Here is a 115,343-nt window from a genome sequence, read left to right on the forward strand (position 1 = left end):
CCCGGACACCCGGACACCCGGACACCCGGACACCAGAACACCTGGGCACCTGGACACCAGGGAGGAGCGTGATGAAGCGGGAGCCCCACCAGCCGACGGGACCGTCCGGCGACTCCGCACCGGAGATCGCAGCGGCGCGCCTGCGCCTGCTCGCCGAGGCGAGCCGCGCGCTGGCCTCGGGCCTGGACGCGGAGGAGTCGCTGCGCAGGCTGGCCCGGCTGGTCGTACCGCACCTGGCCGACGCCTGCGCCGTCGACGTGGTCGAAGGTGATGGAGTGCGCCGCCTCACGGTCACCGACCGGGACCCCGAGCGGGCGATGCGCGTGGTGCCCGGAGGGTTCCTGCCGGGGCCGGACGACTCGGCCGCCGCCCTGGCCAAGGTGTTGCGCGGGGCCGGACCCGTGGTGGTCACCGACTTCGGCGCGCCCGATCCGGACGACTCCTTCCTGGCCGCCCAGTGGGGTCTGTACCGCACGCTCGGCGCCGAGACCGCGCTGATCGTGCCCATGCGGGTACGACGGCAGGCACTGGGTGCGCTCACCTTCCTCCGCCGTGCCCCGGCCGCCCCCTTCGACGAGCAGGAGCGGGCCCTCGCCGCCGACCTGGGACATCGTGCGGGTCTCGCGCTGGACAACGCACGGCTGTACGCGCTGCAGCAGTACACCGCCGAGCAGCTTCAGCTCTCCCTGCTGCCGGACCTGACCGGCCTGGCCCACCTCGACCTCGCCGCCCGCTATGTGGCCGCCCGCGAGCGGGCCGAGGTGGGCGGCGACTGGTACGACGCCTTCCCGCTCCCCGACGGCTCGGCGATCCTCGCCATCGGGGACGTGGTCGGCCACGACCTGGCGGCCGCCGTCCGCATGGGACAACTGCGCAACATGCTGCGCGCGCTCGCCTACGACAGCGGTGACGACCCGGCCGGAATCATGAGCCGCCTGGACGCGGTGATGCTGGGCCTGACCAGCATCGAGCTGGTCACAGCGGTCATCGCCCGCATCGAGACGCCCGCGGAGGGAGCGTGGCGGCTGCACTGGACCAACGCCGGTCACCTCCCGCCCCTGCTCGCCCAGCCGGGCGGCCACACCCTCCTGCTGGAGGAGGGCCACGCCCCCATCCTGGGGGTCGACCCCGCGCTCCCGCGGACGACCGCGACCATCGCCCTGCCCCACGGCGCCACCCTGCTCCTCTACACCGACGGCCTCATCGAGCGCCCCGGTGAGGACATCGGCCGTGGCCTGACACGGCTGCGCCAGCACGCGGCCACGCTCGCCCGTGAACCGCTGGACGTCTTCCGCGATGAACTGCTCACCCGGCTGAGCGACGACCAGCACGACGACATCGCCGTCCTGGCCCTGCGCGCCCCCTGAACCGGCGGCAGCCCAGGCGATCAGGGCCCGGTGCGCCACCGCTCCCGGCCACCGCCGCTGGCGTTCCCTCGACGCCCGCCCGGCGCGGGTGCGCCAACGCCCCGCTAACGCCTGACCGGTCGGGGCCGTGGGCGGTGGCGCACCCGGCTGGAGCGCAGATGCGTGGCCATCGCCTCGGCCGCCTTCTCCGGGTTGCGCTGTACGAGGGCGTCCAGGATGTGCTCATGTTCGGCCACGGTGGCATCGACGGATCCGGGCGCGCTGTTCAGCCGCAGCATGTGCAGATGGGCGTGGAGGCGGTTCACCGCCTCGGCGAGCAGGGGCCGCCCGGTGGCCTGGGCCAGCACATCGTGGAACTCCTGGTCGAGCGCGGCGAATCGGCGATAGTCCGCGTACTTCTCGCCCAGGTCGGGCTGGCGGCTCATCTCCTCGACGACGGACCGCAGCTGACGCAGTTCGTCGTCGCCCGCGTTCTCCGCGGCCAGTGAGGCGGCCCGGGGCTCGAGCAGCAGCCGCATTTCGAACAGGTCGAGCAGGGCGTCGGGGTCGAGCAGATTGGTGGCGCGGTAGCCGGCGTTGGGCCGCTTGACCACGAGCCGTTCGGACTCGAGCCGGGCCAGCGCCTCGCGCACCGGGGTCGCCGACACATCGAGCTGACGGGCCAGCCCCTCGATGCTCACGCGGGCGCCAGGTGCGATCTCATGGTCCATGATCATCGCCTTGACGCTCTCGTATGCGCGATCGGTCAGCGCATCCTGCCGAGTCCCATCAGTCATGGCGTAAATCATAGAGAATCCCTGCTCATACGGGGTCCGCACACCGTTCTTCGGCCGACCGCGCAGTGGCTCTTGCCACACTCGTTTTCCTATAGCATTCTGTCGGCCAACTCCATTTCCTATAGGAAAGCGAGGTGGGGGGATGCTGGGCACCCCGGGGCGCGACCCCGTCGCCGTGGTCGGCCCGGGAGCCGTCGGCCTCGCGTTCGCGGCCCGGCTGGCCGGGCAGGGGCACCCGGTGACGCTGTGCGGACGGTCCGGCACGGCGCCGGTGTCCACGGTGACGTCGAGCGACGGGCACGGGACCCGGACCGTCGAGGTGGCGTGGCGCGGCGAACCGGCCCGCGCCCACCCCTTCCGCTGGGTGGTGGTGGCGACCAAGCTGCACCAGGGGGACGCGGCACGCGCCTGGCTCGAGCGGCTGGCCGACGGCGACACCCTGGTCGTCGTCGCGCAGAACGGCATCGGGCACCGGGAGCTGGTGGCGCCCCACGCCACCCACCGCCACGTGGTGCCGACCCTGGTCCACTTCAACGCCGAACGGCACGGCAGGGACCGGGTGGAGATCCGGCAGGACGGTCCGGGCCTGGTCATCGGCGATGACGCGGCGGGGCGCCGCGCCCGCCCACTGCTCGAGCGGACCGGGCTCGGTGTGCACACCGTCGCCGACTTCACCACCGCGGCCTGGCGCAAGCTCATGGTCAACGCCGTAGCCAACCCCCTCACGGCGCTCACCTGCCGCCGCGTCGAGGTCTTCGGTGACCCGTCCGTTCGCGATCTGGCGGCCACGATGCTCGCCGAAGTGGCGGCGGTGGGCCGGGCCGAGGGCGCCCGGCTGCCGCCCGAGGCCGTCGACGACGTCCTCGCGTGGCTCGACGCCCGCCCGGCCGGGGCCGGTTCGTCCATGCTCGCCGACCGCCTTGCCGGACGCCGCCTGGAGTACGACGGGCTGCTCGGGGCCGTCGTCCGCGGGGCCCGCGGCCACGCGCTCGCCGCACCGGTGTGTACGGCGGTGCTGGCGCTCATCGCCGCCCTCGACGCCCGGCCCGTCGCCTGAGCCACCGCACGCCGCCCCATCCCGCGACAGGAGGACGACGATGTCCACCCTCACCACGGCGAAGCCCACCCACACCGCCGCCGCGCACCGCCGCAGGGTCCTGCTGGCCTCCCTCGTCGGCTCCGCCCTCGAGTGGTACGACTTCTACCTCTACGGCACGGCCGCGGCCCTCGTCTTCAACAAGGTCATCTTCCCGTCGTTCGACCCCACGGCCTCCCTGCTCGCCTCCTTCGGCACCCTCGCCATCGGCTACTTCGTCCGGCCGCTCGGCGGTGTCCTCTTCGGCCGCCTCGGCGACCTGTTCGGCCGCAAACGCGTCCTGGTCATCACCCTGTTGGTGATGGGCGCCTCCACCGTCGGCATGGCACTCGTCCCGACGTACGGACAAGTGGGCGTCCTCGCCCCCGTACTGCTGGTCGTCCTGCGCGCCGTCCAGGGGCTCGGGGCCGGAGCCGAATACGGCGGGGCGGCCATCCTGGCGGCCGAGTTCTCCCAGCCGCGACGGCGCGGACTGTTCGGCGCGGCACCCAGCGTCGGTGTCTACATCGGCATCCTCCTCGCCTCCGGCGCCTTCGCGCTGGTGACCCAGCTGCCGGAAGACCAGTTCCTGGCCTGGGGCTGGCGCGTCCCGTTCGCGGCCAGCGTGCTGGTCATCGCCGTGGCCCTGGTCATCCGCCTGCGGCTGGCCGAGAGCCCGGCGTTCGAGGCCGCCCAGGAACGCTCGAAGACCGCCGAGATCTCCCCCGTGCGCGAGGTCGTGCGCACCGAATGGAAGGCCGGTCTGGTCGTCTTCGGCCTGCAGACCGCGCAGAACGTCGTCGCCTACCTGAATCTGACGTTCCTGGCCGCCTACCTCACCGACACCCTGGAACTCTCCAGCTCGACGGGGCCGGTCGCGGTCACCGTCGGCACCGCCGTGACGGCCGTCGCCCTGCCGCTGTTCGCTCATCTCACCGACCGCGTCGGCCGCAAGCCGGTGGCCCTGGCCGGCATCGTCTTCTCCGCGGCCTTCGTCTTCCCCTACTTCTGGGTCATCGACCACGCCCACACCCCGCTCACCGTCACCCTGGCCGTCGCGGTGAGCATGGGCATCGGCGTGGGCTGCATGTTCGCCCCGCAAGCCGCCTACTACAGCGAGCTGTTCACCGCACGGTCCCGCTTCACCGGACTCGCCCTGTACCGGGAGGCCGCGGGCGCCGTCACCGGCGGACTGACCCCGCTCATCGCCGTCGCCCTCGTCGCCGCGACGGAAGGCCGCTCCTGGGGCGTCGCGCTGTTCGTCATCGCCTCCTGCGCCATCGGCGGCCTCGCGGTGGGCCTCGGCCCCGAGACCCGGGGCCGCGACCTCGCCGCCACGAGCGTCGACACCCTCCGGGACTCGACCGGAACCTACCGCTGACCCCCTGCCGCCGTCTTCGGGCCGCACCCGGCGAGGAGGACGTGGTCGGGCGCCCCGGCCGGTGGGGCCCCGCCGCTCAGGAGGGCCACCACGGCGGTCGGCGGAAGGTCGCCTCCGCGTACGGGGCGGGGTGCACGATCCGTTGCCGGTTGTCCTGCACCTGGAAGACCAGATGGGCCATGGCGATCGACGGGTCGGGGGTGCCGAGCGGATAGGACAGCGCGGACTGGCCGGCCTGGCCGAAGCTGTAGGCGCCGTTCACACCGCGGTGCACGCCCTCGCGCAGCGCCTCCCCGGCCGAGGCGAAGTCGCGCGGTGTGCCTGCGGCGGCCCAGGCGCGGGCGAGCAGCCGGATCCGGTCATAGGCGATGCCCGCGTGGGAGCGGCCGGGGCTGACCGCCCAGGCGCTGCGGTAGCGCTCGATGAAGCGGCGGGCGACCTGGTCGGAGTACGTACCCGTGGTGGTCGCCCAGAGCAGCCCCTCGGCCCCGGGCCCCATCTCGACCCGGAACCGCGGGATGGAGGGTGCGTAGAGGGCGTAGAGGACGGTGGGGGAGGGGTCGGCGAGGAACGCCCGGAGGAACGGGATCGTCTCGGCCACGAAGTAGCTGCCGATCATGACGGCGGCCGGGGCCAGCGAGGCGATCCGGCGGCCCTGCCCGGCCCAGGCCTCCTGGCCGTCGACGTCATCGGCCACGTAGTCAAGGTGCCAGCCGTGCCGCTCCGCGAGCTCGGCGGCGGCGGCGATGCCGAGGTCGCCGAGCTTCCACCGGCCGCGCACGATGGCCAGCGAACGGGATCTGGCCGGTATCCGCCCGCTGTCCCGCAGGGCGGTCAGGGCGTGCACGAAGCCGGGGCCGTAGTGGGTGTCGCTGGGACACATCTGGAAGACGTTGCCGTAGCGCGCCGGGTTGTCCTCGACCAGCCGCACCATCGAGTCCAGGGTCGCCGCGTGGAGGTACGGCGCGCCGTGGTCGGCGGCGATCTCGTGCGCCACCTCCTGGTCGCCCAGGTAGCCGGAGACCATGGCGTCGACGTCCTGGCTCACCAGCTCGCGGAAGGCGGCGGCGACGGAATCGGCGTCCTTGATGTCGAGGTCGACGTTGACCAGCCCGACCGGCCGCCCGCCGATGCCGCCGCTCTGGTTGATCTCGTCGATGGCGAGCTGGCTGGCGCGGAGCATCTCCTTGCCGTCCTCGGCGATCTCCCCCGTGACCGGGAACGCCGACCCGACCAGGATGGGACGGTGCACGGACCGCCGGTTGCTGCGTGGCGCCGGGGGGTGCGCGGCACGGGACGGCAGCGGGTGGCCGGGGTGCTCCGCCTCCGCTTCCGGCGGACCGGGCTCGCTGACCATCCCGATGAGCAGTCGCTCGAAGCCCCGGGCCCCGCCCGGGACGGGGAGCACCAGCAGGCTCTCCTCAAGGGCGAGCGAGGCCGCGCCGGCCCGGGACCGCACGCCGAGCTTGGTGAGGATCCGCTCGACGTGGGTGCTCACCGTGCGGGGGCTGGTCCACAGGCGGGTGGCCATCTCGGCGTTGCTGAGGCCGCCGACGAGGAGGGTGATCACATCGAGTTCGCGCGGGGTGAGGCCGTACGGGACCGGCGGGTCGACGATCCAGGACAGCGACGTACGGGCGGTGTGCCCGGTGCTGCGCACCGTGGCGAAGACCGGCCGGCCGTCGTCGTCGCGCCAGAAGAAGGACAGCTCCACCGGACCGGCGATCCGTCCCGCCCGGCGGGCGATCTCCGCGAGACCGGCGAAGCGGTCGGCGGGCAGGGGGCCGCGCCCGCCACGGCCCCCGTACGGCTCGCCGTCGGGTTCGAGTACGGTCTCGTGGATGTAGGCGGGGTGTGACGAAGCGTCCGCTGCGCAGCACACGGGAACTCCTTCGCAGGAAGTCCTTGCGGCCCGAGGGAGCCCGGGGGCGGCCCGAGGGAGCCCGGGGAAGCAGGGTAGCCCTCCTCGTCGGGCCGGTGGCCTGCCGAAACCCAATCTTCACCGGGGTGTGACGCATGATGTCAGGCCCGCCGGTGGCGCGACCAGGCGTCGAAGGCCACGGCGATCAGGACGATCGTGCCCTTGGCGATCAGCTGCCAGTTCTGCGACAGGTTGAGGCTGTAGAAGAGGTTGGTCAGGGTGGCGAAGATCAGCAGGCCCACCGCAGAGCGCCAGATGGCGCCCTCGCCGCCCCGCAGCGAGGTGCCCCCCACGATGACGATGGCGATCGCGTCCAGGGCGAGGTTGGCGCCCACGTCGGCTTGTCCGACGCCGAGCCGGGAGGCGTCGATGCTGCCGGCGAGCGCGGCGAGCAGTCCGGTCATCACGTAGACGCTCGCGGTCAGCCTCGCCACCCGCAGCCCGGAGAGCCAGCCGGCCTCGGAGTTGCCGCCGACGGCGTAGACGTTGCGGCCGTAGCGGGTCATCGCGAGCAGCACCGCACCGGCGGAGAAGGTGACCAGGAGGATCAGGATGGGGGTGGGTATCCCGGCGAGACTGGACCGGGCGAGGATCTTGAAGTGGGGGTCGGAGACGATGAAGGGTGCCGAGTCGGAGTAGAGCAGGGCGATCCCGGAGATGACGGAGGCGCTGCCCAGGGTCGCCACGAACGGGTTGATGCGCAGCCTGGCCACCAGCAGCCCGTTGACGATGCCGCAGGCCGCGCCCGCGCCCAGCGCCGCCAGCACGCCCAGGCTCGGCGAGCCGGTGGACAGCGTGACCCCGGCCGAGACGGTCGCGCTGAGGGCGTAGGTCGCCCCGACGGACAGGTCGAAGCCGCCGGAGATGATGACGAAGGTCATGCCGAGGGCCACGATGCCCACCGCGGTGTTCTGCAGCAGCAGATCGCGCAGGTTGTCCGGGGACAGGAAGCCCGGGTGGAGCGCCGTCGCGAGGACGATCAGCGCGATGAGCACGCCGATCATCGCGAACCTCGACACCAGGTGGCGGTGGCCGCTCCGTTCCGGGGCCGCGGGGGCGGCGGGGTCGAAGGACGGGGCGAGGTCAGCGGGCTGGTTCATTGCGCGCTCCTGAGGTGAAGCCGTGACGCACGACGGTGTCGACGTCGAATTCGGGATCGTCGGACGGGATCTCGCGGACCACCCGGCCATGGGCGAAGACCAGGAGCCGGTTCGCGATCGCCAGGACCTCCTCCAGCTCGGAGGAGGTCACGATGACCGCGGCGCCCTCGGCGGCGAGGCGCACCAGCGAGGCGAGCACCTCCGCCTTGGCGCCGATGTCGATGCCGCGGGTCGGCTCGTCGATGAGGAAGACGTCGGGCCGGTGCCCGGCCCACTTGGCGAGCAGCACCTTCTGCTGGTTGCCGCCGGACAGCTGGCGTACGGGGGCGCCGAGCCTGGCGGCGTCGAACGCGAAGAACGCGCCGGTGGTGGCGGCCTCGGCCCGCTCCGCCCGCCGGTCGAGCAGCGGCGACCTGCTCCGCCTGCGGCCCAGCCAGTGGTTGCCCGCGCCGTCCATGCCCGGCACCAGCGCCTGCTTGCGGGACTCCGGCACCATCACGATGCCCGCGTCGACGGCCGCCCGGATGGTGCGGGGCCAGCGGTGGGGCCGCCCGTGCAGCCGCAGCTTCCCCGTGGCGGCCGGTTCCGCTCCGGCCAGCGAGCGCAGGAACGTGGTCCGGCCCGATCCGACGAGACCCCACAGCCCGACGATCTCACCCGCGCGCACCGTGACCGAGATGTCCTCGAGGACGCCCGGCAGCGCGACGTCCCGGGCGGCGAGCACTTCGTCGCCCGGGGAGTGGGTGCCGCGTTCCGCGAGCTTGCCCACGGTGCGCCCGACCATGTGCTCGATGAGGGCGGGGCGGGTCCACTCGGCGCGCGGGGCGCTGCGCACCACGTGTCCGTCGCGCAGCACGGTGATGCTGTCGCTGAGGTCGAGCACCTCGTCGAGGTTGTGGCTGACGAACACGATCGTGGTGCCGCGTGCGGTGAGCGTGCGCAGCACCCGGTACAGCGTCTCGCGCTCGTGCTCCGCCAGCGCGGCGGTGGGTTCGTCCAGGACGAGGATCCGGGCGTCGCTGTGCACGCCGCGCATGATTTCGAGCATCTGCTGCTGGGAGACCGACAGCGCCCGTGCGGGCGTGCCGGGCGGGATGTGGACGTCGAGGTCGGCCGACAGCTCGTGGTAGCGGGCCCGCATGGCGCGCCGGTCCAGCAGCCCGCGCCGGGTGCTGACCTGCCCGAGGAAGACGTTGGCCTCGGCGGACAGCGCGGGCACCATCATCAGCTCCTGGTAGATGGCGACCAGACCGTGCGCCCGGCTCTCCCGCGGGCTGCCGCCGTGCAGCCGGTGCCCGAACACCTCCACCGTGCCGCCGTCCGCGGCGAGCCGTCCGCTGAGCAGGCCGAGCAGGGTCGACTTGCCGGCGCCGTTCTCGCCGACGAGTGCGTGCACCTCGCCGGTGCGGACCTGGAGGTCCGCACCGTGCACCGCCACCGCGCCGCTGAAGACCTTGCGGGCGGCGCGGGCGACGATCGCGCGTTCGGACGTGGGGGTCGACGTGGGGTTCATGGCCGCCTCCGTGCGGTGTCGTGGTGGGCGGGTCAGTACTGGGCGGTGAACTCGCCGACGTTGTTCTTGGTGGCGAACGGAGTGCCGGGCAGGGCGCCGGACTTGGTGAGGTCGATGAAGGGCGGCACCCGCTTGCCCTTGACGTAGTCGGCGACGGCCTCGATGGCCCTGCGGGTCTCCAGCCGCGGCAGCATCATCACGCTGCCGGTCAGCGAGCCGTCGGCGACCTGTTTGAGCGCCCACCTGTCGCCGCCGAAGTCGAAGACCTGCACGTCCTTGCCGTCGGCGGCGGCCACCACGCCCCGGGTCATACCGGAGAAGTTGGACATGATGACGTCCAGGTCGGGGTGGGCGTGCAGAATCGTCTGGGCGGCGTCGAAGGCCTTCGGGGTGCTGTAGTCGGTGGTCTGCTTGCTGACCACCCGGTATCCCTCGGACGGCTTGAACGCCTTGGCGGCGCTGAAGAACGACAGGGTGTTGGCGTTGAGGTCGGGACCCGAGATCAGAGCGATCTTGGCACCGTGCGGATGGGCGCGCTTCACGCTGCGCACCCATGACCGGTAGACGTCGAGGGTCTGGCCGCCGACATAGGTGAGGGTGCCGGGCTGGTGCGTCTGGTCCCCCAGCTTCGTCGCCCGGCCGCAGATGGGCAGGTTGAACACGGAGACCAGGACCTTCTTCTCCGGCGCCTGCTGGGTGAGCAGGTCGCAGACCAGATTGCCGTCGTTCGGCTCGACGACGAACGCGTTGTACTTGCCGCTCGTCAGTGCCTGCTGCATCTGGTTGTACTGGGTCTGCGCGTCGAACTTGCCGTCGAAGACGTCGAGGTCCGCGCCCAGCTTCCCGCCGACCTTCTTCGCCTCGTCGATCGACGCCTGGAGGTAGGAGTTGCTGGTGCCGGCCGAGAAGTACGCGATCTTCAGGTCGGCCGGGTCGTGCACCGGCGCCTCGATGACCTCGGCCCGGCCGCTGCCCTCGGACTCGATACCGGTGGAGCAGCTGCTCAGGGCCGGACAGATGACGAGCGCCAGGGCGGCGACCGCGGTGAGTCCACGCGTTGTCATGGGCTCAGTCCTCGGTCCAGGTGTCGTAGATCTCGCTCAGCGAGGCGAACCAGACGCCGTCGTGCCCGGCCATGTGGTCGAGCAGCCGCTCCATGCCGAGGATGTGGTGGGCGCGGCCGATGGTCTGCGGGTGCACGGTGATCGCGAGGACCGGGTTGGTCTCGTGGGCGTAGGCGTAGTCGAAGTGGTCCCGGAAGCGCTGGAACATGACCTCGCTCGACCCCAGGCCCTGGTTGACCCCGGGGATGTACTCACCGACCGGGAAGTCGTCCAGGTACCACGAGACGGGGAACTCCAGGATCGGGCTCGGCGCGCCGAGCACCGAGCCCTCCTCCCAGCGGACCTCGACGGGGCGCGGGTGGTACGGCTGGAAGTCGCGCCCCATCAGCGAGGAGTCCCATGCGAAGCCGGTCTTCTCCAGCAGTTCGAGGGTGTGCTCGGTGAAGTCCCAGGCCGGGGACCGGTAGCCGCGGGGCCGGGCGCCCACGTGCTTGAGGTGGCCCTGGACGGTCTTCTCCATCAGCCGGATCTCGGTGTCCCGCTCCAGCGTGGGCACCGACTCGTGGAAACAGCCGTGCGCGGCGATCTCCTGGCCCGCGTCGACGATGCTGCGGAACGCCGCGGGGAAGGTCTCCATGGAGTGCACCGGGGTGCACCAGGTGCCCTGCACGCCGTACCGCTCGAAGAGCCGCAGCAGCCGGGGCACGCCGACCTCGGCGCCGAACTCGCCGCGCGAGAGATAGCTGGGGCTGGTCTTGCCGAAGGTGCCCATCCACACGGAGTGGGCGTCGAAGTCGGCGCCGATGTTGACGGCGATCTTCTTGCCTGGTGGCAGGTTCAGGGGCATGGCGCGGTTCCTTTCCGGTCGGGGTGGGGGCGGCGGGGCGGTGCTAGAGGGCCGCGTGGGCGTACTTGGCGTAGAGCGCCGCGCGCCGCCCGCGGTCCCGGTGGGTGGGGGCGGCACCGGTGGCCCGGTTCGCGTGCAGCAGGTCCAGGTCGAGCCGGTGGGTGATCACGTCCTGCTCGTTGGTGCGGGCCTCGGCCAGCACACCGTCAGCGGGGAAGGCCTGGTCGCAGGGGCCGAGCACCGAAGCGCGGCCGAAGCCGGGGGCCAGCGGGCCGGTCAGGTGGGAGATGGTCGGACAGTGCACCACGTACACCTGGTTCTCGATGGCCCGGGCCGCGGCGCAGTGCCGCACCCGGTAGAACCCGGCCTCCGTGTACGTGTAGGACGGCGTCAGCAGGACCTCGGCGCCGAGCCCGGTGAGGGCGGTGGTGACCTCGGGTATCTCGGCCTCGTAGCAGATCGCGATGCCAACGGTGACGCCGTCGATGTCGTGCACCGTCAGCTCGTCGCCCTCCACCGTGCCCCACTCGGCCTCGGCGGGGAAGATGTGGGTCTTGGAGTGGGTGTGCAGTTCGCCGCCGGGCCCGAAGAGATGGGCGACGTTCTCGTGGCCGCGTGCGGTGGCGGTCAGATGGCTGCCCGCGAGGATCCACTGACCGCGCGCGGCGGCCTCGGCGGCGAAGAGCTCGGTGTACCGGTCGGTGTGCTCGGCGATCCGGGTGAGCCGCGCGGCGTCGTGTGACCGCCAGTCGGGGTCGATGGTGAACAGGGCCTCGGTGAACAGCTCGGGCAGTACGACGAGCCGGGCTCCGGCGGCCCGGTCCAGCAGGTCACGGACCTGGGCGGCGAAGTCGTCGAAGGAGCCGACGGGGCGCATCTCGAACTGCGCGGCGGCAACGGACAGCGTGCGGGGCATGTCTCCTCCTGCTGGACGGGTCACTGGACGGGTCACTGGACGGGTCACTGGACGGGTCACTGGGGGTCCGTGGGCGGGGCCTGCTGGGCGGGTCACCGGGCGAGCAGGCCGCCGTCGATGACCAGCTCACTACCGGTCACATAGCGGGACTCGTCGGCGGCCAGATAGACGCAGCCCCAGGCGATATCGCGCGGCTGCGCGCCGTATCCGAGCGGCGTCAGCGCGACGACCTCGGCGTTCTTCTCCGCGGGCTGGCGGTCGGTGAGCGGTGTGCTGACCCACCCGGGGATCACGGTGTTCACGCGCACCCCGGAGCGGGCGTAGCTGACGGCGGCGTTGCGGGTCAGCCCGCGGACGGCGCCCTTGGCGGCCTGGTAGGCGGCCACGCCCTCGGAGCCCACCACGCCCCAGGCCGAGGAGAGGTTGATGATCGAGCCGGAGCGCTGGGCGAGCATGGGACGCAGCGCGGCCCGCATGCCGAGGAACACCCCGGTCTGGTCGACCCCGAGGACGCGCTCCCAGTCCTCGGCGGTGACCTCGGCGATCCCCGCGTAGTCGATGACTCCGGCGTTGTTGACCAGGATGTCGAGCCGGCCGTGGTCGGCCAGCACCTCGTCGATCAGGCGGTCCCAGGCGTCCTCGTCGGTGACGTCGAGCCTGGCGTGGGCCGTTCCCGGCGGGGCCGGGTCGGGTTCGACCAGGTCGGCCACGACGACGGTGGCGCCCTGCTCGGCGAACAGGTCGGCGGTCGCCCGGCCGATGCCCATGGCGCCGCCGGTGACGACGGCGACCTTGCCGGTGAGACGGTCCATTCGCACTTCTCCTTGTCTCGGTGGTGGGCGGCGGCCCGGCGGTCAGCGGGCCAGGTAGCCGCCGTCGACCGGGAGGTCGACACCGGTGACGAAGCGGGCCCGGTCGGACACCAGGAAGCAGACGGCGTCCGCGATGTCGGTGGGCTCTCCACCGGTTCCCATCGGGGTGGCGTCGAGGAAGGCGGCGTTGAGCTCGTCCGTCTGACCGACGGTCAGCGGGGTGCGGATCCAGCCGGGCAGCACGGCGTTGGCGCGGATGCCCTCCCGGGCGTAGGAGACCGCGGCGTTCTTCGTCATCGTGAGCACGGCGTGCTTGGAGGCGTGGTACGCCGCGACTCCGGCGACCGACGCCGCACCGCAGATCGAGGCGATGTTGACGATCGCCCCGGAGCGCTGCGGCCGCATCAGCCGCAGTGCCTGCCGCATGCCGAGCAGCACCCCGGTCTGGTTGACGCCGACGATGCGGTGCCATTCCTTCAATGAGAGTTCGTGGAGGTGGTCATAGCCGGAGACTCCGGCGTTGTTGACGAGGATGTCGAGGCGGCCGTGCTCGGCCTCGATCTCGTCGACGACCGCGGTCCACTGCGCGGCGTCGGTGACGTCGTGGGACCGGGTGCGGATGTGATCGCCCAGGTCCGACTGGTCGCGTACGTCGGTCGCCGTCACCGCGGCGCCCGCGTCCGCCAGCGCGGTCGCCACCGCGTGGCCGATGCCCTGGGCGGCCCCGGTGACCAGCGCCACCCGCCCGGTGAGATCGTCCATCGAGAGTCGGCTCCTTCGTGTCCGCCGTGGCCGGTTGTCCACCGGTTCCGCAGGACGGTAGGAGCGCCGCCGGGGGGACGCGTCGGTCGATCTACGTATCTGTGGCGCGGGCGCATTCTGTGCCGCGGGCGCGGCACCGCCCGGTTCGGATCAGGACGTGGCGGGCCGGGTGCGCAGTCCGTCGAGGATGAGGTCCAGGATGCGGGCGGCGCGGGCCTCGCCGCCCTCGCCGGGCGGGATCCGCCACAGGACGCTGAGCTGGAGGAGCACATCCTGCGGGTCGGTGTCCGGCTTGAGGTCGCCGGAGGCGGCCCCGGCGTCGAGCAGGACGGCGATGGCCTCGAGGAAGGGCTCGTAGTTCTTGTCGTCGAGGCCTCCGTTGGTCGCCGCGTGAATGACCTCGGAGACGCCGTACTTGAGTTTTCCGTACCGGGCGACTTCCTCGAACCAGCGGCGCAGGGCATCGAGCGGAGGCCGTTCGGCCGCGAGGGTGTGGGCGAGGTCGATGACCTTCTGGATCTCGTGGTGGTAGAGCTCCACGATCAGTGCCTCGCGGGTGGGGAAGTGTCGGTACAGCGTCCCCACACCGACTCCGGCCTGTTTGGCGATGGCCGTCATGGAGGCGCCCGAGGAGGTGGCGAAGGCCTTGCCCGCGACGGCGAGGATACGGGCCCGGTTGGTCAGCGCGTCGGTGCGGGTGGCGCGGGCGGGAGGTGGGGTCATGGCTGGTCCGATCGGTCCGGTTGCAAAGCGGAAGGGCTTCCGTTACGTTCGGAACGCAATGCGGAAGGGCTTCCGCTTAATCTTCGCACACCCGTGGAGGACAGCCATGCCGGAAACGGTTCTGGTCACCGGAGGCAGCGGCTATGTCGCCGGCTGGTGCGTCGTCGAACTGCTGCGGCGCGGCTACCGCGTGCGGACGACCGTGCGCGGCCACGGCAAGGAGCGGGCGGTGGGCGAAGCCGTCGCCACCCAGGTGGACGCGGCGGACGCGGCGGCCGAGCGGCTGGAGTTCGCGATCGCCGACCTCACGGCGGACAGGGGCTGGGACGCCGCGGTCGAGGGCGTCGACCACGTCCTGCACATCGCTTCTCCCCTGGGCAATGCCGTCAGCGACGACTCGGCGGCCATGATCGCCCCCGCCCGTGACGGCACCCTGCGGGTGCTGCGCGCCGCGACCGCGGCCGGGGTGCGGCGCGTGGTGATGACCTCCGCGGCGAATACCGCCAGCCCCTCCTCCTACGCCGAGGAGGGCGTCACCGACGAGACCCTGTGGACCGACCCCGAGGATCCGGCACTGATCCCCTACCGCCGCTCCAAGACGCTCGCTGAACGCGCCGCCTGGGACTTCATGGCCACCTACGACGGCCCCACCCAGCTCACCACGGTCCTTCCCGGCGCCGTCTTCGGGCCGATCCTGGCCACCAGCACCATCGGCTCGGTCGGCATCGTCCAGCGGATGCTCTCCGGCGCCCTGCGGGGCGTGCCGCGCATCGGCCTGGAGATCGTTGACGTCCGCGACCTCGCCGACATCCACATCCGTGCCATGACCTCACCCCAGGCGGCGGGCGAACGCTTCCTCGCCACCGGCGAGTTCACCTGGATGCTGGACATGGCCCACGCTCTGCGGGAGGGGCTGGGCGAACAGGGCCGCCAGGTCTCCACCCGCCGGATCCCCGACGTCGCCGTACGCCTCGCGGCCCGCTTCCGCGACCCGTCGCTGCGGGAGATCACCCCGGCCCTGGGGCGCCGCAACCGCCACAGCACCGCCAAGGCGCACCGCGTCCTCGGGTGGCGGCCCCGCCCGGCCCGCGAGACCGTCATCGACTGCGGCCGCAGCCTGCTGGCCCACGGCGCCGTGTAACCCGGACCTCGCCGACCGAGCGCGCTGCCGCATATGCGAGGCATAAATGCGCTATGGCCTCGCGCTAGCCAGGAGATCGGTCCTTGTAGACGGCATATGCGTTTGTGTGGAACGTCGGTTCGGGTACGGTCTTAGCGGCTGCCGCGCGTGGACGTGAGGAGGCGTACCGAGTGAGCCCTGTTCCCACCGCGGACGTGCTGATCGTGGAACACGTGCCGCAGGAAGGCCCGTACGCCGTGGGTGGGGCGCTGGCGGCGGCCGGGCTGCCGGTCCGGGCCTGCCGGACCTGGGCGGGGGACCCGGTGCCCGACGCGCTGGGCGGCGCCGCGGCGCTGGTGGTGATGGGTGGACCCGCGGCGGCGTACGAGGACTTCCCCGGCCGTGCGGCGGAGCTGGCGCTGCTGCGGACGGCGCTGGAGGCCGAGGTTCCGGTGCTCGGAATCTGTCTCGGTGCCCAGCTCCTCGCGGAGGCGGCCGGTGGCCGGGCCCTCCCGGGGCCGGCGCCGCAGATCGGCTGGGGTGAGGTGCGCACCGCACCGGCCGCGCACACCGATCCGCTGTTCGCCGACGCCCCGGAACGGCTGCCGGTCCTGCACTGGCACGGCGACACCATGGAGCTCCCCGCCGGGGCGACGCCGCTGGCCTCCTGTGACCGCTACCCGGTTCAGGCGTTCCGGATCGGCGGCTCGGCATGGGGCCTGCAGTTCCATCTGGAGGTCGACAAGGCGGCCGTGGACGCCTTCGCCGCGGCCTTCCCCGATGAAGCGGCCACCGCACCGGACCTCATCGCCTCCACCCCCGGCCACCTGGCTGACCTCGCGCCGCACCGCGATGCCGTGTTCGCCCGCTTCGCCGCACTCGTGGCGGTCCGCGCCGCGCGGAGCGCGACCCGGAGCTTCTTCACGCCGATGGCGGCGGTGTGGGAAGAGCGCTTCGCCGCCGACACCCCGAGGTACGCGGCGGCGGTCGCCCGCATGGGCCTGCGGCCCGGCCAGCGGGCCCTGGACGTGGGCTGCGGCAGCGGGCGCGCGCTGCCCGCGCTGCGCGCGGAGGTCGGCGACGAGGGCGTGGTCACCGGTGTGGAACTCACTCCGGCGATGCTCACCGCCACCGCCGCCGTGGAGGGCCGCGCGGGCCTCGCCCGGCTGCTCATGGCCGACGCCTGCCAACTGCCCTTCGCGACCGGGGCGTTGGACGGCGTCTTCAGCGCGGGCCTGATCAATCATGTGCCCGACCCCGCCGCCGCGCTCTGCGAGTGGGCCAGGGTGACGTCCCCGGGTGGCGTGCTGTTGCTCTTCCACCCCTCCGGCCGCGCCGAGCGGGCCGCCCGCCACGGCCGTCCGCTCGACCCGGACGACCCACTGGCCGAGGAGAACCTGCGGCCCGCGCTGCACACCGCCGGATGGACGCTGGACCGCTACGAGGACGCCACGCGCCACTTCCTGGCGCGTGCGGTCCGCATCCGCTGATACGGGGATCCCGGGAGTGTCTGAAGGTGTCTACCAACGCGCGGACGCGCCGTACGGACGCGGTGCGGAACCGGACCCGCATCGTGGAGGCCGCCCGCGTGGCCCTCGCCGAGTCCCGTCACGTCCGCCTCAACGAGATCGCCAAGCGCGCCGGTGTGGGGCAGGGGACGCTCTACCGGAACTTCCCCAACCGCGAAGCGCTCCTCGCCGAGGTCCACCGGCGCGACGTCGAAGAGCTCGTGACCGCCGCCCCCGCCCTGCTGGCGGAGCACGAACCCGTCGAAGCCCTGCGCCACTGGCTGGCCCGATTGATCGACTACGCCGGGATCAAGCGCGGCGTTCTGGCGGCGCTCGAGCCGGTGGCGTGGCAGGACCTCGTCGCCGACAGCCGGAACCCCGTCGAAGGCGCCCTCACCCATCTGCTGAACGCCGGGAAGGCGGCCGGTTCGCTCCGCGCCGATGTGGACGCCCACGGGGTCCTGCTGCTCATCGGCTACCTCGGACGGCTGGACCGGGATGAGTGGGAGTCAGCGGCACGGCCCCTGATGAACGTCATCCTCGACGGCCTCCGCCGACAGGACAGTTCCGTCGGCTCCCTGGTCCGGCGGGCGGATCCGGAGATCCAGAACGACGACGGCCCGGCCGGTTCGTTCTTCGAGGATGACGGCGTCGTCCCCTGGTGACCCCGGCCCGGCCCGCGCCCATGATCCCGGCCCGCCCGGACCACCCCGGCCGGGTGGCGCCCGGGGTGGTCCGGGCGGACGGATAGCCTGGGTCCGTCAGTGAAGATCGTAGAAGGGCGGAGCACATGGCGGACATCGTGGAGACGGCGGCGCGGAAGGTCTTCGATCGCTATGACCTCGACGGGGACGGCCTGGTCACCGCGGAAGAATACCGGAGGGTCGTGGCGGAGCTGGAGGGCTCGGAGATCACCCTGGAGCAGGCCCAGGAGCTCATCGACTCGCTCGACACCAACGGCGATCGCCGGATGTCCTTCGAGGAGTTCTGGGCGGCCATGAACGCCTGACACCGTGGGGTTCTTCGGCACATGAACGTACGGCGGGCAGTGCGGCCCTGAAGGTGGCGGACGGTGAAACGGGCCCTCAGGCGATCGGTTTGCGCGGGCCGGGGGGCTGGAGCGGCTGGCCCGATTCCAGGAGATCCAGTGCCCGTAGCGCGAGTGAGAGCCCCCCGCGCACCTCGGGGTCGTCCACTGACCTGCCGAGCAGGTTGTTCAGCCGCTCGATGCGGTAGTAGAGGGTGCGGCGCTGGATGAACAGGGCTTCCGCCGCGCGTGACTTGTTGCCGTCCGCGGCAAGATATGCGCGCAGGGTCGGCAGCAGGGGATTGGACTCGGTCGCATCGTGGTGCAGGAGCGGGCCGAGCTCATCGTCGATGTACCGCCGCAGCTCCAGCCCGTCGGCGAGCGAGACCAGCAGCCGCAGGACGCCGAGCCGGTCGAAGTGCAGCGTGGTGGGCTGGTCGCGAGTGGCGGCGACGGAAGCCGCCGTACGCGCCTGCCGTGCCGCGTCCACGAGCTGGGCGGCCGGGACACCGCGACTGACGCCGGCGCGGACTCCGTCCCGGTCGAGCCGGTCGGTGAGCTGCTGCGCGGACAGCGGATTGGTCAGCCCGGCGACGGCCAGGACGTGCTCCCCGATGTCCGCCACGACGGCCGGGACCTTCAGTGAGGTGAGGAGGGATTCCAGCACGGCCTCCGCCGCCCCGTCCGAGTCGGGGTCCTTGCACAGCACGACGGCGGCGAGGGGCCGGTCGCGCAGGTCGCGGCCTATCCTCAGGGCCCGGTCGACGAACTGCTCGCCGGTGATGTCGCCCAGCAGCAGCCGGTTGATGAGTGAGCTCTGCCGGTGCGAGGCCCGTACGCCGCTCTCCCGGTCGCCGAGCAGCGCGATGGCGATCGTGTCGGCCGCGCGGTCGAGGGCGTAGGCATCGACACCGGTCAGCTCGCCCTCGCCGTGGAAGACGTGGATCCAGCCCCATGCCTCGCCGCGGAGCACGATCATGCGCCGCGTACAGCCCGGTTCGTCGTGGGACCGGACCACGGAGGACTTGTTGTGCTGGCCCCCGGGGACGCCCGCCTGGTGGGCCATCCTGGCGTGCAGGCCCCAGTTCCTCATCAGGAGATCGGTTTCGGCCGTGCCCCCGGCGTACGCCACGACCTGGTGATCGATGTCTTCGAGCACGACCGGTGAGCCGATGTGATGGGCCAGCGCCTCGGCGAAGGAGACATGGCTTCGGCTGGCCAGCAGGAGATGGATGAAGTCCGCGTTGAGGCGCTCGAACGCGACGAGATCGGAATTCCTCTCATCCGCGATCAGCTCGTGCACCTGGGCGGACACCTCCACGAAGGGCAGTTCGTCCGCCAGCCCGACGAGCGGGAAACCGAGCCGCCTGGCCTCGTCGACCAGCGCCGGGGGCATGACGGTGAAGGCCCGGCCGCTGAGCTCGATGACCAGGGCGGAAGCCCCGGCGGCGCTCACCTCCCGGATGTAGCGCCGCTGCTCACCCGCGGTCCGGCCGACGCCCAGACCGGCGGTCAGGAGCAGTTCGCCGCCGGTCAGGAACTGGGCGATATCAGGGATCTCCACCGGGTGGACCCAGCGGATCGTATGGTCGAGGTTTTCCTCGCCCGCGTACACGCGGGCGCTGGTGCGGCCGAATACTTCGAGCTGCAGGGCGGCTGCCACTGACAGAGCCATACTGACCCCTTCGGAGCCAAGGGGGAGGGGCGCCCGCGAGGAGGCGGACCCGTGGGACGGGTCCGGGACGGCGGGCCTTCCGGGTCGCTTCGGGTTGCTTCAGTCGTTGCACGAATTATGCATACCGTCGGCGCGGTCTTGCACGTGCTGTGTCTGACCCACGGGCTGGCGCCCCACCATGCTGGTGATTCGCCACGGCCCCGTCTTTGGAGAGGACGCACGATGAGAGCCGCTGTTGTCCGGGCCACGTCCGGATCCTTCGAGATCGTGGATCTCCGTGACCCGCGACCGGGCCCGGGGGAGATCCTCGTACGCATCGCCGCCTGCGGTGTCTGCCACACCGACCTCCATGTCCGGGACGGCTCGGTGACCTTTCCCTTTCCCGCCGTGCTCGGGCATGAGGTCTCCGGCGCTGTCGAGGCGGTCGGCGCCGGTGTTGAGCACATCAGCGCAGGTCAGAGTGTTGTGGGCGCCTTCATCATGCCGTGTGGGACATGCCCGATGTGTACGTCCGGCCGGGAGGAGCTGTGTGAGCCGTTCTTCGCGCACAACCGTTTGAACGGGACCCTCTACGACGGCACCACCCGGCTGTTCGACAGCCACGGGAACCCGGTCTGGATGTATTCCATGGCGGGTCTCGCCGAGTACGCGGTGATGCCCGCGCTCGCCGCGGCGCCCATCCCCTCCGGTGGGCACCTCAGGGATTCGGCCATCCTCGGCTGCGCCTTCCTCACGGCCTACGGAGCCCTGGCACACGTCGGTGGGCTGCGGCCGGGGTCGTCCGTGGCGGTCGTGGGTGCGGGGGGTGTCGGCCTCAGCACGGTGGCGGTGGCCAGGGCGCTGGGAGCCGACCAGATCGTGGCGGTCGACCTGGCGGACGACCGGCTGCGGACCGCGGAACACCTCGGGGCCACCGCGGTCGTCAACGCGGCGGCGGTGGATCCGGTGGAGGCGGTCCGGGAGATCACCGGGAGTGGAGCCGAGCTGGTCATCGAGGCGATCGGGCGGCCGGACACCTTCCGGCAGTCCACGGAGATGGTCGCCGACGGCGGTCGCTGTGTGATGGTCGGGCTCGCACCGGTCGGCAGGACCGCGGATGTAGAGATCACCCGGCTGGTGCGCCGCAAGATCCAGGTCTGCGGTTCCTTCGGCGGGCGCCCCCGCCAGGACCTGGCGCACCTCGGGCAGCTGGTGGCGGACGGACTCCTCGACCCCGGAGCCCTGATCAGCCGGCGCTTCCCCCTTGAGGAGGCCGACCTGGCCTACCGGCTGCTGGGCGAAGGCAAGATCGTCGGTCGCGCGCTCATCGAGGTCCAGGCCGACGCCTGACGGCCCGACCACCCAGGGTGTGCAGCAGATCCGGGAATCCCTTCCCATGGTGTGTCTGTGGTGTGGCGCCCGGGGAGGGCGAGACTGGCCGTCGACGGCGCTACCGAAGGCCGGTGGCCAGTGGCCGGTGGACCGGGGCCCGATGCCCGATGGCAGCCCGGCGGCGCCGAGAAATTCCGATGAAGACCCCCGCGAGGAGATCCAGCGTGCCCGTCGTACTCAAGCCCGCGACGTCCAAGAACGACGTGCGCGTGCGCAGCAGCCGTCCCGCCGTCGTCGACACCGTGGCCGAGGTCATCGCGGACGTACGCGCCCACGGTGACGAGGCCGTCCGCAGGTACTCGGCGAAGTTCGACGCGTGGGACCGGGCCTCCTACCGGCTCGGCCCCGATGAGATCAGGTCGATCGTCTCGGGAGTCCCCACGAGCGTCCTCGATGACCTGCGGTTTGTGCAGCTACAGGTGCAGAACTTCGCGCAGGCGCAGCGTGACTCCGTGCACGATTTCGAGATCGAGACGCTTCCGGGCGTCTTCCTCGGCCAGCGCAACATCCCCGTGAGCGCGGCGGGCGCCTATGTCCCCGGCGGCCGCTATCCGCTGACGGCCTCGGCGCATATGACCATCGTCACGGCGAAGGTCGCCGGTGTGGAGCGGGTGGCCGCCACGACACCGCCCAGCGAGGGCGCGCCGCCGCCCATCAGTGTCGCCGCCATGCACTTGGCGGGCGCCGAGGAGATCTACGTACTCGGCGGTGTGCAGGCGGTGGCCGCGCTCGCGCTGGGCACCGAGACGATCGACCCGGTCAGCATGGTGACCGGCCCCGGCAACGCGTATGTGGCGGAGGCCAAGCGGCAGCTCTTCGGAGAGGTCGGCATCGATCTGTTCGCGGGTCCCACGGAGGTGCTGATCGTCGCCGATGAGACGGCGGATCCGTTCACCGTCGCCGTCGATCTGCTCAGCCAGGCGGAGCACGGGCCCGACTCTCCGGCGGTGCTCATCACCACGTCCCATGAGGTCGGACGGCGTGCCATCGAGTACGTCGACGCCCTGCTGCCGGGTCTGCCGACCGGCAAGGTGGCGGGGGCGGCGTGGCGTGACCACGGCGAGGTGCTGCTGGTGGAGAGCCAGGAGGAGGCGTTCGCCCTGGCCGATGCCTATGCGAGCGAGCATGTGCAGATCTTCACCGCCGAGCCGCGTGACGCCCTTGCGGGCATGCGGGACTACGGGGCGCTGTTCCTCGGCCAGGACACCTCCGTCGCCTACGGTGACAAGGTCATCGGCACCAACCACGTGCTGCCGACACTGGGGGCCGCTCGGTACACGGGTGGTCTGTGGGTCGGGAAGTATCTGAAGACGGTCACCTACCAGGAGATCCGGAACACCCGCAGCAGTGCGCTGCTGGGTGAGCTGTGCGGCCGGGCGGCGCGGCTGGAGAACTTCGAGGGACATGCCCGCTCCGGGGATCTGCGCGCCGCGCGCCACGGCGGTGCGAGCCTGCCGTGGACCGACCACGACGTGCGCCTCGGCGACGCGAGGCCATGAACCGTGGCGGCCTGCACCCCGGCCTCCCGTGGCCCTTCACCAGGACCGGATCCATATCGAGGGACGAAACCCATGAGCGGAAATTCCCCCCTTCCCGGCGATGGCCCGAAGAGGTCACGCTACGACGTCGTGATCGTCGGCTCCGGTATGGGCGGCGCCACGATGGCGTACGCCCTGAAGGACTCCGGTGCCAGCGTTCTGCTGATCGAGCGTGGTGATTTCCTGCCACAGGAGAAGCAGAACTGGGACGCCGACGCCGTCTTCATAAAGCACCGGTACCAGAACGCCGAGAAGTGGTACGACGCCGCGGGCAAGGCGTTCACCCCCGGCAACTACTACTACGTCGGTGGCAACACCAAGCTCTACGGCTCCTCTCTCGTGCGCTTTCGCCGTACGGACTTCCGGGCCACGGAGCACGCGGACGGCACCTCCCCGGAGTGGCCCTTCACCTACGACGACCTGCGGCCGTACTACCTGCGCGCGGAGCGGCTGTACCGGGTGCACGGCGACCAGCACGACGACCCCACGCTGGAGCGCGACGAGCCGTTCCCCTTCCCGGCGATCGGCCATGAGCCCCCCGTCCAGGAGGCGGCCGAGGCGCTGAAGCGGATGGGCTTCACCCCCTCGAACATCCCGCTCGGTGTCGACCTGCGCGACGGTGGCCGCTGTATCCGCTGCGCCACCTGCGACGGCTTTCCATGCCGGGTGCTGGCGAAGTCCGACGCGGATGTGTGCGCCGTCCGCCCCGCTCTGGCCTCCGGTTCCGTGGAGCTGCTGACCAACGCGCAGGTCGAGCGCGTGCGGACGGACGCGACCGGGGCCCGTGCGACCGGGGTGGACATCACCCACCGCGGCTCGTCCAGGAGCGTTGACGCCGGGACCGTGATCGTCTGCTGTGGTGCCGTCAACTCGGCGGCCCTGCTGCTGCGTTCGGCGACCGACCGGGATCCGCGGGGGCTGGGCAACTCCTCCGGAGTGGTCGGCCGCCACTACATGGTCCACAACAATTCGGTGATGGTCGGCGTCCATCCGACCCGGAGGAACACCGCGGAGTTCCAGAAGACGCTGTACGTCAACGACTTCTACACCAAGGGCACCGCGGACCATCCCTTCCCGCTGGGCCATGTCCAGCTGATCGGAAAGCTCCAGGCGGAGATGCTGGCCGGGCAGCGGCCGGCGATCCCCGCGTGGGCGCTGCGCTATGCCGCGCACCGCAGCATGGACTGGTGGCTGTTCACGGAGGACCTGCCGGATCCGGGGAACCGGGTCTCGCTGACCCCGAGGGGTGACATCCAGGTCCGCTGGGTGCCCAACAACGTTCGTGCACACCAGGTGCTGGTGCGCGAGATGCGCAAGCTCCTGCGCGGCATGGGATATCCCCTGGTGTTCAGCCAGCGCACCGGAATTGAGGTGAACTCGCACCAGGCCGGGACCGTCCGGGCGGGGACCGACCCGGCGACGTCCGCGCTGGACCCGAACTGCCGCTCCCACGACGTCGACAACCTCTATGTCGTCGACTCCTCCTTCTTCCCGTCGCTGCCGGTGATGAACCCGGCGCTGACCATCGCCGCGAACGCCCTCCGGGTCGCGGACCACCTCATCGGCAACCACCTCACCGGCAACGCCGCCGCTACCACCACCACCGCGACCGTCTCCACCCAGCACACCACCAAGAGGTAGACATGCCCCAGTACAGCGGCGGCCAGATCGTCGTCGACTTCCTCATCCGCGAAGGCGTCGAGAAGGTATTCGCCATTCCCGGCCACGGCAATACCGCGCTCCTCGACGCGTTCGTCGATCGCGCCGATGAGATCGAGGTCGTCCCGGCGATGCACGAGCAGGGCGCCGCGCACATGGCGGACGGCTATTACCGCGCCACCGGCAAGATCGCCGTGTGCTGTACGTCCATCGGGCCGGGCGCCACCAACACCCTCACCGGCCTCACCACGGCCTTCGCCGACTCCCAGCCGTTCCTGCTGATCACCGGCGCGGTCCACACGTACATGCGGAACCGTGGTGTCCTTCAGGAGATCGACCGGCCGCACGGCCACAACTTCCCGCGCATGGCCGAACCGGTGGTCAAGCGCTGGTGGCAGCCCAGCCGGGTCGACCAGCTGCCCACCGTACTGGCGCAGGCCTTCAACACGATGTACGAGGGGCGGCGCGGCCCGGTCCTGCTCGACATCCCGCAGGACCTGCAGGCCGAGTACGGCGAGTACGCCCCCGAGGACACCCGGCGGCGGCGCGCTCACGGCCGTGCGGGAGGTGACCCGGAGCGGATCGCCGAGGCGGCGCGGCTGCTCGCGGGGGCGAAGCGTCCGGTCATTCTGGCCGGGGGCGGTGTGATCGCTTCCGAGGCGAGCGAGGAACTGGTCGCCGTCGCCGAGCGGTTGGGCGCCCCGGTGACCCACACCTTCATGGGCAAGGGAGCCTTCCCCGCCGATCACGACCTGTACGCGTGGCCCTGCGGCGACCTGGGCTCGATCCCCGGGAACGGCGTGACGCGCTCCGCCGATGTGATCCTCGCGGTCGGCTGTCGTTTCAGCGACCGCGTCACCTCCTCGTACAAGCCGGGTGTCACCTTCAGCATCCCGGACACCCAACTGGTGCAGATTGACATCGACGGCTTTGAGATCGGCCGCAACTACCCGGCCGAGGTGGGCATCGTCGGCGATGCCAAGTCCTGTCTGGGCTCCCTGCTGGGCGAGCTGACGGAGCTGGGCGAGAACCCGGACTGGCGGTCCTCCGCCTACTTCGCCGAGCTGCGGGACCTCAAGGCGCGGTGGGAGGAGCACCTGCGCCCGATGCGAACCACCGACCATCTGCCGATGACCAACTCCCGCGCCATGGTGGAGATCCGCAAGGCACTCCCGCGCGAAGGCGTCCTGGTCACCGACTCCAGCAACCCCGCCAACCAGGCGTTCAACGAGTTCCCCGTCTACGGGCCGCGCACCAACATCGTGGCCGGCGGCATGTCGGGCATCGGCTTCGGCCTCCCGGCCGCCGTCGGGGCGCAGACCGGCGCGGGCGACAGGCCCGTGCTGGCGATGGTCGGCGACGGCAGCTTCCTGCAGACCGGCACGGAGCTGGCAACGGCGGTCATGCTCGACCTGCCGCTGGTGGTGGTCGTGCTGAACAACGGGGGCTGGGAGGCGATCAAGGACCTGCAGATCAGCCTCTTCGGGCCCGACCGCCAGATCGTCAGCGGCTGGACCACCAAGGACGGCAAGCCGTACTTCGCCGACATCACCGAGTTCGCCCGCTCGCTCGGCTGCACGGCGGAGCGGGTCGAGGACCCGGCGAAGCTGGCGGACGCCGTGCGCCGTGCCTTCGAGACCTCCGGTCCGGTGGTCATCGAGGTGATGAGCGCCCATGAGCTGCCGTGGACCGAGATGCACCCGACCGGCTGGTGGGACATCACCGTGCCCGCCTACCTCGGTGACGCCCGCGACGCGTACGTCAACCACCGCGGCTTCTAAAAGGGTCCCGTGGCTTCGAAAGGACATGATGAGCGCCAAGAGCACCAGACTCCGCTCCCGTGGCGAGACCACGGCCTCCGAGACCGGCACCGCCGGCCCTCCCCCTTCGGCTCACGACACCGGCGGCAGCCTCCACGGCACCATGAGTACGCTCCAGCTCGCGCTCACCGTGCTCGCCATGTCGGCGCCCATCGGCAATGTCACCGGTGTGCTGCCGCTGGGCATCACCCGCGGCAACGGGATCGGCACCCCGGTGATCTATGCCTTCGTCGGCATGATCTTCCTGCTGTTCGCCGTCGGATTCACCACGATGACACGCAACCTGCCAAAGCCAGGTGCCTTCTACACCTACATCACCGCGGGGCTGTCCCGGACGCTCGGCCTCGGCGCCGGATTCCTCGCGGCCTTCACCTACCTGGTGTACATGGTGGGCAGCTACGCGTTCTTCGGCGTCTCGGTCAAGAACGTCCTCAGCACCTTCGGGGCACCCGCCACGCCGTGGTGGCTCTGGGGCGCGATCTGCTGCGTCATCGTCACCACACTGGGCCATTTCAACGTGGAACTGTCCGGCAAGGTCCTGGCGATCTTCATGGTCATGGAGGTCGTCCTGGTCATGCTGTTCAACGTGCCCGTCCTCTTCTCCGGCGGCCCCCACGGCTACCAGATCGATTCCTTCGAGCCGGCGCATGTGTTCTCCGGCGACCTCGGCGTGGCCACCCTGTTCGCGATCACCTGCTTCCTCGGGTTCGAGTCCTCGGCGATCTACCGTGACGAGGTCAAGCGGCCCGAACGCACCATCCCGCGGGCGACCTATCTCGCGATCGGCGGCCTCGGCGGCTTCTACATCCTCACCTCCTGGGCGCTCGTGACCTTTTGGGGACCGAGCCACGTCGCCGCGGCCGGTGCGGCGAACCCGACGATCCTGTTCAACGGCGGCTTCCACCACTACATGGGCGATAGCTTCACACAGGTCATGACCGCGCTGGTCGTCACCAGTGTCTTCGCGGGCGCGCTGTCGACCCACAACGCACTGTCGCGGTACCTCTACTCGCTCGGACGTGACGGGATCCTGCCGTCCTTCCTCGGCAAGGGCCACGGACAGCACGGCTCTCCGGCGCACGCGTCCGCGTTCGCCACCGCCGCCGCCGTGCTGGGCACGCTTCCCTTCCTGCTCAGCGGGCTCGACGCCGTCGCGATGTACTCGTCCATGTTCGCACTGGGCACCTTCGCCCTGCTGCTCCTGTTCACGCTGACCACGGTCTCCGTCATCCGCTACTTCCGGATCGTCTTCCACTCCGAGCGGCTCTGGAACACCGTGCTCGCTCCGGTCCTCGCCCTCGCCGGACTCCTGCTCCTGATCACGCTGACATCGACCTACTACTCCATGTCGATCGGCGCGTCACAGTGGCTCGCCACCGGACAGCAACTCCTCCTCGTCGCCATCATCATCGTCGGCGTCCTCGTCGGCCTGCGGTGGCGCACGACCCGCCCCGCCGTCTACCGGCGCATCGGCGGTGGAGCCGGAGCGCACCACGACATCCCCGAAAGAGAACCAGCCACCGTCCCGGACCACGGTCAGTCATGAGCGGCAAGGCCGCCGAACGCATGGAGGAGAAGGCATGACGCGCGCTCTCTACCTGTACGGGGGGTGGCCCGGGCACAACCCCTACGGGGTGGCGCAGTGGACACGGGCCGTACTCGACGGGCTCGGCTTCGACGTGACGGAGTCGAATGACATCTTCGTCCTCGACCAAGATCTGACCGGGTACGACCTCATCGTCAACAACTGGAACAACGCGCTGCTCAGCGAGACGCTGACCCCCTCGCAGGAGGCCGCACTCCTCGGCGCCGTCGAAGCCGGTACCGGCTTCGTCTCCTGGCACGGCGGCGGCGCCGCGTTCCGGGGAAGCGTCATGTACCACTTGATGCTCGGCGCCGATGTCTTCTACCACCCGGCCGGTGAGGGCGTACGCCACCCGTATCCGCTCTACGTCGTCGACCACGATCACCCCGTCACCCACGGCATCGAGGACTTCGACGCGGCGAGCGAGCAGTACTACATGAACGTCGATCCGCGGAACCATGTGCTCCTGGAGACGGTCTTCGACGGCGCCCACATGCCGTGGCTCGCCGGACAGCGCATGCCGCAGGCATGGACCAAGGAGTGGGGCGATGGGCGCGTCTTCTACAGCGCGCTCGGCCACTACCTCGAGGACCTCACCCATGAACCGGTCGCTCGCCTCGTGCGTCAGGGCCTTGTCTGGGCCAGTCGGGACCGCGCGTCGTAAGGGCTCCGTCAAAGGCGTACGAACCCGCGTATGGGAGGCGTCAACGAGGGCTGAATCCGGTCAGCAGAGGGGCTTTCCTGTAACGGTCCCTCCCGACCGGAACCTCATCTAGGAGCTAGCGATGGCCGATGTGGCCTTCGTCGTCACCACGATCGCGGTGTTCGCGCTGGTGGCCTTCGTCGCCAAAGGGCTGACGAAGCTATGACCGCCGAGAACGTCGTCGGCCTGATCGTGGCCGTCGCCCTGCTGGGCTATCTCGTCCTCGCCCTGATCTTCCCGGAGAGGTTCTGAGAACGAGCATGAGCCCCGTACTCGCGGGCGTGCTCCAGCTGCTCGCGCTCATCGCCGCACTGGCGCTCGTCCACCGTCCTCTCGGCGACCACATGGCCAGGGTCTACTCCTCCGACACCCATCTGCGCGTCGAGAAGTGGATCTACAAGGGCATCGGTGCCGACCCGAACACACAGATGCGCTGGCCCGCGTATGGGCGCGGGGTCCTCGCCCTCTCCGCCGTGAGCGTGCTCTTCCTCTATCTGCTGCAGCGGGCGCAGGGCGGTCTGCCCGGCTCGCTGGGGTTCTCCTCGATCGACCCGGACCAGGCGTTCAACACCGCCGCGTCGTTCGTGTCCAACACCAACTGGCAGTCGTACTACGGCGAGCAGGCCATGGGCCATGTGGTGCAGACAGCCGGACTGGCCGTACAGAACTTCGTCTCCGCGGCCGTCGGCATCGCGGTGTCCGTCGCGCTCGTACGGGGCTTCGCCCGCTCCGGCACCGGTGAGCTGGGGAACTTCTGGTGCGACCTGGTGCGCGGCACCGTACGCGTCCTGGTGCCGCTCGCCGCCGTCGCCGCGGTCGTCCTGGCCGCCCCCTTCGTCGGCATCAAACTCATCGACCTGCTCATTTCCCTCATCCCCGGAGTCGGCTGATCGGCATGCACAACTCGGTTATGAACACGGCCCGGTTGCTCTGGGCCGGTCTGCGTGCCCTCCTGGTGCTCACCGTGGTGACGGGCATCCTCTATCCGCTGGCCATCACCGGCGTGGCCCAGGGCCTGTTCCACGACCAGGCCAATGGCTCGGAGATCACGGCGGACGGCGAGGTGGTCGGCTCCTCGCTGATCGGGCAGTCGTACGACCTGCCGCTGAGGAAGGGGCGGGAGACCCCGGACCCCGATCTGATGTGGTTCCAGCCGCGCCCGTCCAACGGCCTGGGCGGCAACGGCGTCAACACCCAGTACACGCTGCTCCTTTCCGGGGCGACCAACCGCTCCGCCGACAACAAGGAGCTCATCCAGTGGGTGAGGGCCGCCAAGGCCGCGGTCATCAGGGACAACTCCACGGCTGACCACACGGTGAATCCATCCGACGTGCCCGCCGACGCCGTCACCTCCTCGGGCTCCGGCCTGGACCCGGACATCTCCCCGCAGTACGCGGCCGTCCAGGTGCACCGGATAGCGGAGCGGAACGGGCTGTCCGTCGCCCGGGTCCGGAAACTGGTCGAGGAACACACCGGGGGCCGGACGCTCGGCTTCATCGGCGAGCCGCGGGTGAATGTCCTCGAGCTCAACATCGCGCTCAAGGAGCTGGTCGCGAAGGGCTGATGGCACCCTGCGGGAGTCTGCGGGGCAACCTCCGTTTGCCCGCGCCCTCTTCCCCTCCGGTGCTAACCGTACGCCGACTTGGGGCAAACGTGCCGGAACTCGTACTGCATGCCAATGGCCGCACCTGGACCCTGGACGCGTCCCGGAGCTACACCATCGGGCGCGACCAGCAGGCCGACATCCCGTGCGTCGACCGCCGAGTCTCCCGGCGGCACCTCGTGATCCGCTGCGACGGCGGGACATGGGCCATCGAAGACCTCGGCAGCGCCAACGGCACGTTCGCCGATGGGTGCCGCATCCAGCGGATGGAGATCGGCCACGGTTCGATCATCCGGCTGGGCGATGTCTCCACCGTAACGCGGCTGGACTTCACCGGAGCCCCGGCGGTGGTGAATGGCGATCAGGCGCCCCGTCCCGAGGGGCCCGCCACGGCCGAGGGGCCCGCCGCGGCCCTCTCCATCGACCGGGACCCCTCGGGCGTCCACCGACTCGTCCTGGGGCAACGGCTGCGCATCGGCCGCGCGCAGGACAACGAGCTCGTGGTGGAGGGCCCGTACGTCTCCCGCCACCACGCGGAGTTCAGGCCCCTGCCCGGTGGCCGCTTCGAAATCGTCGACCTCGGCAGTCACAACGGCACCTATGTCAATGGGCGGCCGGTGGACCGCCGGATCATCGGCCCGCATGACATCGTCGGCGTCGGCCACTCCACCTTCCGTCTCGCCGGAGACCGGCTGGAGGAGTTCGTCGACACCGGTGAGGTCTACTTCTCCGCCCGCGGTCTGACCGTCACCGTCGGGCGCGGCAGGACCATCCTGGACGACGTCTCCTTCGGCGTCCCCGAGAAGTCGCTGGTCGCGGTGATCGGGCCGTCGGGCTCGGGGAAATCCACCCTGCTGCGCGCACTCACCGGCTACCGGCCCGCCGACCGCGGCCAGGTGTTCTACGACCACCGCGATCTGTACGCCCAGTTCGCCGAGAGGGCCACGGGGCTGTCCCGATCCGCGTATCTGATGTCGAAGGTGATCGTTCTCGGTCTGATCACCGCGATGCAGGGTGTCGTCATCTGCGCGATCGGCTTCTCCGTCCGGCGACTGCCCGCCCGGGGGCTGCTCATGCCGACGGCCGTCGAGGTCTGTGTGGTGATCGGTGCGCTGGGCTTCACGGCCATGATGTTCGGTCTGGTCATCTCCGCGCTGGTGCGGACCCCGGAGAAGACCATGCCGCTGCTGGTGATGTTCGCCGTCGTGCAGGTCGTCTTCACCGGGGTGCTCTTCAAGCTGTTCGACGCTCCGGGGATAGAACAGATCGGCTGGCTGATGCCCGCCCGCTGGGCGGTGGCGGGCTCAGGGACCACCCTCGATCTCGGGCACACCATGCCGCCCTGGGACCTCGAGAGACCGGACGACATCGACCCGCTGTGGGCCCATACGGTCGCCCAGTGGGGCATCGACCTCGGTGTGCTCTTGGCCATCGGGCTGGTCTGCGGATTCGCGGTGGCGCGGCTGCTGCGTCGGCACGAACCCGAGGTCATGCGGGACTAGGGGGCTCCGCCTCGGGCCCGGACCAGGGTTTCACCCCCGGCGGGGTTGCCCGTTGGTCCCAGGTCGGCGTCCAGACGTTGCTGTCGGGTGGGTCCGTTCGTCCGGCGCTGAGGTGGTCACGGAGTCGGCTGAGTGCGGGATGGGGGTTCTCGTAGTGCCAGATGAGTGACATCGGATAGACCGGTGCCGGGCCGCGTACCGGTATCCGCCGCAGGTCCCAGCTGTCCGGCCAGAGATAGCGCGAGCCCTGGCCGACCAGGGTCGCCAGGTCCGAGGAGTCGGCGATCTCGGCCAGCAGCGCCTCGTTCCCGAAGACGGGTCCCACCACGTCGATCGTGATGCCGAAGGCGGCGGCGAGTTCGGCGTAGTAGACGGCCACCTCGCCGCGGGCGTCCAGACCGGGCATCCAGATCCGGTGTCCGGCGAGTTGCCCCGGCGCGACGGCACGGGCGTTGGCGAGCGGATGGCGCGGGCCGATGAGCAACTGGTGCGGCTCGTCGACCACTCGAGCGGTGCGGATCGCGTCCGGCAGGTGCTGCCGCGGGGGAACCGCGTGGAAGGTGGCGTCGATCGTCCCGGCCTCGACGGCGGCGATCGCGCCATCGACGTCGGCGTCCAGGGTCACGACATCCAGCTCGATCTCGGGATGCGTGCGGTAGAAGTCCTGGACGAGCCCCGCTGTCATGATCCGCCGGTTGACGACATCGACGCGCAGAGCGCGCCGGCCGGGGCGGACGGACGCATCGGCCCGCTCCGCGACCCGGAGAAGTTCCCGGGCGTGGGGCAGGAACGCCTGGCCGTCGATGGTGAGCCGGGCGCCGCGGGCGGTACGGGTGAACAGGCGCACACCCAGGTCCTTCTCCAGTGTGGCGACGCGCTTGGAGACGGCCTGCTGGGTGATCGAGAGGTCGGCGGCGGCCTCCTGGAACTGGCCCGCCGCCGCGACGGCGACGAAGGTACGTACGGCTTCGAGTTCCACGCCGAGCCACCTTAGTGAACAACGGATGGTTGTGAACCGGCGCCAGTGCGGTTGTTTGACCTGCCGTCGCGCCGCTCGGTTAGCTCTCACCGGTCAACGCCGGTCTGTACGTGGTCGGTACGGGCGGGCTGGGAAGGGGACGGGCCGGGCATGGTGCGCAGGAGGCCGTTGGGCCGGGATTTCGGTTGGCTGTGGGCGGCGTACGCGGTGAGCGCCTATGGGTCCGGGCTGGGGTTCGGTGCGTTCCCCCTGATCGCCGTGGTGGCGTTGCACGCGGGCCCCGCCGAGGTGTCCGCGCTGTCCGCGGTGGGGCCCGCGGTGGGCGCGCTGATCGCGGTGCCACTCGCGCCCTGGGTGGAGTTCCGGCGCAAGCGCCCAGTCATGATCGCGATGGATCTGACCCGGTTCGCGGCGCTGGCGACGATCCCGGTCGCCTACGCCCTCGGCTGGCTCGGCTTCGTCCAGCTGCTCATGGTCTCGGCCCTGGTCGCCGCGGCCAAGATCGCCTTCAACGCGGCGAGCGGCGCCTACCTCAAGGCCCTTGTCCGGCCGGATGATCTGCTGGTGGCCAATGCCCGGTTCGAGTCCACGAACTGGAGCTCCATCGCGGTCGGGCCACCGCTGGGCGGGGCGTCGATCGGCCTGTTCGGGCCGGTCACCACCGTGGTGGCGGACGCGCTCAGCCATCTGTTCTCCGCGCTGGGCATCACCGCGATCCGCGGCCGGGAAGAAGCGCCGCCAAGAACGGCCACCACCCCGGTCCGGGCGGGCGGAGCGCTTGACGGCTGGCGGCACATCCTGGGCCATCCCGGTTTGCGTGCGCTCTACCTCAACCAGGTGCTCGTCGCCGGTCTGATCATGGCCACCGAGCCGCTGCTGGCCGTCCTTCTCCTGCGTCAGCTCGGCTTCCCGCCCTGGCAGTACGGCCTCGCCTTCGCCGCCCCCTGCCTCGGCGGGCTCATCGGCTCCCGGCTGGCCCGCCGCGTCGTGGCCCGCTTCGGACGGCACGCGGTCTTCCGGACCGTCGGAACTCTGCGCGCCAGCTGGCTGATCGGCCTGGCCTTCGTCCGGCCCGGCGTCGTCGGGCTGGTCACCGTGATGGCTGTTGAGCTCGCGATCATCGTCAACATGAGCCTGTACACCCCGGTGCTCGCCACCTACCGGCTCGAACACACCCCCCAGCACCTCGTCGCCCGCACCCTGTCGGCCTGGTCGATCGGCCAGCAGGCGGCCATCGCCGTCCTCACCGCACTCGGCGGGCTGCTCGCCGACGTCACCAGCCCGCGCACCGCCATCACGGCCGCCGGGCTGTGCGTCCTGGCCACCCCGCTCCTGCTGCCCCGCCGGGACGCGGATCCGGCCGTCAGCCCGGCAGCAGATGGGTCACGAGGGTGCGTGCCCACTCGGGAGTGGGGCTCCGGTCGGTGAAGACGGCCCGGTAGTAGAGGGGCGCGAGCAGGGCGTCCACGGCGCGCTCGAGGGTCGGGGCCTGATGGCCCCGGCCCTGCTCCCGTTCCAGGATGGCTTCGAGCTGCCGCTGCCGTTCGCCGCGGCAGACGCTGGCGCCGTCGCCGCCCGCGCCGACGATGGCGCGCACCAGGGCGAGGGTGTCCGGGTCGCTGAGGTCCCTGGCGAGGTCGGCCGCGTAGCGCTCCAGGTCGGCGCGGAGGCTTCCGGTGTCCGGCACCACGATGTCGCCGGAGAAGCGGCTGGTCGCGACGTCCGCGAGCAGTTCGCCGACGGAGCCCCAGCGGCGGTAGACCGTGGTGGGGTGGACGCCCGCGCGGGTGGCCACCACCGGGATGGTCAGTTCGCTGGCCTCTTCGGTGAGCAGTTCCTTGACGGCCTGGTGGACGGCCGCGCGAACTCGGGCGGAGCGGCCGCCGGGCCGGGTGTCGGTGCGGCGCGCAGGAGTCGTGGCAGGCATGAGCCCAGTATTGCATTGATCACTGCTTTTTTATCGCAGCGTTCGCTGCGTTTATGGTACGTTCGACTTACTAACGCAATGATCACTGCGAGACCTGTGTGATCAGGAAGTGAGTTCAGCTGTGTCCAGCTCAGCCTGCACGGGACCGGAGATGAGCCCGCTGCGTCTGCGGGGCGTCACGGTCGCCAACCGTGTGTGGATGTCCCCGATGGCCCAGTACTCCGCGGGAGCGGACGGGAAGCCGACCGACTGGCACTTCGTGCACTACGGCGCGCGTGCGGTCGGCGGAGTGGGTTTGATCATGGTCGAGGCCACGGCCGTGGGGCCGTCCCACCGGACCACCTCGGCGGACCTGGGGATCTGGAACGAGGAGCAGGCCGCCGCGCACCGGCGGCTGACCTCGTTCATCTCCGGGGCCGGCACGGTTCCCGCGATCCAGCTGCAGGCCGCGGGCAGAAAGGGGTCACACCAGGTGCCCTGGGTCGGGGAGGGGCAGAACGGCCCGGTGGCCGTGGCCGACGGCGGCTGGGAGACGATCGCGCCGTCGCCGGTGCCGTTCGGCGATCTGGGCGTTCCCCGGGAGGCGAGCCACGCCGATATCGACGAGGTCGTCGAGGCCTTCGCCCGCGCGGCCCGGATGGCCCACCTTGCGGGGTACGAGGTCGTCGAGATCCAGGCGGCGCACGGATATGTCCTGCATGAGTTCCTGTCCCCGCTCTCCAACCACCGGACCGACGAGTACGGCGGAAGTCCGGGGAACCGGATGCGCCTTCCGCTGCGCGTGGCCCGGGCCGTCCGGGAGGCCTTCCCGGCGGAGAAGCCCGTCTTCGTCCGCATCACCGCCACGGACTGGATCGAGGGCGGCATCTCCATCGATGACGCGGCGGCGTTCGCCGAAGAGCTGGCGGCCACGGGCATCGACCTCCTCGATGTCACCTCCGGTGTGCTGGTGCGGGACCTGCGGGCCCGCCCGCCGGTGCGGGACGGGGTCCACGTCGCCTTCGCGGACACGCTCAAGCGGGCGTCGGGACTCCCGGTCGCCCCGGTCGGGCAGCTGGCCGACCTGTCGCAGGCCGCGGAGGCCGTGGCGAACGGCCGGGCGGACGCGGTGCTGATGGGGCGCGCCCTGCTGCGCGATCCGTACCTCGCCCTGTTCAACCGGCGCGATGACACCGCGGCCTGGCCGAACCAGTACCACCGCGCCCTGTGAGAGCAGAGCCGCCGCCTGGCGACATGAAGGGAAGACCGGGATGGAGATGGCGAACAGGGCCGCCGGGAACCGCGGGGTTCGGCCCCCGGACGGCGCGGCGATCCGGCGCATGCCGCCCGCCGGTGGTAGGCGGCGCGTCGCGTGGAAGGGCTCCTTCCCCGGCGTGGCCGCCGTCTTCGTCCTCTTCCTGGCCGCTTCCAGCGCACCGTCCCCGCTCTATGTGATCTACCAGCGGCAGTGGCAGTTCACGGCGTGGGTGCTGACGGTCGTCTTCGCCCTCTACGTCTTCGGCCTGCTGGGCTCGTTGCTCGTCGTCGGAGCGCTGTCGGACCACCTCGGCCGCCGACCGGTGCTCGCCGCGGCGATCGCACTGGAGACGGTCGCGCTCGGCCTGTTCCTGACCGCCGGGAACGTACTCGTCCTGTCCGCCGCCCGGGTGCTGCAGGGCATCGCGACCGGGGCGGCGACGACCACGCTGAGCGCCACCCTCGTCGATCTCGATCCGTCCGGTGGGCGGGCAGGCGTCGTCACCTCGGTGGCTCCCCCGACCGGACTCGCGCTCGGTGCCCTCGGCTCCGGTGTGCTGGTGGAGTTCGGCCCCGCCCCCACCCGGCTGGTCTACGCGCTTCTGCTGGGCGGAATGGCCGTGGCGGCGGTGGTCGTCGCCCTCCTGCCGGAGACATCGCTCCGCCGGCCCGGAGCCGTCGCCTCCCTGCGCCCGCGGATCGCGATGCCCGCACACCTGCGCGCGGACATCCTCCCGGTGGTGCCCGCGATGGTCGCCTGCTGGGCCCTGGCCGGGATGTACCTCTCGCTCGGCCCCTCCGTCGCCGCCGAGCTGCTGGGGCTGCGCAGCCATCTGGTCGGCGGCATCGTCGTGACGCTCCTGACGGGCACCGGAGCGCTCGCGATCTCCCTGCTCCGCTCCCGTACCGCGTCCTGGCTGCTGGCCCCCTCGTCCGTACTGCTGGGGCTCGGCACCCTGATATCGCTCACCGGGACGGCCGAGGACCTGATCTGGCTCTCCGCCGTCGGCACCGTCGTCGCGGGCATCGGCTTCGGCGCGTCGGTGCTGGCGACGTTCGGCACCTTCGCCCGGGTCGCCAGGCCGCATGAGCGCAGCGCGGCATTCGCCCTGGCGAACATCATCTGCTATCTGGGAAACAGCGTGCCCGCCGTACTCGGCGGAATCGCCGTCACCACGCTGGGGCTGAGGACGGCCACCGAGATCTACGCCCTGGCCATCACGGTGATCACCTTCTCCGCCTTCGCCCTGCGGCTGCACCAGCTACGGGCGCGGCGCAACGCCGTCACGGCCCCGTGCGGCTGAGGCGCCGGTCAGCGGCGGAGGATCCCCCGGCCGCCACCTTCCACCCACCGGCCGCCACCTTCCACACCACACCACATGGCCACTTTTCACACGCCAACGTACACAGCGTTGCACAACGCGTAACTAAGGAGACCCCGTGACCACGGCAAGCAGCAGGACCAGCAAGAGCCTCGAAGTCCAGCGAGCGGACCACACGACGATCCGCTACACGGCCAGCGGTCCCACCGGAGGGCCGACGCTGGCTCTCATCCACGGCTGGGGGTGCCACCGCGGCGACTTCGACGCGGTGACCGACCAACTGCCCGAGGACTACCGCGTTCTCGCCATCGACCTCGCCGAGCACGGCGAGTCGCGGTCGACGCGCGACGTCTGGACCATGGAGGAGTTCGCTCACGACGTGGCGGCGGTGCTGGAAGCCGAGTCGGTGCCCACGGCGGTCGTGGCCGGGCACTCCCTCGGCGGGGCGGTCGCCGTCGAAACCGCCCGACTGCTCCCCGACACGGTCTCCCATGTGGTCGCCCTCGACGCGCTGCACTATCTGTCCCTGTTCCCGGCGCAGGGCGAGGAGCAGATCGACGCGACGCTGCGGGCGTTCCACGAGGACTTCCCCGGAGCGGTGCGGGGCCTGGTGGAGGGCGGTTCCCCAGCCGGGACCGACCCCGCCCTCAAGGACGCGTACTTCGCGAAGATGGTCGCCGTGCGGCAGCCCGCGGGTCTGCGTTCCATCGAGGGGCTGGTGCGCTGGGACATGGACGCGGCGCTGCGTGAGACACGGCAGCCGATTTCCGTGTTCGCGATACGGGACCTGGTGACTCAAGAAGCGATCGAACGCTATGGGGACCGCTTCGACATCGTGCTCGTCGACCTGGGCAGCCACCACTTCCCCGTGGAGGCGCCCGAGGGCACGGCGAAGCTTCTGGCGGCCGTGGGGGCCGAGTAGTCGCGCGGGGAACGTGCGAGGTCAGCCGGTTCGGTGGTCAGCCAGTCGTAGCTGATCCGGTTCCAGTAGGAGCACTGGTGCCGTGCCGCGTACACCTCGGAGGTGACGGTCCCGCTGTGGCCGCCGGGCAGCAGCGACATGAGCTTGCCGCTGCGGTACGGGGGCCACGCGGCCTGCTCACGGGTCGCGGGGTCCGCGTCCTTGGGGTGCGCGCCCGCGGGGTGCGCGTCCTTCGTGAACGCGCCCCAGTAGCGCACCATCTCCAGCGACAGCCGCCGCCGCTGTGGTGTCAGCGGCTTCCGGGCCGTGCCGGGCCATAGGCAGGGAAGCTCGGCGGCGTGCGTCACGCCCGCCGCGAAGCCGGGCGGAGCGGGGCCCGGCGGGGGCGGCGGGCCGCGGTCGCCGAATTCGTAGAAGAACGTCCTGGGCTGACGGGAGGTGAACTGCCCGGCGAGGCGCTGGTATTGGCAGCCGCCCATCCCCTGGAAGACGCTCCTGCCGGTCCACACCGTGCCCAGGGCGTACCCCGCGCCGTACGGGCCGTCGTGGACCCCGTAGGAGTAGCGGGCCAGCACCGCGTCGTCGGGTGGGCCGAATTGCCGCCTGATCACCGTGCGAACCGCTCCCGGTCGCGGGGGTCGAGTAGGAACCACGCAGAGAATGCAGTTTGGTGTCACATGATTTGACACCCGGGTTGAGCTGGCTGTCCGCTGTGCTGCGTGAATGAGGTGAGTGACCCGCGGGTGGGGTTCCTGCGTTCGGATGTGGAGCGGGTTTGCCAACAGCTGGACGGACTGGCACCAGCGTTGCGGATGCGGCTACTGGAGGAGTTGCGGAGCGCGCTGGTGGGCGCGTTGGACGAGGCTCGGGTAGAGGCGATGGCGGCGGCCTCAGATGAGGGGTGGGGGCTGCGGCAGATCGGGGCGTTCTGCGGGGTCTCGCACGAGCAGGTGCGGCGGTTGCTGGCTGACCGGCAGGCCGGGGGCGGCCCGCCGGTCAACTGACGACGGTCTCCCGGGCGGTGCGCAGGGGGCGGAGCTTACCGGCGGCGAGTTCTGGTGACAGCCGGAAGTGGTAGCGGCCGATCATGCGGATGTGGTTGTGGCCGAGCGGGGAGAGGCGGGCGAGGTCGGCATCGGAAGTGTGGTGGCCCTCGGCGCGGAGCTGGTTGACGGATTCCTGGATATACATCGAATTCCACCGGACACAGGCATTCAAGACGAGTCCCAGCGCCGATAGCTGATCTTCCTGTCCTTCTTTGTACTTTTGCCGCAGTTCGCTCTTCTGTCCGTAGAAGATGCGGCGGGCGAGTTCGTGGCGGGACTCCTGCCGGTTGAGCTGGGTGTTGATCTTCCGGCGGAAGAGTTCGCTGTGGTAGTAGCGGGCGAGGAAGGCGGAGCGGTCCAGTCGGCCGATCTGCATGACCGCGCGGCCGAGCGGGCTGGGGCGGCCCTGGCCGGCGAGGACGGGCAGGATCTGGGAACCGCGGACCGTGCCGTCGCGCAGGGAGCCGGCCAGACGCAGTAGGTCGTCCCAGTTCTCGGTGATTGTGCGCGTGCGGATGCGGCCGCCGGTGAGCGGGTTGAGCGGGCCGTAGTCGGCGGCCGGGTCGGCGCGGTAGAGCAGGGTGTGCCCGGCGTCCGCGAGGCGCGGGGAGAACTGGTAACCCAGAAGCCGAAACAGCCCGAAGATCATTTCGGAGGCGCCTGCGGTGTCGGTGCTCGAGGAACCGGTCGATGGCCTTGCCCGCGTCGGGGCCGGTGATGTCGCGCGGGGAGCGGCGCAGCCGGTCCAGTCTGGAGGTGCGGCGGCTGTCCTCCACCGGCAGCAGTGCGATCAGGGCAGTGCGCTGAGCAGTGTCCGGTTGGGCAGCCAGGGTGCGCCAGGTCTTGCGGTTGGTGTGCTCGCGGATGGAGGTGACCACGCGTTCGAGGACGGTCGCGCCGGGCAGCAGCACCTTGTTCTCGACCAAATGCAGGGTGGCGAGGTCGAACAGGGCGATGGGGCGTTCCTTGCCCGACCAGCAGCGGTCCCACAGCCAGCGGACCAGCTTCCACCAGGCATCGTCCTTCAGATCCCGGTAGCCGTAGGCGTCCTTGATGGCGTTCTGATGGTCCCAGCGGGTGCGCTCGGCGCCGTACCCGGCGAGCACCGACGGGGAGTGGCCGAGCTGCTCGGCGACGTAGGCCACAACCTCGGCGGGCGCGTCCTCGGGGTTGTCCAGGAAGGTACCCAGGAACCGCACGGTGCCGAGCTGGACGCCGTAACCGAGCTGCGACTTCGCGCCACGGCAGTCCATCGCCCGCCGCCTCGCGTCGCGGTCCAGCAGGAAGTAGCCGGCCAGCTGCCCGTCGTCCGGTACAGCGGTGAACCTGCCGTAGTTGCGGCGTTGTTCGTCGGTCAGGAACGCCACCCGTCCGGCCCCTCCCATCGCTTCGGTTGCTGTGACGGCGCTCACTGTAAGTCACGTGATCGGCGTAAGTGGAACCCAAGTCAGCCGCGAGGTTGGCGGTAGTCACCGATTCACGTATCGGGCGGCGTTGTCCAGGCGAGTGGTGAAGTCACCCGCGAAGTCGCGGGTGTGGCCCCGAGGACGATCAGGCACTTGGGTTCGGTTGGGTGGCTGACGTCTCGAGTTCCGTGACGCCCTGAGATTCGTCAGTGACGATCTCTATACTCTCAGGGTCCTAATTGATCATCATGTCTGATCGGAAATGTCATGTCAGTGCGGCAACTCAGTGCACCCGAAGATCTGGAGACACTGCATGCCCTTCCCGCGCGTTCGCCCACACCCCAACGGATAACCGCGGTCGCGGTCACCACGGACCTGAGCCGGACAGCGGTCGCGACGACCGCGCCGTGGTTCCAGGAGTTCACCGAGGTGCTGGTGCTGTCGGACGGGGCCGTGACCCGCCTGACCGTTCCCGATCGTAGAGGTGTCCACGATCTCCTCTTCGACCCCGATGGATCAGCGCTGACGGCCATGGACAGCGGCAACTCGATCTACCGCTGGGCGCTCGACGACCCCTGTGAGCGATGGCGGCTGGGCATGATCGGGAGCGGCGGGTCGCGTGATCTGCCGCTCGCCCAGGTTGCGGTCGGCGGCCGATCGTTCGCCACAGCCAACGCGTTCACCCGGAACGTTGTCGTCTGGGACGTGCAGACCCGGCGTGTCCGCCACGACGTCCGGGAGATTTTCAAGGACCTCGCCTACGACGACCGGGTGGAGGGCGAGGGAGCCGTCGCTCTGAGCGCCGACGGATCACGCCTGGCGTTCTGCCGCCCTTGCCGCACGTTTTGGAAGGAGGACGAGGGGGTCGTCGTCCAGGAGATTGGCAGCGGATCGCACGCCGAGCTCCGTACCGGTATCCGATGGGCGAACGGCCTGGCGTTCAGTCCGGACGGTGCCGCACTCGTCGTTGTGGGCGCCCGGCCGGATCAAACGGTGGCTACGATCATCGACCTGGACAACCCGGCCGGTGACCCGGAACCGGTGGTTGTACCGACCGACGAACGCGTCGACCGGATCAACCTGCGGCCCGTATGGTGCGGCGGCGAACCGCGCGTGCCGATCGTGGACCGGAACCGCGTCACCGTCTGGAATCTCGCCACCGCCACCGCCATCCTCACCGTGGACGTCCTCGGCCCGCGGATCGCCGCCACGCTCACCCCCGACGGCCGCACCCTGGTGATCGCCTCACCCGACGACGGCGTGCACGCCCACCCCCTCCCATGACCACAGCCAGAAGGACGTCGCTGCGATGAGCTCTCTTGACGAACTGCTGAACGCACGCCCGACCAGACAGGTCTGGCACGAAGTCTGCCTGCTCCTCGCCGAATTGGATGAGGACAGGCTGGCCGCGGTCGCGCCCCAGGTGCTGTCCTGGCCCGCGCAGCAGCGTCCCATGCCCGACGACTGGTGGGACCAGTGGACGACGGGCGACGTGCGCCCGCACCACTCCCTTGCCGGAGTGCGCCACCTCGGAATCCTTCGCGTCGCTGAGGATGAGCACGACGAAGGTGAGGAGACGGGACTCGACGACGCGTACTTCTACCACGGGGCGACCGCCGTAGCGGCGCCCTCCGATCTGTCCTGGGTGGCGTTGGGCGCAGCAGCCGAGTGGCACCACAACGGCGGCGACATCGTCCGCTGGAACACCATTGAGAAGGATCAGCTGACCTGGCTCCTCGAAGGAGCCGACTATCACGACGAGCCCCACGACATGCAGCTCAGTCCGGACGGTCGGACTGTGGTGACGTCTGTCGAAGGCCGCCTGCACGCCTGGTCCGCCGAGACCGGGGATGAGCTATGGACCCTTCCAGAGTGCTCCGGAACGGACAACAACGACGTCCTCGACGACGAGGACGAGGATTACGTCCGGATTGGCTTCAGCGGCAACGGCTGCCGGGTGGCCATCGGCACCTGCGTGTCGGGCAGGGTCGCCGTCATGGAGACAGAGACGGGCCAAGTAGTGCTCAGCGTCCCAGTTGAACAGCAGGCGTTTGGCCCCGTCGCACTCGACGCGGAAGGCCAGTTGCTGGCGCACACGTCGCCGGAAGGCCGGGTCGTGGTCCGTGAGGTCGACAGCGGTGCCGTGCTGGTCACCATCCCAACCCGGCTCAGCCGTGTGAACGCCCTCGCCATGGCGCCTGATGGAACCGCAGTGTTCACCGTGGGCGGTATGGCCGACGATGCCGCACCCGCCGCCCAGCTGCTGAAAATCGGACCTTCCCGCGCGGTCGGTGAGCTGATCCGGCCGACGGAGCTTCCGGTCGAGATCGACACAAACCTGAGCCTCGCTATTTTCGGGACACGCGCCGTGTGGACCGACCGCGGCCCGTACGCCTTCGTCACGGCGGACAAGGGCTCGATGCTCTTCGACTCGACCGCACGGACACTGTGGGCATCCCCCAACCACCAGATCGTCTCATTTACTCCCGATGGGCGGGCGATGGTGACCGTCGATGAGACCATCGAGGCGTGGTTCCTCACCGGCCTGGACATCCCCGAGTAGACCGCCGGCTGCCGCTGACGCCCAGACAGCGGCCGCCGGACAGGTAGACGGCCACGGAGGTCAGTTGCGCGACCAGCTACTGAAATACCAACGGAGTAGCCCCTTGACCGCTCAGATGCGGTCCGGCGTACCGATCAGTCTTCCTGCCCGACGGGTTCGGTTGCGGCACGGTCGCGGTACTTTCGGAGTTCCCGGTACAGCGTAGAACGGCTCACCCCGAGGTCGGCGGCGACTTGCTCGGGGATCGCGCCGTCCTCGATCCGCTGGGCGGCTCCGGCACGGGTCGTCGCGTTGAGTTTCGCCGGTCGCCCGGTCGGCAGCCCGCGGGCTTCCTTGGCTGCGCGGGCGCCGGCGGCGCGCTCCAGCATGTAGATCCGCTCCATCTGCGCGAACATCGCCAGCAGCGCAATGGCCATGTCCGTTCCAGGGCCCGGCTCGCTGGTATCCACGGCGAGCTTGTCGCCAAGGGCACGCAGGAAGACGCCGCGCTCGGTGAGGTCGTGCACAAGGTTCAGGGTCTCGCGCATGTTCCGGCCGAGCCGGTCCAGGGTGAGCACGTTGATCCCGTCGCCTGGCCGCGCGAAGGCGAGCAAGGCGGTCAGGCCCTCGCGGTCCATGTTCGCGCCCGTGCGCTTGTCGACGTAGACATGTTCCTCAGCGACGCCAGCAGCGCGCATCGCGTCGATCTGCCGGGCGAGGTCCTGCGCGGTCGTACTGACTCTGCAATACGCGAGATCTATGCGCACCACCGTCCCACAACTTGACGCCATGACACGGCTTCTGACACCTCATTGTGGCACCAGCTTTTGACACCGATCAATCTGCGGGGACGTGATCACCGTCCGGCCACCGATGGCCTGTGTCACATCCATGCTTATGACACAACGAAAGGCAGGGCCCCGACCCGCCCGACGGAGACGACCCCAAGCAGGTGTCAACTCATGTGACACCAAACTGCACTCTCTGCGCGGTTCCTACTCGACCCCCTGATCCGTCGGTTGCTGATGATCACTGCACGAGTCGCATTACCCACCACACGACCATGATCAACGATCACGACCTCGACGTCTCACCACCAACCATGCACGAGCTCGTTAGTCTCGCTCCTCGGCGTGCCGCCGGTGTCCGGTCCAGTAACGATGACTGGGCACCCGGCCTACGAGTACTCGCTGTAACGCCTTCGCGGCGCGCGACGGCGCCCGGGGCACGGACCTCGCGCGCGGTGGGTCCGCGTCCGCCACCGCCTCGTGGGAAGACACGAGGAAGGGCGTGTGGCTCGCGGTCGACGGCGGCGCGGCCACTCGGTGGGCGGTGTCGAAGGCCGGCCGTCCGCTCACCGACAACTGGCTGGCCGTCGGCCTCGGCGCCGAGCGCCGGATCGACCGGGTCATCCTGGCTTGGAATCGGCAGCGGGCCGCGCCTACCGCATCCAGGGCTCCACGAATGGCCGGGACTGGCGGGACCTGGCGACTGGACCGAGCCCGGCGGTGAGCAGCCGCGGCGGCTGGCTCGACGTCGACGGACGCGCCGGGCTCGTGGTGCGTGAAGGCCGGAATGCGACCGGCGCCTACGACGACACGATCGTCCGACGCGGATCACGATCCCGCCCACCGGCACGGACACAATGGTCTTCGAGGACACGCAGCGGCTGACCGCCCGACGGCACCTCCTTCGACGCCGCGCTGCCTGCCGCGACGGCGGTCACGTCGGCTGCGCGCTTCACCCTCACCCTGCTCAGCTGAGATCGGGGCGGCGGTGCCGGACCGGGCTGATGGTCTCCAGGGCCGCGCCGAGCCGCAGGACCGTCGCCTCGTCGTACCAGCGGGAGACGAGCTGGACGCCGATCGGCAGCTTCCCGTCGGTGGCCCCGAAGGGGAGGGAGAGCGCGGGCAGGCCGGTGAGGTTGAACGGGACCGTCGCGCGCATGATGCCGCGTGCCGGGACGGTGAGGTCGCCGACGTCGAAGGTCTGCCGGGCGTGCGGCGGCGCGGGGACGGGGCACACGGGGCACAGCAGGACGTCGTAACGCTCGAAGTACTGGGCGAACATCGAGCTCAGCGCCTCGACCCGCTGCTGGGCGGCGAGATAGTCGGCCAGCGTCACGTCCGGCGCGGTCAGCGCGCGCTGGATGACGCCGTGCAGCTCGGGCCCGTGGTCGCCGACGGCCTGTTGGAAGTACGGCACGACCTCGGCGGTGAACAGCACCGCGCTCAGCGTGGTGGCGTCAAGGGCCTCCAGCCCGGGGAGCGGAGCCGGTTCGACCGCGCAGCCCAGGGTGCGCAGGGCGTCGGCCGCCGCGGTGACGGTGGCCGCCACCTCGCGGTCGACCGGGCCGAAGGCGGGCTCGGTCGCCCAGCCCACCCGCAGCCCGGCTACGTCCCCCGGTCCGAGGTCCCCCGGTCCGGGCAGGTCGGCGGGGTGCGGATGGTGCCGCACATAGCCGTCGACGCCGTCGGGTCCCGCGAGGACCCCCAGCGCAACCCCGATGTCCCGCACGCTGCGGGCCATCGGACCGATGTGCCAGTAGCGCCGGGGAACCTCGGGCCAGTGGCCGGTGGCCGGGATGCGGCCCCGGGTGGCCTTCAGCGCGACGATGCCGGTGTCGTGGGCGGGTCCCCGCACCGAGATGGCGACATCGCTGCCCAATCCGAGCGGGGACATCCCGGCGGCGATCGCGGCTGATTCCCCACCGCTCGAACCGCCCGGAGTCCGCTCGGGGTCCCAGGGGTTGACCGACCTGCCGGTGATGAGGTTGTCGGTCTCGGTCCAGTAGGAGAACTCGGGCAGGTTCGTCTTGGCCAGCGGAATCCCGCCCGCCGCCCGGAGCCTGGCCACCGCGGTCGCGTCGCTGGCCGGGACGCGGTCCCGGAACAGGGCCGAGCCGCGTGCGGCGACCATCCCCGCCACATCCAGCGAGTCCTTGACCGTGAACGGAACGCCGTGCAAAGCGCCCAGAGCCGTGCCCGCCCGCACGGCCCGGTCGGCGGCCCGCGCCGCGTCGAGCGCCCGCTCGGCGGTCACCGTCACGGCGTTGAGGCGCGGGTCGACCGCCGCGATGCGGTCCAGATGCGCCCGTACCACTTCCACGGCGGAGACCTGTCGCTCCGCGATGAGCGCCGCCAGCTCGGTCGCGTCCCGGTAGTACAGCTCACTCTCGCCCACGGGTCAGCCCTTCCGCCGTCACTAAGATGCAGGACGCAGCCACATCCGCAGCGTACGCCGCGGTTGATCACCGGTGACGGCGGGCGCGCATCACCCCGCGCACCGAGCGGGAGGGCAGGCGAGGCTCAACTCGGGGAGCGCGGGAGGCCCCGGAGGTCCGGGGCGATGAGCCGGGCCGTTGTGGGGGCGGCTCGCCGCTCCGCGGCGAGGTGCAGCAGCTGGACGTCCCCGCCCGACCTCCCGGAGAGCTGACCCCGGCAGTCGCAGGGCCGCTCGTCGAAACCGGCGAACCGGTAGGCGATCTCCATCATCCGGTTGCGGTCGGTGGGGCGGAAGTCAGCCAACAGATGGACACCGGCCCGGGCCGCCTGGTCGACCAGCCAGTTCAGGATCATCGTCCCGGCGCCGAACGCCACCACACGGCACGAGGTGGCGAGCAGCATCAGGTGCCATGCCGCCGGGTGCTTCTCGAGCAGCAGCACACCCACGGCACCGTGCGATCCGAAGCGGTCGGTGAGCGTCGTGACCAGGACCTCATGGCCGGGGTGGGTGAGGAGTGCGCGCAGCGCCCGGTCCGGGTAGTGCACCCCGGTCGCGTTCATCTGGCTGGTGCGCAGGGTCAGTTCCTCGACCCGCGACAGCTCCTCCTCCGTGGCCCGTTCGATGCGCAGCACCATCTCCAGCGAGCGGAGGAAGTCCTCGTGGGAGCCGGTGAACCGCGCCTGCTCGGCCGTGCGCCGGAAGCCCGCCTGGTACATCCTCCGGCGCTGGCGCGAGTCGACGGTCACCGACCCCGGGCTGAACTCGGGCCGGTCGAGCAGCGTCGCGGCGTCCGCCGCCGGGTAGCAGCGCACCTCCGGCAGATGGTGGGCGACCTCGGCCCGCTCAGCCGGCTGGTCGTCGATGAAGGCGATGGTGCCGGGGGCGAAGTTCAGCCGCTCGGCGATCCGGCGTACGGAATCCGACTTGCGCCCCCAGCCGATCTCCGGCACGACGAAGTATTCGGCGACGCGGAGCGCCGTCAGCCGTGCCCAGGCGTGGTCGTGGTCATTGCGGCTGGACACCGACTGGAGTACGCCCCGTGCGTCCAGGCCGACGATGACCTTCCGGACCGCTTCGGACAGGACGACGTTCTCGTCCTCCAGCAGTGTGCCGCGCCACAGCGTGTTGTCGAGGTCCCAGACCAGGCACTTCACGGTCGCGGGCGGGACCGCGGTGGTGTCGCCCATGTCTCACCCCTGCCTGAGCGCGTGGTCGGCCAGGATCAGCTGGCACACCTCGTCGCTGCCCTCGATGATCTCCATGAGCTTGGCGTCGCGGTACGCCCGCGCCACGACATGGCCGTCCCGCGCCCCGGCCGACGCGAGCACTTGGACCGCGGCGGCCGCGCCCTTGGCCGCGTGGGTGGCGCTGACGTACTTCGCCAGCACGATGGCCGGGACCAGACCGGCGTCGTGCTCGTCCCAGCAGCGGCTGGCGTGCTCGCAGGCCCGGGCGGCGATCTGTTCGGCGGTCCACAGGTCGGCCAGGTGGCGGGCGACCAGCTGGTGTCGCCCCAGCGGCCGGCCGAACTGGCGGCGGGTTCCGGCGTGTTCGACGGCCGCCGCCACACAGGCCCGCAGGATCCCGACACAGCCCCAGGCGACGGAGATCCGGCCGTAGGCCAGGGCCGTCGTCACCAGCAGGGACAGCGGCTGCCGACCGCCGCCCAGCAGTCTGCTCAGCGGCAACCGCACGCCGTGCAGCCGGACTTCCGCGTGCCCGGCCGCCCGGCAGCCCAGGGGTTCGGCCACCCGCCGCACCCGCACCCCGGGGGCGGTCCGGTCCACGGCCACCACGGCGCCCCCCTCGTCCATCCGGGCCACGACCAGGATGAGATCGGCGTAGTCGGCGGCGGTCACCCAGGTCTTGTGGCCGCTGAGCAGCAGGGAGTCCCCGTCGACGGTGACGGTGGTCTCGATGGCCGACAGATCGCTGCCCGCCTGGGGTTCGCTGAAGGCCACGGCCGCCGTGTCGCCCGAGGCGAGCCGGGGCAGCAGCTCCGCCGCCTGCGCCGGGTCAGCGAGCCGTTCCACGGTCCACGCGGCCATGCCCTGCGAGGTCATCACGCTCCGCAGCGAGCCGCACAGACTGCCGACATGGGCGGTGAACTCGCCGTTGTCCGCGCTGCTCCACCCCGGCCCGCCGTACTTCGCCGGGATCTGGGCGGCGAGCTGCCCGGCGGCGCCGAGTCTCCGCACCAGATCCCCGGGCAGCCGGCCCGTACGGTCCCAGTCGGCCGCCCGGTCGCCGACCAGTGCGGTGACCGCCGAGGCCGCCGCGGCGACGGGGTCACGCACCGGAGCCGCCGCTGCCGCCGGGGGCGGGCTGCCGGAGCCGGTCGACCAGCGCGGCCATCCGCCGCACGGTGCGGAAGTTCTCCAGCCGCAGGTCGCCGCCGCGGATGGCGATGCCGTACGACGTCTCCAGGTGCACCACCAGCTCCATCGCGAAGAGCGAGGACAGCCCGCCGGAGCCGAAGACGTCCGCGTCGGCCGCCCAGGCCGTCCCCGTGCGCTTCGCCAGGAACTCCAGCATGTCCGCCTGGACGGTGCTGGAGTCCGGCACCGGTTGGTTGGATGACGTGGTCATGCCTGCTCTCCCTCGTACTCGTAGAAGCCGCGCCCGCTCTTGCGGCCGAGGTGACCGGCCCGCACCATTTCCAGCAGCACATCGCAGGGGCGGCAGCCTTCGTCACCGGTCCGGCGGTGCAGCACCCACAGCGAGTCGACCAGGTTGTCAAGACCGATGAGGTCGGCCGTGCGCAGCGGGCCCGTGGGGTGGCCCAGGCACCCCCGCATGAGCCCGTCGACCGATTCGGCGCTCGCGGTACCCGCCGCCACCACCCGGACCGCGTCGTTGATCATCGGGTGGAGGATCCGGCTGGTGACGAAGCCCGGTGCGTCGCGGACCACGATCGGCTGCCGGTGCAGCGCGGCGAGCAGCGCCCGCAGCGCCTCCAGGGTCGCCTCGCCGGTGTGGGTGCCCCGGATGACCTCGACCGTCCGGATCAGATAGGGCGGGTTCATGAAGTGGGTGCCGATCAGATCGACCGGCCGTGCCATCGCCAGGGCCAACTCGTCGATGGGAATGGACGATGTGTTGGAGATGATCGGGGTGCCCGGCGCGACCAGCGCGGACACCTCCGCGAGGACCTTCGCCTTGGCGTCCGCGTCCTCGGTGACCGCCTCGATCACCGCGGTGGGGGCCGTGCCGTCGGCCGTCGGCAGGTCGGCGAGCGACGGGCAAGTGACGAGGGCGCCGGGGACGGCCTCATCGGGCAGCGCACCCATCAGCCGCGCCGTCCGCACCTGGTGGTCGACGCTCGCCGGGGCCGCGTCCAGTCGCTGCCGGTCCGGGTCGATCAGCGACACCGCGACCCCGTGCCCGACCGCCAGCGCGGCGATGCCCGATCCCATCACCCCCGCTCCGAGCACCGCCAGTCGCCGCCCGGCGCCGGGCGTACCGCTCTCCGCCGCCATGTCACCCCCTCTTCGGGTCCGCGGCCCGGCGCGGTGGTACGAGATCGCCCCTGGGCTCCGTGTAGAACTGCTGCGCCCACTGCCGGTACCGGCCCACCGGACCGTCGCCCTTGGCGAGCTTCGGGTGCTCGACATGCTCCTGGTAGTGCCACATCAGCAGGTCCGCGCCGGTGTCGACGCTCGCCACCCGCTGGAGGACGGCGCTGAGCAGCCGGGCGACGGGCACGGCCGCCGCGCGCCCCACCGCCCCGGGCACCCCGGGGACGCCGTTCAGCTCCAGCTTCGTACCGAACCGGAGCTGGATGCGTCCCGGGCTGGTGGGGGTCGCGTGGAGCATCACATGGAGGGCGCCCGCGCCCCGGGGCAGGGCCGTGCGCGCCGCGATGGTGGCCAGTCCGATCACCGTGAGCGTGTAGGACTGGCGGAACCCGCGCATCATGGTGCCGCGGGCGGTCGCGGTGACGGTGCTGGTCGGCTCCCCGGCCACCGGAGTGCCCTCGATGTCCAGGCCCTTGAGACCGTGCAGCGCCGGGAGGTGACCCCAGTCGAAGGCGTTCTCGATGACGTCCTGCGGGTGACCGGCGATGTCGAAGGTGTCATGGCTGAACGGCTGCCGGTCGTCCATGGGGAAGACCGGCACCTCCCACTGCGGGGGCAGGCCGAGGGCGTGCCACCACACGTAGATCGAGCCGTTGGCCTCGCACACCGGGTACCCCGCCAGGGACGCCTTCGGCGGTGGTGTGCCGTAGCCCGTGCGGACACAGGTGCCGGCCGGGTCGAACGCGAACCGGTGGAAGGGGCAGACGATGTCCTCGCCCTCGACCGAGCCGCCGACCCCGAGATGCGCCCCCAGATGCGGGCACCGGGGCCGGACGGCCCGCAGCACGCCCCCGGCCGTCCGGTAGAGGACGACCTCGGTGCCCGCGAGCGGACGGGTGGTGACGGATCCGGGCCGCACCTCATCGGTGAAGGCCAGGCAGAACCAGCCATTGGGGTAGGGGAGGGCGGGGGTGCGCAGGCTGTCGGCCGGGGCCGCGCTGGGCAGGCTCACCCTCCGGGCCTGGAGGAGCCGCTTCACCAGCGGCTTCAGATGAGGCTTCACGGCATCACTCCGCGTGCTTCGGCGCCGCTCGTCCGCCGCTCACTGATCCGCAGGCGCAGCCCGCGCGAACTCAGGCTGGTCTCCACCTTGGGCCGGAACGGCTGGTCGCCGACCGGGGCCAGCTCCCAGCGGGCGACGATGGCGGTGAGGGCCAGGATGGCCTCGGTGAGGGCGAATTGGTCGCCGATGCACTTGCGCGCCCCGGCGCCGAACGGGATGTAGGCGGCCCGGTCGGGCTGACCGCCGAGCCAGCGGTCCGGGTCGAACCGGTCGGGGTCGGGGTAGAGGTCCGCCCTCCGGTGCAGCAGGTACGGGCTGAGCACGATGGTGCTGCCGCCCTTGAGCCGTACCCCGCCGAGTTCGGTGTCCTGCCGGACCGCGCGGGTCATCATCCAGGCGGGCGGATACAGCCGCAGCGTCTCGGTCACCACCCGGGCGGCCAGGCCGAGCGAGGGCAGCTGCCCGGGATCGACCTTCCCACCGGCCAGCACCTGATGGGTCTCGGCCCGGAGACGCTGCTGGACGTCCGGGGCCGTGGCGAGCAGGTGCAGCGCCCAGGCCAGGGTGATGGCCGTGGTCTCCATCCCGCCGAGGAAGAACGTAAGGGCCTCGTCCGCGAGTTCGGTGTCGCTCAGTTGCTTCCTCCCGTCCTGGCTCTCCTCGTCCACCGCCGCGACCAGCGTGGAGAGCAGGTCGGCATGGTCGGTCGGATCGGCGCGCCGCTCGGCGATGATCTCCGCGATGGTGGCCGACAGCCGGCTGCGGGCCTGGTCGTACCGCCGCTTCCGCCGAGTCGGCACCCGGCGCAGCAGGGCCGGTGTCATCATCCGTCGGAAGAACGCGGTCACGATGGTGGAGGTGTCGGCCAGGGCCCGCCGCATGGTCTCCGCCGGGAGCGAGCCGCTGAACATCGTCTCCATGGTGGCCCGTGTCGTCAGCGTCATCATTTCCTGGGTGACGTCGAGGACGTCGCCGTCGCGCCAGGACTCCGCCTTCACCTCGGCCGCCCGGGCGAACACCGTCCCGTACCCGGCGAGCCTGGTGGGGTGGAACGACGGCTGGCACAGCCGCCGCTGCCGCCGGTGCAGGGGGTACGGGCAGGTGGACAGGCCGTCGCCGATGACCTCGCGGATCCGGTCGTAGATCGGGCCGCCCTTGTCGAAGATCCGGTCGTTCAGGAACACCTGCCGGGTCAGGTCCGGATCGCAGATCATCATGGCGGTGCTCGGGCCCAGCCGGACCCGGACCATCTCTCGGTAGCCGGACAGGGACATGATGAACGCCAGCGGATCGCGGAGCAGGGGCAGCGCATGGCCCAGCAGCGGCAGGGCCCGCGGCGCCAGCGGCACCGACGCGGCGGTCGCCGTACTCGTGTCCGTCATGGACGACCTCCTTCTGGGTGGGAGCGACCGGCCGGAGACAACGCCGGGGCGGCGGGATCGCGGATGACCTCGAGCAGTGCGGTGGTCCAGCGGAAGCCGACGCCGAAACTCACGACGAGGACCCGTTCCCCGGCCCGCAGCGTGCCGGAGCGGAACGTACGGTCCAGGGCGAGCAGCACATCGGAGGGGCCGGCGTGGCCGATGTGGCGCCCGTAGGTCCAGCTGGTGTCGTCGGCGCGGACGCCGAGCGGTGAGCCGGTGAGCAGCATGTCGAGCACGACCGAGCCGATCGCGATGGGCACCACATGCGTGATGTCCGCCGGTTTCACGCCGGCCTCGTCCAGGACGGCCTCGACGCAGCGGTGGGTGGCCCGCCGCAGCACATCGATATGGGGCATGAAGCCGGTCTCCTCGACGGGGGACCGCCGGGCGACACCGGTGTGGCCCTCCCTGGACCGGGTCTGCGCCTCCAGCCGCGACTCCGTGACATGGGCGGTCGCCACCAGGCGGGCGAAGCCCGTCCCTCGGGTGAGGACGGCGGCGGCCCCGGCGTCACCCGCCACATAGCCCAACTCCCGGGAATAGCCCCACCGTTCGTCCGGGAACCGGGCACCGGTGGTGACCAGCGCGGCCTTCGCGTCCGGCCGGGCGGCGAGGTGGTCCGCCGCGGCGACGAGCGCGGCGGCCCCGCCGTCACTGGCGGCACCGACCTCGATCCCGGCGGTGTCCCCTCCGCCGAGCACCCGCATCAGATAGGCCGAGGGCGTGTAGTGGTCGCCGTCCTGGAAACCGGCGTGCACGAGGAGGCTCAGGGAGGCACCGGCCACATCCGCGTGGCGCAGCGCCTTGAGACCGGCCCGGGCCGCCATCTGGGTCGCCGTGTCGTCCTTCGAGACGGCGGCCGAGGTGAATCCGTTGAGCGCCATCATGGAGGGCTGTCCGGCGCCCGGTCCGCTCCGCGGCTCCTGCTCGGGCCTGATGGGGGGTATCCACGCGCCGGTTCCGGCGATCGTGATGTCCTGCCACAACACTGCTGTCTCCTCCGCTGTCACGAAAGGGGCGACCGCCGTCACGAGAGGGGCGACTGGGGAACGCGGGCGCGGGGCCGGACCAGCTCTCCGCTGTGGTCCAGGGCGTGTGCGGTGACCCCGGTGATACGGGCCAGCACCCGGCCCCGGCCCGTCACCGCGGTCAGGTCCCCGGTGTCGAAGTCGCAGTGCAGCCGGATCGTCGGGTGCTCCGCGCCGAGCTGGCAGTCGTTGCCCGGCCCGCTCAGCTCGACCCGGTCGAGCCCGGCCATCGGGCCGACCAGTGGCGGGTGGTCACCGCGCGGGGGCAGCAGCAACAGGTGCACCATCGCGTCCAGCAGGATCGCCGGTACGGTCATCCCCGCCAGGGCCGGGGCCCAGACGGTGTGGTCCAGGCCGAACCGGGCGCTGTTCCCGTCCGGCCCGCGGGCGTAGTCGCTGGTCCCGGCGAACGGGCCGGTGAGCGAGATCGGCGGGTCGGGGGAGTACACCGGCATCGCGAAGTCGGGTTCGGGGTCGTGGGACGCGAAGTCGGGCGGTCCGGCGAGTACGGGGTAGCGGTCCGCCAGTACGACCGCCGTCTCGCACAGCAGGTCGTTGAAGCGCAGCACCTTGCCGTTCTTGCCGATCCGGTGCGCCGTCATCCGGACGGCCACCTCGGCGCCGTCGCGCCTCCGGCTGGTGACCCGGGCCTCCACCGCCACGGTGCGCGGCGGCCCGGCGAGCCTGACCGTGATCGACGTACGGCAGACCAGACCGCGGAACCCGGTGACCGCGAGGTCCGGGCAGAGGGCCGTGGCCGCGGCGGCCGCGGCTTCGAGGGTGAACGTACCGGCCAGCGTGTACTCGCCGTTGACGCGGTGGTGACGCATCCACCGCCCGTCCCGCTCGGCCAGGGTGCCGGGATCCCAGGTCTTGGTGAAGACGGCCCAGTCCTTGCCGCGGTGCAGAACACCGTCGAGCAGCGGACTGGTCAGCGACGGATCCGGCGGGGCGGGCGGCGGCGCGTCCGGGGCGGGGATCCGCGGCTCGCCGGAGGAGCCATGGGCGCTGACCCCGCCCGGACCGTGGGTGCCGATGCCCCCCGGACCGTGGGTGCTGATGCCGCGCCGGGCCAGCAGGACGCGTTCGTCATCGCGGATGAAGAACGCCACCCCGCTGGACGGCGGCCGGGCCACGGCGGAGAGGAACTGCGCGCATCCCTGCTCGGTGCTGATGTAGGCGTCCATCTGGTTGCGTTTGAGGGTTTCCCGCATGGTGGCGCTGCTGGCGACGCCGACCTCCCGCCAGCCGCTCCAGAGGATCGCCAACTCCCGGTGACCCACCGGTCCGTGGCGCTGGGCCCAGGCGCTGGCGTAGGCGAGGTATTCGTTGACGGCGCAGTAGTCGATGTCACCGGGCGCGGGGGCGAGCGTCGCCAGGGTGCTGAAGTTGCACCAGATCCGGGGCGGACGTCCGGCCAGGGCCCGTTTGAGGTTGCGGTAACCGGTCGCCTTGGTGGCGCGGACCGCCCGGAAGTCGGCCAGGGTCTTGGCGTGCAGCGCACGCGACCGCAGGTCGAGGACGGTGTTGATGAGCAGGTCGATCCGTCCGTGGCGGTCGATCACCTCGTCGAGTACGGCGGTGGTGGCTTCGGCGTCGAGGACATCGCACACACGGTGGTGGACACGGTCCCGGCCGCACAGCTCCGTCAGCCGCCGCACCGTACGGCGCACCTCCAGGCGCGCCTGGGCCTTCTCGTAGGCGGCGCGCAGCTCACCCACCGACGCGCCGGGGCGCCGGCGGTGTTCCTCGGCGATGAACTCGGCCTGCGGCGGCAGCGCGTCATCGGTCTCCGGCCCGTCCGGCAGGGGGGTGCGGCCGATGACGTACACCTGTGGCCGGTCGGCGGTGCGGGCGATCGCGTGGAGGAGTTCGGGGGTGATGCCACGGGCGCCGCCGAAGGCGACCACGACCGCGCCGGGCGGCAGCGGGGCGGCGCCCGCCGGGGGCGGCGGAGCGTGGTCGTCGGCGACGGCCAGGGTGAACCAGTCGCCCCCGCGGCAGGCCAGCGTGTGGGTCGGCACCTGGGCCGTGCCCGCCCGCGCCAGCTGGTCCAGGGCGGTCGCGACGTCCGGCGCGTCGTTGAGCAGGGTCACTCCGCCGCACTGCGGGACCTCGGCCCGGACGGAGCGGACGAGACCGGTGAACAGCCCGCTCAGCGGGGGCGGCAGCTCGTCCGGCACGGCGCCGAGCAGAAGCGCGCCGAGCGAGCCGCCGGTGCGCAGCGCGGGCAGCGCCGCCTGGAGGGTGGTGAACGTGAGGTCCTGAAGGTCCTCCATCCGGGCGGCCCCGGCGTCGTCGCTCTCGTCCCCCTGGACCGGCAGCCGGGACAGGACCCGGATGTGGCGCGGGATGAACGGCAGGTCGGCCAGGGCGCCGGGGGCCTCCTCCGGCGGGACGTGGGCGGCGGCTCCGAGGCCCGGACGCGGCGACCAGACGGCGATGTCCGTGCCGGTGGCGGCCACGGCGAGATCCGGGGCGTCGGTGATGACGATGGTGCCCGGCGGGATCGGTGGCGTGGCCCCCGAGCCGTCCTGCGGCGGGGGTGGGGTTGCCGGGATGAGTTGGAGGGTCTGGCGGCGGCCGGTGAAGTGCTCGGCCTGTTCCGGCCTGGCCAGGTCGGGTGCGGTACGCCCCGGCTCGGTGTGTGCGGGCCGGCCGGGGCCGCTGTGCGCGGCCCGGTCCGGTCCGGCGGGTGCGGCCCGGTCCGGTTCCTGCTGGGCCGGGCCGTCGGTGTGCGGGTCGTCCGCCCGGGTGAACCGGATCAGTGGTGATCCGGTGGCGGCGGGCGTCACGACGGTGTCCGCCCCGGTGGAGACGGCCTTGACGACCGCCAGCAGGGCGTCCAGCGACAGATAGGTGTGTCCGGCGTCGGCCAGTACGGGCAGGGCGTGCCCGGGCGTGGCCGCGGCCCGGGGACCGGCGGCGTCGACCGCGGTGGCGAGCGACCCGAGGACGGGCAGGTCGTGCTCCAGCGCGGTGGAGAGCCGGGTGACCGCCACCACCGCGGCGCCCTCCGCGATGGACCGGCCCTCCGGCACCAGACCGTCGAGGTGGCGGTCCCAGCCGCTGATCGGCCGCTGGCACACCGCGCCGACGAGGGCGAGGTCGCAGGCGCGGTGCCGGAGTTGGCGCAGGGCCAGGTCCAGGGCGGTGTGCGCGGAGTCCCGGTGGGCGTACACACTGGTGCCCAGGCCCCGGAAGTCGTAGTAGTTGGCGGCCCGGCCCGACAGGATGCAGGAGACCGCCCCGGTGAAGTCGTCCTCGTTCAGATCGCCCGGGATCACCCCCTTGGCCTCCGCCATCCCCTTCGCGAGGTATTCCTTGAGCGCCTGTGCCCGCACCGGGTCGGGCAGGATGTCGAACGCGGTGGCACACTCGCCCGCGTGCACCCGCAGCGCGGCCCGGGTGTTGTGCGTCGTCGGCAGCGTCGCCCCCACGATCACCGCCGTGGTGGGCCGCAGGCTGACGCCCGGCTCGCCGAGCCGGTCCAGCAGCGGGCCGATGGCCTGGAGCATCATCAGGTGGGCGGGGTCCATATGCCGCATCGTCAGCGGCGGGATGCGCACCTCACGCGGGGACGGCAGCGGGTACGGCATGCCGAAACCGGCCTCCGGGAGCGGGCCGTCGCCCCTCAGCCAGGCGGGCACCTGGGCGGCGTCCAGGCCGGGCAGATGGGTGTTCCAGCCCACGACGACCAGTGGCTCCGTGTCCGTGGGAGCCTCACCGCCCCGCCGCTGCGCGGGCGCGGCCGGCGGCACGCGGTCGGCCAGGACCACATGCGCGTCCGCTCCTCCGAGGCCGAACGACGAGACCCCGACCACGCGCGGCCGTGCGTCGTCCGTCGGCCAGGGCGCGTCCGTGACCGGTACGGTCAGCCGGGCGCCGTCCTCCAGCAGCGGGTGCGGATCGGTGACCACGGGCTGGCCGGGGACCGCCCCGCGGTCGAGCGCGACCAGGGCGTGCGCGACCGAGACCAGGCCCGCCAGCACCCCGGTGTGCCCGAAGACCTGCTTGTTCGACGTCAGCAGGCACGCCCGCTTCCGCGGCCCCAACCGGGAGAGCAGCGAGCGCAGTTCGATCTCGTCGCCCACCGGTGTGCCGGTGCCGTGTGCCACCACCCAGTCCACGTCGTCGGCCTCGACGCCCGCGTCGGCCCAGGCCCGGGCGATCGCCAGCTCCTGCCCGCGCGTGGCCGGGGCGTGGATGCCCTTGCCCCGGCCGTCGGCGGCGAGACCGGTGCCCCGGATGACACCGAGCACCCGGTCGCCGTCCGCCACGGCCCGCGCGTACGGCTTCAGGGCGAGCACGATGGAGCCCTCACCGATGAGGGTTCCGTCGGCCGCCCTGTCGAAGGGGCGCACCTTGCCGCTCATCGAGATGCCCTGGGCCCGGCAGAACAGGGTGAACCCGATCGGCTCGATCACCGAGGTGCCACCGGCCAGCGCCACATCGCAGGACCCCTCGCGCAGCGCCTTGACCGCCGCGTCCAGAGCGAACAGCCCGCTGGCGCAGGCGGCGTCGAGGGTCAGGTGCTGCGCGTCGTCGGGGATCAGTCCGCGCAGCGCGGCGCGGGAGACGGACGCGGGCAGATACGCCTTCGGGTCCCCGCCGTCGCCACCGTAGTGCGCGCTGATCGCGTGGTCGGCCAGCTCGGCGAGCCAGTCACCGTCCTGGTCGGCGGGGATCGCCTCGCGCACCATCCGCCGGTACTCGTCCCCGAGCACGACACCCTGCGGGCCGAGTCCCGTCTGGTCGTGGATACCGGTGGTCGCGGCGAGCCACCGGTCCGCCGGGCGCCGGCGCACTCCGGCCAGGGCCTGGACGGCGCAGTGGCGCAGCCAGCGCGTGGTACGCGGCCACCCGGGGTGGCCGGCGTTCCCGTCCGGTTCGGCGATCGAGGCGGGGTCGGGGACGAAACCGTGGACATACGCGGCCTCGCGGACGTAGAAGGCGTCGGTGTCCTCCCGGGTGGGCGCCCAGAAGTGGGTCAGGTCGAAGGCGGACGGCTCGCTGGAGAGCAGGACGCCCTCCCGTAACCGGTCCCAGAACTCCGCGGTGTTGTTCGCACCGGGCAGGGCCAGCCCGAGGCCGACGACTGCGACGGCTCCGGGGTCGGTCTCGGGCGCTTGGCCGGAGGCTGCGGTGGCCACCGGTGCCGGTGCCGGAGCGGGTGCCGGTGCCGGTGTCGATGCGGGCGCCGGGCGGGCGGCCGCCAGTGGTTCGGGGGCGGCCGGGCCCGCCTCGGTCGGCGTCGTCGTCACCGCCGCCGCGGGCACCGGCTGGCGCCTCGCGGGCCTGCTCACCTGGTCCGCCAGCCTGCTGTGCAGCCGCAGGCCCTGCATCCCGCCGATGCTGATGCCGCCGTCGGCGACGATGGTCTGCCCGGTGATGAACGCGGCGTCCTCGTGCAGGAGGTGGACGATCAACTTGGCCGCCTCGGGCGTCGAGACGGTACGGCTCAGCAACTCGCTGGCCTCGGCCGGGCCACCGGGCGTCGCCGCCGGGGCGTCGAGGTTGACGACGATCTCGCTGGCGACGGAGCCCAGCAGCACGGTGTTGACCCGGACGCCCTGGCCGACCAGCTCCAGCGCCAGATAGCGGACCAGCGACTCCAGGGCCGCCTTGGTGACGCCGCCGGGGCCGTACCCCGGAACCGGCTGGTGCGCCCCGACGCTGGAGAGACAGAGGATGGTCGCGCCGTCTCTCCCCGCCATCAGCTCGGCCGCGCGGCGCGAACAGTGGTACGCCGCCATCACATTGGTGGACCACGCCCGCTGCCAGTACGTGTCATCGATGTCGAACAGCGGCAGGAAGGCCCCGCCCGCGGCGTTGTTGATCAGAATGTCCAGGCCACCGTGCCGCTCCTGGATCAGGTCGAACATCCGGTCGATCTCGCTGGTCTTGGCCACTGAGGCGCGGATGAACTCGCAGCTGTGACCGGCCCGTTCCAGCTCCGTCCGCAGCCGCTCGGCCTGCTCGACCGAGTGGAAGTAGTTGACGATCACATGGGCCCCGCTCGCCGCCAAGCGGCGGACGATATCCGCGCCGAGGCTCTTCGCGGCCCCCGTCACCAGGGCGATCCGACCCCGCAGACTCTCCGTGGAGGTCGTCATCACCCGGCGGCCCCCGCCCGGGCGCCCACGACGGCCTCCGCGATCCGGCGCAGCGTGCCGACGGTCAGCAGCGAGGAATTGGCCCGCAGACCGGGCAGGCCGTACCGGTCGGACACCATCCCGAGCAGGGCGACCTGCTTGAGCGATTCCACACCCAGCTCGGCCTCCAGCCCGTCGTCCTCGCCGAGCAGATCGGGCGGATAGCCCAGGAAGTCGCCGTAGAGCGTGCGCAATTCGGCCAGCACCGTGTCGTAGTCCGCCCCGGCAGACGACGGTGCGGCGGGGTCGGCCGAAGCAGGGGCCGGGGCGGCCGAGACGGGGGCGACGGCGGCCGGGGCGACCGCGACCGACGCGGCCGGGGGAGCCGGGGCGGCGACAGCCACCGGAACCGCGGGAGCCGGAGACGGGACGGGAGCCACGGAGGGCGACGCAACGGGCGCCACGTAGGACACAGGGACCACGGGCGCCGCGGACACGACGGACGCGGCGGCCCGGACCGGCGGATCGGCGGTGACGGGGAGCGCCGCGGCCGGTCCGCTCGGCTGCGGCCCACTCACCGGTACGACGGGACCGTGCCCATTGCTCGACGCCGCCGCCAGGCGCGGCTGGAACGGGCCACCGCCGGGGGACTCCGCGACCAGCGCCCGGACGGCCCCGACCGGATCGCTCTCGCTCAGTGGTACGACACACCGCACCCCGGGGATGGACGCCTCGACGAACTTGGTGACGACGGGCCACTCCCCGCACTCGATGAAGGCGTCGGCACCGGCCGCGTGCAGCTCACGGATGGTGTGGAGCATCCGGACCCGGGAGGTGAGCGCGCCCGCGACCAGGTCGACCGGATCGTCATCGCCGACATCCCGGCCCAGCCAGGGGGAGCACACCCGCCAGCGCCCGGCGCCGTACGGAACGCGTGGCGCGGATGCCCGCAGGTCCCGCGCGGCCTGCGCCATCGCCGGAGTGTGGGTCGGATGCGGCACGTCGAGCCGGAGACTCGGCCAGCCGAGCGCGTCGGCCACCCGCTCCACATGCTCGATCAACGCTTCGGGGCCGCTGATGACGCTCTGCCGGGGGGCGTTCTCGCAGGCCAGTACCAGATGGGGATGGTTGATCAGCTCGGCCAGCGACGCCGCCCGGCGGCCGTCCACTCCGACCGCGAGCATCTTTCCGCCCCAGCTCTGCCGGGTCAGCACCTGGGACCGGGCCACGGCCAGCCGCGCGGCGTCCTCCACGGACAGGTGCCCGGCGGCGGCCAGCGCCCACAGCTCGCCGATGCTCTGCCCGACGATCGCGAGGGGCTTGGCGCCCTCGGCGATCAGCATGTCGTGCGTCGCGATGCTGACCGCGAAGATCTCCAGATATTGCACTTCGGGGCCGCGCCGGTCGCTCGTCCCGTTCTGCTCGATAAGCCGCGCACTGATGTTGGGCAGCCCCATTTCCTGGGCCGCCTTGTCGATGCGGGACAGTGATTCCCGTACGGTCTCGTAACGGTGGTGTAAGTCGCACAGGATGCCTCCGCGCGGGGCGGCAACCGTTCCCGGCATGACAAAGACAGAATCCACCACGTGTATCACCCTCATCTCCCGTCCCGACTGCCGGCGATGTCGCAGTGGCTTAGCCGGGCCCTGAAACGCCACGACGGCGCGATGAAATCGACGACATACGTCCGCTTGCTGCGGTATATCGGAGCGGCGAGTCCAGCGAAATTCGACCCTGGCCACCCAAATGTTGGTGGCCATTCCCGCAAATGCGTGACCCTGGAGAGGGCTTTCCCTGCTGATTCGGGTTCGCTAGTCAAGGTAACTGCGCCGCTTTCAGGGGGTCAACGAACACGGGGCCTCAGTTTCGGCCTAAAGTGATGGAGTTCATGACTAGTGAATTACGTGATGTCAGGCGGCCATTGCGGTCTTGTCGCTTGCCGAGACCCCGTGTTAGCCACACCGGGCCGATTGCGCCGCCAATATGTGCAATGTCCGTTCTCGTTGTAGGTGGCAGGGATGTTTAAACGTGATAGGTCCGGGATTTCGGCCATCTTTCGGTGCATCGAGGTGGCCGAGAGGGGGCCGGGCGCGGGGAGTGCGGCCGGTGCGGCCAGCGCCCTTATCCGGTTGCCGCTGGCCCGCACTCTGTGGAGGCTGAGGCCGTGAAGGGGCCCCGACCGGGCCCCGGCCGCTCGAGGACGGTCCGGCCCGCCGCCTCACCCCGGCCCGACACCAGGATGGAGAACTCCCGTGACCCCCACCGATCTCTACCCCGCCGACCGACTGGAGCGCGCCCGGGAGGCCGCCGCCGACGCGGGTCTGGGCGCGCTGCTCATCAGCCCCGGCGCCGATCTGCGCTATCTGACGGGTTATCACGCCCTGCCGCTGGAGCGGCTCACCTGCCTCGTGCTCCCCGTGGAGGGCGAACCCTTCCTCCTGGTGCCCGAGTTGGAGCGGCCCGCCGCGCTCGCGTCCCCGGCCGGGAACCTCGGCATCGAGATCACCGGATGGGCCGAGACCGAGGATCCCTACGCCCTCGTCGCGGCCAGGCTGCCCGCCGGTACGGCCCGGGTCGGCGTCGACAACCACATGTGGGCCGAGAAGGTCGTCGCCTTCCGCACCGTACTGCCCGACACCGACCAGGCGCTCGCCGGAGAGGTGCTCGGCGGGCTGCGGATCCGCAAGACCGGGGCCGAGGCCGAGGCGCTGCGCCGGGCGGGCGCGGCCATCGACCGGGTGCACGCCCGCATGGGCGAGTGGCTGCGCGCCGGGCGCACCGAACGCGAGGTCGGGCGGGACATCGCGGAGGCCATCGTGACCGAGGGCCATGTACGGGTCGACTTCGTCATCGTGGGCTCCGGACCCCACAGCGCAAGTCCTCACCATGAGCTGTCGGACCGGGTGATCCTGCCCGGTGACCCCGTGGTGGTCGACATCGGCGGGACCACCGAGGACGGCTACTGCTCCGACTCCACCCGCGATTACGTCGTCGGCGAGCCGTCGGCGGAGTACCGGCGGCTGTACGAGGTGCTGCTGACCGCCCAGCGCGCCCAGACCGACGCGGTGCGGCCCGGGATCACCGCCGAGCGACTGGACGCGATCGGCCGGGACGTCATCGCCGACGCGGGCTTCGGGCCGCACTTCATCCACCGCACCGGTCATGGCATCGGCCTGGAGACCCACGAGGAGCCCTACATCGTGGCGGGCTCCGCCCTGCCGCTGGAGCCCGGTATGGCCTTCTCCGTCGAGCCGGGCATCTATCTTCCCGACCGGTTCGGCGCCCGCATCGAGGACATCGTCATCTGCACCGACGACGGCGGTGAACGGCTCAACCGCATCAGCCGCGAGCTGGTCGTCCTGCCCTGACCTCCCCAGTCGCGGCGATCACGTACCGCGGTGTACCAGGACGTTGACAAAGTCGATGAGCGGTAGAAATCTGTCAAAGCATCGCTGCAAAAGATAGACGAAATCGCTCAACTCTCGTACTGCGGCTGGCTCGGCACCACCGCGGCACCGCCTGGGCCTGCTGAACACCGTCATCGTCCGCCAGGCGCACCAGTCCCTCACGCCTCCGCGCCCGCCGCCCCGGGATGCCCCGCGCATCGGTGGGCGGCGGGTGGCGGGGCCGCCGGTCGCGCGCGCTCAGGGGAAGGAAACGAGAAGGCCTCATGAGAAGAAGACATCGCGGTCGGCGGTTAGCCGCCGGGCTCGTGACGGCGGGTCTGCTCACGGTCGGGCTGCTGCCCGTGACAGCCCATGCCGCAGCGGGAGCCCAGGCCGCAGAGGGTGTGAATCTGGCGCTGGGCAGGCCGGTGACGGCCAGCGGGGCACACGGCTCCCATCCGGCGAGCAATGTCACCGACGGCAGCCAGGCCTCGTACTGGGAGGGCCCCGAGGGCTCGTTCCCCCAGTGGGTGCGGATCGACCTCGGGAGCAGGACGGACATCGACGCGGTGGTGCTGAAGCTCCCCGCGTCGTGGGAGCCCCGCACCGAGGCCGTGACGGTCCAGACCGGCGCCGACGGCCAGGACTTCACCACCGTCGTTCCGGAGGTGCGCAAGGACTTCTCGCCGTCCACCGGCAACACCGTGGCGCTCGACGTCACGGCCGAGGCGCGGTACGTACGGATACGGGTGACCGGCAACACGGGCTGGGACGCCGCCCAGCTCTCCGAGGTCGAGGTGCGCGGGGAGGCCGCCGGGGAGCCCCCGGGAAACCCGCCCGCGGGCACCAATCTGGCCCTGCGCAAGCCGATCGAGGCGTCCTCGACCACCCAGGACTACGTCGCGAGCAACGCCAATGACGGCAGCACCGCGACCTACTGGGAGGCGGGCGGCCAGTCCGCGACGCTGACCGCGAAGCTCGGCGCCGATGCCGAGCTGACCGGCGTCGTGGTCAAGCTCAACCCCGATCCCGTCTGGTCCACCCGGTCGCAGAGCATCCAGGTGCTGGGACGGCCGGTCGGGGCGTCCGGCTTCACCTCGCTGAAGGACCGGGCCGACTACACCTTCAGCCCGTCGCAGAACCAGAACGCGGTGACCATCCCGGTCACCGGCCGGTACGCGGACGTACGGCTGCAGTTCTCCGGCAACACCGGCGCCGGCGGCGGTCAGGTCGCCGAGTTCGAGGTCGTCGGAACGGCCGCGCCCGCCCCCGATCTGACCGTCACCGACCTCCTCTGGTCGCCCCAGTCGCCCTCCGAGGCGGACGCGGTCACCGTCGAGGCGACGGTCCGCAACGCCGGGACCGCCGCCGCGCCCGCCACCACGGTGAACGTCAGCCTCGAGGGCACGGTCGCGGGCAGCGGCACGGTCGGCGCGCTCGAACCGGGCGCCTCGCAGAAGGTGCCGGTCAAGGTCGGCAAGCGGCCCATGGGCAGCTACACCGTCTCCGCCGTCGTCGACCCGGCCGACGCGGTGGCCGAGCTCGACAACACCAACAACAGCCGCAACGCCGCCTCGAAGCTGGTCATCGGCCAGGCCCCCGGACCGGACCTGGAGGTCACCGGCATCACCACCAACCCCGCCAGCCCGGCCGTCGGCGCCAAGGTCACCTTCACCGTCGCGGTGCACAACAGGGGCACCAGCGCGGTGCCCGCCGGAACGGTCACCCGGCTCACCGTCGGCGGGACCACGCTGAACGGCACGGCGGGAGCCATCCAGGCCGGTGGCACGGCCACCGTGGCCATCGGCGGCGAATGGACCGCCACCAGCGGCGGAGCGACGCTCACCGCGACCGCGGACGCCACCGGCACCGTCGCCGAGACCAACGAGGACAACAACACCTTCGCCCGCTCCCTGGTCGTCGGACGCGGCGCCGCCGTGCCGTACACCGAGTACGAGGCGGAGGACGGCCGGTACGACGGCACCCTGCTGAAGACGGACGCCAAGCGCACCTTCGGGCACACCAACTTCGCCACCGAGTCCTCCGGGCGCGCATCGGTCCGGCTCGACACCACCGGCCAGTACGTGGAGTTCACCTCCACCACACCGTCCAACTCGATCGTGGTCCGCAACTCGATCCCGGACGCGGCGGGCGGCGGCGGCCGGGAGGCGACCGTCAGCCTCTACGCGGACGGCACCTTCGTCCGCAAACTCACCCTGTCCTCCAAGCACAGCTGGCTCTACGGCACGACCGATGACCCGGAGGGCCTGACCAACCGGCCCGGCGGCGACGCCCGGCGGCTGTTCGACGAGTCCCACGCCCTGCTCACCGACACCTACCCGCCGGGGACCGAGTTCCGGCTCCAGCGGGACGCCGGTGACGACGCGGCCTTCTACATCATCGACCTGATCGATCTGGAACAGGTCGCGGCACCGGCCACCAAGCCCGCCGAATGCTCCTCCATCACCGACTACGGGGCCGTGCCCAACGACGGCATCGACGACGCGGACGCCATCCAGCGCGCCGTCACCGCGGACCAGGAGGGCGCGATCCCCTGCGTCTGGATCCCCGCGGGCCAGTGGCGCCAGGAGAAGAAGATCCTCACCGACGACCCGCAGAACCAGGGCCAGTACAACCAGATGGGGATCCGGGACGTCACCATCCGCGGCGCCGGGATGTGGCACTCCCAGCTCTACTCGCTCATCCCGCCCCAGGAGGCGGGCGGCATCAACCACCCCCACGAGGGCAACTTCGGCTTCGACATCGACGACAACACCAAGATCTCGGACATCGCCATCTTCGGCTCCGGCACCATCCGCGGGGGTGACGGCGGCGCCGAGGGCGGTGTCGGGCTCAACGGCCGTTTCGGCGAGAACACCAAGATCACCAACGTCTGGATCGAGCACGCCAACGTCGGCGCCTGGGTCGGCCGCGACTACTCCAACATCCCCGCGCTGTGGGGGCCGGGCGACGGCCTCGAGTTCAGTGGCGTACGGATCCGCGACACCTATGCCGACGGCGTCAACTTCACCAACGGCACCCGCAACTCCACCGTGTTCAACTCCTCGTTCCGCAACACCGGCGATGACGCGCTCGCCGTCTGGGCCAACAAGTATGTGAAGGACACCTCGACGGACATCGGCCACGACAACCACTTCCGCAACAACACCATCCAACTGCCCTGGCGGGCCAACGGCATCGCGGTCTACGGCGGCTACGGCAACACGATCGAGAACAACCTGGTCTCCGACACCATGAACTATCCGGGGATCATGCTGGCCACGGACCACGACCCGCTGCCCTTCTCCGGCAAGACCCTCATCGCCAACAACGGCCTGTACCGCACGGGCGGCGCGTTCTGGGGCGAGGCGCAGGAGTTCGGCGCGATCACCCTGTTCGCGCAGGGGCAGGACATCCCGGGGGTCACGATCCGCGACACCGACATCCACGACTCCACCTACGACGGCATCCAGTTCAAGACGGGCGGCGGCGCGATGCCCGGCGTCCAGATCGAGAACGTCACCATCGACAAGTCCAACAACGGGTCCGGGATCCTCGCGATGGGCGGGGCACGCGGCGACGCCACGCTGACGAACGTGACGATCACCGGCTCGGCCGAGGGCGACGTGGTGAAGGAGCCCGGCTCACAGTTCGTGATCAACGGCACCCCGAACAGGTCCTCCGCACCGCGCGATTGACCGCGGCGGACCGCGCGTCCGCCCGCCGCCCCGGAAGGCGCGCTGCCTTCCGGGGCGGCGGGCGGCTCCTACACCGCCCCGTCGATGAACGCGGCGCGGATGCCGTCGACATCGGAGCCGAGCAGGCCCAGTGTCCGCGCCGTACGGCCGCCCGCCACGAAGTCCTGTCCGCACAGGGCGGTACCCAGGGCGACGAACGAATCGGTCAGGGGCAGCGGCAGTCCGATCTGCGCGGCCAGCGAACTCCAGGTGACCAGCCCGAAGGGGATGTCCTCGGTGAAGTACCGGTGCTTGACCGAGTCGGGTTCGGGGAACCCCTGACGGCCGTAGCCCTGCACGATGCGCTCGACGAAGCTGCCCTCGGTCACTTCGTACGCGGTGCCGAGGAAGTCCCAGAAGCTGGCCGCCTTCACCCCGAGGGCGTCCGCCAGGGCCAGGCGTTCGCGGTCCAGGGCGTCGATGACCTCGGCGATGCGCGGGGTCACCAGGCTGTGCAGCGGGTGGCCGTCGGCGTCCTCGACCGTCTTGAAGTTCAGCACCGCCGGCGGGACGTGGTAGATGGGGTTGCAGTTGTTGAGCCCGACGGTCAGGGTGTCCCCGCCGGGCACGTACCGGTCGCCGACGTACGCGCGCAGGATGCCGAGGGCCCGCGGTGTGTCCGCGCCGGGTACGGCGGCCAGCGGGACGGCGTGCTTGATCGCCCCGATGTAGACCTGCGCGGGGCGGCGCAGCCGGCAGGTGTACAGGCTGGTGGGGGTCTCGGCGATGAGGCAGGGCTGCCGCCCGGCGAGCGTGAACAGGCGCGCGAGCTCGACGCCGCTGCCGAGCACACCCGGCTGGAACAGCACGAGCTGGTCCGGCTCGAGGACGGACGCGAGCTCCTTGGACAGATAGGCGTGGGCGAAGGCGGGCGCGGCGACGATGACCACCTCGGCGCCGCCGACGGCCTGGCCGAGGTCGGTCGTCAGCACCGAGGGGGTGCCGTGGCCCTCCACGTCTCCGGTCATGCCGATGCCGTCGTTGGCCCTGATCGGTTCGAGGTCGCGGCCCCACCTGTCGAAGATCCGTACGTCGTGTCCGTTGAGGGACATGTGGCCACCGATTGCCTGGCCGACGTTGCCCGCGCCGAGGATGGCGATGCTGCCCATAGTGCGTGACTCTTCCGTGTCGATGGGGTGGGGGAGTGGGCCCGGCGGTGCCGAGCCGTGCGGGAGTGGCTGAGGGGGCGGCGGCGTCATCTGACGGGCACACCCGGGCCGAGCGGAATTCCCAGGGCGTACCAGAGGGCGAAGAGGGACGACCACGAGACGAGTACGGCGAGCGCCACGGGCACTGTGAAGGACAGCATGGTCCCGATGCCCGCGCCCTTCCGGAACTGCTGGAGGAAGCCCAGGGCCAGCACGAAGTAGGCGTTCATGGGCGTGGTGTTGGTGACCGAGTCCCCGATCATGAAGGAGACCATCGCCGCCTGGGGGGAGAGCCCGATGTACATCGCCAGGGGGACCACGACGGGGGCGAGGATGGACCACATCGCCGAGCCGCTGCTGATGATGATGTTCAGTGCGCTGATGGCCAGGATGATCACGAGCAGGATGATGAGGTGGGGCGCGTCCAGGGACTTCAGCAGCCGGGCGCCCTCGACCGTGATCACATTGCTGATCCCGGTCCAGGTGAAGTAGGCGAGGAACTGCGCGACCACGAAGAACAGCACGATCACGGGGACGAAGGACTTCACCCCGTCGGCCATGGCGGACGGAACGGCCGACAGCGAGGGGATGGTGCCCACCTGCCTGCCGTAGACGATGCCGAGGATCGCGAACAGCAGCGAGATGAACACGGCGATGTTCACCACGACCACGGACTGGACGATGCTGCCGCCCTCGCCGCGGAACGGGGACCCGGGCAGCAGGAGCGCGGACACGGCCAGCACATAGAGCCCGAGCACCGCGCCGGACAGCCTCATGGCGCGTTTCTCGACGGCGCTCAGTGTGAACGAGGAGAGGGCGTCGCCGGCCGGGCCGCCGTGCTGGGGCGCCTCGCCCTGGGCGCCGGTGTTGAAGAGCCTGTCGGCGGCGGCGTCGTCCTCGGGCGTCGGTATGAACTCGGGCCGTCGGGCCAGCACGCGGTCGACCGTGAGGGCGATGACGGCGGCGAGGAACACCGATGAGACCGCGGTGAAGAAGTAGGTGGCCACCGGAGTGATGACGTAGTCCGGATCGACCGTGTGCGCGGCCTCGGCCGCCAGGGACGATCTGACCGCGTCGGCCGGGGTCACCAGCGGGCTGGCGTTGAAGCCGATGGCCGTGGACGCGTAGGCCACCATCAGCCCGAGCACCGGGCTGCGGCCCACGGTCCGGAAGGCCAGCGCGCCCAGCGGGATCATCACGATGTAGGCCGAGTCGCTCATGATGTGCGCGATCATCGAGCCGAACGCGATGGAGAAGGTCAGCCAGGAGACGGGCAGACGGCCGATCGTGACGCGGAGAAGCGCGGTGAGCAGGCCGCTCTTCTCGGTGACGCTGACGCCGAGAAGAACCACCACCACGACCGAAAGCGGCGCGAACCCGGCGAAGTTGTCCAGCGCGGACTCCGCGGCGAACTTGGCTCCCCGCAGCGAGAGCAGGCTCTTGACCGCGACGGAGTCCCCTGTCGACGGCAGGGTGACGGACACGCCCACCCCGGCCAGTACGGCACTGAGCACACCGAGCAGCGCCACGAAGATCCAGAAGAGCCAGAACGGATGGGGGAGCCGGTTTCCCGCCCGCTCCAGGGCGCTGAGAGCGCGGAACAGCCGGTTCATGGAGCCGTCCACGGGTGGGCTGCTGCTTCGAAGGTGCGTCATCTGGGGCCTTATCAGGTCGGGAGGCGTGCAATCCCTGTGATATTTCACAGGGATGATACGCTCCGGAAGGAGGATGTCAACAGGTCTTCGCGCAGGTGGGCCGCCTGCTGGCGAGGACCGCCACACCGCGTTTGAAGCCACACCGCGCTTGAAGAGGAGCCGTGCCGTGAGTTCGGGATCGTCGATGGCGCAGCAGGCGTACGCATCCCTCAAGCGCGACATCATCCGATGCCGCCTCCGCCCGGGCGACGTCATCATCGAGGCGTGGCTCGCCGAGCGCTACGGCATGAGCAAGACCCCGGTGCGCGAGGCCATCAACGCGCTGCGCAGGGAGGGCCTGGTGGTCGTCGTCCCGCGGCGCGGCACCTTCGTCAAGCCGACGGACCTCGGTGACCTCCAGGACACCTATCGGCTGCGACGGCTCCTCGAACCGGAAGCGGCCGTGCTCGCCTCCCAGCGCGCCGGGGCCGAGGACCTGGACCGACTGGACGCCCTCAGCGCGGCGACCGTGGCGGCGGACGCCTCACGTCCCGACCTGAACGAGGCGAACCGGCTGCTGCATGTGGCGATCGCCGAAGTCGCGCGCGTGTCGCTGATGATTCCAATGATCAACACGCTGCACGAAGAGATCGAACGCTTCCTCAACCTCCGGGGTGAACTCGGCCGCCCCCCTTATGTCAGCGTCAACCACGGACGGCTGGTCGAGGCGATCAGAAGGGGCTCGGACAGAAGCGGCTCGGAGGAGGAGATCAGACAGATCGCCCTCGATGGCATCGAGCGCTCGCGCCAGTACATGCTGAACACCCTGCTCTCCGGAGGGACCGAGACTCCGGCACGGTAGGACGCCGAGGAGACGGGGCGGCGGCTGTCGGCGGCGACGCGCGAACACGACAAGGCCGCATGGCCCGCTCCGCTGAACACGGGCCTAGACGGAGTCGCGCACCGCCCGGGTGGCCCGCGTGGTCCTGCCCTCGCGGAGTGCGCAGTCGGGCGCGGTCGGCGGCTCGTCGGGCTTGCGCACGATGTAATCGACCGCGAGTCGGCCCAGCTCGGCCAGGGGAAGCTCGATCGTCGTCAGATCGAAGACGCGGCCCGTGGCCGTTCCACCGATACCCGCGATCGCGATGTCGTCGGGGATGCGCAGCCCCGCCTGCCAGATGGCCGCGAGCGAGCCGATCGCGGTCTCGTCGTTGGTGCAGATGATCGAGTCGGGTGGGTCGGGGGCACGGAGCAGCTGCTGGGTCGCCTCGCGGCCGGTCATCTGGCTCATGCCGTTCCGGCCGACGACGCGCGGCAGTCGGCCGCACTCGTACATGGCGCGCTGGTATCCCCGGATGCGCAGCTCGGCCGCGGTCAGTCCGGGGAGCCCTCCGGCGAAGGCGATGTCGCGGTACCCCAGGTCGAGCATGTGCTGGGTGAGGGCGTACGCGGTCGCCTCGTTGTCCACGATGATCTCGGTCGATACGAAGCCGCGCGGTGCGAGGCTCACGACCCGGGTGCCCTCGCCCACCGCCCGGTTGACCTCACGGGCCAGGTCCGCCGTGCCGGGCGAGCCTTCGATGTCGCTGCCGCAGAAGACGATGCCGGACGCCCCGTGCTCGCGGAGGACCTGGAACTTGGTGCGCTCCTGGTGGGGGTCGCGGTTGGCGTTCGCGAGGACGGTCACATGGCCGCACTCCGCGGCGGCGATCTCGATGCCCCTGATCATCTCGGCGAAGTACGGGTCCAGGATGTCGCTCGCGACGACGCCGATGAGATTGCTGTGACCGTTCTTGAGTGCCCGTCCCGCGGCGCTGCGCCGGTAGCCGAGCGTCGCCGCGGCGGAGATGACCGAGGCGCGCACCCCCGACGAGACGGGATGACTCTCATCGGCCCCGTTGAGGACGCGCGACGCCGTTGTGACCGACACCTTCGCCAGCTCCGCCACATCGCGCAGTGTCGCCACCGTCGACCCCCTCCGCTTCGTGTTCCGCCGTTGTCTTTCGCCACGTCGGGTCTGTTGACATCAGTTTCCCACACTGCGTAACTTGCGGAAAACGTTCCCCACGGTATTTACAGGGGTTTTGGTTTCTACAGCGAACGTTTTCCACACTCCCGACAGGAGCGATGAGTGAGCGACGAAGCCGCCGTCCATACGGCGATCGTGTGGGACGGGCCCCGACATGCGCGCGCCGAGGAGCGGACGCCGCCCGGCCCGCTCGGCCCCGGAGCGGTGCGGGTGCGGGTCACGAGTGCCGGGGTGTGCGGCACGGACATCGCCGTGTGGAGCGGTCAGGCCGCACGGGGCCGCCCCGGCACCGTGCTGGGCCATGAGTTCGGCGGCCGGGTCATCGCCCGGGCCGACGATGTGGCGGGCGTCGGGGCGGCGGGCGTCGCGATCCATGACCTCGTGGCGGTGGATCCCAATGTCTCCTGCGGGACCTGTGCGCACTGCGGACGGGGACACCGCGCCCGGTGCGCCGGCCGCCGCCTCATGGGTGTCGATCTCGACGGCGGGTTCCAGCGGACCGTCGACGTCCCCGCCGCACAGCTCGTCCCCGTCCCGGGAGCCGACCCACGCGCACTGGGCCTGGTCGAGCCCCTCGCCGTGGGGGTCCACGCGGTCGCTCGGGCGGGTGTCGCGGACGGCGACCGGCTGGGCGTGATCGGTGGCGGACCGATCGGCATGGCGAGCGTGGTCGAGGCACGCCGGCGGGGCGCGGACCGCACCGTGCTGGAGAGCGACGAGACCAGGCGCACCGCGATCGCGCGGACCGGGGCGGCGGCCGTGGCCGCGGGCGGGTGGCCCGACCGCGGACTGGACGCCGTCATCGACACCGTCGGGCGGGCCGCGACCGTGCGGGCCGCGCTCGACGCCGTACGCGACGGCGGCACGGTCTGCGTCGTCGGGCTCTCCCACGACGACCACCTGCCACCACCGGACCAGCTGGTGCGGCGCGAGCTGACGCTGGTCGGATCCTTCTGCTACTCGACGGCGGATCTGCGGGTGGCGGCGCAGCTCGTCATCGGCCAGGGCCTGGACACCGTGCCCGTCGAGCTCACCACGGGGCTCGAGCGGATCCCCGGTCTCCTGGACCGGATCGGCGGCGGACGCATGGGGCGCGGCAAGGCCCTCGTCGTCCCCCGCGCCGAAGGGCCGACCGGCTGACCGAACGTCCCTGACTCCGCGACGAAGGAGAGCTCAGTGCGCACCCCTCCCACCCCTGTGGCCCGGCGCGGGAACACCCCTGCCGCCCGGCGCGGGAACAGCCCCGCGCGCGCGGCGATGGCCAGCATGGCCGGCGGAACACTCGAGTACTACGACAACTACATCTACGCCCTCGCCGCTGCGCTGGTGTTCGGGCGGGTCTTCTTCCCCACCGAGGCGGGAGGCGTGGCGACGCTCGCGTCCATGGCCACCTTCGCGGTGTCCTACGCGGCCCGTCCCCTGGGCGCGGTCCTGCTCGGCCACATCGGTGACCGCCTCGGCCGCAAGAGAGTGCTCGTGACGATCCTGGTGCTCATGGGGACCTGTACCTTCCTGGTGGGGTGTCTTCCCGCGTACTCCGTCATCGGTGTGTGGGCGCCGGTCCTCCTGGTGACGCTGCGCATCCTGCAGGGGATCTCCGTGGGCGGCGAGACCGCCGCGGCGACCGTGCTGACCATCGAGGTGGCCCCACCGCACCGGCGGGCCCTCTTCACGAGCTGGTCGGCGAACGGCATCGTGGGCGGGTTCGTCCTCGCCACACTGGTCTTCATCCCGGTGTCCGCGCTCCCGGAGGAGCAGCTGTACACCTGGGGCTGGCGCATACCGTTCCTCCTCAGCGCGCTCGTCACGACCGCCGGGTTCATCATCCGCGCGAAACTGGCCGAGCCGGAGGCGTTCGTCGCGGCGAGGGAGGAGAACGCCCTCGTCAGGGTGCCCGTAGTGGAGGTCTTCCGGTCGCACTGGGGGGCGGTGCTGCGAGTCGTCCTCTGCTCGCTGGCGTTCGCGATCGACACCGTGATCAAGGTATTCGCCCTCTCGTTCGCCACGACGGAGTACGACATCGCCGAGAGCACGATGCTGTGGGTGCTGATCGTCAGCCATCTCGGTGCCTTGGTCACGCAACCGCTGATCGCGCTGCTCGCCGACCGGGTCGGACGCAAGCCCGTGTTCATCGCGGGCAACCTGGGGTGTGCGGCCACGCTCTTCGCCTACTTCGCCGCCATCCAGGCGCGGGAGACACCGCTGCTGTTCCTCACCGGGTTCTGCTCGGTGACCCTCGCCTATGCGGCGATCAACGCCAGCTACCCGGCCTTCTTCGCCGAGATGTTCCACCTCAAGGTCCGGCAGACCGGTATGGCGCTGGGCATTCAGATCGGCCTGATCGCCGCCGGGTTCGCGCCGAGCGTGTACCTGGCGCTCACCGCGGACGACCCGAAGAACTGGCTGCCGGTCGCGATCATCTCCGCCGTCATCGCCGTGGCCGCCGCGCTCTCGGCGGTGACCGCGAAGGAGACCGCGTTCACACCACTCGATCAGCTGGGGGAACCGATCGCGGACACCGGGGCGCGGAGGCACCCGCATCAGCCGGGAGCTCGTCCTGAAGGCGCTGTCTCCCACCACAACCGTCTGGAGGACGCCATGGAATCCCGTACGCGGGGCCCGGTCATCCACATCACCTTCGGCCGGCCGGAGAAGCTGCACGCGATGGATGCCACGGGCTGGACCGACCTCGCCGAATCGGTGCGTCGGGCGAGCGCCGACCCACAGGTGCGGGCGGTCGTGCTGCACGGCTCGGACCGTGCCTTCTGCGCCGGTAACGACATCGGCGAGTTCCTCCGGCTGTCCACCGCCAGGGAGGCCCGCGACTACTTCCTCGGCCTGGTGGTCCCCGCGATGGAGGCGATCGTGCGGTGCGAGGTGCCGGTCATCTCCGCGGTCCGCGCGGGCGCCATCGGCGGGGGCGCGGAGATCGTCCTCGTCAGCGACCTCGCCGTAGCCGGGACGAGCGCCACCTTCCGGCTTCCCGAAGCCCGGATCGGCGTCTGGCCGACCGTCTTCGCCGCCGCCGCGCCGTACACCCTGGCCCATAAGCCCGCCGGGCTGCTCGCGCTGACCACCGCGGCGGCCGACTCGGGGACCGCCCTGCGCTGCGGCCTGGTCCACGAGGTCGTCGGGGACGATCTCGTCGACGATGCCGCGCACCGCCTGGCCCTCACGATCGCCGAGGGAAGCCGGGACGCCATCCGCCGTACGAAGCGGTTCACCACGGCGCGACTGCGCACCGAGGGAATGGCCGCCGTGCGTGCCGCACTGGCCGAGCTGTGCGATGAGACCCTTCTCGGCCCCGACGCGACCGAGGGCGTCCGTGCCTTCCGGGAGAAGCGCGGGCCCGGCTTCGCCTCCTCCGTCTCGGCCTCCGTCCCGGCCGACTGACCCAGGAGTCCCCCCCGGGTGACGCATGCCCACCGCGAGTCCGGCGAGGACGCCGACTGGCACCGCGAGCCCGTGGTACTCGGTGCCGGTGTGGCCGGTCCGCTCCCCGGCGGAAGCCCGGCCGAAGTGATGTCGACGAATCAGGAGCTGTGATGGATATGGATACCGTCCCCCGCCGTGCGCTGTCGGACGGCGCGTCGATCCCCGCCGCCGGGTTCGGCACCTACCCCCTGTCCGGATCCGGCGCCGAGTCGGCGGTGCGCGAGGCGATCGCGGCGGGTTACCGCCTGATCGACACCGCCGCCAGCTACGGCAACGAGGCCGAGGTCGGCCGGGCCGTCGCCACGAGCGGGGTGCCGCGGGAGGAGGTGGTCCTGATGACCAAGTTGCGCGGCCGGGACCAGGGGTACGAGCGGACCCTCGCGGCCTTCGAGGAGTCGGCCGCGCGACTCGGGGTCGACTACGTCGACATCTACCTGATCCACTGGCCTCTGCCCCGCCTGGACGCGTACGCCGACTCCTGGCGTGCCATGATCAAGCTCCGCGACGAGGGGCGGATCCGGTCGATCGGGGTCAGCAACTTCACCCCGGCCCAGCTGGACCGGCTGAGCGGGGAGACCGGGGTGACGCCCTCGGTCAACCAGATCGAGCTGCACCCGCGCTTTCCCCAGCCGGAGCAGCGGGAGGCCGATGCCGCGCGCGGCGTCGCCACCGTCAGCTGGAGCCCGCTGGGCCGGGGGAGCGGCATCCTCGACGACCCCGTGGTGACCGGGCTGGCCCGCAGCCACGGTGTGACACCGGCCCAAGTGGTGCTGCGCTGGCACCACCAGCTGGGCGCGATCCCCATCGCCAAGTCGGCCACGCCCGAGCGCCAGCGCGCCAATCTGGACCTCTTCGGCTTCGAGCTGACCGCGGAGGAGATGGCCGCGCTGAGCGGTCTGGAGCGCGGGCGGCTCGGCGGCGACCCGGACACCCACGAGGAGTTCTGACACCCGTACGGCAGCACTCCGCACAGCAAGGCGATGGCGCCGGATCCCGGATCCGGCGCCATCGCTCGTACCGTGTCAGCGGGCTTCCGCACCGTGTCAGCGGGCGTCCTCGACGATCATGTCCGAGCCGTGTTCGGCGATCATCACGGTCGGTGCCTGGGTGTTGGAACTGACGATACGAGGCATGACCGAGGAGTCCACCACCCGCAGTCCGCGCACCCCGTGCACCTCCAGCCGTGGTGAGACCACCGACTCGTCCGAGACCCCCATGGCACAGGTGCCGACGGGGTGGTACGCGGTCCGCCCGTGTCCGCGGACGAAGGCGATGTAGTCGTCCTTGGTGCGCACCGGACGGCCACCGGCCAGGTGCTCGGCCTTGATGTGGGGTGCCATCGACGGCTGTCCCATGATCTCGCGGCTCTGCCGTACCCCCTCGACCGACATTTCCAGGTCGTGGTCGTCGGCCAGGTAGTTGGGGTCGATCAGGGGCGCCCGGCTCGGGTCGGGCCCGGTCACCCGCACCGTGCCACGGCTGCGCGGCCTGAGGAAGTAGGAGTTCAGGGTGCAGCCGTAGCCGCGGCGCACCGCGGCGATCCCCGCCTCGACCCCCGCGGCCGGAAGGAAGTGGAATTGCAGGTCCGGGGTCGTTTCCCGTTCGTTGCCGTAGGCGAAGCCACCCGCCTCCACGACGGTGGACGCCATCGGCCCGCGGCGGAAGGCCGCGTACTGCAGGGCGGCGGCGGCCGTGGCGGGCAGGGGCCGCTCGTAGCGGTCCATGCTCTGGTAGGAGGTCAGTTCGTAGACGATGTCGAGATCGCAGTGGTCCTGGAGGTTCTTGCCCACGCCGGGCAGTGCGTGGACGACCTCGATACCGGCCCGCTTCAGATCCGCCGGGTCGCCGATGCCCGACAGCTGGAGGATCTTCGGGGAGCCGAACGCGCCCGCGGCCACGATCACCTCCCGACGGGCGGTGTAGCGCCGCGTCGTACCGCCCTCGACGGTCTCGATCCCGGTGGCCCGGCCGTGGTCCGTGACCACCCGCTTGACCAGGGCGCCCGTCGTGACCACGAGGTTCTTCCGGCCGCGGGCGGGGCGGAGATAGCCCACCGCGGCACTGCACCGGCGCGCATGGCGGGTGGTCGTCTGGTAGAGCCCGACCCCGTACTGCTCGGCGCCGTTGAAGTCGCTGTTGTACGGCAGCCCGAACTCCTGCCCCGCCCGTACGAACGCCTGGGACAGCGGATGCGGATTGACCGGGTCCGACACCGAGAGGGGGCCCTCGGTGCCGTGCAGCGGGCCGGACAGCCGCTCGTTGCGCTCGGACCGCACGAAGTACCTCCGCACCTCCTTGGCGGACCAGCCCTCGCAGCCGTGGACATCCGCCCAGTCGTCGTAGTCCTGGGCGACACCGCGGGTGAACACCTGCGCGTTGATCGAGCCACCGCCGCCGATGACCTTCCCCTGCGCCAGGGGTATCTCCCGTCCGTCACAGTGCCGCTGGGGTGCGCTGACGAATCCCCACTGATAGGGACCCGCGGTGAGCTTGGCGAAGCCGGCCGGTACATGGATGAAGGGGTGCCGGTCCGGGCGCCCCGCCTCGATGAGCAGTACCCGTACGGAGGCGTCAGCGCTGAGCCGGGCCGCCAGTACACACCCCGCCGTCCCCCCGCCCGCGATCACGTAGTCGAACGAGCCATCCTGCTGTGCCACAACAACACTCCTGGTTTCGGTCTCCGGTGGGCGGCTGCCCCTGCCCTACTGGGCGCCGCCGCGGAAGAACGGTGTGCGCTTGCCCGACCGGATCTGGACGGTCTTCACCTCGGTGAACTCCTCGAACCCGGCCTGCCCCATCTCGCGGCCGTAGCCGCTGCTCTTGACACCACCGCCGGGCAGCTGGGGCGCGCCGTCGATGGTGGTGTTCACCCAGACCGTGCCGCTGCGCAGCCGCCGGCCCAGGGCCAGCGCGGTGTCGATGTTCTTGCTCCACACCGAGTTGGCGAGCCCGTAGTCGACGGCGTTGGCGAGTTCCACCGCCTCGTCCTCCGTGCGGAACCGGCTGATGGCCAGGACCGGTCCGAAGACCTCCTCGTGGAACAGGCGGGAGGTGGGCGACACCTGGTCGATGATCGTGGGAGCCATGAAGTAGCCCGCGTCCAGGCCGTCCGAGGTGAGCCGGGTGCCTCCGGCCACCACCCGGGCGCCCTCGGTCCGGGCGGCGTCCACGGAGGCGAGGACCTTGTCCAGGTGAGCGGCGTGGATCAGGGCCCCGATGTCGGCGTCCTCGTCGAGCGGCGCCCCCACCCGCAGCGTGCTCACCCGGTCCACCAGCGCCTGCACGAACCGGTCGGCCACGTCCTGGTGCACCAGCAGGCGCGCTCCCGACACACAGCACTCGCCCTGGTTGAACAGCACCGCGAAGAGCACGCCGTCGACGGCGTCCTCGAGGTCGGCGTCGGGGAAGACCACGCTGGCCGCCTTGCCGCCGAGCTCCAGCGAAAGCCTCTTGAGGTTGCCCGCTGACGCCTCGACGACGGAGCGGCCCACCGCGGTACTGCCGGTGAACGACAACACATCCACGTCCCCGGACTGCGCCAAGTGGTGGCCCACGGTCGATCCGGGTCCGGTGACCACGTTGAACACACCGCTCGGAAGACCCGCCTCGGCCGCGAGCTTCGCGATCTCCAGCGTACTGCCCGAGGTCAGCTCGGACGGCTTGCATACGGCGGTGCACCCGGCCGCCAGGGCGAACGGCAGCTTCTGCATGAGCAGCAGCAGCGGAAAGTTCCAGGGGGTGATCATGGCGACCACTCCGCACGGTTCACGGGTGACCAGCCCGGTGAAGCCCTCCCCGAGATTGGTGTGCACCTGACCGTGGCTGGTCACCGCCAGGGCGGCGGCGTATTCGGTCAGCGCGATGCCGGTGGCGACGTCAGCGCGGGCCAGCCGGATGGGCTTGCCCGACTCCTCGGCGTCGATGCGGGCCAGTGTCTCCTGGTCGCGGCGGATGAGGGAGGCCAGGGTGCGCAGTACCGCGGCACGCTCCTGCCCCGAGCGGTTCGGCCAGTCGCCCTGGTCGAACGCGCGGCGCGCGGCGGCCACGGCCGCCTGTGCCTGGTCGAGGCCGCCATGGGTGAACCGGGCGACCACCTCCTTGGTGCCGGGGTTCTCGCGGGCGATGAACTCCTCCGACGGCTGGACCTCCGCACCGTCGATGAAGACGCCGTAGCTGCGAACGGGGCGCCCGGTGACCGGGGCTGTCATAGGGCCCTCCTAGAGAGCGTTTACTCAGATCCTGGTGAGCTGGCCGTCACGGTAACAGCGGCGTAAACTGCTCACAAGATAAACTGCCTCGCCAATCCGGGAAACGGTTTCTCGCCGAGATCGAGCTGAGGACGACAGGGCTCACGCCCCTGGGACGGCCGCCGTCCGGCGGGGGTGAGCACAGCTCGCGAGCGCGGGCCGCTCCGCCGCGGCCGGCTGTGCCACGACCGGGTGTGCCACGATCTCCGCGGAGGAGCCGACCGGGTCGGCGGAGCGCGGGCGTGCTCCCGCGAGAGGGAGCGATGGGGAGGCGTAGGTGAAGGAGCGGCGTCGCGTCACGATCAGGGACGTAGCGGATGCTGCCGGGGTGTCGGTCGCCACGGTGTCACGGGTCATGAGCGGTTCGCTCACGGTCAACCCGGAGATGGCGGAGCGGGTGCGCCGTGCCACGCAGGAGCTGGAGTACCGGCCCAACGGCGCGGCGCAGGGGCTTGCCTCGGGGATGCACCGCAGCGTGGGCGTGGTCCTGCCGGACCTGTCCAACCCCTACTTCCACGGCATCATCAAGGCCACCAACGTGGGTGCGGCCCGCGACGGCTACCGCATGCTCGTCACCGAGTGGCAGGAGCCCGGTGAGGAGCTGGGCGTCTGCCTCGATGTGCTCTCCCGGGTCGATGGCCTCATGGTGCTCTCCGCCCGGATGGAGACCGACAGCCTGCGGGACCTCGCGGCCCGCGGGGTGCCGACGGTGCTGGTCAACCGGGTCGAGCTCGGAGTGGACCTCCCCATGGTCGCGGTGGACAACTTCTCCCCGATGCTCGAGCTGTGCCAGCACCTGGCATCGCTCGGCCACCGCCGCGTGGTCTATCTGGCCGGTTCGCCGGGCGCATGGCAGAACCGTGAGCGCTGGAAGGCGGTGCAGCAGGCGCGTATCCTCGGCCTCGAGCCGGTCATGGTCGCCTCGGACGCCACCATCGAGGCCGGTTACGAGGCGACCGACGAGGCGCTGGGCCACGATCCGACGGCGCTGATCGCCTTCAACGACCTGGCCGCGCTCGGGGCCATCGCCCGCCTGCGCGAGCTGGGGCTGAGGACGCCGGAGGACGTCTCGGTGACCGGCTTCGACGATGTCGCCCTGGCGCGGTACGCCGATCCCGCCCTGACGACCATCGTCAGCCCCAAGGCGGCCCTGGGCGAGCAGGCGTGGCTGATGCTGGAGGCCAGTCTGCGCGGTGAGCGGCCGGAGCAGCCGCCGCTGCTGTCGGCGACCTTCGTGCAGCGCGCCTCCACCGGTCCGGCCAAGGGCTCGCGCGCATGAGTTGAGGGTTCTCCGGTCTCCGGAGTCCAGGGCGGAGGAAGGTGAGGTGAGCGGGGATGGCCGCAGCCGCCGCCACGCCCGGCGCCCGATACGACGAGACCTCCATGAGCCTGGCCTTCACCCAGTCTCCGGACGCCCTCGCGCTCTGTGACACCGATCTGCGGCTGGTGCGGACGAACGCCGAGATGGCGCGGGTGCTGGGGCTCTCCGAGGACCGTACGCGCGGACTGCCGGTGTCGGAGATCGTCCGGCCGGGCGAGGGAGGCAGGGCCATCGCGGCCATGCGCCAGGCGCGGGAGAGCGGTGTGGCGCAGCACTTCGAGGCGTCGTTGCGGACCCCGGACGGGAGCCCCCGGTGCTTCTGGTCGGTCTCCGCGATCCCGCTGAAGGACCGGGACGGCCGGGTGCACCGTCTCTTCCTGGCCGCGCGGGACAGCACCGAACAGCACCGGGCCCGGCAGCGGCTGCTGCTGATCAACGAGGCGAGCACCGGCATCGGCTCCACGCTGGACATCACCCGCACCGCGCAGGAGCTGGTCGACGTTCTGGTGCCCAGCCTGGGGGACTTCACCTGTGTCGACACCCTGGTGGCTCTCGAAGGCGGTGAGGAGCCAGGACCCGGCACCCTGAGCGGTGCGATCACCATGCGGCGCAGGGCACATCGCTCCGTCGTCGACCGGGAGCCGATGGTCGCGGTCGGGACCATGGCCACGTATCCCGAGGGCACCCCGGCCGCCGAAAGCCTGGCCGCGGGCCGCGGAATCCTCTACAAGGCGACGGACGCGGCCTTCGACCGGTGGGCTGCCTACGACCCGCCGCGGGCCGAGCGGGCGCGCGCCCATGGGACCCACTCGGTGATGGCGGTGCCGATGCGCGCCCGTGGCATCACCCTCGGCGTCGTGGTCGTCACGCGCCATCGGCGGCCGGAGCCCTTCGGGCCGGACGATCTGCTGCTCGCCGAGGAGATCATCGGCCGGGCGGCCGTCTGTGTGGACAACGCGCGCCGCTACACCCGCGAGCGCGGCACCGCCATCGCTCTCCAGCGCAGCCTGCTGCCCCGGCGGCTGCCGTGCCAGTCGGCGGTCGAGGTCGCCTCCCGCTATCTTCCGGGCGGGGAGCTGACCGGCGTGGGCGGCGACTGGTTCGATGTGATCCCGCTGTCGGGCGCCCGGGCGGCGCTGGTGGTCGGCGATGTGGTGGGCCACGGCCTGCACGCCTCGGCCAGCATGGGACGGCTGCGGACGGCGGTGCGGACACTGGCCGATATCGACCTGCCCCCCGATGAGTTGCTCACCCATCTCGACGACCTGGTCGCCCAGGTCGTCGAGTCGGTGGCGGACACCGGGGCGGGCGAGGGTGCCGAGGACGACGGAGGCACCGGAGCCACCTGTCTCTACGCGGTCTACGACCCGGTCTCGCGCCGGTGCTGTCTGGCGCGCGCCGGTCATCCGCCGCCGGCCGTGGTGGCCCCGGACGGCACCGTGGAGTTCATCGATCTTCCCGCCGGCCCACCGCTCGGACTGGGAGAGCTGCCGTACGAGTGCACCGAGGTCGAACTGGCCGAGGGCAGCCTCCTGGCGCTCTACACCAACGGCCTGCTCGGCGCCCGGGGCCGTGATCTCGACCGGGGGCTCGACGCCCTGCGGGACGCGCTCACCCGGCCCGCCGCGTCACTGGACGACCTCTGCGACGCCGTGCTGGAGGAGCTGGTCCCCGAGCGCCCCGCCGATGACATCGCCCTGCTCATCGCACGCCCCCGGGCCCTGGGCGCGGACCGGGTCGCGTCCTGGGAGCTGCCCGCGGACCCCTCGGTCGTCGCCACGGTGCGCAGAGAGGTCGCGGCCCGGCTGCTCGCCTGGGGGCTGGAGGAGGCGGTCTTCACGACCGAGCTGGTGGTCAGCGAGCTGGTCACCAATGCCATCCGGCACGCCAGGACCCCGTTCCGGCTGAGGGTGATCCACGACCGGGGCCTGATCTGCGAAGTGTCCGACGGCAGCATCAACGCCCCCCATCTGCGCCGGGCCCGCACCTTCGACGAGGGCGGACGCGGCCTGCTGCTGGTCGCCCAGCTCACCCGGCGCTGGGGGACCCGCTACACCCGCGACGGCAAGACCATCTGGGCGGAGCAGTCCCTTCCCGGCGGCTGAGCTCCGGCCCCCTCGCGGGTGGCCCTTAGGGGAAAAGTCTCGTGCGCGGGGTTGACGGGCTTTTCCATATGAGGCTAGAAAACGGTTACAGCCAAATGAACCACCGCTTGGCCGACGCCGCATCGTGGCGTCGAGTGGAGGCATGACGAGGTCTCGCTAAAAAGTCCCAGGTAGATGGGTGTGAACGGTCACCGCAGTGGAAGTGAGCTCCCGGATGGTCGACCAGTGAAGGGAAGCGCAGCGAGAAAGCGTTTCCTAGGAGGCGAAATGAGTCTGGAACACAAGGTGTGCGTGGTCACCGGCGGCACTTCGGGGATCGGCCTGGCCACCGTGCGCCTGTTCGCCGGTGCGGGCGCCCGGCAGATCGTGCTGGCCAACGACGAGCGGGAGTGTGCAGCCCTCGCCGAGGAGGCCGAGGGCCACGGCTGGCCCGTGGCCGTCGTGGCCGGTGACGTGGCCAGCGCCGCCGCATGGGATGCGGTGCTCGCCCAGGTGGATCGCCTCGGCGGGGTGGACGTCCTGGTCAACAACGCGGGCTATGGCATCAGGGGAACGGTCCTTGACACTGATCAGCCCGACTGGGAGGCCCTGTTCGCCACCAATGTCACCGGTGTCTTCCTCGGCTGCCGGGCGCTCCTGCCACGGATGGTCGCCCAGGGCTCCGGCGCCGTGGTCAACGTCGCGTCGGTGGCCGGGCAGATCGGCATGGCCCGGCGGGCGGCGTACTGCGCCTCCAAGTCCGCGGTCCTCGGCCTCACCCGGGCCATGGCGGTGGACCACGCGGCCGCGGGCGTGCGCGTCAACGCGGTGGCGCCCGGCACCACCGACTCCCCGTACTTCGCGAAGATCGAGGCCGATGTGGCGGACCCCGCGGCCTACCGGGCCTATCTGGAGGGGCGCCAGCTGCTCAACCGGCTCGCCGAGCCGGGCGAGATCGCCTCCGCCATCGCCTTCCTGGCCGGCGACGACTCCTCCTTCGCCACCGGATCGGTCGTCACCGTCGACGGAGGGATGAGCGTCGCATGACCGCCACCCACGCGGGCCCCGCCATGATGAGCGCCGCCGAGGCCGCGGCCACCGTCCCCGACGGCGCCACCGTCGCCATGACCGGCTCGGGCGGCGGCATCCTGGAGGCCGACGACGTGCTCGCCGCCATCGAGCGGCGGTTCCTGGCCACCGGCCATCCGCGGGACCTGACCGTCATCCACGGCCTCGGCATCGGGGACGGACAGCAGACCGGTCTGAACCGGCTGGCCCACGAGGGCCTGGTCCGCCGGGTCATCGGTGGCCACTGGTCCTGGTCCCCGAGCATGCAGGCCCTCGCGGCCTCGGGCGCCATCGAGGCGTACGCGCTGCCCGCCGGGATCATCGCGGCCCTGCTGCGCGAGAGCGGCGCCCGCCGGCCGGGGGTGTTCTCACAGGTGGGCCTCGGCACCTTCGTCGACCCACGGCGCCAGGGCGGACGTCTCAACGACGTCTCGCGCGACGACCTGGTCACGCTCGCCGAGATCGACGGCGTGGAGTACCTGCACTACCGCCCCGTACACGTCGACATCGGCCTGGTGCGCGGCAGTTCCATGGACGAGCTGGGCAACGTCAGCTGCGCCGAGGAGGCCGCCTCGCTGGACAGCCAGGCGGTGGCCGCGGCAGCCCGTGGCTGCGGGGGCCGGATCATCGCCCAGGTCAAGCGGCGGGTCGCGGTCGGCGCCCAGGATCCCCGCACGGTGAGTGTCCCGGGGCCGCTGGTCGACATCGGCGTCCTCAGCCCCGGCCAGTGGCAGACCTACGCGGGGGAGTTCGACCCGGCCTTCAGCCAGGCCGCCCCCGCCGGAGGGGCCAGGCCCGCACCCCGGGCCGCGGTTCCGGGGCCGCGGGACGTCGTCGCCCGCCGGGCCGCGCTGGAGGTGCCGTCCGGGTGCGTGCTCAACGTGGGATTCGGCATGAGCGCCGGTGTCGTCGACGTACTCGCCGCACAGCACCGGCTGGCCGATGTCCACCTGGTCATCGAACAGGGCGCGGTCGGCGGAGTGCCGGAGACCGGCGAGCTGTTCGGCCTCAGCCGGTATCCGGCCGCGCTGGTCTCCTCGCTCTCGCAGTTCGACTTCTTCGCCACCGGGATGCTCGACGTCGCGATCCTGGGCATGGCCGAGGCCGACCGGCACGGCAACGTCAACGTCAGCAAGGTGGGCCCGTCGGTCGTCGGGCCGGGCGGCTTCATCGACATCGCCCACGCCGCGAGCACCGTGGTGTTCTGCGGCACCTTCACCGCACGGGGGCTGCGCGCTGCGGTGACACCGGGCGCACTGCTCATCGCCACCGAGGGGCGGGTGCGCAAGTTCGTCCAGGAGGTCTCGCACGTCACCTTCGACGCCGCCGCCGCGCGGCGCCGGGGACAGCGCGCCCTCTACGTCACCGAACGGGCCGTCTTCGAACTGCGCGACGAGGGCCCCGTACTGATCGAGACCGCACCGGGCGTCGACCTGGACCGCGATGTCCTCGGCCAGATGGACTTCGACCCCGCGATCGACCCCGCACCGCGCCGGATGCCACCCGATGTCTTCACCGCCTGAGCCCCTGAGCCCTGAGCCCCTGAGCCCCGAGCCCCCGGTCCCTGAGCGCCACCGGCCACCCCCACTCCCTGGAGGACCCCCTCATGTCACCGCGTCAGACCACCGACACCGCCCCCGAGCGCGACGCTCTCATCACCATGGTGCGGGACTTCGCGGCGAAGGAGATCACCCCCGTCGTCGAGGAGCTCGACAGCACCGAGCGCTTCCCCGAGGAGATCTACGCCCGGATGGGCGAGCTGGGGCTGATGGGCATCACCGTCCCCGAGCGCGACGGCGGGGCCGGCGGCCACGTGGCCGACTACATCGCGGTGATGGAGGAGCTGTCCTACGGCTACGCGAGCGTCGCCGACCAGTGCGGCCTGGTGGAACTGGTCGGCTCACTGCTGGCCGGCTACGGCACCCAGGAGCAGAAGGACCGCTATCTCCCCGGCATCATCAGCGGCCGGACGCGCTGCGCCTACGCGCTGACCGAACCCGGCGCCGGATCCGACCTCGGGAGCCTGGCCACCCGCGCCCGCCGGGACGGCGCGGACTGGGTGCTGAACGGCGAGAAGATCTACATCCACAACGCACCGGTGGCCGACGTGGCGCTGGTCCTCGCGGTCACCGACCCCGGCAGGCGCAAGCGCGGCGGCATGTCGATGTTCCTGGTCGACGTGGACACCCCGGGGGTCGAACGCGGCTACCGCGAGAAGAAGATGGGCCAGAAGGCGTCCCCGGTCGGCGGCTTCGTCTTCACCGACGTACGGCTCCCCCCGACGGCGCTGCTCGGCGCGGAGGGCAGCGGCTTCGGCGCCGTGCTCTCCGTCCTGGAGAAGGGCCGGCTGGGGATCGGCGCGCTGGCCAACGGCATCTCCCGGGCGGCGCTCGACACCGCGAGCGAACACGCCGTCAGCCGCCACCAGTTCGGCCAGCCGCTGTCCGACTTCCAGTCCGTGGCGTTCCAGCTCGCCGACATGGCGGTGGACCACCAGGCGGCGAGGCTGCTCCTGGAACACGCGGCCGGACTGCTGGACACCGGCCGCACGGCGGGCCCCGCCTGCTCGATGGCCAAGCTGTTCGCCTCCGAGGCGAGCGTCCGCAACACCTCCCGGGCCGTCCAGATCCTCGGCGGCGGCGGGTACATCCGCGGTGTGCCCGCCGAGCGCCTCTACCGGGACGCCCGCATCACCACGATCTACGAAGGCACCAGCGAGGTGCAACGCCTCATCATCAGCCGCGATCTCGTGCGCCGCCGCGGGTAGCGGGACGCCGCCCACGGCCCCTGACGCGCCCGGCGGCTCGTACCAACAGGAGGACGTACCATGCACCAACCCCGATCCGCCGTGATCAGCGGATCCCTGACCGCCCTGCTCGCCGTGTCCCTCAGCGCCTGCGGCGCGGTGGACAGCGGATCGGCCGCGGGCGATTCCGGCACCTGCAAGCCGTCGGACGTCACCCTCGTCCAGTCCGGACGGGGACTGGAGAACGAGTACTACGTGGCCGTCAACGCCGGGGCCCGTGCCTTCGCGAACGCGCACCATCCGCGCCGCTACCAGTGGATCGCCAGCAACGGCGACTCGTCCAAGCAGCTCAGCCAGATCCAGTCGATCCTGGCCAAGGGCGGCAAGTGCGTCGTACTGAACGTCGACCCCAACGAGTCCTCGGTGCTGCCGGCGATCGTCAAGGCGGTCGACAAGTCCGGGGCCTGGCTGGTCACCCAGTGGAACCGGCCCGACGGCCTGGCCCCGGAGAGCGAGTCCCCGCACTGGGTCGCCCATATGTCGGTCGACGGTGTTCCCCAGGGGTACGAGACGGCGAAGGCCCTGTTCGAGTCGATGGGCGGAAAGGGCTCGATCGTGGCCCTCCAGGGAATCCTCGACAACGCGCCCGCCCAGGAGCGCTTCCGGGGGCTGAAGAAGGCGCTGAAGGAGTACCCCGGCATCAAGCTGCTCGGCGACCAGACCGCGGGTTGGGACCGGACCAAGGCACAGAACGTCACCCAGACCTATCTGACCAAGTACGGCCACAAGATAGGCGGCGTCTGGGCCGCCAGCGACTCCATGGGCCTGGGCGCGCTGGGCGCGGTCAAGAACGCGGGCCGGATCGGGAAGGTCAAGATCGCGTCGATCGACGGTCTGGCCGAAGCGGTGCACGACGTACGGGACCCGTCCACCGGCTATGTGGCCACGACCCCCTCCACCGGGGCGGCCCAGGGCGGCCTCGGGATGTCGATCGGCTACGCGGCCGCCACCGGCAGGATCGACCCGGCCAAGGAACCGCGCGGCCACCGGTCGTTCTACCTCAAGCCGCTGCCCATCATCACCCGGGCCAACGCGTCCTCGGTCCCCGCCCCCACGGACACCGCGAAGCTCGACTTCAAGAACCTGTGGTCCCAGAACGGCAGGCCGATCAAGTGAAGCTGACACTCGCACCCGCCGACCGCCACGACCCCCGCGCCACCGGCCGCGGGGCGGACAAGCCGGCACGGCCGGGGCGGGCCGCGCTCGGCTCGCACGCCTTCCCCACCCCGGCCCTGGGCGTACTCGCGCTCATCGCCCTCGTCATGGGCTTCGTCAACCCCTCGTTCCTCTCCCCGGGAAACCTGGGCGCGGTGGCCGAACAGAGCGCCGTCCCCGCGGTGCTGGCGGTCGGTCTGACCTTCGTCATCCTCATGGGCGGCATCGACCTCTCGCTCGAGGGCACGATGGCGGCGGCCTCCCTGACCACCGCCCTCCTGGTCGCCAACGACCGCAACACGATGGACCTCGGCCTCTGGGCCATCGCCGCCGGATGCGCGGTGGGAGCGGTGATCGGACTGGTCGCCGGGGCCACCGTGGGACTGCTGCGCGTCCCGTCCTTCATCGTCACCATCGGCACCTGGCAGATCGGCCTGGGCGTGGCCCAACTGCTGTTCGGGGACACTCCGCCCCGGGTGACCGACAGGTCATTCCGGGCACTCGCGGAAGCCCGGACGGCCGGTCTCCCCGGCATCGTGTGGATCGCCCTGCTGGTCGTGGCCATCGGCTGGACGCTGCAGCGCTACACCCGCTTCGGCCGCTACGCCTACGTCATCGGCGGCAGCGAGGAGACCGCGCTGCTCTCCGGGGTCCCGGTCCGTGCCTACCGGGCGGCGTCCTTCGTCCTCGCGGGCGCCACCGCGGGCCTTGCCTCGGCGATGGCCACCGCCCGGTCCGGGGTCGGCGACGTCGGCATCGGGACCGGTCTGCTGTTCACCACCATCGCCGGGGTGGTCATCGGCGGGACCCTGCTGACCGGTGGCCGCGGCGGCGTAATGCACTCGCTGGTCGGGGTGGTCGTGATGGTGGCCATCGCCAACGCCATGGTCCTGGCCGGTGTCAGCTCCTACATCCAGCAAACCGTCCAGGGAGCCGTCGTGGTGACCGCGGCGAGCCTCACCCTGTGGCGCGCCCGGCAACGTCTGAGGGTGATCAAGTGAGTGACACACCGGTCATGGAACTGCGCGGGGCGACGAAGTCGTTCCCCGGTGTCCGTGCCCTGAGCGACGTCCACCTGGAGGTCCGGCGGCACGAGGTGCTGGGCCTGATCGGGGAGAACGGCGCGGGCAAGTCGACGCTGCTGAAGGTCCTGTGCGGGCTGCAGCGGCTCGACTCGGGCTCCCTGCTGCTGCGCGGCTCGGAGGCCGCCTTCCAGGGAGTGGCCGACGCGAACCGCAAGGGTGTCGCGATGGTGTTCCAGGAGCAGTCCCTGCTGGAGAACATCACGGTCGCCGAGAACGTCCTGCTCGGCAACGAGGGGCCCTCGGTGCGGTTCGGGCTCTACCGGTGGTCGGATCTGAACCGGCGGGCCCAGCGCTATCTGGACCTGGTGGGCGGCTCGCTGCGCGCCGCCGCACCCACCAGCCGGCTGTCCTTCGCCAAGCGGCAGATGGTCGAGGTGGCCAAGGCGCTCGCCTCGGGCGAGCGCGGCCACCACGAACCGGTCATCCTCCTCGACGAGCCGACCTCGGTCCTGGAGCACTCCGAGCTAGAGACGCTCTTCTCCATCGTCCGTGAGCTGCGCGAGCGCGCCAGCGTCGTGTTCGTGTCCCACCGCATGGAGGAGGTGCTGGCCATCTGCGACCGGGTCTACGTCATGCGGGACGGCGGTGTGGTCGGCGAATGCCGCCCCGCCGACGTCACCACCGACCAGCTCTTCTCGATGATGGTCGGGCAGGACCTCAGCGCCGGTTACTACCACGAGTCGGACCAGCGGCCCGCACAGTCCCGGCCGCGGCTCGAGCTGACCAACCTCACCGGCGAGACGTTCCGGGATGTCTCCCTCACCATCGCGCACGGCGAGGTGGTGAGCCTGATGGGCGTCCAGGAGAGCGGCCGGGAGGACGTGGCCCGCGCCGTCTTCGGGGCCGTCCCGGTGACGTCGGGCACCATCACGCTCGACGGGCGGCGCATCAGGCCCAGGTCCCCGGCGCACGCGGTGCGGGCGGGCATCGGCTATGTGCCCTCCGAACGCAAGGTGGACGGGGCGGTGCTCGGCATGGACGTCCGCGAGAACCTCACGCTCGCCCACCCCGGGCAGGTGAGCCGGGGCCCGCTCCTGGACCCGGCCCGCGAGCGGCGCACGGTCCAGGAGTGGATCGGGGACCTGCGGGTGCGCACCCCCTCCCAGCGCACCCCGCTGCGCGACCTGTCGGGTGGCAACCAGCAGAAGGTCGTGCTCGCCAAGTGGCTCCTCGACCCCGAGCTGCGGGTGCTGGTCCTCGACACCCCCACCCGGGGGCTCGACGTCGGCGCCAAGGCGGATGTGTACGCGCTGATCCGGCGGCTCGCCGCGCGCGGCCTGGCCGTCCTGCTGCTCGCGGACACCCTCGACGAGGGGATCGCGATGAGCCACCGGGTCCTGACCATGAAGGACGGCCGGGTCACCGACGAGTTCACCTCCGGTGTGGGCTCCCGGCCGCGGCGCACCGATGTCCTCGAAAGGATGGTCTGAGATGGCCACCACCTCACAGGCGCCGCCGGAGGCGCGGACCTCCGACACTTCGGGCGGCTCGCGGCTCAGGCGGCTCCACGAAGCCGGTGCCGCCCCCTTCTTCGTCCTCGCGGTGCTGGTCATCGCCGTCGGCGCGTATGACTCCTCGTTCTTCCAGGCGGCGAGCCTGATCTCGCTGCTGGAACAGGCCGTGCCGCTGACCCTGCTCGCGATCGGCGAGGCGCTGGTGGTGCTCACCGGACGCATCGATCTGTCGAACGCCGGACTCGCGAGCCTCGCCGGGGTCGCCCTCGCCCACGGCCTGGGGAGCCTGGGCCCCGCCGCGGTGGCCCTCGTCGTGGTCGGCGCGGCGGCGTGCGGGACGCTCATCGGCGTCATCCACATCACCACCCAGGTGCCCTCCTTCATCATCACCCTCGGCTTCCTGGGCATCTTCGCCGGCCTTTCGCTGACCACCTCACGGGCCGACTCGATCCTCGTCACCGGCGGCTATGACTCCATCGAGTGGATCTTCTACCGGATCTTCGGCCTGCCCATCTCCTACCTCCTGGTGCTGCTGGTCGCCCTCGCGCTGATGGCCTGGATGAAGGCGCTGCCGATCGGCCGCCGTATCCGCGCCATCGGGCTCAACGAGCGGGCCGCGGCCCACAGCGGCATCCGTACCCGCGCCATCGTCATCGCGGTCTTCACCGCCTCCGCGGGCCTGGCGGGGCTGGCCGCGGTCTTCCAGGTGGCCCGGCTGCAGTCCGCCGGTGCCACCACCTCCGACACGCTGCTGCTCCCCGCCATCGCGGCCGTCATCGTGGGCGGCACGGCCATCTCCGGCGGGATCGGCGGGGTGGGGCGCACCCTGTGCGGCGCGCTGGTCATCGCGCTGCTCCGGGTCGGCCTCGACCTCGTCGGCGTCAACGCGGCGTTCCAGCCCATCCTCTACGGCGGGATCGTGATCCTGGCGATCGCGGCGACCGCCAACCGACGGCGGGGAGCCGCGGTCGCATGACCACCCGTCGGCGTGTGACCGGACCCCCGGGAGAGACAAGGAGCCATCGACAGTGAACATCGTCGTCTGTGTGAAGTACGTGCCCGCCACCGCCGACCGGACGTTCAGCGCGGTCGACAACACCGTGGAACGGGCCGATGTGGACGGAATGCTCTGCGAACTCGACGAGCACGCCGTCGAGGAGGCGCTGAGGATCACGGAGTCCGGCGGGGGCGAGGTGACGGTGGTGACCGCCGGACCCGAGGAGGCGGCCGACGCCATCGCCCGGGGCCTGCAGATGGGGGCGCACCGTGGGGTGCACATCACCGACGACGCCCTGCACGGCTCCGACGCGGCGGCCACCTCACTGGTGCTGGCGGCGGCGGTCAGGAAGACCGGCTACGACATCGTGCTGTGCGGGATGGCATCCACCGACGGCGCCATGGGCGTGGTGCCCGCGATGCTGGCCGAGCGCCTTGGCGTGCCACAGCTGACCCTGGCGTCGCAGGTCACCGTCGAGGGAGACACCGTCACCATCCGCAGGGAATCCCCCACCGCCACCGAACACATCGAGGCGTCCGGGCCGCTGGTGCTGAGCGTCACCGACCGCAGCAACGAACCGCGCTACCCCTCGTTCAAGGGGATCATGGCGGCGAAGAAGAAGCCGGTGGAAACGTGGTCGCTCGCGGACCTCGGCATCGCTTCCGAGGTCGGCCTGGCGGCCGCCGGGACGACGGTCTCGGCGTTCGCCGCCCGCCCGGGGCGCACCGCGGGACAGATCGTGTCCGACGAGGGCGAGGGCGGAGCGCGGCTCGTCCAGTACCTCGTCGCGCAGAAGCTCGTCTGAGCTGTCCGCGGATGAGCTGTCCGCGGCCCCCAGCAGACCCAACCGGAAGGCCCCTGAGCGCTATGAGCGAGATTCTCGTCGTCGTCGACCACGCCGACGGCGCCGTCCGTACGACCACCGCCGAGCTGCTGACCTGCGCGCGCCGCCTCGGCGAGCCGTCAGCGGTGTTCTTCGGAGCCGCGGCGGACCTCACCCCCGGGCAACTGGCCGAGTACGGGGCGAGGAAAGCATACGTCCTCGAGGACGCCGCCTACCGCGACTGTCTGGTGGCGCCCAAGGCCGAGGCGCTTGCCCAACTGGTCGCCGACCGGCGGCCGGCCGCGGTGCTGATCCCCTCGACCCCGGAGGGCAAGGAGGTCGCCGCCCGTCTGGCGATCAAGACGGATTCGGGTCTGGTGACCGACGCCAGCGATGTCGTACGGGGCGACGACGGGGCCGTTCACACCACCCAGTCGGTCTTCGGGGGCGCCTTCACCACAACGGCGAGCATCACCAAGGGCACCCCGATCGTGACCCTGAAACCGAACTCCCTCACCACGGAGGGCGCCGACCCCGCCGTCCCGATCGAGGCCGAGACCGTGCGGGTGGCGGTGTCCGACACCGCGAGAGCGGCACGGATCATCCGCCGTGAGCCCCGCGGGGACATCGGCCGCCCCGATCTCGCCGACGCCTCGATCGTGGTCTCGGGAGGCCGTGGCACGGGTGGCGACTTCGACGCCGTCGAGGCGTTCGCCGACTGCCTCGGAGCCGCCGTGGGCGCCTCGCGCGCCGCGGTGGACGCGGGCTGGTATCCGCACGCGTTCCAGGTCGGACAGACCGGTGTGACGGTCTCCCCGCAGCTGTACGTGGCGTCCGGCATCTCCGGGGCCATCCAGCACATCGCCGGAATGCGCTCGTCCAAGATCGTCGTCGCGGTCAACAAGGACGCCGAGGCGCCGATCTTCGGCCTCGCCGACTTCGGTGTCATCGGCGATCTGAGGCCCGTCCTCGTCCAGGCCACCACCGAGATCGACAACCGCCGGGCAGCCGGCGCCTGACCACCCCTCAGGAGGTCCATATGCGGGTCAACGAACCCCGTCCACTGGGGCGGACATCCCTCCGCACCACCGCCATGTCCTTCGGCGCGGCCCCCATCGGCAATTTCCTGCGCCCCTTCGGCGAGTCCACGGCCCTGGCCATGGTGTCCCAGGCGTGGGATCTCGGAATACGCCACTTCGACACCGCTCCACTGTACGGCCACGGGCTCAGCGAGCACCGTCTCGGCCACGCGCTGCGCGGCTACCCGCGTGATGAGTACGTCATCTCCACCAAGGTCGGCCGGCGGCTCGAGCCCGCCGCGCCCGGCACCTTCGACTCCGGCCTGTGGGTGGAGCCCGCGCCCTTCGCGGCCCACTACGACTACTCCTACGACGGCGTCATGCGTTCGGTGGAGGAGAGCCTTCAGCGGATGCTCACCGATCGCGTCGACATCCTGCTGATGCACGACGTGGACCGCTACACCCACGGCGACGCCCAGCCGGAGATGTTCCGCCAGTCGGTGGAGGAGGGATTCCCCGCCCTGGTCCGGCTGCGGGAGGAGGGAGTGGTGTCGGCCATCGGATTCGGCGTCAACGAGACGGATGTGTGTCTGGAGGCCGTACGGCGGACCGACGCCGACTGTGTGCTGCTGGCCGGCCGGTACACCCTGCTGGAGCAGGATCCGCTGGACGAACTGCTGCCCCTGTGCGACAAGCGGGGCGTCAGCGTGGTCCTCGGCGGGGTCTACAACAGCGGCGTGCTGGCCACCGGCGCCGTCGAGGGCGCGAAGTTCAACTACGCCCCCGCGCCCCCGGAGATCCTGCGGCGCACGGCGCGGATCCACGCCATCTGCCGCGCGTACGACGTGGCCCTGCCCGCCGCCGCACTGGGGTTCGCCGCGGCCCACCCGGCCGTGGCGAGCGTGTGCGTCGGCTCGCGCACCCCCGAGCAGCAGAGCGCAAGCGCCGAGCTGTTCGGAGCCCGGATCCCCCGGCAGCTCTGGGACGACCTGCGGGACGCTGGCCTGCTGCGCCCCGACGCCCCGACGCCGTAGCACGGCGTCCACCCCAGCCGGGACGGAACCCGGACAGCCACCGAACGAACGGACGGGAAGCGCATGAGGGCCGCTCGATTCCACGGACGAGGCGACATCCGCATCGAGGAGATCCCGGAACCGGCCGTACGGCCGGGCACGGTGAAGATCAAGGTCGACTGGTGCGGCATCTGCGGCACCGATCTGCACGAGTACCTGGACGGGCCCATCTTCTGCCCGGCCCCCGGGGAGCCCCATCCGATGACCGGCGAGACCTCACCGGTCGTCCTGGGCCATGAGTTCGCCGGGACGGTCGCCGAACTGGCGGATGACGTAGGCGACTTGAGCGTGGGCGAGCGCGTGACCGCCGAACCCAGGCTGGTCTGCCGCTCCTGCCCGCCGTGTCTGGCCGGTCACCACAACAGCTGCGACCGGGCGGCCACCATCGGACTGGCGGGCGGCGGCGGGGGCCTGGCGGAGTACATCGTCGTCGACCGCGAGCTGGTGTTCCCCCTCGGCGGGGTGACGACCGAGGCCGGTGCGCTGATCGAGCCGCTGGCCGTCGCCCACCACGCCGTCGGCAGGGCGGAGCTCGCACCGGGCGCCAGCGCCGCCGTGTTCGGCGCCGGGCCGATCGGGCTGCTGATCGTGACGGTGCTGAGGGCGACCGGAGCCGGGCACATCAGCGTGGTGGAACCCTCCGCGGGGCGTCGGCGCCGAGCGCTCGCCGCGGGCGCCGACGCGGTCATCGACCCGCTCGCGGAGACGGCGGACGAGCGCATCAGGGAGCTCACCGGAGGCGCCGGGGCCGATGTGGCCTTCGAATGCGCGGGGGTCGACTCGGTGCTGGCCGCGTGCGTCGCGTCGGTCAAGGCCCGCGGAACCGTCGTCAACGTCGCCATATGGAGCCGTCCGGCGACGCTGGACATGATTCCGCTCGTGCTCAAGGAGGTGCGGCTGGTGGGCACCATCTGCTACGCGGGCGACCACCAGCCCGTCATCGACCTCCTGAACGCGGGCAAGCTTTCGGTGGACCCGTTCATCACCCGGCGCATCGATCTGGAGGACCTGGTCGAGAACGGCTTCCAGGCACTCCTCGACGGCACCGGAGAGCACATCAAGATCCTCGTGCGGCCCTAGGAGCCGGGAGACCGCGGGCGAGGGCATCGCAAAGTCGCGCACTATCGCATTCAGTGGGCAACGCGTACTATCGCGTTCTGGTCGCCTATGACTCCGGTGACCCCTGACCCCCACTTTTCGCCGCGCGCACGCGACTTCTCCGAGGAGCACCCCCATGCCCACGCTGCTTGACCCGGTCCTGGACCTGCTGATGCTCCGCGGCACCGTCACCGAGGCCGAACCGATCGCCGCCCGCATGCGACGGCTGCGCATCGAGGGCGCCGCCCTCGCCGGGCTCGACGTGCGCCCCGGGCAGCAGGTGCGCGTCCTGGTCGGCTCCGGGCTGACCCGCCGTACGTACTCCGTGTGGTGCTACGACCCCACGGGTGCCGTCGAGTTGTGCGTGCTGGACCACCCCGGAGCGGGGCCGGGGGCGCGCTGGGGCGGCGGTGTCGAGGTCGGCGCGCGGGTGCGGCTGGGCAAACCCGAGGGGTCGTTCACGCTGCGGCCCGAGGCCCCCCACCACGTCTTCGTGGGGGAGGAGACGGCGTCCGTCGCCTTCGGTGCGATGCTGGCCGCCCTGCCGCCCGGGGCGCGCGTCTCCGGCTGCGTGGAGACCGGGACCGAGGCGGACCGGCTGCCACTGCCCCATGCGGACCGCCTCAACTGGCTTACCAGGGGCGGCACTTCACTGCCGGACGCGGTACGGAGCCTCGCCCCTGAGCCGGGCGGGATCGCCTATGTCGCCGGGGAGGCCCGGACCGTACAGCGGGTGCGGCAGGTGCTCGTCCGGGAGGCGGGCTGGGACCGGCGCGCGGTGCTCACCAAGCCGTTCTGGGCGCCGGGGAAGCGGGGTCTGGAGTAGGGCGGACGGATCCGCCACCGACCTCCGGCGTCCTGGGACGGCTGGGGGTCGGTTCGCCATGCCCGCGCCTCGTGTCCGCGTCTCATGTCCGTGCCCAGGTCCGTGCCTGTGTCCGCGCCATATGGTTACCTAGCTTGCTAGGATGCTAGCATCGCACTCGTGGGTGACAGGGAAGTCAAGCAGTTCAACGTGTATCTGCCGATCGAGCTGATCAAGCAGATCAAGTACCGCGCCATCGAGTCGGGCACATCGTTGTCGGCGCTGGTCGCCGACGCACTGCGCGCCTACCTCGACGACGCCCATGGGCACGAAGAGCAAGCGAACGAGAAGGAGAGCTGACATGGCGACCGAAGGCATCGAGGCCGTGTTCCTGACGACCCACAACTGGGGGAAGTCGGCGAGGTTTTTCCAGGCGCTGGGATACGAGTTGGAGTTCGAGACCGACCACAGCTCGGGTCAGCTCCGCAACGGTGACGGGCCCTACGTCTTCATCGCGGAGGTCCCCGAGGACCAGGAGCCCGAGACGCGGATGGTGCTGAAGGTGGCGGACGCGGACGCGTTCCGTCCCGACCCCGCAGTCGAGGTGGTCACGCCGTTCGAGGACACCCATTACGGGACGAAGGAGATGACCGTCCGCGACCCCGACGGGCGGGTGTGGAACCTCCAGGCCCCCGGCAAGAACTGACCACGAGGAAAGGGGAACACCCGTGGTGGATGAGCAGACGGGGGCGCCGGACAACACCGCACTGCGAACCGCCCTCTGGCGGGCGATGCATGTCCAGGTCGACCCACCGCCGCATGTGTTCGAGGACGAGATCGGTCTGCGGCTGGTGGCCCCCGACGCCGACTGGCGCCGTCGCCCCGACATGGACCCGGAGACCACCCGGGGGTTCCGGGCGGCCATGGTGGCCCGCGCCCGTTTCATCGAGGACCTGATCACCGAGCGGGCCGACCACGGCATCACCCAGTACGTCATCCTGGGGGCCGGTCTGGACACCTTCGCCCAGCGCAGGCCGGAGGTCGCCTCCCGGCTACGGGTCTTCGAGATCGACCAGCCCGGCACGCAGGCATGGAAGCGCCAGCGCCTGGATGAACTCGGCTACGGCATCCCCGGCTGGCTGCACCTGGTGCCGGTCGACTTCGAGGCCAGCCAGGACTGGCTGACACAGCTGGCCGCCGCCGGGTTCGATGCCAGCAGCCCCGCGGTCATCGTCTCCACCGGCGTCAGCATGTACCTCACCAAGGACGCCACCGCGGCCACCCTGAGCCAGGTCGCCGGGCTCGCACCCGGCTCGACGTTCGCCATGACCTTCCTGCTGCCGGTGGAGCTCCTCGACGACACCGACCGCTCCGGCTTCCGGGCGAGCAAGCAGGGCGCGCAGGCGTCCGGAACGCCGTTCCTCAGCTTCTACGCACCGGACGAGATGCTGGAACTGGCCCGCGGGGCCGGTTTCAAGGACGTCCGCCATGTGTCGGGAGCCGCGCTCGCCGAGCGCTACTTCACCGGTCGCACCGACGGCCTCCGCCCTTCGAGCGGAGAGGATGTGCTGCTGGCCACGACCTGACCGTCGTCCCCCTCCGGGCACGCCCGGCCGCTCATGGCTCGGACCGTGACCGGCCGGGCACGTCCGCCACCGGTGAGGCGTCCTCGGCCCCGATCAGTGAACGGGCCACCGCGAGTGCCGCTCTGTGGCGTTCCGCCTGTCGGCCGCCCAGTTCGCGTCCGCGTGCCGCGGCCATGATCACGGCGGCCAGCGCCAGCCGTCCGCGCATCGTGCCCTCGGGTCCTTCGGCGGCGGCCAGTGCGCGGGTCAGGTCGTTGAGCCGCCGCTGGAGCGTGCGGGCGGCGGTCAGGCCGCGCAGGGCGTGCTCGTTGACCTGGGCGCACACCAGCGAGGCGCCGTGCTCGCCGCGGACCAGGGCGTCGAACTGCTCGATGGCTCGCATTCGGGCCGCGGCGGATGGCGGTCGGGCGCGTGCGGGCTCGATGATGACATCGAGCGCCGGGAGCAGTTCCTCGTAGGAGCTGGTGAGCAGCTCCTCCTTGTTCGCGAAGTGGTGCAGGACCGCCTGCCTGGTGACGCCCGCTCGCCTGGCGACCTGGGTCAACGAGGTCAGCTCATAGCCCTGTTCGGTGAACAGCTCCAGCGCGATGGCCCGCACGCGCCGACGCGTATCGGTGCGCCGTCGATCGGCTTGCTCTCCCATGAAAACTGCCTTACTGGTAAGTCAGGTATTCTCGCCGGATGAACGGCATGGAGAGCAACGTACCCGCTGGTGGGGGCGGAGCACCCCGGACGGTTCCCGACGAAGGGCTTGCGGGGCGGCGCGCGCTGGTCACCGGCGGGAGCCGCGGGCTCGGCGCGGCGATCGTGCGGCGGCTCGCCGCGGCGGGCGCCACCGTGTTCGCGGCGGCCAGAACGGCGCCGCCCGGGGGCTCGCTGCCCGCGCGGTTCTTCGCCGCGGACCTCGCGGACCCCGATGGGGCGCGACAGCTGGCCGAGCGGGTGCGCGACGCCGCCGGAGGGGTGGACATCCTCATCGACAACGCCGGGGCGGGCAGCGCTCCGGCGGACACGCTGACCCGGCCGCAGGAAACCTGGCGGTCGGACCTCGAGGTCAATCTGCTGTCCGCGGTCCGGCTGGACCAGGAGCTGGTCCCGGGCATGGTGGAGCGCGGTTCGGGGGTGGTGGTGCATGTCTCGTCCATCGCGGGCCACCTGCCGCAGCCCGGCCAGGCCGCCTACGCGGCCGCCAAGGCGGCCCTCAACAGCTACAGCCGCTCACTCGCGGCCGAGGTCGGCCCGGCCGGGGTACGGGTGGTGTGCGTACTGCCGGGCTTTATCGCCACCCCCGGGGCGGTCGCGCAGCACCAGAGGATCGCCGACCGGCAAGGGGTTTCGCTGGAGGAGGCACAGCGCGATCTCGCGGCCCGGCTGAACGTGCCGATGAACCGCCCCGGAACCCCGGAGGACGCCGCCGAGCTGGTCGCGTTCCTGGTGTCGGAGCGGGCGCGCTGGCTCACCGGATCCCAGTACCGCGTCGACGGAGGCATCCTCGCTCAGGTGTAGTCCGGCCGTTCCGGGCGCTCGGGAGGACGGCATGGGTGTCGTCCAGCCGGATCACGGGCGTTCACGGAGTGGACCGGAGCCGAAGCCGTCCGGGGAAGCGCCGGGGTGCGGAGTCCTGAGCGCGTGGCGCAGCAGTGGCGGTGCGAGCAGCCCGCACGGCTCGGGCCCGGCGCGGAGCCCGGTCCCGGCGTAGTAGCGGTTGGCCGCCGACGGCGCGATCCGGACGCGGAGTTCGTTCCCCCCGGGCCGCAGGGCGCCGGCGGGGATCGTGACGCGGTACGGCGCCCAGGCGCGCTCCGTCACTCGCACGCCGTTCACGGCCACGGCCACGGCTCCGGCGACGGCCGGGAGCGTCAGCTCCAGGGGGACCGGCGTGTCGAGCTCGATCCGCCGCACATAGTCCGCGGTGCCCGCGAACGCGGTGAGGCCCTGTCGCTCCCAGCCGCGGGTCACCGCGATGGCGCGGCGGGTGCCCGCCTCCTCGGACGCGTCCTCGGGGATCTCCAGCAGCCAGCCGGACTCAAGCGGCTCCGGCGCCGACCACTCCGGTGTGCCATGACCGGCCGCGGCCGCGGAACCCTCCGTGGTGTCCGCCCGGCCGGCAGCGGATCCCGCGTCCCTGTGCACACGCAACAGCCGCAGCGCGTTCTCTTCCAGCCGCAGCGCGACCGGGCTCCCGGCCGCTGCGAGGGCGCGTACGGTGCCGTCGGCGGCCTCCCACTCCTCGATGTGCCAGGGTCCGTCGGGCAGCAGGAGTTCCACCGTGCCCCCGGCCTCGGCGAAGCACGCGAAGCGGAAGCCGCCGGCCGGGTCCGGGCCGCCGCGCCAGCGCACCGGCGAGCCCACGGGCACGCGCAGCGTCGGCGCGGTCCGCTCACGCCGGGCGGCGAGCCCGCGCAGGACCGCCTCCCCGGGGACCGCGTGGAACACCTCCACGGCCGGGGCGAGCTCCGCCCAGTCCTCGGCGGCGGTCTGCGGGCCGTCCTGGTAGACGGCGGGCGTCGCACCGCTCGCGAGCACCCTTACGCCCGATTCCGCGAGGCGGCGAAGTCGGCGCAGCGACGCGGCGGAGCGCAGCGTGGTCACTGCGGGGAGCACGAGCGCCCGGTACCGGCGGTCCCCGAAGCACACCGCGCCATCCTCCACCACGGCGGTTTCGAGATCGCGCTCGTCCACGAGGTGGAAGCCCACCCGGGATGCGCTGAGCGCGCGTGCCCAATCGCCCAACGCCGTTGCCTGCTCGCCGAGTTGACCGGCGGTCCACACCGTACGCAATGGATACAGGACCGCCACATCGCTCTGTGGTGACACCGGTTCGAGGAATTCGCTCAGCCGCGCGCTCTCCAGCGCGAACCGCGGGTGGTGATCGGCGAACCAGGGCTCGAAGTTGATGCCCGGGGGGAAGTCGAAGCGCGGATTCCGCAGCGACTCGTGATCCTCTCCATGGCCGTGGGTCTGGTAGAAGCCATGGAAGATCATCTGTCGCATGCCCTGCAGATGGTGGTTGATCGCCGTGGTGCGCAACTCCTGCAGGGTCAGCCCCCAGTGGCCGGACCACGGGGTCCCGCCCTCGGGCGGGGTGACGAAGTACTGCTCGACCATCGTCCCGCCGCGGCCGTGGTGGCGGGCGACCGAGTCGCCGAAAACGGGGCTGAGCTGCACCAGGGCGTCCTGTGCGTCCACCGCGGTGAGATCGCGGTAGCCGTCCACGCCGAAGTGGTCGAGCCCGAAGTTCACCCGCAGGTCCCAGTTCGCGAACGCGGTGTCGAGCGCCCAGCCCCCGACGTGCCCCAGGACTTCATGGCCGGACTGACGCAGGCCGTGGGCGTGGCTCCAGGCGCGCAGCCTGCCGAGGAACGTCTCCATCGCATGGCCGCTGAAGTGCTCGTAGAACTGGGCGCGGAGGCTCAGCCGCTCCGGGTCGTCTCCGTCGAGCACGGCGGCGAGCACCTGGGGGGCACGCCCGCCCCAGCGCTCCCGGATCGAGACGGCCAGGCTCTCGTGGAACGGCATCGCCGAACGCAGGTCTCCCGTGCGCTCCGCCCAGTCGTAGTACACGGCATGCGGCTGGTCGAAGAACATATACGCGACGGTGGAGCCGAAGAAGTCGCCCAGGGCGTCGGCGAAGGGCTGGTAACCCGCCTCGATGAAGCGATCGACCGCGACCGGGTCGACGGGGTTCACCAGCCGGGAGGTCGCGCAGCGGGCGGAGACGAACACGATCGCCTCCGCGCCGTCGGGCACGGGCGCGGCCAGGCGGACACGGCACCCGTCGGCGGCGCCGTCCACGCGGTCGACGAGCTCGGGCCGCTCGGCGGCCACACCGTGCTCCCCTTCCTCTTTCCCTTCCATGGATTGCGCGGCCTTCACGACGAGCGCGTACTCGACCCGCCAGTCGGCCCAGGCGACCACGCCGCCCTCGTAGTGCCAGTCCATCGCGGCCGGGCCGAGGTTCTCCGTCGCCGAACGGATCCCGCTGAGCGAGCCCTCGCTCGCCCCGGCGGGGATCCGCACCCAGAACAGGTGCCGCTCGCGCAGCTCGTCGTGTCCGGTCACGGCCCGGCCCGCGGCGTGGCCGGTCTGCCAGTTGTAGTCGTCGTAGATGCCGACGACCATGCCGAGCTCGGCGGCCGTCCCGACGGCCACACGGCACGCGGCGAGGTAGTCGTCGTCCAGGTAACCCCCGATCGGGTACGACAGCCGCGCCTGCACCTGGAAGCTCCGGATACCGGCGCCGTGCATCTGCCGCACCTGGGCGCGGATCGTGTCCTCGTCGGGCAGCCGGTGCCAGAACCAGTAGGCGGCGGGGGCGTGCCAGGGGTCCGGGTTCCGGAACCGCTCCAGCGCGGTCTCCCGCGCGGACGACGCGGGCAAGGCGGGCAGGTCGGGCCACGCGGACAAGGGGGTCAGCTCCTTCCGGCCGCGTCGGGGGCCGTAACCCCGGGCCCGCCGTCCCCGTGAACGGCGTCTTCGCCGCTCACCAGCGAGTAGTCGGGCTTCGGATCCAGCCGGAGTCCGAACGTGAGCGCCGCGTAGAGCGCGGCGCCGAGCACCAGGGCGATGACGATGCCGAGCCCGCTCGACCCGAACACCCCGGTGCGGCCCTCCTCGGTGAGGAGGAATCCCGTGATCTTCGCGAAGTTTGGATCGGAGCTGGTCACGAGGCCGAGACCGACGACGGTTCCGGTGATCAGACTCAGGATCGCCGTCCAGCGCCCGTCGCGGCCCCCGTAGCCGCGCGGCCTCGCCATATCGGTGTTCCAGCCCATGCGGCGCTGCCGGATGAAGTCGATGAGCTGGATGCCGCCCATGGTGCCCATCATCACGGCGATCAGCGACAGGAAGGACTGGAACGTCGCGAGGAACGAGGTGGAGATGAACAGCAGGTAGAAGGCGCCCGCCGCGATGATGATCGCGTTGATCGCGGTCGTCACGGAGCGGCGCAGCGGTACGCCGACGGCCATGAGCGCGAGGCCGGAGCTGTACATGCCGGTGATGGCGGCCGAGACGAGCGAGATGACGATCACGACGGAGAAGGGGACGAAGAACCACATCGGCAGCAGCGCGGTGAGCGCCCCGATCGGGTCGGACGCCGCGGCGGCACCGAGCTTGGAGTCCCCGCCGACGAGAAGCGCGCCGACGGCGAGGAGGATGATGACCGGCAGGCTGAGTCCGGAGACCGTCCAGCCGATCACGCCGCGCGCCGGGGTGTCGCGCGGGAGGTAACGGGCGAAGTCGCCGCCGTAGTTGAGGAAGCCGAGGCCGACGAGGGTCATCGCCATGATGATGCCGCCGATGAACACCAGCGGTCCGCCCGCGGGGACGTCACCGAGACGCGCCCATGCGATCTCGGGCACCATGAATCCGAGGAACGCGACCGTCATGACGCCGGTCACCCAGGAGATCCAGACCTCGACCTTCATGATGAGCTCGTGGCCGAGGACGGAGACCGCCATCGTCACGGCGAGCACGAGCAGGAACCACAGCACGACCGTGGACGTGGCGCTCGACCCGTCCGCGTCGGCGAACACCGACGGCCACAGCTTCGCGAACAGGTTCGCCCCGGTGGTCGAGGCAAGAGTGATGATCGTCACCTTCCATCCCATATTGGACAGATAGGCGAAGAACGCGGGGATCCTGTTGCCCTTCATGCCGAACGAAAAGCGCGTCTGGGCGAGGGTCGGCAGTCCGGTGCGGGGCCCGCCGACGGCGAGGATGCCGACGAGGGTGGCCGAGATGAGATAGCCGAGGGTCCCGGCGACGATCGTCTGCCAGACGTTCAGGCCGAGGCCGAAGACGAAGATGCCGTAACTGATGCCGAGGATGGAGATGTTCCAGGCGAACCACACGGCGAACAGGCCCCGAGGCTTCCCGCGCCGCTCGGCATCGGGGACGGGATTGACGCCGTTTGATTCGACGGTCGTGCCTCTACGACCTTGCTGAGCCTTATTGCTCATGGAAGGGCGCCTTTCGACGTTATGGCGATGGTTCGACGTATGGCGATAGGGGAGGGGGCGGCGCGGCTCCGCGCGAGACCCGTGGCGTACGCGGTGATCGCCATCGCGCCCACGGGGTGATCGCCATCGCGCCCACGGTGGGAGGCGGGTACGGCGGTGAGGCGGAGCGCTAAGCGGTGGGGTGGACCGCTAAACCGCCGCCGGGAGGGGCGGCGGGCGCGCCGGGTTCGAGGCCGCGGTGTGCCGCTCCGACGGCGGGCCCCCGGTCACCGGCCCCCGTGGCCTGCGGCGAGCGGTCGTAGGGTACTCTCATCGTCGGGAAAAGCATTTCCGAACCCAAGCACGTCAGCCCCTGCCGCGTCAATGGGTCGCCGGGACCGTCCTGATAGCATCGGCGGGCGGAAATCAGGGGAGATCAGGATGGGCGCGCGCATAGGCTTGAAGGACGTGGCGCTGCGCGCGGGGGTGTCGGTGCCGACGGCGAGCCGAGTGCTCTCCGGTGTTCAGCGCAATGTCGATCCGGAGCTGGCGCTGCGGGTGCGCAACGCGTGCGAGGAGCTGGGCTACCGGGTGAACGCGGCGGCGCGGGCGCTGCGGATCCAGTCGACGGATTCCTTGGCGCTCGTCGTCCCGGCGATCGCGAACGCGTACTTCGCGGAGCTGGTGTCGGCGTATGCGCGCCGCCTGGATCTCGAGGGCAAGCGGCTGGTGACCATCGACACGGGCGAGAGCCCGGAGACCGAGCGGCGCCAGCTCGGCGCCATGGACCGGGTGCTGGTGGACGCGGTGCTCGTGGTGCCCGCCGCGTTCGAGCGGAGCGGCGCCGCGATCACGGAGCTCGCGCGGTCCAACCGCGTCGTACAGGTCGACCGCCGCGCACGGGGCGTCGAAGCGCCGTCGGTCCGGCTCGACAACGCGGCGGGGGTGCGCCTGCTCGTGGAGCACCTGCGGGCGCGGGGCCGCCGCGGCATCCTGATGGTCGACGCCCAGGAGGACTCCTCGTCGAGCATCGAGCGCACCGCCGCGTTCCGCGCGCTCGCCGGGCCGGACGACCGGGTCCTGGAGATGCCGAACTTCACGGTGGCGAGCGGCACCGACGCGGCGAGGCTCCTGCTCGCGGACCCCGGCGAGACGGATGCGGTCATCTGCACCGCCGACACCGTGGCGCTCGGCCTGCTGACGGCGCTCCAGCACGCCGGTAAGCGCGTGCCCGCCGAGTACGCGCTCGCCAGCTTCGACGGTACGTATATCTCCGACACCGCCGCGCCGGGGCTCACCACCCTGGGCTCGACCGCCGAGCTCATGGTCGAGGCCTCCCTCGCCCTCCTCGACGGCGACAGCGATGACGTCGTGCTGAAGCCCGAGCTGGTGGTCCGCGGTTCCAGCGGCTGACCACGTCCCGAGGGCCGTTGGCCAGCCGCTGGAGGCCGGTGGTCAGACGCGGTCGGCCGCGATGAGCAGGTACTGGAAGGAGCCGTCCTTGTAGGAGTTGATGAACGCCTTCTCGATGCCCGTGACCAGCGAGGAGGTGGCCCGCAACTCCCAGTACGGCAGGGTCGCGGGAGTGAGGTCGATGACGGCCTGTGGTACGAGGCGGTGGTCGGCCATGGCGCGCAGGTATTCCCGGCGGGAATGGATGTTGCACTCGAAGTGGGCGTTGATCTGCGAGACGTACTTCGAGGGCTGGCCGTAACGCGGGTTCCAGCAGCCGGTGATGGTCACATAGCGGCCGCCGGTCGTGAGGATGCGGGAGTGCTCGGCGAAGAGGTCTTCCAGGTCGACGTACATGCTTGACTCGTTGTTCCACGAGGCCGCCGCCCGCCCGGTCTCGAAGGGCGTACCGAGCATGTTGCAGACGCGGGCGCGGACATGGTCCTCGATGCCGAGCTCACGGGCGCGCTGGTTGGCGAAGTCGGCTTGTTTGGCGGACAGTGTGACGCCCTCGACCCGGCAGCCGAAGCGCTGGTGGGCCATGACCATCGAGCCCCCGCGGCCGCAACCGGCGTCAACGAGCGTGTCATCGCGCTCAATGGGACCGAGGTGGTCCAGGAGGAGTTCGGCCTGGGCCGACTCCAGGCGGTGGAGCTCGGCGATCAGCTTCTTCTCGTAGGCGCAGCCGTCGCCGTCGCCGAGTGCGGTGTGGTCGACGTCTCCGATGCCGTAGTGGTGGTGGTAAAGGCCGTCGACATCGCCGAGACGGAGGTTCACGGGCCTGGCCTCGCGGTCCCAGTAGCGGGCGATGTCCCCCTGGTAGGGGGTCGCCGGGCCGGGGATGAACATGGCGGCGCCGGAGGAAGCGGCGACGTCGGCGCCGAGGTCGGTGCTGGTCACAGAGGGTTCCGTTCTTCTTACCAGAAATCGGGCAGGCTGTAGCGGAAGGTGTTGGTCTGGTGCCAGTGGTGGTTGCCGTCGACCCACGCGGCCACGCCCCGGAGAAAGCGCTGCACGGTCGGGACGGGGAGGGCGACGGCCACGGCCGCGGCTTCGGCCTCGAAGTCACGCATGAGGTCGTTGTGGACCTCGACCGCTTTCAGATAGGCGTCGCGGTCGGAAAGGCCCTCGCGCTCGGCGATCACCACGGGCAGGTTCAGATGGCGGCCCGGGGCGGCGAGCTCCTTGGTGTACGAGTACAGGTCGTTCACGATGGTGGTGGCGTTTCCGGCGAGGGCGATGACCCGCTGCAGGGCGGGCCGGGCGTGCAGATCGGCCGGTAGTTCGTAGCCGCCGACGCTGTCGGTGATGGTGGGGCACGGGCGGAAGTTGTTGAACTGGCGCATCGCCAGGTACTCCCACACCTCGGGGACGTGGTCCGTCTGGGCCCAGGCGGCCTCGGCGAGGTACCCCATGTGCAAACGGGCCATGTCGTGCCGGTACCGGTCGGCCTGGGAGGGGCTGGCCGCCCGGACGAAGTACTCCATGGCGGAGCGGTAGGCGCGGCGGGGCGCGTCCGAGCGAAGCGACTCCGCCCACCGCGGCTGGTACTCCCGCGTGGTGTGCAGGGCGTCGAGAGCGGTGTGCGCCAGCAGAAGGCGTCCGCCGAGGCCGATGGGCGAGCCCCCGTGGTCCTCGCAGTAGCAGTCGTCCACCGCGTTCTCCGCCACCATCAGGCGCGTGGCGAGCATCAGATGGTCGACGGTGGGAGCGTCCGGATGGCAGCCGACCAGGTAACGCCCCACGGAGAAGCCGTCGAACTGCTCCTCCCACTCCTCGGGGTACAGGTCGACCTCCTCCAGGGCCCAGGCCTTGATCCTGCGGCTGACCTCCTCCACCCGCACCGGGTCGGGCTCCGGCACCGGGTGGTGGTAGAGGCCCGGGACCGGGTTGCCCTGCGCCGGAACGGTCGACGGCATCGGTGGTGTTGGCGGCGTCGGCGTCGGCGGCTCCTCGTGCCGGGCCAGGTGCAGGCCCGCCGTGCCGAGGCCGCTCGGCCCGCTCAGGATCCGTGCAACACCGGCGCGGGAAGCGGCCGCGGACGGGCTCGATCGCGGAGGGGAAGGCTCAGGGGCGGGCATGCGTGGCTCCTCGATGGGGTGCGGCGGCTGTCCCGGGGGAGGGGGCAAACAATCAGGAATCCGTCCAGATCTCCGGGAACATTAGCGGCCGGTGCGCCCAGTCGGCCCTCAGAAGCCATTGACGTTAACTCGATAAGATGATCTAGTCTCACGCGATGTTTGCCCGGGTGGCCGAGGCTCTCCGGAGCGTCGGCCACCCGGCGAAGTGCGTCCGCGCGATACGGAGTTGGCTGAACTGAGACCACGGTCCTTGCCCGTGTCTGTGCGGCGGGCGCGGGCTGCGGTGTCGGCGATCTTCTTCGTCCATGGTGCGATCTTCGCCTCCTGGGCCGCCCGGATACGACTACTTCCGCTCGCTGGTGGCCGCCACCGGCACCGCGCCCGATGTCCGCTACCGCACCCGGAGCTATGAAACGGTGCGTTCCCTGGTGGCCCGGGGGCTCGGATACTCCGTGCTGAACCAGCGCCCGGCGACCAGCCAGACCTACGGTGGCGGCGAGATCGCGGAACTGGAGCTGCGGGACGGCAGCCCGCCGCTCGAAGTCAGGATCGCCTCGGTGAGGGGCATGCGCCAGACCGCCCGCGCCCAGGCCGTGATGGGGCTGCTGCGGGAGGTCGCCGCCGGTCGGCGCGGGTCCGGGCCATGAGGAGCGCGATGTCGTCCTCCGGGGCGGTGTCCGTGGTCATCCTCGCGAGGACACGGGCGCACAGGTCCTCGAGGCTCGCAGAAGGGCGTTGCAGCGCGGCGAGCAGCCGGTCAAGACCGGCATCGATATCGCCGTGGCGGGTCTCCACCAGTCCGTCGGTGAAGAAGGCGAGCAGACTGCCCTCGGGAAGCTCCAGGTCGACGGATTCATAGGTCCCGGTGCCGATTCCGACCGGCGGGCCCACCGGTGTGTCGGCGATCCTGGCACGGCCTTCGGGAGTCACCAGCATCGGTGGCGGATGCCCGGCGCGGGCCAGGGTGCAGACGCGGGTGGCCGGGTCGTAGACGGCGTAGAGGCAGGTACCGCCGGTGATTGACGAGTACCCCGGGGACCAGGTGCCCGTCTCGGCGAGCCGGGCGGTGACCTTGTCCAGGTGGTCGAGGAGTTCCGCGGGGTGCTGGTCGAGGGCGGCGAGGGTGTGGACCGCGGTGCGCATCCGGCCCATGGCGGCCGCGGCGTTGATGCCGTGGCCGATGACATCGCCGATGACCATGGCGATCCGGTCGCCCGGCAGCTCGATGGCGTCCATCCAGTCCCCGCCCACCCCTTCGTACCGGTCCGACGGCAGATAGCGGCCGGCCAGGTCCACCGCGGGGCCGCCCGACAGCTCCTGCGGCAGAAGACTGCGCTGCAGGGCGAGGGCCGCGGACCGCTCCCGTGCGTAGCGGCGGGCGTTGTCCAGGCTCAGCGCCGCCTGGACGCAGAGCTCCTCAGCCAGCAGCAGATCGTCCTGGGAGAAGGGCACGGCGTTGTCGGTCCGGGTGAACACGGCGATGCCGAGGAGGGTGCCGCGGGCCCTGAGCGGGATCATCATCACCGAGTGCATACCGGTGTCGTGGATGAGCCGTCTGCGCTGGGGGTCGCGGTCGAGCCAGGTGCCAGGGCCGGTCTTCATGGCGGGCTCGAAGTAGGACTGGCCCCCGTACAGCGCGGTGAGGAACGGCGATCCGGGCGGTACGTACACCACATCCCCCACCAGGAAGGCGGCCTCCGGCATATCGCCGTGGATGGAGGCCTGACCCGCGCGGCGGAAGACCGGGATGCCGGAGGCGGCCTCGGGCATCCGCTTCAGCGGCTCCCCGCCCAGCGGGACGGCATCGGCCAGATCCACCGTGACGTAGTCGGCGAGTGCGGGGACGGCCGTGTCCGCGAGCTCCTGCGCGGTCGTCATCACATCGAGCGTGGTGCCGATCTGGTTGGCCGCCCTGCCGAGCAGCGCCAGCCGCTCGCGCTCGCCGCTCTTGGTGACCAGCGAGATGGTGCACACGCCCAGCGGGCCACCGCCCTTGGGGGCGAGGGGGAAGACGGAGGAGGAGAAGACGACCTCCCGGCCGTGCTCCGGCGACACCCACCGCAGCACATGGTCGCCGACCGGCTCCCGCGAGGTCAGCACCCGCCGTATCACCGGCTCGATGGTGGTCCGGTCGAAACCGCGCACGGTGCGCCGCGCGGACCGGGTGGGCGCGTCCACCTCGGAGCGGCCCACGATCTCCCGGCAGGCGCGGTTAGACCACAGCAGCCGGGTGTGGGTGTCCCACACCGCGACGGCCAGCGGTGACCGGTCCAGCAGCACCGCTTCGGCGTCGGCGGTCCGCACTCCGTCCGGTGCCTCCGTGATGGCGACGAACCAGCAGCTCTCGCCGTCCCCGCCGGTCAGCGCGATGGTCTCCACCGTCAGCCGGAAGCTCTCGCCGTCCCGGTGCCGGACCTTCATGACGGCGTTGGCGGCCCGCCGACCGCCGTGCTTCCCCATGTCTCCCGGGGTCGAGGACCACCGCAGCGCCTCGGCCGGGGTCTCCAGCAGCTCCCGCACGGGCAGTCCCACGACGTCCTCCGCACGGTGCCCGAGCAGCCTCCGGCAGCCCTCTCCCCACGCCAGGACGGTGCCGTCAGAGCCCACGACGGCGAGGGCCGGAGCGGGTGCCTCGGGCACGTCCGCGAAGCCGGCCGGCATCCGTTTCGCCTCGGGACCGGCCCCGGCTCTGCGCGCCATCCCGATACCCTCCGTAGCCGCTGATATCGGTCCATGTCCTGCCAAAAGGGTAACGCGCCCGGGCGGTGGTCGGGGCCCCGTCGGTCACAGTTCCCGCGGTCCCCGGCCACCGATGAGTTCGGCGGCCGAGCGGGGTCTACACCTCTGCGCACCATCCGCCATCCGCGTGATCAGAAAGGGGCACCGGCATGACCACCAACCCGCTGCCGTCCGTCGTGGACGCCGATACCTGGCGGCGTGAGCTCGACGCGCTGCGGGTCCGGGAGAAGGCCGCGACACGGGAGCTCGACGCGATCGCCGCCCAGCGCCGCCGCCTGCCGATGGTCGAGCTGCCCGACTACACCCTCGAGGGCGAGGACGGGCCGGTCCGGCTGGCGGACCTCTTCGACGGCAGGAAGCAGCTGATCGTCTACAACCACATGTGGTTCCCCGGCGAGACGTGGCAGTGTCCGGGCTGCACGGGGTTCACCTCGCAGTTCACCAGGCTGGAGTTCCTGGGCAACTACGATGCCCGGTTCGTCATCGTCACCCAGGGCCCGATCGGCGAGGCGCTCGCGTACAAGCGGCGGGTCGGGAACACGATGGCCTGGTACTCCACGGCGAACAGCCCGTTCGGTACCGACGTCGGCGCCCCGCCAGGCGGCGGGTTCGCCGTCAATGTGTTCCTGCGCGACGGCGACACCGTCTACCGCACCTGGCACACGGACGGCCGTGGCACCGAGCAGCTCAGCTACTCCTTCGCGCTGATCGACCTGTTGCCGTACGGGCGTCAGGAGGAGTGGCAGGACTCGCCCGAGGGGTGGCCACAGCAGCCCGCCTACAGCCGGTGGTCAGGCTCCGAGGAGATCGCCGCGCTCTACGGCCGGGACGGGTGAGGCCCGGGCGCGGTGGCCGGGGCGCGGTGGGTGGGCGCTAGTCGAGCGCGACCAGCGCGGCGCGGAGTTCGTCGAGGGTGCGGCGGGTGAGTTCGGTGAGCGTCCGGTCGTTCGCCGGATCGGCCCACTGGTCGAAGGCGTCGTAGAAGGCGCGGACGCCGAGTTCGGCGGCGAGGCTCGCGGTCGGTTCCGGTACGTCGCGCTTGTGGAGCGCGTCCGTCATGGCCCCGGCGAGTCTGGCGCGCTTGAGGGCGGCGCGCTCCTGCAGTTCGGTGTGACCGGCGATGACCGGGCGGAGCCTGACGCCGATCTCGCGGCGGTCGTCGGTGAAGGTGGCGGTGAGGGCGTCGAGGGCCGCGCGGACCGCCTTCAGCGGTGTGGCCGGGCCGGGTGCCGCCCCGATCGCGTCGGCGAGGAGCCGGGTGTGGGTGTTCTGACCGGCGAAGAGCACTTCCCGCTTGTCGCGGAAGTGCCGGAAGAAGGTGGTCTTGGTCAGACCTGCCCGATCGGCGATCTCATGGACGGTGGTGGTGTCGTAGCCCTGCTCGGTGAACAGCTCCAGCGCGGCGCGCACCAGCCGTTCCTGTGCGTTCGGTTCCCATCGGGCCATGCGCACAGCATAAGTGATGTGACTTAGTACCGTCACTTCGGCTACGGTGACGAGTGACGTTACCAAGTCACATCACCTCGCTCCGCGCGGCGGAGCGTTCCTCCAAGGGAGCTGCGCATGCGTGTTTTCGTCACCGGTGCCAGCGGCCACATCGCATCGGCCGTGGTACCCGAACTGCTCGGGGCCGGACACGAGGTCGTCGGCCTGGCCCGGTCCGACGCCTCGGCCGCCGCCGTCAACGCCCTGGGCGCCGAGGTGCGCCGCGGCGACCTCGACGACCTGGACGGGCTGCGCGGGGCCGCCGCCGACGCGGACGCGGTCATCCACCTCGCGTTCAACCACGACGCCATCCCCGCGGGGAAGTTCGCCGAGGCGGTGGCGGCCGACCTGGCTGTGGTGCGGACATTCGGCGACGCGCTGGCCGGTACGGGCAAGACCCTCATCGGCGTCGGCCTGACGCCCACCGGTGACGCGCGGCGCGACGCGGCGATAGCAGCCAACCCCCGCTCCGCGGTCGGGCGGGTGCTCGGCGATGTCACCGGACGCGGGGTGCGGACCGTGCTCGTCGCCATCCCGCCGGTGACCCACAGCGCGCGGGACAGGACCGGTTTCATCCCGATCCTGATCGGACACGCCCGTGCCACGGGCGTGTCCGGCTACGTCGGCGACGGCGCCAACCGCTGGCCCGCCGGTCACACCCTGGACGTCGGCCGCCTCTACCGGCTGGCGCTGGAGAAGGCCCCGGCCGGTTCACAGCTGTACGCCGCGGCCGAAGAGGGCATCACGGTGCGCGAGATCGCCGAGACCATCGGCCGCCATCTGAACGTCCCGGCCGTGAGCATCCCGGCCGAACGGGCCGCGGACCACTTCACCGGCTTCCCGTTCATCGAGATGGACATCACCATGCCCAACGCGGACACCAGGCGGCTGCTGGGCTGGGAGCCGGTCCACCCCGGCCTGATCGCGGACCTCGACGACGGCCACTACTTCACCGCCGGCTGACACCGCCATCGCGGTCACATGGTGGGCCACCACATCAGGCAACTCCCGCGCCAGACCGCTCCGTTCGGCCGCAGCGGCGATCCGTGCGGGTGCGGGACGGCGGACGGGGCGGCGTACGCCGCCAGGCGGGTATGCGCCCGGCCCGGGCGGTAGCGGGCACCGCCTGGGCGCGGCCGCGTCAGCTGAAGAGCACCATGTAGGACGAGGCGAGGCCCGAGGCCAGCCAGAACGATCCGCCAGCCATACCGACGATGAGCAGTACTGCCAGCGCGCTGTCTATCTTTTCCACCAGCGGGGACGGAGGCCGGGGCTCCGGGTCATGTGAACTCATGTGCCCAAACATATGCCAAGAAGTATGTGTGTGCGGCTGGCTGTTGAGGTTTCCCTGGGGGTGCGGTGCGCGGCGGCCGGGCCGGGACCTCAGAGGCGGACGACGATCAGGGCGATGTCGTCGCGTCCGCCCCCGGCCACCCCGAGGCGGGTGAGCAGGGTGTCGGCGAGGTGGTCGGGGCCGAGACAGGTGTGGCGGGCGAGGGTGTCGGTGAGGCGGCGCAGGCCGACGTCGATGTCCTCGTCACGGCGTTCGATGAGTCCGTCGGTGTAGAGGACGAGGGTGTCACCCGGGCTGTACGACACCGTGGCCTGCGGCCGGGGGAGGTGGTCCGCGACAAGGCCCAGCGGGGGGTTGGTGGCCTGGTCGAGCAGGACGACAGTGCCGTCCGGCCGGGCCAGGACGGGCGGCGGGTGACCGGCGCTGGTGTAGGTGATGTGCTGCTGGCGGGTGTCGACGACGGCCTTGGCCGCGGTCGTGGCCAGCGCGCCCTCGAAGGTGCGGGCGTAGAGGCTCAGCACGTCCATCGCCCTGCCGGGTTCGCTGATGGCGCGGACGGCGGCGGACAGGGCGCTGCGGAGCATGCCCATGACGGCGGCGGCCTCCAGGCCGTGGCCGACCACATCGCCGACCGCGACGGTGAAGGTGTCCGTGGACAGGTCCACCACGTCGTACCAGTCGCCGCACACATTGAGCGACCGGGCGGCGGGCATGTAGCGCACGGCGATCTCGCGGTGTCCTGCCAGGTCCGGGGAGTGCAGCATGGCCTCCTGGAGGGCGAGGGCGGTGCGGCGCTCCCGGTCGTGGGCCTCGCGCAGTTCCTCGTTGAGGCGCTGGAGTTCCCGCGCCCGGGTGTACAGCTCGGCCTCGATCGACTCACGCTCCCCGCCCCCGCCCGCGGCCCTGCCCGCGCCCTCGTCCTCGCCCTCGTCCTCGCCCCCGTCCTCGGGCTTCGGCCGCAGCGAGCGGGTCAGTACGAACTCGGTCATGTCCTCCGCCCGGTGGATGATCCACCGCACCTCTCCGTCGGGCCCGAGGACGGGTGTGTTGATGGGCGACCACCACTTCGCCCGGAACACTCCCGGACGCCCGGAGACGGGGATGTCGTACTTCTGCACCGCCATCGTGTCCGTTCTCCGCAACCTCAGCACCCGCTGGAGGGAGGCGTCGAGATTGCGTACCCCGTCGGCGTCCGGGTCCGCCGGATTGTCGGGGTGGACCTCGAAGAGGTAATGGCCGATCAGCTCTTCCCTGGTACGGCCCGTGGCCCGCAGATAGGCCTCGTTGACCTCGACGATCACCAGGTCGGGGGTCAGCACCAGGTACGGGCTGGGTGTGACGGCGAATACCGCCTGGTAGTCGATCCGCGGTGCGCTCACAACCTTCTCCTGTCCGGCCCGGCCCCTGCCTCGTTCTCGATTCTCGACTATGCGGCCCGCCCCGGGCGACGGCCCGTCGGCTCGCCGACGCCGGGCCCGGGGCTGTGCTGGTTGTGGAGTGGTCGTGAGATTCGGACACGTTTGTGAACCGTATCCGCCGCTGTCCCGTCTTCCAGAGCGCTGGCACACCGGGCCGCCTTCGCGACGGAGCGAAGGGTTCCCGCGTGATGAACCGCACCACGAGCGAACGGACGGGCACACCATGGGGCGATACCGACGAATGTCCCGGCCTCCCCGGGCCGCGCTGGCGTCACGAGCGGCGCTGGCCGCGGGGGCGCTCGTGCCGGCGATCGTCTCGGTGCGGTCGGCTCACGCGGCCACTCCGCAGACGCGGGCGGCGATCTGCACCTCGGACGAGCCCGGGCTCGCCGCCAGGCTCTCCGAGGACATCGACTCGGCACTGGACGGCTCCTCCGCCACCACCGCGATCAGCCTCCACGACCGCACCACCAACACCACCTGCACCCTCAACGCGGACCGGACGTTCGACTCCGCGAGCACGGTCAAGGTCACCGTGCTCGCCACGCTGCTGTGGGACGCGCAGGAGGACGGCCGCGCCCTGACGCGGGAGGAGGAGGACCGTGCCACCGCCATGATCACGCAGTCCGACAACGACGCCACCACCGCGCTGTGGAAGCAACTCGGGGCGGACAAGGTCAATGGATTTCTGCAGGCCGCGGGGATGACCAGCACCGTCCTCGACGGCGAGGGGCACTGGGGGCTCACCCAGGTCACCGCCAACGACGAGGAAGGGCTCCTCCACCTGGTGACCCACGCCAACCCGGTGCTCGGTGACGACTCCCGCGCCTACATCCTGAAGCTGATGAGCGAGGTCGTCCCCGCGCAGCGCTGGGGAACCCCGGCCGGTGCGCCGGACGACGCACAGGTGCATGTGAAGAACGGCTGGCTGGAGCGGGCCACGAACGGCTGGCGGGTGCACAGCCTCGGCGCCTTCACCGGCGGCGACCACGACTACACGATCACGGTGCTCTCGCAGGACAACGCCACGATGGACGACGGCATCGCCACCATCGAGCGCATCGCCCGCGCCGTCCACCAGGACCTCAACGCCCCCGGGCCCAGCGCTCAGCCCTAGGAGGAGGTCCGGGTGTGGTGGTCGAGCAGGCGGGTGAGCAGCCGCACCAGTTCGTCGCGCTCAGCAGGGCTCAGCGGCGCGAGCAGTTCGTCGTGGAGTTCGTCCAGGACCGTGTCGAGGCGGCGTAGCCGACGGCGGCCCCGGGGGGAGATCGTGATGGTGTTGCGGCGCCGGTCGTCGGGGTCCGGCGCCCGCTCGACCAGCCCGCGCTCGGCCAGTTCGTTGAGCACACCGACCATGTCGCTGCGGTAGATGCCGGTGCGCCCGCTCAGCGCCGCCTGGCTGCCCGGCCCGTACTCCTGCAGCGAGGCGAGCACGGCGTAGTGCCACTTGCGGGCGTCGGCCCGGGCCAGCCCCTCGTTGATCAGCCGGTCCGACCGCGTGGTCAGCTGCGACAGCAGCCGGCTCGCCAGCCGACGCAGCCGGTCGGGCGTCCGGGGCGGGCCGTCGTGGGGGACGTCCATGGCTTCGGCTCTGGTCATGGCGCTCATCCTACCGATTGCGTTAGTCCGACTAACGATGTACGTTCGCTCGCGCCGACAGCGCGAGTGCGACCAACGTCTGTCGAGCGAACCACACGGGAGGAACACCTTGCCCACCACAACACTGCGGATCCCCACCCCGGACGGTCAGGCCGACGCCTTCGCCGCCTTCCCCGACGGGGGCGGGCGGCACCCGGGGGTGCTGCTGTACCCGGACGCCTTCGGCGTACGGCCCGAACTGG

The 115,343-nt window shown here is 71.2% G+C and carries 96 protein-coding genes and 3 pseudogenes (1 of these 99 running past the window's edge); 56 read left to right on the plus strand and 43 right to left on the minus strand.

Going from position 1 to position 115,343, the window contains the following annotated elements; genetic code table 11:
* Window positions 1-71 precede the first annotated feature (71 nt).
* Window positions 72-1,367, plus strand: coding sequence for a PP2C family protein-serine/threonine phosphatase (locus tag VT50_RS08545; RefSeq protein ID WP_240529089.1), 1,296 nt, complete (start codon window positions 72-74; stop codon window positions 1,365-1,367).
* 104 nt (window positions 1,368-1,471) lie between these two features.
* Here VT50_RS08545 and VT50_RS08550 read toward each other — a convergent pair whose 3' ends face one another.
* A complete protein-coding gene (locus VT50_RS08550) occupies window positions 1,472-2,143 on the minus strand; it encodes a GntR family transcriptional regulator (RefSeq protein ID WP_053048616.1) in 672 nt (223 codons plus the stop codon).
* Between the two features lie 142 nt (window positions 2,144-2,285).
* Between VT50_RS08550 and VT50_RS08555 the strand changes: the two genes are divergently transcribed.
* Together VT50_RS08555 and VT50_RS08560 are read left to right on the plus strand one after the other, a co-directional pair.
* Window positions 2,286-3,200, plus strand: coding sequence for a 2-dehydropantoate 2-reductase (locus tag VT50_RS08555; RefSeq protein ID WP_046087054.1), 915 nt, complete (start codon window positions 2,286-2,288; stop codon window positions 3,198-3,200).
* Window positions 3,201-3,240: 40 nt separating this feature from the next.
* Window positions 3,241-4,599, plus strand: coding sequence for an MFS transporter (locus VT50_RS08560; RefSeq protein ID WP_046087053.1), 1,359 nt, complete (start codon window positions 3,241-3,243; stop codon window positions 4,597-4,599).
* 76 nt (window positions 4,600-4,675) lie between these two features.
* On the opposite strand, the gene VT50_RS40325 is transcribed toward VT50_RS08560, so the two are convergent.
* From VT50_RS40325 to VT50_RS08605, 9 genes are all read right to left on the minus strand, one after another.
* Complete coding sequence (locus VT50_RS40325) at window positions 4,676-6,481, minus strand: ABC transporter substrate-binding protein (protein WP_046087052.1); 1,806 nt, start codon at window positions 6,479-6,481, stop codon at window positions 4,676-4,678.
* 140 nt (window positions 6,482-6,621) lie between these two features.
* Window positions 6,622-7,620, minus strand: a complete 999-nt coding sequence (locus VT50_RS08570) for an ABC transporter permease (RefSeq protein ID WP_046087051.1) — start codon at window positions 7,618-7,620, stop codon at window positions 6,622-6,624.
* Window positions 7,604-9,133 (minus strand): sugar ABC transporter ATP-binding protein, encoded by a 1,530-nt coding sequence (locus tag VT50_RS08575; RefSeq protein WP_053048615.1) that lies wholly within the window; start codon window positions 9,131-9,133, stop codon window positions 7,604-7,606. Before VT50_RS08575 ends, VT50_RS08570 begins: the two co-directional genes overlap by 17 nt.
* A gap of 32 nt (window positions 9,134-9,165) precedes the next feature.
* Window positions 9,166-10,197: a sugar ABC transporter substrate-binding protein gene (locus VT50_RS08580; RefSeq protein ID WP_046087050.1), complete on the minus strand. Its 1,032-nt coding sequence runs from the start codon at window positions 10,195-10,197 to the stop codon at window positions 9,166-9,168.
* Between the two features lie 4 nt (window positions 10,198-10,201).
* Window positions 10,202-11,044, minus strand: coding sequence for a polysaccharide deacetylase family protein (locus VT50_RS08585; protein WP_046087049.1), 843 nt, complete (start codon window positions 11,042-11,044; stop codon window positions 10,202-10,204).
* A gap of 43 nt (window positions 11,045-11,087) precedes the next feature.
* Entirely contained in the window at window positions 11,088-11,960 is an 873-nt protein-coding gene (locus tag VT50_RS08590; protein ID WP_046087048.1) for a nitrilase-related carbon-nitrogen hydrolase, read from the minus strand.
* 92 nt (window positions 11,961-12,052) lie between these two features.
* Window positions 12,053-12,772 (minus strand): SDR family NAD(P)-dependent oxidoreductase, encoded by a 720-nt coding sequence (locus VT50_RS08595; protein ID WP_046087047.1) that lies wholly within the window; start codon window positions 12,770-12,772, stop codon window positions 12,053-12,055.
* Window positions 12,773-12,814: 42 nt separating this feature from the next.
* Entirely contained in the window at window positions 12,815-13,534 is a 720-nt protein-coding gene (locus tag VT50_RS08600) for an SDR family NAD(P)-dependent oxidoreductase (RefSeq protein WP_046087046.1), read from the minus strand.
* Window positions 13,535-13,684: 150 nt separating this feature from the next.
* Entirely contained in the window at window positions 13,685-14,257 is a 573-nt protein-coding gene (locus tag VT50_RS08605) for a TetR/AcrR family transcriptional regulator (protein ID WP_046087045.1), read from the minus strand.
* 106 nt (window positions 14,258-14,363) lie between these two features.
* Between VT50_RS08605 and VT50_RS08610 the strand changes: the two genes are divergently transcribed.
* The 4 genes from VT50_RS08610 (at window position 14,364) to VT50_RS08625 (ending at window position 17,894) form a co-directional block, all read left to right on the plus strand.
* Window positions 14,364-15,398: an NAD-dependent epimerase/dehydratase family protein gene (locus VT50_RS08610; RefSeq protein ID WP_046087044.1), complete on the plus strand. Its 1,035-nt coding sequence runs from the start codon at window positions 14,364-14,366 to the stop codon at window positions 15,396-15,398.
* Between the two features lie 170 nt (window positions 15,399-15,568).
* Window positions 15,569-16,867, plus strand: a complete 1,299-nt coding sequence (locus tag VT50_RS08615; protein WP_046087043.1) for a methyltransferase domain-containing protein — start codon at window positions 15,569-15,571, stop codon at window positions 16,865-16,867.
* Between the two features lie 26 nt (window positions 16,868-16,893).
* Entirely contained in the window at window positions 16,894-17,550 is a 657-nt protein-coding gene (locus VT50_RS08620) for a TetR/AcrR family transcriptional regulator (RefSeq protein ID WP_240529090.1), read from the plus strand.
* A gap of 125 nt (window positions 17,551-17,675) precedes the next feature.
* Window positions 17,676-17,894, plus strand: coding sequence for an EF-hand domain-containing protein (locus VT50_RS08625; protein ID WP_046087042.1), 219 nt, complete (start codon window positions 17,676-17,678; stop codon window positions 17,892-17,894).
* A 76-nt stretch (window positions 17,895-17,970) separates the two neighbouring features.
* On the opposite strand, the gene VT50_RS08630 is transcribed toward VT50_RS08625, so the two are convergent.
* Complete coding sequence (locus VT50_RS08630; protein WP_046087041.1) at window positions 17,971-19,587, minus strand: PucR family transcriptional regulator; 1,617 nt, start codon at window positions 19,585-19,587, stop codon at window positions 17,971-17,973.
* Between the two features lie 222 nt (window positions 19,588-19,809).
* Here VT50_RS08630 and VT50_RS08635 point away from each other — a divergent pair, with 222 nt between their 5' ends.
* The 10 genes and pseudogenes from VT50_RS08635 to VT50_RS08680 all read left to right on the plus strand — a co-directional run bounded on the left by VT50_RS08635 (window position 19,810) and on the right by VT50_RS08680 (window position 31,368).
* Window positions 19,810-20,916: a zinc-binding dehydrogenase gene (locus VT50_RS08635; protein WP_046087040.1), complete on the plus strand. Its 1,107-nt coding sequence runs from the start codon at window positions 19,810-19,812 to the stop codon at window positions 20,914-20,916.
* Between the two features lie 206 nt (window positions 20,917-21,122).
* Window positions 21,123-22,457 carry a histidinol dehydrogenase gene (hisD, locus tag VT50_RS08640; RefSeq protein WP_046087039.1) on the plus strand — a complete coding sequence of 445 codons (1,335 nt, stop codon included), beginning with the start codon at window positions 21,123-21,125 and terminating at the stop codon, window positions 22,455-22,457.
* A 72-nt stretch (window positions 22,458-22,529) separates the two neighbouring features.
* On the plus strand, window positions 22,530-24,137 hold the full coding sequence (locus VT50_RS08645) for a GMC family oxidoreductase (RefSeq protein ID WP_046087038.1): 1,608 nt from the start codon (window positions 22,530-22,532) through the stop codon (window positions 24,135-24,137).
* A gap of 2 nt (window positions 24,138-24,139) precedes the next feature.
* The gene (locus VT50_RS08650; protein WP_046087037.1) at window positions 24,140-25,936 is read left to right on the plus strand and encodes a thiamine pyrophosphate-binding protein; all 1,797 of its coding nucleotides are present in this window, start codon (window positions 24,140-24,142) and stop codon (window positions 25,934-25,936) included.
* Between the two features lie 28 nt (window positions 25,937-25,964).
* On the plus strand, window positions 25,965-27,521 hold the full coding sequence (locus VT50_RS08655) for an APC family permease (protein ID WP_053048614.1): 1,557 nt from the start codon (window positions 25,965-25,967) through the stop codon (window positions 27,519-27,521).
* Between the two features lie 34 nt (window positions 27,522-27,555).
* A complete protein-coding gene (locus VT50_RS08660) occupies window positions 27,556-28,224 on the plus strand; it encodes a ThuA domain-containing protein (protein ID WP_046087036.1) in 669 nt (222 codons plus the stop codon).
* A gap of 201 nt (window positions 28,225-28,425) precedes the next feature.
* Window positions 28,426-28,515, plus strand: coding sequence for a K(+)-transporting ATPase subunit F (kdpF, locus tag VT50_RS08665; protein ID WP_018566520.1), 90 nt, complete (start codon window positions 28,426-28,428; stop codon window positions 28,513-28,515).
* An 8-nt stretch (window positions 28,516-28,523) separates the two neighbouring features.
* Window positions 28,524-29,093: pseudogene (locus VT50_RS08670) on the plus strand (potassium-transporting ATPase subunit KdpA); the annotation flags it as partial.
* A gap of 65 nt (window positions 29,094-29,158) precedes the next feature.
* The gene (locus VT50_RS08675) at window positions 29,159-29,827 is read left to right on the plus strand and encodes a potassium-transporting ATPase subunit C (protein WP_046087034.1); all 669 of its coding nucleotides are present in this window, start codon (window positions 29,159-29,161) and stop codon (window positions 29,825-29,827) included.
* Between the two features lie 89 nt (window positions 29,828-29,916).
* Window positions 29,917-31,368 (plus strand): FHA domain-containing protein, encoded by a 1,452-nt coding sequence (locus VT50_RS08680; RefSeq protein ID WP_046087033.1) that lies wholly within the window; start codon window positions 29,917-29,919, stop codon window positions 31,366-31,368.
* On the opposite strand, the gene VT50_RS08685 is transcribed toward VT50_RS08680, so the two are convergent.
* Window positions 31,355-32,347, minus strand: a complete 993-nt coding sequence (locus VT50_RS08685) for a LysR family transcriptional regulator (RefSeq protein ID WP_046087032.1) — start codon at window positions 32,345-32,347, stop codon at window positions 31,355-31,357. The two genes, VT50_RS08680 and VT50_RS08685, sit on opposite strands and share 14 nt — an antisense overlap.
* Window positions 32,348-32,497: 150 nt before the next feature.
* Here VT50_RS08685 and VT50_RS08690 point away from each other — a divergent pair, with 150 nt between their 5' ends.
* A complete protein-coding gene (locus tag VT50_RS08690) occupies window positions 32,498-33,775 on the plus strand; it encodes an MFS transporter (RefSeq protein ID WP_046087031.1) in 1,278 nt (425 codons plus the stop codon).
* On the opposite strand, the gene VT50_RS08695 is transcribed toward VT50_RS08690, so the two are convergent.
* Entirely contained in the window at window positions 33,711-34,274 is a 564-nt protein-coding gene (locus VT50_RS08695) for a TetR-like C-terminal domain-containing protein (RefSeq protein WP_046087030.1), read from the minus strand. The two genes, VT50_RS08690 and VT50_RS08695, sit on opposite strands and share 65 nt — an antisense overlap.
* 151 nt (window positions 34,275-34,425) lie before the next feature.
* On the opposite strand from VT50_RS08695, the gene VT50_RS08700 reads away from it, so the two are divergent.
* The 3 genes from VT50_RS08700 to VT50_RS08710 all read left to right on the plus strand — a co-directional run bounded on the left by VT50_RS08700 (window position 34,426) and on the right by VT50_RS08710 (window position 37,754).
* On the plus strand, window positions 34,426-35,484 hold the full coding sequence (locus VT50_RS08700) for an NADH:flavin oxidoreductase/NADH oxidase (protein WP_046087029.1): 1,059 nt from the start codon (window positions 34,426-34,428) through the stop codon (window positions 35,482-35,484).
* 40 nt (window positions 35,485-35,524) lie between these two features.
* Window positions 35,525-36,814, plus strand: a complete 1,290-nt coding sequence (locus tag VT50_RS08705; protein WP_240529091.1) for an MFS transporter — start codon at window positions 35,525-35,527, stop codon at window positions 36,812-36,814.
* 136 nt (window positions 36,815-36,950) lie between these two features.
* Window positions 36,951-37,754: an alpha/beta fold hydrolase gene (locus VT50_RS08710; RefSeq protein ID WP_046087028.1), complete on the plus strand. Its 804-nt coding sequence runs from the start codon at window positions 36,951-36,953 to the stop codon at window positions 37,752-37,754.
* Here the strand turns inward: VT50_RS08710 and VT50_RS08715 are convergent.
* Window positions 37,646-38,365, minus strand: coding sequence for a carboxylesterase family protein (locus VT50_RS08715; protein WP_046087027.1), 720 nt, complete (start codon window positions 38,363-38,365; stop codon window positions 37,646-37,648). The genes VT50_RS08710 and VT50_RS08715 overlap by 109 nt on opposite strands.
* Window positions 38,366-38,473: 108 nt before the next feature.
* On the opposite strand from VT50_RS08715, the gene VT50_RS08720 reads away from it, so the two are divergent.
* Window positions 38,474-38,758 (plus strand): hypothetical protein, encoded by a 285-nt coding sequence (locus VT50_RS08720; protein ID WP_046087026.1) that lies wholly within the window; start codon window positions 38,474-38,476, stop codon window positions 38,756-38,758.
* On the opposite strand, the pseudogene VT50_RS08725 reads toward VT50_RS08720, so the two are convergent.
* Window positions 38,751-39,467 (minus strand): annotated as a pseudogene (locus VT50_RS08725) (Tn3 family transposase); the annotation flags it as partial. The gene VT50_RS08720 and the pseudogene VT50_RS08725 sit on opposite strands and share 8 nt — an antisense overlap.
* Before the next feature lie 211 nt (window positions 39,468-39,678).
* A pseudogene (locus VT50_RS41300) lies at window positions 39,679-40,185 on the minus strand (DUF4158 domain-containing protein); the annotation flags it as partial.
* Window positions 40,186-40,473: 288 nt separating this feature from the next.
* Between VT50_RS41300 and VT50_RS08735 the strand changes: the two are divergent.
* Both VT50_RS08735 and VT50_RS08740 read left to right on the plus strand, forming a co-directional pair.
* Window positions 40,474-41,490, plus strand: coding sequence for a WD40 repeat domain-containing protein (locus VT50_RS08735; RefSeq protein WP_079343791.1), 1,017 nt, complete (start codon window positions 40,474-40,476; stop codon window positions 41,488-41,490).
* A 25-nt stretch (window positions 41,491-41,515) separates the two neighbouring features.
* Complete coding sequence (locus VT50_RS08740; protein WP_046087023.1) at window positions 41,516-42,769, plus strand: WD40 repeat domain-containing protein; 1,254 nt, start codon at window positions 41,516-41,518, stop codon at window positions 42,767-42,769.
* Window positions 42,770-42,903: 134 nt separating this feature from the next.
* Here the strand turns inward: VT50_RS08740 and VT50_RS08745 are convergent, their stop codons facing one another.
* A complete protein-coding gene (locus VT50_RS08745) occupies window positions 42,904-43,518 on the minus strand; it encodes a recombinase family protein (protein ID WP_206269372.1) in 615 nt (204 codons plus the stop codon).
* A 520-nt stretch (window positions 43,519-44,038) separates the two neighbouring features.
* Between VT50_RS08745 and VT50_RS41160 the strand changes: the two genes are divergently transcribed.
* Window positions 44,039-44,260 carry a discoidin/SUN/FTP domain-containing protein gene (locus VT50_RS41160; RefSeq protein ID WP_075200392.1) on the plus strand — a complete coding sequence of 74 codons (222 nt, stop codon included), beginning with the start codon at window positions 44,039-44,041 and terminating at the stop codon, window positions 44,258-44,260.
* Window positions 44,261-44,503: 243 nt separating this feature from the next.
* Here the strand turns inward: VT50_RS41160 and VT50_RS08750 are convergent, their stop codons facing one another.
* From VT50_RS08750 to VT50_RS08795, 10 genes are all read right to left on the minus strand, one after another.
* The gene (locus VT50_RS08750; protein ID WP_046087022.1) at window positions 44,504-45,931 is read right to left on the minus strand and encodes an amidase; all 1,428 of its coding nucleotides are present in this window, start codon (window positions 45,929-45,931) and stop codon (window positions 44,504-44,506) included.
* A gap of 125 nt (window positions 45,932-46,056) precedes the next feature.
* Window positions 46,057-47,160, minus strand: coding sequence for an HAD-IIIC family phosphatase (locus tag VT50_RS08755; RefSeq protein ID WP_206269373.1), 1,104 nt, complete (start codon window positions 47,158-47,160; stop codon window positions 46,057-46,059).
* A 3-nt stretch (window positions 47,161-47,163) separates the two neighbouring features.
* Window positions 47,164-48,270 (minus strand): acyl-CoA dehydrogenase family protein, encoded by a 1,107-nt coding sequence (locus VT50_RS08760; RefSeq protein WP_046087021.1) that lies wholly within the window; start codon window positions 48,268-48,270, stop codon window positions 47,164-47,166.
* A complete protein-coding gene (locus VT50_RS08765) occupies window positions 48,263-48,562 on the minus strand; it encodes an acyl carrier protein (protein WP_046087020.1) in 300 nt (99 codons plus the stop codon). Before VT50_RS08765 ends, VT50_RS08760 begins: the two co-directional genes overlap by 8 nt.
* Window positions 48,559-49,452 carry a 3-hydroxyacyl-CoA dehydrogenase family protein gene (locus tag VT50_RS08770; protein ID WP_046087019.1) on the minus strand — a complete coding sequence of 298 codons (894 nt, stop codon included), beginning with the start codon at window positions 49,450-49,452 and terminating at the stop codon, window positions 48,559-48,561. Before VT50_RS08770 ends, VT50_RS08765 begins: the two co-directional genes overlap by 4 nt.
* Before the next feature lies 1 nt (window position 49,453).
* Window positions 49,454-50,554 carry a Rieske 2Fe-2S domain-containing protein gene (locus VT50_RS08775; protein ID WP_053048611.1) on the minus strand — a complete coding sequence of 367 codons (1,101 nt, stop codon included), beginning with the start codon at window positions 50,552-50,554 and terminating at the stop codon, window positions 49,454-49,456.
* Window positions 50,551-51,936: a cytochrome P450 gene (locus tag VT50_RS08780; RefSeq protein ID WP_046087018.1), complete on the minus strand. Its 1,386-nt coding sequence runs from the start codon at window positions 51,934-51,936 to the stop codon at window positions 50,551-50,553. Before VT50_RS08780 ends, VT50_RS08775 begins: the two co-directional genes overlap by 4 nt.
* Window positions 51,933-52,967 (minus strand): 3-oxoacyl-[acyl-carrier-protein] synthase III C-terminal domain-containing protein, encoded by a 1,035-nt coding sequence (locus VT50_RS08785; protein ID WP_046087017.1) that lies wholly within the window; start codon window positions 52,965-52,967, stop codon window positions 51,933-51,935. Before VT50_RS08785 ends, VT50_RS08780 begins: the two co-directional genes overlap by 4 nt.
* A gap of 38 nt (window positions 52,968-53,005) precedes the next feature.
* Window positions 53,006-59,122: an SDR family oxidoreductase gene (locus VT50_RS08790; protein WP_143645195.1), complete on the minus strand. Its 6,117-nt coding sequence runs from the start codon at window positions 59,120-59,122 to the stop codon at window positions 53,006-53,008.
* Window positions 59,122-60,666 carry an acyltransferase domain-containing protein gene (locus VT50_RS08795; protein ID WP_075200391.1) on the minus strand — a complete coding sequence of 515 codons (1,545 nt, stop codon included), beginning with the start codon at window positions 60,664-60,666 and terminating at the stop codon, window positions 59,122-59,124. Before VT50_RS08795 ends, VT50_RS08790 begins: the two co-directional genes overlap by 1 nt.
* Before the next feature lie 687 nt (window positions 60,667-61,353).
* On the opposite strand from VT50_RS08795, the gene VT50_RS08800 reads away from it, so the two are divergent.
* Window positions 61,354-62,469, plus strand: coding sequence for a M24 family metallopeptidase (locus tag VT50_RS08800; RefSeq protein ID WP_046087014.1), 1,116 nt, complete (start codon window positions 61,354-61,356; stop codon window positions 62,467-62,469).
* Between the two features lie 302 nt (window positions 62,470-62,771).
* Complete coding sequence (locus VT50_RS08805) at window positions 62,772-66,185, plus strand: CARDB domain-containing protein (protein WP_046087013.1); 3,414 nt, start codon at window positions 62,772-62,774, stop codon at window positions 66,183-66,185.
* 68 nt (window positions 66,186-66,253) lie between these two features.
* Here VT50_RS08805 and VT50_RS08810 read toward each other — a convergent pair whose 3' ends face one another.
* A complete protein-coding gene (locus VT50_RS08810; RefSeq protein WP_046088260.1) occupies window positions 66,254-67,333 on the minus strand; it encodes an NAD/NADP octopine/nopaline dehydrogenase family protein in 1,080 nt (359 codons plus the stop codon).
* Between the two features lie 86 nt (window positions 67,334-67,419).
* On the minus strand, window positions 67,420-69,027 hold the full coding sequence (locus tag VT50_RS08815; RefSeq protein ID WP_046088261.1) for an AbgT family transporter: 1,608 nt from the start codon (window positions 69,025-69,027) through the stop codon (window positions 67,420-67,422).
* Window positions 69,028-69,193: 166 nt separating this feature from the next.
* Between VT50_RS08815 and VT50_RS08820 the strand changes: the two genes are divergently transcribed.
* Window positions 69,194-69,868, plus strand: coding sequence for a GntR family transcriptional regulator (locus VT50_RS08820; protein WP_158083189.1), 675 nt, complete (start codon window positions 69,194-69,196; stop codon window positions 69,866-69,868).
* Between the two features lie 84 nt (window positions 69,869-69,952).
* Here the strand turns inward: VT50_RS08820 and VT50_RS08825 are convergent, their stop codons facing one another.
* Window positions 69,953-70,972 carry a LacI family DNA-binding transcriptional regulator gene (locus tag VT50_RS08825; RefSeq protein WP_053048683.1) on the minus strand — a complete coding sequence of 340 codons (1,020 nt, stop codon included), beginning with the start codon at window positions 70,970-70,972 and terminating at the stop codon, window positions 69,953-69,955.
* Window positions 70,973-71,137: 165 nt separating this feature from the next.
* On the opposite strand from VT50_RS08825, the gene VT50_RS08830 reads away from it, so the two are divergent.
* The 4 genes from VT50_RS08830 to VT50_RS08840 are packed head-to-tail and all read left to right on the plus strand — an operon-like array spanning window position 71,138 to window position 75,417.
* Window positions 71,138-72,175, plus strand: a complete 1,038-nt coding sequence (locus tag VT50_RS08830) for a zinc-dependent alcohol dehydrogenase (RefSeq protein WP_046088263.1) — start codon at window positions 71,138-71,140, stop codon at window positions 72,173-72,175.
* 36 nt (window positions 72,176-72,211) lie between these two features.
* Window positions 72,212-74,428 carry an MFS transporter gene (locus VT50_RS08835; RefSeq protein WP_143645196.1) on the plus strand — a complete coding sequence of 739 codons (2,217 nt, stop codon included), beginning with the start codon at window positions 72,212-72,214 and terminating at the stop codon, window positions 74,426-74,428.
* Between the two features lie 18 nt (window positions 74,429-74,446).
* On the plus strand, window positions 74,447-74,581 hold the full coding sequence (locus tag VT50_RS40940; RefSeq protein WP_276207298.1) for a hypothetical protein: 135 nt from the start codon (window positions 74,447-74,449) through the stop codon (window positions 74,579-74,581).
* Window positions 74,582-74,586: 5 nt separating this feature from the next.
* The gene (locus tag VT50_RS08840) at window positions 74,587-75,417 is read left to right on the plus strand and encodes an aldo/keto reductase (protein ID WP_046088311.1); all 831 of its coding nucleotides are present in this window, start codon (window positions 74,587-74,589) and stop codon (window positions 75,415-75,417) included.
* Between the two features lie 96 nt (window positions 75,418-75,513).
* Here the strand turns inward: VT50_RS08840 and VT50_RS08845 are convergent, their stop codons facing one another.
* The 3 genes from VT50_RS08845 to VT50_RS39545 form a co-directional block, all read right to left on the minus strand.
* On the minus strand, window positions 75,514-77,127 hold the full coding sequence (locus VT50_RS08845) for a GMC family oxidoreductase (RefSeq protein WP_046088264.1): 1,614 nt from the start codon (window positions 77,125-77,127) through the stop codon (window positions 75,514-75,516).
* Between the two features lie 45 nt (window positions 77,128-77,172).
* Window positions 77,173-78,678, minus strand: coding sequence for an aldehyde dehydrogenase family protein (locus tag VT50_RS08850; protein ID WP_046088265.1), 1,506 nt, complete (start codon window positions 78,676-78,678; stop codon window positions 77,173-77,175).
* 141 nt (window positions 78,679-78,819) lie between these two features.
* Window positions 78,820-79,074 (minus strand): hypothetical protein, encoded by a 255-nt coding sequence (locus VT50_RS39545; protein WP_167396589.1) that lies wholly within the window; start codon window positions 79,072-79,074, stop codon window positions 78,820-78,822.
* Here VT50_RS39545 and VT50_RS08855 point away from each other — a divergent pair.
* The 17 genes from VT50_RS08855 to VT50_RS08935 all read left to right on the plus strand — a co-directional run bounded on the left by VT50_RS08855 (window position 79,073) and on the right by VT50_RS08935 (window position 97,091).
* Window positions 79,073-79,996, plus strand: a complete 924-nt coding sequence (locus VT50_RS08855) for a LacI family DNA-binding transcriptional regulator (RefSeq protein WP_240529092.1) — start codon at window positions 79,073-79,075, stop codon at window positions 79,994-79,996. The two genes, VT50_RS39545 and VT50_RS08855, sit on opposite strands and share 2 nt — an antisense overlap.
* Before the next feature lie 56 nt (window positions 79,997-80,052).
* Complete coding sequence (locus tag VT50_RS08860) at window positions 80,053-82,143, plus strand: SpoIIE family protein phosphatase (RefSeq protein ID WP_053048684.1); 2,091 nt, start codon at window positions 80,053-80,055, stop codon at window positions 82,141-82,143.
* Between the two features lie 267 nt (window positions 82,144-82,410).
* Complete coding sequence (locus VT50_RS08865; RefSeq protein WP_046088267.1) at window positions 82,411-83,169, plus strand: SDR family NAD(P)-dependent oxidoreductase; 759 nt, start codon at window positions 82,411-82,413, stop codon at window positions 83,167-83,169.
* Window positions 83,166-84,713, plus strand: a complete 1,548-nt coding sequence (locus VT50_RS08870) for a CoA-transferase (protein ID WP_046088268.1) — start codon at window positions 83,166-83,168, stop codon at window positions 84,711-84,713. The genes VT50_RS08865 and VT50_RS08870 overlap by 4 nt, the downstream gene beginning before the upstream one ends.
* Before the next feature lie 83 nt (window positions 84,714-84,796).
* Window positions 84,797-85,957, plus strand: coding sequence for an acyl-CoA dehydrogenase family protein (locus VT50_RS08875; RefSeq protein ID WP_046088269.1), 1,161 nt, complete (start codon window positions 84,797-84,799; stop codon window positions 85,955-85,957).
* A 60-nt stretch (window positions 85,958-86,017) separates the two neighbouring features.
* Complete coding sequence (locus VT50_RS08880; protein ID WP_046088270.1) at window positions 86,018-87,112, plus strand: sugar ABC transporter substrate-binding protein; 1,095 nt, start codon at window positions 86,018-86,020, stop codon at window positions 87,110-87,112.
* Window positions 87,109-88,152, plus strand: coding sequence for an ABC transporter permease (locus VT50_RS08885; protein ID WP_206269374.1), 1,044 nt, complete (start codon window positions 87,109-87,111; stop codon window positions 88,150-88,152). The genes VT50_RS08880 and VT50_RS08885 overlap by 4 nt, the downstream gene beginning before the upstream one ends.
* Window positions 88,149-89,666: a sugar ABC transporter ATP-binding protein gene (locus tag VT50_RS08890; RefSeq protein WP_206269375.1), complete on the plus strand. Its 1,518-nt coding sequence runs from the start codon at window positions 88,149-88,151 to the stop codon at window positions 89,664-89,666. The genes VT50_RS08885 and VT50_RS08890 overlap by 4 nt, the downstream gene beginning before the upstream one ends.
* 1 nt (window position 89,667) lies before the next feature.
* Complete coding sequence (locus tag VT50_RS08895; RefSeq protein WP_046088272.1) at window positions 89,668-90,666, plus strand: ABC transporter permease; 999 nt, start codon at window positions 89,668-89,670, stop codon at window positions 90,664-90,666.
* Between the two features lie 70 nt (window positions 90,667-90,736).
* On the plus strand, window positions 90,737-91,492 hold the full coding sequence (locus VT50_RS08900; protein WP_206269380.1) for an electron transfer flavoprotein subunit beta/FixA family protein: 756 nt from the start codon (window positions 90,737-90,739) through the stop codon (window positions 91,490-91,492).
* 62 nt (window positions 91,493-91,554) lie between these two features.
* Complete coding sequence (locus tag VT50_RS08905) at window positions 91,555-92,529, plus strand: electron transfer flavoprotein subunit alpha/FixB family protein (protein ID WP_046088274.1); 975 nt, start codon at window positions 91,555-91,557, stop codon at window positions 92,527-92,529.
* A 20-nt stretch (window positions 92,530-92,549) separates the two neighbouring features.
* Window positions 92,550-93,563 carry an aldo/keto reductase gene (locus tag VT50_RS08910; protein ID WP_046088275.1) on the plus strand — a complete coding sequence of 338 codons (1,014 nt, stop codon included), beginning with the start codon at window positions 92,550-92,552 and terminating at the stop codon, window positions 93,561-93,563.
* 63 nt (window positions 93,564-93,626) lie between these two features.
* Entirely contained in the window at window positions 93,627-94,682 is a 1,056-nt protein-coding gene (locus VT50_RS08915) for a 2,3-butanediol dehydrogenase (RefSeq protein WP_046088276.1), read from the plus strand.
* Window positions 94,683-94,836: 154 nt separating this feature from the next.
* Entirely contained in the window at window positions 94,837-95,526 is a 690-nt protein-coding gene (locus VT50_RS08920) for a siderophore-interacting protein (protein ID WP_046088277.1), read from the plus strand.
* Window positions 95,527-95,685: 159 nt separating this feature from the next.
* The gene (locus VT50_RS08925; protein ID WP_046088278.1) at window positions 95,686-95,865 is read left to right on the plus strand and encodes a ribbon-helix-helix protein, CopG family; all 180 of its coding nucleotides are present in this window, start codon (window positions 95,686-95,688) and stop codon (window positions 95,863-95,865) included.
* Between the two features lies 1 nt (window position 95,866).
* Window positions 95,867-96,211, plus strand: coding sequence for a VOC family protein (locus VT50_RS08930; protein WP_046088279.1), 345 nt, complete (start codon window positions 95,867-95,869; stop codon window positions 96,209-96,211).
* Window positions 96,212-96,233: 22 nt separating this feature from the next.
* Complete coding sequence (locus VT50_RS08935; protein ID WP_046088280.1) at window positions 96,234-97,091, plus strand: class I SAM-dependent methyltransferase; 858 nt, start codon at window positions 96,234-96,236, stop codon at window positions 97,089-97,091.
* 31 nt (window positions 97,092-97,122) lie between these two features.
* On the opposite strand, the gene VT50_RS40945 is transcribed toward VT50_RS08935, so the two are convergent.
* Complete coding sequence (locus VT50_RS40945; protein ID WP_046088281.1) at window positions 97,123-97,734, minus strand: TetR/AcrR family transcriptional regulator; 612 nt, start codon at window positions 97,732-97,734, stop codon at window positions 97,123-97,125.
* 38 nt (window positions 97,735-97,772) lie between these two features.
* Here VT50_RS40945 and VT50_RS08945 point away from each other — a divergent pair, with 38 nt between their 5' ends.
* On the plus strand, window positions 97,773-98,597 hold the full coding sequence (locus VT50_RS08945; protein WP_206269376.1) for an oxidoreductase: 825 nt from the start codon (window positions 97,773-97,775) through the stop codon (window positions 98,595-98,597).
* 51 nt (window positions 98,598-98,648) lie between these two features.
* On the opposite strand, the gene VT50_RS08950 is transcribed toward VT50_RS08945, so the two are convergent.
* Together VT50_RS08950 and VT50_RS08955 are read right to left on the minus strand one after the other, a co-directional pair.
* Window positions 98,649-101,498, minus strand: coding sequence for a hypothetical protein (locus VT50_RS08950; RefSeq protein WP_240529093.1), 2,850 nt, complete (start codon window positions 101,496-101,498; stop codon window positions 98,649-98,651).
* Window positions 101,499-101,503: 5 nt separating this feature from the next.
* Window positions 101,504-103,054 (minus strand): purine-cytosine permease family protein, encoded by a 1,551-nt coding sequence (locus VT50_RS08955; protein WP_075200447.1) that lies wholly within the window; start codon window positions 103,052-103,054, stop codon window positions 101,504-101,506.
* Between the two features lie 420 nt (window positions 103,055-103,474).
* On the opposite strand from VT50_RS08955, the gene VT50_RS08960 reads away from it, so the two are divergent.
* Window positions 103,475-104,446: a LacI family DNA-binding transcriptional regulator gene (locus VT50_RS08960; protein ID WP_046088282.1), complete on the plus strand. Its 972-nt coding sequence runs from the start codon at window positions 103,475-103,477 to the stop codon at window positions 104,444-104,446.
* A 42-nt stretch (window positions 104,447-104,488) separates the two neighbouring features.
* Here VT50_RS08960 and VT50_RS08965 read toward each other — a convergent pair whose 3' ends face one another.
* Both VT50_RS08965 and VT50_RS08970 read right to left on the minus strand, forming a co-directional pair.
* Complete coding sequence (locus tag VT50_RS08965; RefSeq protein WP_046088283.1) at window positions 104,489-105,385, minus strand: geranyl diphosphate 2-C-methyltransferase; 897 nt, start codon at window positions 105,383-105,385, stop codon at window positions 104,489-104,491.
* 17 nt (window positions 105,386-105,402) lie between these two features.
* Window positions 105,403-106,614: a family 2 encapsulin nanocompartment cargo protein terpene cyclase gene (locus tag VT50_RS08970; RefSeq protein ID WP_420822178.1), complete on the minus strand. Its 1,212-nt coding sequence runs from the start codon at window positions 106,612-106,614 to the stop codon at window positions 105,403-105,405.
* A 257-nt stretch (window positions 106,615-106,871) separates the two neighbouring features.
* On the opposite strand from VT50_RS08970, the gene VT50_RS08975 reads away from it, so the two are divergent.
* A complete protein-coding gene (locus VT50_RS08975) occupies window positions 106,872-107,213 on the plus strand; it encodes a LysR substrate-binding domain-containing protein (RefSeq protein ID WP_075200448.1) in 342 nt (113 codons plus the stop codon).
* Here the strand turns inward: VT50_RS08975 and VT50_RS08980 are convergent.
* Window positions 107,110-109,227 (minus strand): SpoIIE family protein phosphatase, encoded by a 2,118-nt coding sequence (locus VT50_RS08980; protein WP_158083190.1) that lies wholly within the window; start codon window positions 109,225-109,227, stop codon window positions 107,110-107,112. The genes VT50_RS08975 and VT50_RS08980 overlap by 104 nt on opposite strands.
* A gap of 227 nt (window positions 109,228-109,454) precedes the next feature.
* Between VT50_RS08980 and VT50_RS08985 the strand changes: the two genes are divergently transcribed.
* On the plus strand, window positions 109,455-110,141 hold the full coding sequence (locus VT50_RS08985) for a DUF899 domain-containing protein (RefSeq protein ID WP_046088286.1): 687 nt from the start codon (window positions 109,455-109,457) through the stop codon (window positions 110,139-110,141).
* Between the two features lie 37 nt (window positions 110,142-110,178).
* Here VT50_RS08985 and VT50_RS08990 read toward each other — a convergent pair whose 3' ends face one another.
* Entirely contained in the window at window positions 110,179-110,751 is a 573-nt protein-coding gene (locus VT50_RS08990) for a TetR/AcrR family transcriptional regulator (RefSeq protein ID WP_046088287.1), read from the minus strand.
* A gap of 117 nt (window positions 110,752-110,868) precedes the next feature.
* Between VT50_RS08990 and VT50_RS08995 the strand changes: the two genes are divergently transcribed.
* Window positions 110,869-111,753: an SDR family oxidoreductase gene (locus tag VT50_RS08995; RefSeq protein ID WP_046088288.1), complete on the plus strand. Its 885-nt coding sequence runs from the start codon at window positions 110,869-110,871 to the stop codon at window positions 111,751-111,753.
* A gap of 178 nt (window positions 111,754-111,931) precedes the next feature.
* Here VT50_RS08995 and VT50_RS39550 read toward each other — a convergent pair whose 3' ends face one another.
* Both VT50_RS39550 and VT50_RS09000 read right to left on the minus strand, forming a co-directional pair.
* Window positions 111,932-112,084: a hypothetical protein gene (locus tag VT50_RS39550; protein WP_167396590.1), complete on the minus strand. Its 153-nt coding sequence runs from the start codon at window positions 112,082-112,084 to the stop codon at window positions 111,932-111,934.
* Window positions 112,085-112,173: 89 nt separating this feature from the next.
* The gene (locus tag VT50_RS09000) at window positions 112,174-113,463 is read right to left on the minus strand and encodes a PP2C family protein-serine/threonine phosphatase (protein ID WP_046088289.1); all 1,290 of its coding nucleotides are present in this window, start codon (window positions 113,461-113,463) and stop codon (window positions 112,174-112,176) included.
* 280 nt (window positions 113,464-113,743) lie between these two features.
* On the opposite strand from VT50_RS09000, the gene VT50_RS09005 reads away from it, so the two are divergent.
* Window positions 113,744-114,619 carry a serine hydrolase gene (locus VT50_RS09005; protein WP_046088290.1) on the plus strand — a complete coding sequence of 292 codons (876 nt, stop codon included), beginning with the start codon at window positions 113,744-113,746 and terminating at the stop codon, window positions 114,617-114,619.
* Here VT50_RS09005 and VT50_RS09010 read toward each other — a convergent pair.
* The gene (locus VT50_RS09010) at window positions 114,616-115,101 is read right to left on the minus strand and encodes a MarR family winged helix-turn-helix transcriptional regulator (protein WP_046088291.1); all 486 of its coding nucleotides are present in this window, start codon (window positions 115,099-115,101) and stop codon (window positions 114,616-114,618) included. The genes VT50_RS09005 and VT50_RS09010 overlap by 4 nt on opposite strands.
* A gap of 109 nt (window positions 115,102-115,210) precedes the next feature.
* On the opposite strand from VT50_RS09010, the gene VT50_RS09015 reads away from it, so the two are divergent.
* Window positions 115,211-115,343 carry the beginning of a dienelactone hydrolase family protein gene (locus VT50_RS09015; protein WP_046088292.1) on the plus strand. It continues 617 nt past the right edge of the window, so 133 of the gene's 750 nt are visible here — the first part of the coding sequence; its start codon is at window positions 115,211-115,213; its stop codon lies beyond the right edge, outside the window.

It is taken from the genome of Streptomyces antioxidans (genome assembly GCF_000968685.2).
GTDB classification, from domain to species: domain Bacteria; phylum Actinomycetota; class Actinomycetes; order Streptomycetales; family Streptomycetaceae; genus Streptomyces; species Streptomyces antioxidans.

Excerpts from the sequence above, each read along its gene's own strand:
- VT50_RS08545 (WP_240529089.1), top strand. The coding sequence starts at position 72 with ATGAAGCGGGAGCCCCACCAGCCGACGGGACCGTCCGGCGACTCCGCA.
- VT50_RS08550 (WP_053048616.1), bottom strand. The coding sequence starts at position 2,143 with ATGACTGATGGGACTCGGCAGGATGCGCTGACCGATCGCGCATACGAG.
- VT50_RS08555 (WP_046087054.1), top strand. The coding sequence starts at position 2,286 with ATGCTGGGCACCCCGGGGCGCGACCCCGTCGCCGTGGTCGGCCCGGGA.
- VT50_RS08560 (WP_046087053.1), top strand. The coding sequence starts at position 3,241 with ATGTCCACCCTCACCACGGCGAAGCCCACCCACACCGCCGCCGCGCAC.
- VT50_RS08570 (WP_046087051.1), bottom strand. The coding sequence starts at position 7,620 with ATGAACCAGCCCGCTGACCTCGCCCCGTCCTTCGACCCCGCCGCCCCC.
- VT50_RS08575 (WP_053048615.1), bottom strand. The coding sequence starts at position 9,133 with ATGAACCCCACGTCGACCCCCACGTCCGAACGCGCGATCGTCGCCCGC.
- VT50_RS08580 (WP_046087050.1), bottom strand. The coding sequence starts at position 10,197 with ATGACAACGCGTGGACTCACCGCGGTCGCCGCCCTGGCGCTCGTCATC.
- VT50_RS08585 (WP_046087049.1), bottom strand. The coding sequence starts at position 11,044 with ATGCCCCTGAACCTGCCACCAGGCAAGAAGATCGCCGTCAACATCGGC.
- VT50_RS08590 (WP_046087048.1), bottom strand. The coding sequence starts at position 11,960 with ATGCCCCGCACGCTGTCCGTTGCCGCCGCGCAGTTCGAGATGCGCCCC.
- VT50_RS08595 (WP_046087047.1), bottom strand. The coding sequence starts at position 12,772 with ATGGACCGTCTCACCGGCAAGGTCGCCGTCGTCACCGGCGGCGCCATG.
- VT50_RS08600 (WP_046087046.1), bottom strand. The coding sequence starts at position 13,534 with ATGGACGATCTCACCGGGCGGGTGGCGCTGGTCACCGGGGCCGCCCAG.
- VT50_RS08605 (WP_046087045.1), bottom strand. The coding sequence starts at position 14,257 with ATGACCCCACCTCCCGCCCGCGCCACCCGCACCGACGCGCTGACCAAC.
- VT50_RS08610 (WP_046087044.1), top strand. The coding sequence starts at position 14,364 with ATGCCGGAAACGGTTCTGGTCACCGGAGGCAGCGGCTATGTCGCCGGC.
- VT50_RS08625 (WP_046087042.1), top strand. The coding sequence starts at position 17,676 with ATGGCGGACATCGTGGAGACGGCGGCGCGGAAGGTCTTCGATCGCTAT.
- VT50_RS08630 (WP_046087041.1), bottom strand. The coding sequence starts at position 19,587 with ATGGCTCTGTCAGTGGCAGCCGCCCTGCAGCTCGAAGTATTCGGCCGC.
- VT50_RS08635 (WP_046087040.1), top strand. The coding sequence starts at position 19,810 with ATGAGAGCCGCTGTTGTCCGGGCCACGTCCGGATCCTTCGAGATCGTG.
- VT50_RS08645 (WP_046087038.1), top strand. The coding sequence starts at position 22,530 with ATGAGCGGAAATTCCCCCCTTCCCGGCGATGGCCCGAAGAGGTCACGC.
- VT50_RS08650 (WP_046087037.1), top strand. The coding sequence starts at position 24,140 with ATGCCCCAGTACAGCGGCGGCCAGATCGTCGTCGACTTCCTCATCCGC.
- VT50_RS08655 (WP_053048614.1), top strand. The coding sequence starts at position 25,965 with ATGAGCGCCAAGAGCACCAGACTCCGCTCCCGTGGCGAGACCACGGCC.
- VT50_RS08660 (WP_046087036.1), top strand. The coding sequence starts at position 27,556 with ATGACGCGCGCTCTCTACCTGTACGGGGGGTGGCCCGGGCACAACCCC.
- kdpF (WP_018566520.1), top strand. The coding sequence starts at position 28,426 with ATGACCGCCGAGAACGTCGTCGGCCTGATCGTGGCCGTCGCCCTGCTG.
- VT50_RS08675 (WP_046087034.1), top strand. The coding sequence starts at position 29,159 with ATGCACAACTCGGTTATGAACACGGCCCGGTTGCTCTGGGCCGGTCTG.
- VT50_RS08690 (WP_046087031.1), top strand. The coding sequence starts at position 32,498 with ATGGTGCGCAGGAGGCCGTTGGGCCGGGATTTCGGTTGGCTGTGGGCG.
- VT50_RS08695 (WP_046087030.1), bottom strand. The coding sequence starts at position 34,274 with ATGCCTGCCACGACTCCTGCGCGCCGCACCGACACCCGGCCCGGCGGC.
- VT50_RS08700 (WP_046087029.1), top strand. The coding sequence starts at position 34,426 with ATGAGCCCGCTGCGTCTGCGGGGCGTCACGGTCGCCAACCGTGTGTGG.
- VT50_RS08705 (WP_240529091.1), top strand. The coding sequence starts at position 35,525 with ATGGAGATGGCGAACAGGGCCGCCGGGAACCGCGGGGTTCGGCCCCCG.
- VT50_RS08735 (WP_079343791.1), top strand. The coding sequence starts at position 40,474 with ATGTCAGTGCGGCAACTCAGTGCACCCGAAGATCTGGAGACACTGCAT.
- VT50_RS08740 (WP_046087023.1), top strand. The coding sequence starts at position 41,516 with ATGAGCTCTCTTGACGAACTGCTGAACGCACGCCCGACCAGACAGGTC.
- VT50_RS08755 (WP_206269373.1), bottom strand. The coding sequence starts at position 47,160 with ATGGGCGACACCACCGCGGTCCCGCCCGCGACCGTGAAGTGCCTGGTC.
- VT50_RS08765 (WP_046087020.1), bottom strand. The coding sequence starts at position 48,562 with ATGACCACGTCATCCAACCAACCGGTGCCGGACTCCAGCACCGTCCAG.
- VT50_RS08770 (WP_046087019.1), bottom strand. The coding sequence starts at position 49,452 with ATGGCGGCGGAGAGCGGTACGCCCGGCGCCGGGCGGCGACTGGCGGTG.
- VT50_RS08780 (WP_046087018.1), bottom strand. The coding sequence starts at position 51,936 with ATGACGGACACGAGTACGGCGACCGCCGCGTCGGTGCCGCTGGCGCCG.
- VT50_RS08790 (WP_143645195.1), bottom strand. The coding sequence starts at position 59,122 with ATGACGACCTCCACGGAGAGTCTGCGGGGTCGGATCGCCCTGGTGACG.
- VT50_RS08795 (WP_075200391.1), bottom strand. The coding sequence starts at position 60,666 with ATGCCGGGAACGGTTGCCGCCCCGCGCGGAGGCATCCTGTGCGACTTA.
- VT50_RS08805 (WP_046087013.1), top strand. The coding sequence starts at position 62,772 with ATGAGAAGAAGACATCGCGGTCGGCGGTTAGCCGCCGGGCTCGTGACG.
- VT50_RS08810 (WP_046088260.1), bottom strand. The coding sequence starts at position 67,333 with ATGGGCAGCATCGCCATCCTCGGCGCGGGCAACGTCGGCCAGGCAATC.
- VT50_RS08815 (WP_046088261.1), bottom strand. The coding sequence starts at position 69,027 with ATGACGCACCTTCGAAGCAGCAGCCCACCCGTGGACGGCTCCATGAAC.
- VT50_RS08840 (WP_046088311.1), top strand. The coding sequence starts at position 74,587 with ATGGATACCGTCCCCCGCCGTGCGCTGTCGGACGGCGCGTCGATCCCC.
- VT50_RS08850 (WP_046088265.1), bottom strand. The coding sequence starts at position 78,678 with ATGACAGCCCCGGTCACCGGGCGCCCCGTTCGCAGCTACGGCGTCTTC.
- VT50_RS08855 (WP_240529092.1), top strand. The coding sequence starts at position 79,073 with ATGAGCGGTTCGCTCACGGTCAACCCGGAGATGGCGGAGCGGGTGCGC.
- VT50_RS39545 (WP_167396589.1), bottom strand. The coding sequence starts at position 79,074 with ATGACCCGTGACACCGTGGCGACCGACACCCCGGCAGCATCCGCTACG.
- VT50_RS08860 (WP_053048684.1), top strand. The coding sequence starts at position 80,053 with ATGGCCGCAGCCGCCGCCACGCCCGGCGCCCGATACGACGAGACCTCC.
- VT50_RS08865 (WP_046088267.1), top strand. The coding sequence starts at position 82,411 with ATGAGTCTGGAACACAAGGTGTGCGTGGTCACCGGCGGCACTTCGGGG.
- VT50_RS08870 (WP_046088268.1), top strand. The coding sequence starts at position 83,166 with ATGACCGCCACCCACGCGGGCCCCGCCATGATGAGCGCCGCCGAGGCC.
- VT50_RS08875 (WP_046088269.1), top strand. The coding sequence starts at position 84,797 with ATGTCACCGCGTCAGACCACCGACACCGCCCCCGAGCGCGACGCTCTC.
- VT50_RS08880 (WP_046088270.1), top strand. The coding sequence starts at position 86,018 with ATGCACCAACCCCGATCCGCCGTGATCAGCGGATCCCTGACCGCCCTG.
- VT50_RS08895 (WP_046088272.1), top strand. The coding sequence starts at position 89,668 with ATGGCCACCACCTCACAGGCGCCGCCGGAGGCGCGGACCTCCGACACT.
- VT50_RS08905 (WP_046088274.1), top strand. The coding sequence starts at position 91,555 with ATGAGCGAGATTCTCGTCGTCGTCGACCACGCCGACGGCGCCGTCCGT.
- VT50_RS08910 (WP_046088275.1), top strand. The coding sequence starts at position 92,550 with ATGCGGGTCAACGAACCCCGTCCACTGGGGCGGACATCCCTCCGCACC.
- VT50_RS08915 (WP_046088276.1), top strand. The coding sequence starts at position 93,627 with ATGAGGGCCGCTCGATTCCACGGACGAGGCGACATCCGCATCGAGGAG.
- VT50_RS08920 (WP_046088277.1), top strand. The coding sequence starts at position 94,837 with ATGCCCACGCTGCTTGACCCGGTCCTGGACCTGCTGATGCTCCGCGGC.
- VT50_RS08930 (WP_046088279.1), top strand. The coding sequence starts at position 95,867 with ATGGCGACCGAAGGCATCGAGGCCGTGTTCCTGACGACCCACAACTGG.
- VT50_RS40945 (WP_046088281.1), bottom strand. The coding sequence starts at position 97,734 with ATGGGAGAGCAAGCCGATCGACGGCGCACCGATACGCGTCGGCGCGTG.
- VT50_RS08945 (WP_206269376.1), top strand. The coding sequence starts at position 97,773 with ATGAACGGCATGGAGAGCAACGTACCCGCTGGTGGGGGCGGAGCACCC.
- VT50_RS08955 (WP_075200447.1), bottom strand. The coding sequence starts at position 103,054 with ATGAGCAATAAGGCTCAGCAAGGTCGTAGAGGCACGACCGTCGAATCA.
- VT50_RS08960 (WP_046088282.1), top strand. The coding sequence starts at position 103,475 with ATGGGCGCGCGCATAGGCTTGAAGGACGTGGCGCTGCGCGCGGGGGTG.
- VT50_RS08975 (WP_075200448.1), top strand. The coding sequence starts at position 106,872 with ATGGTGCGATCTTCGCCTCCTGGGCCGCCCGGATACGACTACTTCCGC.
- VT50_RS08980 (WP_158083190.1), bottom strand. The coding sequence starts at position 109,227 with ATGCCGGCCGGCTTCGCGGACGTGCCCGAGGCACCCGCTCCGGCCCTC.
- VT50_RS08985 (WP_046088286.1), top strand. The coding sequence starts at position 109,455 with ATGACCACCAACCCGCTGCCGTCCGTCGTGGACGCCGATACCTGGCGG.
- VT50_RS08990 (WP_046088287.1), bottom strand. The coding sequence starts at position 110,751 with ATGGCCCGATGGGAACCGAACGCACAGGAACGGCTGGTGCGCGCCGCG.
- VT50_RS08995 (WP_046088288.1), top strand. The coding sequence starts at position 110,869 with ATGCGTGTTTTCGTCACCGGTGCCAGCGGCCACATCGCATCGGCCGTG.
- VT50_RS39550 (WP_167396590.1), bottom strand. The coding sequence starts at position 112,084 with ATGAGTTCACATGACCCGGAGCCCCGGCCTCCGTCCCCGCTGGTGGAA.
- VT50_RS09005 (WP_046088290.1), top strand. The coding sequence starts at position 113,744 with ATGTCCCGGCCTCCCCGGGCCGCGCTGGCGTCACGAGCGGCGCTGGCC.
- VT50_RS09010 (WP_046088291.1), bottom strand. The coding sequence starts at position 115,101 with ATGACCAGAGCCGAAGCCATGGACGTCCCCCACGACGGCCCGCCCCGG.